Source organism: Blautia sp. BIOML-A1, from assembly GCF_009883055.1.
GTDB lineage: Bacteria > Bacillota > Clostridia > Lachnospirales > Lachnospiraceae > Blautia_A.
Genome location: NZ_WWVR01000001.1, coordinates 230,687 through 346,029, shown reverse-complemented (window position 1 = coordinate 346,029; position 115,343 = coordinate 230,687). Strand labels below are relative to the sequence as shown.

At 46.1% G+C, this 115,343-nt stretch carries 110 protein-coding genes, 2 tRNA genes, 1 pseudogene and 1 other annotated feature (1 of these 114 cut by a window edge); of the genes and pseudogenes, 11 read left to right on the top strand and 102 right to left on the bottom strand.

The window, feature by feature from the left end; translation table 11 throughout:
• Positions 1-4 precede the first annotated feature (4 nt).
• The 15 genes from GT674_RS01650 to GT674_RS01585 all read right to left on the bottom strand — a co-directional run bounded on the left by GT674_RS01650 (position 5) and on the right by GT674_RS01585 (position 19,089).
• Positions 5-1,159 carry a cysteine desulfurase family protein gene (locus GT674_RS01650; RefSeq protein ID WP_161284054.1) on the bottom strand — a complete coding sequence of 385 codons (1,155 nt, stop codon included), beginning with the start codon at positions 1,157-1,159 and terminating at the stop codon, positions 5-7.
• A 20-nt stretch (positions 1,160-1,179) separates the two neighbouring features.
• Positions 1,180-1,923: a 16S rRNA (uracil(1498)-N(3))-methyltransferase gene (locus GT674_RS01645; protein ID WP_161284053.1), complete on the bottom strand. Its 744-nt coding sequence runs from the start codon at positions 1,921-1,923 to the stop codon at positions 1,180-1,182.
• A 4-nt stretch (positions 1,924-1,927) separates the two neighbouring features.
• The gene (prmA, locus tag GT674_RS01640; RefSeq protein ID WP_161284052.1) at positions 1,928-2,881 is read right to left on the bottom strand and encodes a 50S ribosomal protein L11 methyltransferase; all 954 of its coding nucleotides are present in this window, start codon (positions 2,879-2,881) and stop codon (positions 1,928-1,930) included.
• 371 nt (positions 2,882-3,252) lie between these two features.
• Positions 3,253-4,437 (bottom strand): molecular chaperone DnaJ, encoded by a 1,185-nt coding sequence (gene dnaJ / locus GT674_RS01635; protein WP_161284051.1) that lies wholly within the window; start codon positions 4,435-4,437, stop codon positions 3,253-3,255.
• A 160-nt stretch (positions 4,438-4,597) separates the two neighbouring features.
• Positions 4,598-6,469: a molecular chaperone DnaK gene (dnaK, locus tag GT674_RS01630; protein WP_161284050.1), complete on the bottom strand. Its 1,872-nt coding sequence runs from the start codon at positions 6,467-6,469 to the stop codon at positions 4,598-4,600.
• 152 nt (positions 6,470-6,621) lie between these two features.
• Positions 6,622-7,254: a nucleotide exchange factor GrpE gene (gene grpE / locus GT674_RS01625; RefSeq protein ID WP_161284049.1), complete on the bottom strand. Its 633-nt coding sequence runs from the start codon at positions 7,252-7,254 to the stop codon at positions 6,622-6,624.
• 29 nt (positions 7,255-7,283) lie between these two features.
• Positions 7,284-8,336, bottom strand: a complete 1,053-nt coding sequence (gene hrcA, locus GT674_RS01620; RefSeq protein ID WP_161284048.1) for a heat-inducible transcriptional repressor HrcA — start codon at positions 8,334-8,336, stop codon at positions 7,284-7,286.
• Positions 8,337-8,566: 230 nt separating this feature from the next.
• The gene (locus tag GT674_RS01615) at positions 8,567-9,724 is read right to left on the bottom strand and encodes a pyridoxal phosphate-dependent aminotransferase (RefSeq protein WP_161284047.1); all 1,158 of its coding nucleotides are present in this window, start codon (positions 9,722-9,724) and stop codon (positions 8,567-8,569) included.
• 152 nt (positions 9,725-9,876) lie between these two features.
• The gene (gene uvrB, locus GT674_RS01610) at positions 9,877-11,865 is read right to left on the bottom strand and encodes an excinuclease ABC subunit UvrB (protein ID WP_161284046.1); all 1,989 of its coding nucleotides are present in this window, start codon (positions 11,863-11,865) and stop codon (positions 9,877-9,879) included.
• A gap of 60 nt (positions 11,866-11,925) precedes the next feature.
• The gene (locus tag GT674_RS17310; protein ID WP_243149017.1) at positions 11,926-13,641 is read right to left on the bottom strand and encodes an ATP-binding protein; all 1,716 of its coding nucleotides are present in this window, start codon (positions 13,639-13,641) and stop codon (positions 11,926-11,928) included.
• A gap of 12 nt (positions 13,642-13,653) precedes the next feature.
• Complete coding sequence (locus GT674_RS17305) at positions 13,654-14,718, bottom strand: transporter substrate-binding domain-containing protein (RefSeq protein ID WP_243149016.1); 1,065 nt, start codon at positions 14,716-14,718, stop codon at positions 13,654-13,656.
• A 274-nt stretch (positions 14,719-14,992) separates the two neighbouring features.
• A complete protein-coding gene (locus GT674_RS01600) occupies positions 14,993-15,715 on the bottom strand; it encodes an amino acid ABC transporter ATP-binding protein (protein WP_161284045.1) in 723 nt (240 codons plus the stop codon).
• Positions 15,708-17,210 carry an ABC transporter permease subunit gene (locus tag GT674_RS01595; RefSeq protein WP_161284044.1) on the bottom strand — a complete coding sequence of 501 codons (1,503 nt, stop codon included), beginning with the start codon at positions 17,208-17,210 and terminating at the stop codon, positions 15,708-15,710. The genes GT674_RS01600 and GT674_RS01595 overlap by 8 nt, the downstream gene beginning before the upstream one ends.
• 14 nt (positions 17,211-17,224) lie before the next feature.
• A complete protein-coding gene (locus tag GT674_RS01590; RefSeq protein WP_161284043.1) occupies positions 17,225-18,082 on the bottom strand; it encodes a PfkB family carbohydrate kinase in 858 nt (285 codons plus the stop codon).
• Between the two features lie 38 nt (positions 18,083-18,120).
• Positions 18,121-19,089, bottom strand: a complete 969-nt coding sequence (locus GT674_RS01585; RefSeq protein ID WP_161284042.1) for an SIS domain-containing protein — start codon at positions 19,087-19,089, stop codon at positions 18,121-18,123.
• 290 nt (positions 19,090-19,379) lie between these two features.
• On the opposite strand from GT674_RS01585, the gene GT674_RS01580 reads away from it, so the two are divergent.
• On the top strand, positions 19,380-20,102 hold the full coding sequence (locus tag GT674_RS01580; RefSeq protein WP_161284041.1) for a GntR family transcriptional regulator: 723 nt from the start codon (positions 19,380-19,382) through the stop codon (positions 20,100-20,102).
• Between the two features lie 85 nt (positions 20,103-20,187).
• Here GT674_RS01580 and GT674_RS01575 read toward each other — a convergent pair whose 3' ends face one another.
• From GT674_RS01575 to GT674_RS01345, 47 genes are all read right to left on the bottom strand, one after another.
• Positions 20,188-22,005 carry a Na/Pi cotransporter family protein gene (locus GT674_RS01575; protein WP_161284040.1) on the bottom strand — a complete coding sequence of 606 codons (1,818 nt, stop codon included), beginning with the start codon at positions 22,003-22,005 and terminating at the stop codon, positions 20,188-20,190.
• A gap of 249 nt (positions 22,006-22,254) precedes the next feature.
• Entirely contained in the window at positions 22,255-23,223 is a 969-nt protein-coding gene (locus GT674_RS01570) for a hypothetical protein (RefSeq protein ID WP_161284039.1), read from the bottom strand.
• Between the two features lie 141 nt (positions 23,224-23,364).
• Positions 23,365-24,669 (bottom strand): fibronectin type III domain-containing protein, encoded by a 1,305-nt coding sequence (locus GT674_RS01565; protein WP_178637290.1) that lies wholly within the window; start codon positions 24,667-24,669, stop codon positions 23,365-23,367.
• Positions 24,670-24,792: 123 nt separating this feature from the next.
• On the bottom strand, positions 24,793-25,662 hold the full coding sequence (locus GT674_RS01560; protein ID WP_161284038.1) for a DegV family protein: 870 nt from the start codon (positions 25,660-25,662) through the stop codon (positions 24,793-24,795).
• An 87-nt stretch (positions 25,663-25,749) separates the two neighbouring features.
• A complete protein-coding gene (locus tag GT674_RS01555) occupies positions 25,750-26,928 on the bottom strand; it encodes a S41 family peptidase (RefSeq protein WP_161284037.1) in 1,179 nt (392 codons plus the stop codon).
• Positions 26,929-27,017: 89 nt separating this feature from the next.
• Positions 27,018-27,923, bottom strand: a complete 906-nt coding sequence (ftsX, locus tag GT674_RS01550; protein WP_161284036.1) for a permease-like cell division protein FtsX — start codon at positions 27,921-27,923, stop codon at positions 27,018-27,020.
• Complete coding sequence (ftsE, locus tag GT674_RS01545) at positions 27,913-28,596, bottom strand: cell division ATP-binding protein FtsE (protein ID WP_161284035.1); 684 nt, start codon at positions 28,594-28,596, stop codon at positions 27,913-27,915. Before ftsE ends, ftsX begins: the two co-directional genes overlap by 11 nt.
• Before the next feature lie 165 nt (positions 28,597-28,761).
• Positions 28,762-29,850, bottom strand: coding sequence for a PucR family transcriptional regulator (locus tag GT674_RS01540; protein WP_161284034.1), 1,089 nt, complete (start codon positions 29,848-29,850; stop codon positions 28,762-28,764).
• Between the two features lie 151 nt (positions 29,851-30,001).
• Entirely contained in the window at positions 30,002-30,865 is an 864-nt protein-coding gene (locus GT674_RS01535) for a YitT family protein (RefSeq protein ID WP_161284033.1), read from the bottom strand.
• A gap of 107 nt (positions 30,866-30,972) precedes the next feature.
• Entirely contained in the window at positions 30,973-31,374 is a 402-nt protein-coding gene (locus GT674_RS01530) for a PqqD family protein (RefSeq protein ID WP_161284032.1), read from the bottom strand.
• Positions 31,353-33,251, bottom strand: coding sequence for an OPT family oligopeptide transporter (locus GT674_RS01525; protein ID WP_161284031.1), 1,899 nt, complete (start codon positions 33,249-33,251; stop codon positions 31,353-31,355). Before GT674_RS01525 ends, GT674_RS01530 begins: the two co-directional genes overlap by 22 nt.
• 148 nt (positions 33,252-33,399) lie before the next feature.
• Positions 33,400-35,193 (bottom strand): cobaltochelatase CobT-related protein, encoded by a 1,794-nt coding sequence (locus tag GT674_RS01520; RefSeq protein ID WP_161284030.1) that lies wholly within the window; start codon positions 35,191-35,193, stop codon positions 33,400-33,402.
• Positions 35,186-36,103: an AAA family ATPase gene (locus GT674_RS01515; RefSeq protein ID WP_161284029.1), complete on the bottom strand. Its 918-nt coding sequence runs from the start codon at positions 36,101-36,103 to the stop codon at positions 35,186-35,188. Before GT674_RS01515 ends, GT674_RS01520 begins: the two co-directional genes overlap by 8 nt.
• 18 nt (positions 36,104-36,121) lie before the next feature.
• Entirely contained in the window at positions 36,122-38,236 is a 2,115-nt protein-coding gene (locus tag GT674_RS01510; RefSeq protein ID WP_161284028.1) for a glutamine synthetase III family protein, read from the bottom strand.
• A gap of 37 nt (positions 38,237-38,273) precedes the next feature.
• Positions 38,274-39,173 (bottom strand): diacylglycerol/lipid kinase family protein, encoded by a 900-nt coding sequence (locus GT674_RS01505; RefSeq protein ID WP_178637326.1) that lies wholly within the window; start codon positions 39,171-39,173, stop codon positions 38,274-38,276.
• 187 nt (positions 39,174-39,360) lie between these two features.
• Positions 39,361-39,434 (bottom strand) — tRNA-Met (locus tag GT674_RS01500).
• Between the two features lie 16 nt (positions 39,435-39,450).
• Positions 39,451-39,523 (bottom strand) — tRNA-Val (locus GT674_RS01495).
• A gap of 122 nt (positions 39,524-39,645) precedes the next feature.
• Complete coding sequence (locus GT674_RS01490; RefSeq protein ID WP_243149014.1) at positions 39,646-40,143, bottom strand: YdcF family protein; 498 nt, start codon at positions 40,141-40,143, stop codon at positions 39,646-39,648.
• Positions 40,128-40,637, bottom strand: coding sequence for an SEC-C metal-binding domain-containing protein (locus tag GT674_RS01485; RefSeq protein WP_161284027.1), 510 nt, complete (start codon positions 40,635-40,637; stop codon positions 40,128-40,130). The genes GT674_RS01490 and GT674_RS01485 overlap by 16 nt, the downstream gene beginning before the upstream one ends.
• A 248-nt stretch (positions 40,638-40,885) precedes the next feature.
• Positions 40,886-41,707: an HAD family hydrolase gene (locus GT674_RS01480; protein WP_161284026.1), complete on the bottom strand. Its 822-nt coding sequence runs from the start codon at positions 41,705-41,707 to the stop codon at positions 40,886-40,888.
• A 56-nt stretch (positions 41,708-41,763) separates the two neighbouring features.
• On the bottom strand, positions 41,764-43,044 hold the full coding sequence (locus GT674_RS01475) for an adenylosuccinate synthase (protein ID WP_161284025.1): 1,281 nt from the start codon (positions 43,042-43,044) through the stop codon (positions 41,764-41,766).
• A gap of 71 nt (positions 43,045-43,115) precedes the next feature.
• On the bottom strand, positions 43,116-44,549 hold the full coding sequence (purB, locus tag GT674_RS01470) for an adenylosuccinate lyase (RefSeq protein WP_161284024.1): 1,434 nt from the start codon (positions 44,547-44,549) through the stop codon (positions 43,116-43,118).
• Positions 44,550-44,666: 117 nt separating this feature from the next.
• Positions 44,667-45,416 carry an amino acid ABC transporter ATP-binding protein gene (locus GT674_RS01465; protein ID WP_161284110.1) on the bottom strand — a complete coding sequence of 250 codons (750 nt, stop codon included), beginning with the start codon at positions 45,414-45,416 and terminating at the stop codon, positions 44,667-44,669.
• Between the two features lie 32 nt (positions 45,417-45,448).
• Positions 45,449-46,096, bottom strand: a complete 648-nt coding sequence (locus GT674_RS01460) for an amino acid ABC transporter permease (RefSeq protein WP_161284023.1) — start codon at positions 46,094-46,096, stop codon at positions 45,449-45,451.
• A 147-nt stretch (positions 46,097-46,243) separates the two neighbouring features.
• On the bottom strand, positions 46,244-47,122 hold the full coding sequence (locus GT674_RS01455; protein ID WP_161284022.1) for an amino acid ABC transporter substrate-binding protein: 879 nt from the start codon (positions 47,120-47,122) through the stop codon (positions 46,244-46,246).
• 162 nt (positions 47,123-47,284) lie between these two features.
• Positions 47,285-49,393 carry a glycoside hydrolase family 13 protein gene (locus GT674_RS01450; protein WP_161284021.1) on the bottom strand — a complete coding sequence of 703 codons (2,109 nt, stop codon included), beginning with the start codon at positions 49,391-49,393 and terminating at the stop codon, positions 47,285-47,287.
• 290 nt (positions 49,394-49,683) lie between these two features.
• Positions 49,684-51,471 (bottom strand): ATP-dependent zinc metalloprotease FtsH, encoded by a 1,788-nt coding sequence (ftsH, locus tag GT674_RS01445; RefSeq protein WP_161284109.1) that lies wholly within the window; start codon positions 51,469-51,471, stop codon positions 49,684-49,686.
• Positions 51,472-51,535: 64 nt separating this feature from the next.
• Complete coding sequence (hpt, locus tag GT674_RS01440; protein WP_161284020.1) at positions 51,536-52,072, bottom strand: hypoxanthine phosphoribosyltransferase; 537 nt, start codon at positions 52,070-52,072, stop codon at positions 51,536-51,538.
• Positions 52,069-53,484, bottom strand: coding sequence for a tRNA lysidine(34) synthetase TilS (gene tilS / locus GT674_RS01435; protein ID WP_161284019.1), 1,416 nt, complete (start codon positions 53,482-53,484; stop codon positions 52,069-52,071). The genes hpt and tilS overlap by 4 nt, the downstream gene beginning before the upstream one ends.
• 42 nt (positions 53,485-53,526) lie before the next feature.
• The gene (locus tag GT674_RS01430; RefSeq protein ID WP_161284018.1) at positions 53,527-55,020 is read right to left on the bottom strand and encodes a SpoIIE family protein phosphatase; all 1,494 of its coding nucleotides are present in this window, start codon (positions 55,018-55,020) and stop codon (positions 53,527-53,529) included.
• A gap of 110 nt (positions 55,021-55,130) precedes the next feature.
• The gene (locus GT674_RS01425; RefSeq protein WP_243149013.1) at positions 55,131-55,445 is read right to left on the bottom strand and encodes an FtsB family cell division protein; all 315 of its coding nucleotides are present in this window, start codon (positions 55,443-55,445) and stop codon (positions 55,131-55,133) included.
• Between the two features lie 159 nt (positions 55,446-55,604).
• Positions 55,605-55,886, bottom strand: coding sequence for a sporulation protein YabP (gene yabP, locus GT674_RS01420; RefSeq protein ID WP_161284017.1), 282 nt, complete (start codon positions 55,884-55,886; stop codon positions 55,605-55,607).
• A gap of 107 nt (positions 55,887-55,993) precedes the next feature.
• The gene (locus GT674_RS01415) at positions 55,994-56,236 is read right to left on the bottom strand and encodes an RNA-binding S4 domain-containing protein (protein ID WP_161284016.1); all 243 of its coding nucleotides are present in this window, start codon (positions 56,234-56,236) and stop codon (positions 55,994-55,996) included.
• Between the two features lie 59 nt (positions 56,237-56,295).
• Positions 56,296-56,571 carry an HU family DNA-binding protein gene (locus tag GT674_RS01410; RefSeq protein ID WP_161284015.1) on the bottom strand — a complete coding sequence of 92 codons (276 nt, stop codon included), beginning with the start codon at positions 56,569-56,571 and terminating at the stop codon, positions 56,296-56,298.
• A gap of 114 nt (positions 56,572-56,685) precedes the next feature.
• Positions 56,686-57,105, bottom strand: coding sequence for a MazG nucleotide pyrophosphohydrolase domain-containing protein (locus GT674_RS01405; RefSeq protein WP_161284014.1), 420 nt, complete (start codon positions 57,103-57,105; stop codon positions 56,686-56,688).
• Between the two features lie 15 nt (positions 57,106-57,120).
• Positions 57,121-58,854 (bottom strand): phospho-sugar mutase, encoded by a 1,734-nt coding sequence (locus tag GT674_RS01400; RefSeq protein ID WP_161284013.1) that lies wholly within the window; start codon positions 58,852-58,854, stop codon positions 57,121-57,123.
• A gap of 152 nt (positions 58,855-59,006) precedes the next feature.
• On the bottom strand, positions 59,007-59,990 hold the full coding sequence (locus GT674_RS01395) for a CotS family spore coat protein (protein WP_161284012.1): 984 nt from the start codon (positions 59,988-59,990) through the stop codon (positions 59,007-59,009).
• A gap of 118 nt (positions 59,991-60,108) precedes the next feature.
• On the bottom strand, positions 60,109-61,425 hold the full coding sequence (locus GT674_RS01390) for a CCA tRNA nucleotidyltransferase (protein WP_161284011.1): 1,317 nt from the start codon (positions 61,423-61,425) through the stop codon (positions 60,109-60,111).
• A gap of 2 nt (positions 61,426-61,427) precedes the next feature.
• A complete protein-coding gene (proS, locus tag GT674_RS01385; protein ID WP_161284010.1) occupies positions 61,428-62,861 on the bottom strand; it encodes a proline--tRNA ligase in 1,434 nt (477 codons plus the stop codon).
• 87 nt (positions 62,862-62,948) lie between these two features.
• Positions 62,949-63,157: a binding site (T-box leader), on the bottom strand.
• A gap of 63 nt (positions 63,158-63,220) precedes the next feature.
• Positions 63,221-65,152 carry an LTA synthase family protein gene (locus GT674_RS01380; protein WP_161284009.1) on the bottom strand — a complete coding sequence of 644 codons (1,932 nt, stop codon included), beginning with the start codon at positions 65,150-65,152 and terminating at the stop codon, positions 63,221-63,223.
• Positions 65,145-65,639, bottom strand: a complete 495-nt coding sequence (locus GT674_RS01375) for a deoxycytidylate deaminase (protein ID WP_161284008.1) — start codon at positions 65,637-65,639, stop codon at positions 65,145-65,147. The genes GT674_RS01380 and GT674_RS01375 overlap by 8 nt, the downstream gene beginning before the upstream one ends.
• Positions 65,640-65,727: 88 nt before the next feature.
• Positions 65,728-66,189 carry a ribose 5-phosphate isomerase B gene (rpiB, locus tag GT674_RS01370; protein WP_161284007.1) on the bottom strand — a complete coding sequence of 154 codons (462 nt, stop codon included), beginning with the start codon at positions 66,187-66,189 and terminating at the stop codon, positions 65,728-65,730.
• The gene (locus GT674_RS01365; RefSeq protein WP_161284006.1) at positions 66,189-67,250 is read right to left on the bottom strand and encodes an L-threonylcarbamoyladenylate synthase; all 1,062 of its coding nucleotides are present in this window, start codon (positions 67,248-67,250) and stop codon (positions 66,189-66,191) included. The genes rpiB and GT674_RS01365 overlap by 1 nt, the downstream gene beginning before the upstream one ends.
• Before the next feature lie 594 nt (positions 67,251-67,844).
• The gene (locus GT674_RS01360; RefSeq protein WP_161284005.1) at positions 67,845-68,324 is read right to left on the bottom strand and encodes a hypothetical protein; all 480 of its coding nucleotides are present in this window, start codon (positions 68,322-68,324) and stop codon (positions 67,845-67,847) included.
• 57 nt (positions 68,325-68,381) lie between these two features.
• Positions 68,382-69,074 (bottom strand): integrase, encoded by a 693-nt coding sequence (locus tag GT674_RS01355; RefSeq protein WP_161284004.1) that lies wholly within the window; start codon positions 69,072-69,074, stop codon positions 68,382-68,384.
• Complete coding sequence (locus GT674_RS01350; protein ID WP_161284003.1) at positions 69,022-70,896, bottom strand: recombinase family protein; 1,875 nt, start codon at positions 70,894-70,896, stop codon at positions 69,022-69,024. Before GT674_RS01350 ends, GT674_RS01355 begins: the two co-directional genes overlap by 53 nt.
• Before the next feature lie 13 nt (positions 70,897-70,909).
• Positions 70,910-71,890 (bottom strand): AAA family ATPase, encoded by a 981-nt coding sequence (locus GT674_RS01345; protein WP_161284002.1) that lies wholly within the window; start codon positions 71,888-71,890, stop codon positions 70,910-70,912.
• A gap of 249 nt (positions 71,891-72,139) precedes the next feature.
• Between GT674_RS01345 and GT674_RS01340 the strand changes: the two genes are divergently transcribed.
• On the top strand, positions 72,140-72,481 hold the full coding sequence (locus tag GT674_RS01340) for a helix-turn-helix domain-containing protein (RefSeq protein ID WP_161284001.1): 342 nt from the start codon (positions 72,140-72,142) through the stop codon (positions 72,479-72,481).
• A gap of 240 nt (positions 72,482-72,721) precedes the next feature.
• Here the strand turns inward: GT674_RS01340 and GT674_RS01335 are convergent, their stop codons facing one another.
• The 8 genes from GT674_RS01335 to GT674_RS01300 form a co-directional block, all read right to left on the bottom strand.
• On the bottom strand, positions 72,722-73,384 hold the full coding sequence (locus tag GT674_RS01335) for a PBECR4 domain-containing protein (protein WP_161284000.1): 663 nt from the start codon (positions 73,382-73,384) through the stop codon (positions 72,722-72,724).
• Between the two features lie 297 nt (positions 73,385-73,681).
• Positions 73,682-74,083, bottom strand: a complete 402-nt coding sequence (locus GT674_RS01330; protein WP_161283999.1) for a hypothetical protein — start codon at positions 74,081-74,083, stop codon at positions 73,682-73,684.
• Positions 74,084-74,231: 148 nt separating this feature from the next.
• Entirely contained in the window at positions 74,232-76,436 is a 2,205-nt protein-coding gene (locus tag GT674_RS01325; protein ID WP_161283998.1) for a recombinase family protein, read from the bottom strand.
• Positions 76,436-78,538 (bottom strand): recombinase family protein, encoded by a 2,103-nt coding sequence (locus GT674_RS01320; protein ID WP_161283997.1) that lies wholly within the window; start codon positions 78,536-78,538, stop codon positions 76,436-76,438. Before GT674_RS01320 ends, GT674_RS01325 begins: the two co-directional genes overlap by 1 nt.
• A gap of 220 nt (positions 78,539-78,758) precedes the next feature.
• Positions 78,759-79,241 (bottom strand): hypothetical protein, encoded by a 483-nt coding sequence (locus GT674_RS01315; protein ID WP_161283996.1) that lies wholly within the window; start codon positions 79,239-79,241, stop codon positions 78,759-78,761.
• Entirely contained in the window at positions 79,156-80,865 is a 1,710-nt protein-coding gene (locus GT674_RS01310) for a phage tail spike protein (RefSeq protein WP_161283995.1), read from the bottom strand. The genes GT674_RS01315 and GT674_RS01310 overlap by 86 nt, the downstream gene beginning before the upstream one ends.
• 15 nt (positions 80,866-80,880) lie before the next feature.
• Positions 80,881-81,657 (bottom strand): hypothetical protein, encoded by a 777-nt coding sequence (locus GT674_RS01305; protein WP_161283994.1) that lies wholly within the window; start codon positions 81,655-81,657, stop codon positions 80,881-80,883.
• A gap of 14 nt (positions 81,658-81,671) precedes the next feature.
• On the bottom strand, positions 81,672-87,581 hold the full coding sequence (locus tag GT674_RS01300; RefSeq protein WP_161283993.1) for a phage tail tape measure protein: 5,910 nt from the start codon (positions 87,579-87,581) through the stop codon (positions 81,672-81,674).
• Positions 87,582-87,779: 198 nt separating this feature from the next.
• On the opposite strand from GT674_RS01300, the gene GT674_RS01295 reads away from it, so the two are divergent.
• Positions 87,780-88,103, top strand: a complete 324-nt coding sequence (locus GT674_RS01295) for a type II toxin-antitoxin system Phd/YefM family antitoxin (RefSeq protein WP_118574005.1) — start codon at positions 87,780-87,782, stop codon at positions 88,101-88,103.
• Positions 88,100-88,435 (top strand): type II toxin-antitoxin system RelE family toxin, encoded by a 336-nt coding sequence (locus GT674_RS01290; protein ID WP_118574007.1) that lies wholly within the window; start codon positions 88,100-88,102, stop codon positions 88,433-88,435. Before GT674_RS01295 ends, GT674_RS01290 begins: the two co-directional genes overlap by 4 nt.
• 197 nt (positions 88,436-88,632) lie before the next feature.
• Here GT674_RS01290 and GT674_RS17060 read toward each other — a convergent pair whose 3' ends face one another.
• The 16 genes from GT674_RS17060 to GT674_RS01215 form a co-directional block, all read right to left on the bottom strand.
• A complete protein-coding gene (locus tag GT674_RS17060; RefSeq protein ID WP_192925956.1) occupies positions 88,633-88,797 on the bottom strand; it encodes a hypothetical protein in 165 nt (54 codons plus the stop codon).
• Positions 88,794-89,174, bottom strand: coding sequence for a hypothetical protein (locus GT674_RS01285; RefSeq protein WP_118578281.1), 381 nt, complete (start codon positions 89,172-89,174; stop codon positions 88,794-88,796). The genes GT674_RS17060 and GT674_RS01285 overlap by 4 nt, the downstream gene beginning before the upstream one ends.
• Before the next feature lie 66 nt (positions 89,175-89,240).
• Positions 89,241-89,561, bottom strand: coding sequence for a hypothetical protein (locus GT674_RS01280; protein WP_161283992.1), 321 nt, complete (start codon positions 89,559-89,561; stop codon positions 89,241-89,243).
• 58 nt (positions 89,562-89,619) lie between these two features.
• Positions 89,620-89,997, bottom strand: a complete 378-nt coding sequence (locus GT674_RS01275; protein WP_161283991.1) for an HK97 gp10 family phage protein — start codon at positions 89,995-89,997, stop codon at positions 89,620-89,622.
• Positions 89,972-90,328 carry a phage head closure protein gene (locus tag GT674_RS01270; RefSeq protein ID WP_161283990.1) on the bottom strand — a complete coding sequence of 119 codons (357 nt, stop codon included), beginning with the start codon at positions 90,326-90,328 and terminating at the stop codon, positions 89,972-89,974. Before GT674_RS01270 ends, GT674_RS01275 begins: the two co-directional genes overlap by 26 nt.
• On the bottom strand, positions 90,328-90,666 hold the full coding sequence (locus tag GT674_RS01265) for a head-tail connector protein (protein WP_118524254.1): 339 nt from the start codon (positions 90,664-90,666) through the stop codon (positions 90,328-90,330). Before GT674_RS01265 ends, GT674_RS01270 begins: the two co-directional genes overlap by 1 nt.
• 26 nt (positions 90,667-90,692) lie before the next feature.
• The gene (locus GT674_RS01260; RefSeq protein WP_118496677.1) at positions 90,693-91,898 is read right to left on the bottom strand and encodes a phage major capsid protein; all 1,206 of its coding nucleotides are present in this window, start codon (positions 91,896-91,898) and stop codon (positions 90,693-90,695) included.
• Between the two features lie 57 nt (positions 91,899-91,955).
• Complete coding sequence (locus tag GT674_RS18205; RefSeq protein WP_161283989.1) at positions 91,956-92,855, bottom strand: head maturation protease, ClpP-related; 900 nt, start codon at positions 92,853-92,855, stop codon at positions 91,956-91,958.
• Positions 92,852-94,249 carry a phage portal protein gene (locus GT674_RS01250; protein ID WP_243149012.1) on the bottom strand — a complete coding sequence of 466 codons (1,398 nt, stop codon included), beginning with the start codon at positions 94,247-94,249 and terminating at the stop codon, positions 92,852-92,854. Before GT674_RS01250 ends, GT674_RS18205 begins: the two co-directional genes overlap by 4 nt.
• Positions 94,249-94,488, bottom strand: coding sequence for a holin (locus GT674_RS01245; RefSeq protein ID WP_243149011.1), 240 nt, complete (start codon positions 94,486-94,488; stop codon positions 94,249-94,251). Before GT674_RS01245 ends, GT674_RS01250 begins: the two co-directional genes overlap by 1 nt.
• 1 nt (position 94,489) lies before the next feature.
• Complete coding sequence (locus GT674_RS01240; protein ID WP_161284105.1) at positions 94,490-96,055, bottom strand: terminase large subunit; 1,566 nt, start codon at positions 96,053-96,055, stop codon at positions 94,490-94,492.
• A 59-nt stretch (positions 96,056-96,114) separates the two neighbouring features.
• Positions 96,115-96,594, bottom strand: coding sequence for a phage terminase small subunit P27 family (locus GT674_RS01235; protein WP_161284104.1), 480 nt, complete (start codon positions 96,592-96,594; stop codon positions 96,115-96,117).
• Between the two features lie 128 nt (positions 96,595-96,722).
• On the bottom strand, positions 96,723-97,100 hold the full coding sequence (locus tag GT674_RS01230) for a hypothetical protein (protein WP_161283988.1): 378 nt from the start codon (positions 97,098-97,100) through the stop codon (positions 96,723-96,725).
• Between the two features lie 199 nt (positions 97,101-97,299).
• On the bottom strand, positions 97,300-97,470 hold the full coding sequence (locus GT674_RS01225; RefSeq protein ID WP_161283987.1) for a hypothetical protein: 171 nt from the start codon (positions 97,468-97,470) through the stop codon (positions 97,300-97,302).
• A gap of 164 nt (positions 97,471-97,634) precedes the next feature.
• The gene (locus GT674_RS01220; protein WP_161283986.1) at positions 97,635-97,832 is read right to left on the bottom strand and encodes a hypothetical protein; all 198 of its coding nucleotides are present in this window, start codon (positions 97,830-97,832) and stop codon (positions 97,635-97,637) included.
• A gap of 11 nt (positions 97,833-97,843) precedes the next feature.
• Positions 97,844-98,800, bottom strand: coding sequence for a hypothetical protein (locus tag GT674_RS01215; protein WP_161283985.1), 957 nt, complete (start codon positions 98,798-98,800; stop codon positions 97,844-97,846).
• 355 nt (positions 98,801-99,155) lie between these two features.
• Here GT674_RS01215 and GT674_RS01210 point away from each other — a divergent pair, with 355 nt between their 5' ends.
• The 7 genes and pseudogenes from GT674_RS01210 (at position 99,156) to GT674_RS01180 (ending at position 102,520) form a co-directional block, all read left to right on the top strand.
• Positions 99,156-99,650 carry a helix-turn-helix domain-containing protein gene (locus GT674_RS01210; protein ID WP_089984792.1) on the top strand — a complete coding sequence of 165 codons (495 nt, stop codon included), beginning with the start codon at positions 99,156-99,158 and terminating at the stop codon, positions 99,648-99,650.
• Between the two features lie 27 nt (positions 99,651-99,677).
• Complete coding sequence (locus GT674_RS01205; RefSeq protein WP_161283984.1) at positions 99,678-100,343, top strand: ImmA/IrrE family metallo-endopeptidase; 666 nt, start codon at positions 99,678-99,680, stop codon at positions 100,341-100,343.
• Positions 100,344-100,361: 18 nt separating this feature from the next.
• Positions 100,362-100,634 carry a hypothetical protein gene (locus tag GT674_RS01200; protein ID WP_161283983.1) on the top strand — a complete coding sequence of 91 codons (273 nt, stop codon included), beginning with the start codon at positions 100,362-100,364 and terminating at the stop codon, positions 100,632-100,634.
• 50 nt (positions 100,635-100,684) lie between these two features.
• A pseudogene (locus tag GT674_RS01195) lies at positions 100,685-101,470 on the top strand (Y-family DNA polymerase); the annotation flags it as partial.
• Positions 101,471-101,495: 25 nt separating this feature from the next.
• Positions 101,496-101,696: a hypothetical protein gene (locus GT674_RS18200; RefSeq protein WP_161283981.1), complete on the top strand. Its 201-nt coding sequence runs from the start codon at positions 101,496-101,498 to the stop codon at positions 101,694-101,696.
• Between the two features lie 11 nt (positions 101,697-101,707).
• Positions 101,708-102,160, top strand: a complete 453-nt coding sequence (locus GT674_RS01185) for a YolD-like family protein (protein ID WP_161283980.1) — start codon at positions 101,708-101,710, stop codon at positions 102,158-102,160.
• 174 nt (positions 102,161-102,334) lie between these two features.
• Positions 102,335-102,520, top strand: coding sequence for a DUF6219 family protein (locus GT674_RS01180; RefSeq protein ID WP_161283979.1), 186 nt, complete (start codon positions 102,335-102,337; stop codon positions 102,518-102,520).
• A gap of 68 nt (positions 102,521-102,588) precedes the next feature.
• On the opposite strand, the gene GT674_RS01175 is transcribed toward GT674_RS01180, so the two are convergent.
• From GT674_RS01175 to GT674_RS01100, 16 genes are all read right to left on the bottom strand, one after another.
• Positions 102,589-102,936: a hypothetical protein gene (locus GT674_RS01175; RefSeq protein ID WP_161283978.1), complete on the bottom strand. Its 348-nt coding sequence runs from the start codon at positions 102,934-102,936 to the stop codon at positions 102,589-102,591.
• Positions 102,937-103,023: 87 nt separating this feature from the next.
• Positions 103,024-103,818, bottom strand: coding sequence for a hypothetical protein (locus GT674_RS17295; protein ID WP_243149010.1), 795 nt, complete (start codon positions 103,816-103,818; stop codon positions 103,024-103,026).
• 3 nt (positions 103,819-103,821) lie between these two features.
• Positions 103,822-104,337 (bottom strand): GNAT family N-acetyltransferase, encoded by a 516-nt coding sequence (locus GT674_RS01165; RefSeq protein ID WP_161283977.1) that lies wholly within the window; start codon positions 104,335-104,337, stop codon positions 103,822-103,824.
• Between the two features lie 15 nt (positions 104,338-104,352).
• Positions 104,353-104,736 carry an SMU1112c/YaeR family gloxylase I-like metalloprotein gene (gloA2, locus tag GT674_RS01160; RefSeq protein ID WP_161283976.1) on the bottom strand — a complete coding sequence of 128 codons (384 nt, stop codon included), beginning with the start codon at positions 104,734-104,736 and terminating at the stop codon, positions 104,353-104,355.
• A gap of 105 nt (positions 104,737-104,841) precedes the next feature.
• Positions 104,842-105,234 carry a pyridoxamine 5'-phosphate oxidase family protein gene (locus GT674_RS01155; protein ID WP_161283975.1) on the bottom strand — a complete coding sequence of 131 codons (393 nt, stop codon included), beginning with the start codon at positions 105,232-105,234 and terminating at the stop codon, positions 104,842-104,844.
• 51 nt (positions 105,235-105,285) lie between these two features.
• Positions 105,286-105,615, bottom strand: a complete 330-nt coding sequence (locus GT674_RS01150; protein ID WP_161283974.1) for a hypothetical protein — start codon at positions 105,613-105,615, stop codon at positions 105,286-105,288.
• 108 nt (positions 105,616-105,723) lie between these two features.
• On the bottom strand, positions 105,724-106,335 hold the full coding sequence (locus tag GT674_RS01145; protein WP_161283973.1) for a VanZ family protein: 612 nt from the start codon (positions 106,333-106,335) through the stop codon (positions 105,724-105,726).
• Between the two features lie 6 nt (positions 106,336-106,341).
• Complete coding sequence (locus GT674_RS01140; RefSeq protein WP_161284102.1) at positions 106,342-107,244, bottom strand: sugar phosphate nucleotidyltransferase; 903 nt, start codon at positions 107,242-107,244, stop codon at positions 106,342-106,344.
• A gap of 21 nt (positions 107,245-107,265) precedes the next feature.
• Entirely contained in the window at positions 107,266-108,282 is a 1,017-nt protein-coding gene (locus tag GT674_RS01135) for an acyltransferase family protein (RefSeq protein WP_161283972.1), read from the bottom strand.
• Positions 108,275-109,738, bottom strand: coding sequence for a flippase (locus tag GT674_RS01130; protein ID WP_161283971.1), 1,464 nt, complete (start codon positions 109,736-109,738; stop codon positions 108,275-108,277). The genes GT674_RS01135 and GT674_RS01130 overlap by 8 nt, the downstream gene beginning before the upstream one ends.
• A complete protein-coding gene (locus GT674_RS17710; protein WP_161283970.1) occupies positions 109,728-110,936 on the bottom strand; it encodes a glycosyltransferase family 4 protein in 1,209 nt (402 codons plus the stop codon). Before GT674_RS17710 ends, GT674_RS01130 begins: the two co-directional genes overlap by 11 nt.
• 21 nt (positions 110,937-110,957) lie before the next feature.
• Positions 110,958-112,166, bottom strand: a complete 1,209-nt coding sequence (locus GT674_RS01120; protein WP_161283969.1) for a hypothetical protein — start codon at positions 112,164-112,166, stop codon at positions 110,958-110,960.
• Between the two features lie 24 nt (positions 112,167-112,190).
• Positions 112,191-113,210 carry a glycosyltransferase family 2 protein gene (locus GT674_RS01115; protein WP_161283968.1) on the bottom strand — a complete coding sequence of 340 codons (1,020 nt, stop codon included), beginning with the start codon at positions 113,208-113,210 and terminating at the stop codon, positions 112,191-112,193.
• Positions 113,211-113,266: 56 nt separating this feature from the next.
• Entirely contained in the window at positions 113,267-113,413 is a 147-nt protein-coding gene (locus GT674_RS01110; protein WP_161283967.1) for a hypothetical protein, read from the bottom strand.
• Positions 113,414-113,431: 18 nt separating this feature from the next.
• Positions 113,432-114,454 carry an acyltransferase family protein gene (locus GT674_RS01105; protein WP_161283966.1) on the bottom strand — a complete coding sequence of 341 codons (1,023 nt, stop codon included), beginning with the start codon at positions 114,452-114,454 and terminating at the stop codon, positions 113,432-113,434.
• A gap of 15 nt (positions 114,455-114,469) precedes the next feature.
• Positions 114,470-115,343: the 3' portion of a glycosyltransferase gene (locus tag GT674_RS01100; RefSeq protein ID WP_161283965.1), read on the bottom strand. The gene runs 164 nt beyond the window's last position; only the last 874 of its 1,038 coding nucleotides appear in the window; its start codon lies beyond the right edge, outside the window; its stop codon occupies positions 114,470-114,472.

Sequence of the window (115,343 nt, the reverse complement as noted above, 5' to 3'; positions counted from 1 at the left end):
TATATTATTTTCTTGAATATCGTCTGAGCATCGGAACCAGTGTTTTCATGGTTTCCAGGAACTGATCCGCTTCTTCGATCGTGTTTTCCTCACAGAAGCTTAAACGGACAGTACTCTCGATCTGATCCTTGGACATTCCCATTGCACTTAAGGTTGCACTTGGCTTTCTCTTGTGACTGGAGCATGCGCTTCCTGCCGAAATATAGATTTCTTTGTCCTCCAGTGAGTGAAGCAGAACCTCACTTCGAACTCCCATGACACTGATGCTTAAGATCTGCGGTGCCCCCTCGCGAAGAGGCATTCCATTGATACGGATATCCTCGATCTGAGAAAGTCCCTCTGCGATATGCTCCTTGAGCTGATACATATGCTCTACATTCTCATCCAGATTCTTATAAATCTGACCTGCTGCCACGCCAAGGCCGGCGATTCCCGGTACATTATCCGTTCCGGAACGCATACCACTCTGCTGACCGCCGCCCAGAATCTGAGGGATGATCCTTACTTTCTCATTGATGTACAAAAATCCGACACCCTTTGGTCCGTGGATCTTATGTCCGCTGACTGCAAGAAGATCGATTCCCATCTTTTTAGGGTAGATGCGGTATTTGCCAAAGCCCTGGATCGCATCTACATGATAGAGTGCCTTCGGGCTTTTGGCGTGGACCATCTTTGCGATTTCTTCCACCGGCATCACTGTACCAACTTCGTTATTTACAAGCATGGTAGATACCATGATCGTATCCGGTCTTAAGACAGCCTCCAGCGCATCCATCTTTACTCTTCCCTGCTCATCCACAGGAAGATAGGTGATCTCAAAGCCCTGTTCCTGAAGATACAGTGCCGGCTGACTGACTGCCGCATGCTCTACCGATGTAATGATGATGTGGTTTCCGTTTCTCTTATTTGCCATTGCACCACCGATGAGTGCAAGGTTATCCGATTCTGTGCCGCCTGAGGTAAACAGGATTTCTTTTTCCTGCACCTTCAGAATACCGGCAATCGTCTTTGCTGATTCTTTTACATATTTTTCCGCATCCACACCCTTAAGATGCATGGCAGACGGATTTCCGAAATCCTCTGTCATGGTCTTAACTACGATATCCTTTACGGAATCATAGCATCTGGTCGTAGCAGAATTATCAAAATAAATTTCCATAATATCCTCTTTTATTTCGCTTAGTTTTCAAGCTGGAACATCAGGACAGACAAAATCGCAAGTCCTGCTGTCTCTGTGCGGAGAATTCGCCTTCCCAGAGTGATCGGCTTCGCTCCGCCTTCAATTGCTGCTTCTATTTCTTTTTCTTCAAATCCACCTTCCGGTCCGATAAAAATCCCGACAGACTGTCCCGGCTCTATCCCCGCCAGAATTTCTTTGGTTTCCTGCATTCCCCTGGCAAGTTCATAGGGAACCAGACGAACATCCATGGATTCCGCGTATTTCAGAGCCTCTCTGAAGGTGAGCACTTCATGTACGTTCGGGATCAGCATACGCTTGGACTGCTTTGCCGCGCTCTCTGCGATCTGCTGCCAGCGGGCTGTCTTTTTGGCTGATTTCTTGCCATCCAGCTTTACCACACATCGTTTTGTCTCCACTGGAATGATTTCGTACGCACCGAGTTCAACCGCCTTCTGTATGATGAGTTCCATCTTATCTGCCTTCGGCAGGCCCTGAAACAGGTAAATCCGGCATGGGAGCTCATACTCCGGCTCCTGCGAATAAACGATATGCAAAAGCACCTCATCCGGCTCAAAGCTCTCGATCGTACAGCGGTATTCATATTTACTTCCGTCACTGATCCACAGTTCCTCTCCCGTCTTCATGCGGAGAACGTTGGAGATATGATTTACATCACTTCCTGTGATATGGATCTGATGGGCTTCTTCATCGATCTGATGCGGCTCTACAAAAAACCTCTGCATGAAATCAGTCCTTTCTTGCTGTTACGCAGACCCACTCACCCTGCTTTGTAACTTCCACCAGAGTAAGTCCGGCCTTCTCTACTGCCTCTCTGACAACCTCTTCTTTGACATCCAGGATACCGGAAGTGATATAATATGCACCCTTTTTCATCTGGTGAACGATCACCGGTGTCAGCGGCACAAGCACATCTGCGAGAATGTTGGCAGCTACAATATCGTACCTCTCATATCCGACTTCATTCTGTACTTCTACATCATCAATGATGTTACCGATCATCATATCAAAGGTGTCATCCTCGATCTGGTTCGCTTCTTTATTGTCCTGTACAGCAGAAACAGCACACGGATCCAGGTCTGTTCCCACAACATGACCGGCACCAAGCTTAAGGGCTGTGATTCCAAGAATTCCGCTTCCAGTTCCGACATCAAGGATCTCCGCTCCGTGGGTCACATATTTCTTGAGCTGACGGATCACCAGCTGTGTAGTCTCATGCATACCGGTACCAAAGGCTGTACCCGGATCGATGTGAAGGATCATTTTGTCCTTGTCTTCTTCTGCGACTTCTTCCCAGGACGGAACGATCAGAATATCATCTACATAAAACTGATGGAAAAATTCCTTCCAGTTATTGATCCAGTCCTTGTCCTCTGTCTGTGATTCCTCGATGGTACCCTCTCCGATATCCATAAAAGTACGCAGCTCTTCCAGTGCGTTTCTCACATCGCGAAGAATGCTCTCCTTGTCTGCGTCCTCCTCAAGATAAAAATTCAGATAGGCAATCCCGTCATCCTCCGGTCCATCCGGCATAATGTCAACAAACATCTGTGCCTTGTCTTCCTCTGTCAGCGGCTGGTGATCCTGGATCTCAGCACCCTCCACGCCAATCTCTGCCAGTGTGCAGATGATCATATCTTCTGCCTCTGTTTTTGTCTTAATGGTAAAACGATTCCACTTCATATATCAAATCTCCTGTCTTATTCTATACGACAACTTTACGATATTTACGGATTATCCGACTGTTCCATGGCTTAAACCCTTACTTAACCTGGGAAAAACCATTCGTAACTGTTCAGTACCCTCACAGTTACGAGTCAAAATGCATTCCAAATCACCTTCGGTGATGGCATTTTGCCTTATATGTCTCGGGATTTTGGCAAAAAACATGCCAAAACGCCTCGCGGGATACTACCTTCTGAATAGTTACACCCATTCTAAATCACCATTCAGGTACGAACAGCTCTTGTCTTTTAACCCTTCTATCTAATATACATGAAAGCACAAAAAAAGAAAAGAGGGAAACCCTCTTTTCCTTAAAGTTTCTGTTATTTTTAGTCCTCAAATGTCTCTTTGAGTTTATCCATAAAGCTCTTTTTCTTCTTTTCGTTCTTCTCAGAACCGCCCTTTTTTTCATCGAGGGTGACATTTCCACAGGCCTCATCAAATCTGCGAAGTGCTTCTTTTGCCTCCTCGTTAAGCTTGGTCGGAACCTGAACGATCAGTGTAACGTAGTGATCACCACGGATATTTTTGTTTCTCAGGGAAGGAACACCCTTACCCTTAAGACGGATACGTGTATCTGTCTGGGTTCCCGGTTTCACTTCGTACACAACATCACCATCAACAGTATTGATATGGATCTCACCGCCCAGAGCTGCCTGTGCATAAGTCAGTGGTGCGGTAGAATAGATATTCATATCCTGTCTCTGGAAGATCGGATGACGGGCTACATTTACCTCTACAAGAAGGTCGCCTCTCGGGCCGCCGTTTGTACCCGGCTCTCCCTTCTCACGGATGCGTATGCTCTGTCCATTGTCGATACCGGCTGGGATAGAAACCTGAATCTTCTTGCGCGCAGAAGTATATCCTGTTCCACGGCAGGCACTGCATTTGTCCTTGATGATCTTACCGGTTCCATTACAGTCCGGACAGGTCTGTACATTACGGACCATACCAAACATGGACTGCTGTGTATAGACAATCTGACCTTCACCTTTACATTTCGGACAGGTAACTGGCTGTGTTCCTGGTTTTGCACCTGTTCCATGGCAGGTAGTACATTCATCCTTCAGCACGATCTCCAGTTCTTTGTCACAGCCAAATATAGCTTCTTCAAAAGTAATATTTACACGGGCACGTAAATTGGCACCTTTCATTGGTCCGTTATTGGCACGGCGTCTTGCGCCGCCTCCGAACAGATCTCCGAAAATATCTCCAAAAATGTCTCCCATATCTGCGCCATCGAAACCGCCAAATCCACCGTAGCCGCCGGCTCCACCGCCACCCTGCTCAAATGCAGCGTGACCAAACTGATCGTACTGTCTACGTTTGTCTGCATCACTTAAGACACTGTATGCTTCTGTAGCTTCTTTAAACTTTGCCTCTGCTTCTTTATCTCCCGGGTTTACGTCCGGATGATATTTTTTGGCTAATTTTCGGTACGCGCTCTTCAGTTCTGAATCACTGGCAGTCTTGCTGACACCCAGGACCTCATAGTAATCTCTTTTATCAGCCATCTTTTCTCTTTCCTATATGCTTTAGTTTTAGTTCTTAACTGTTCAGTATCCTCTACCTTCTGAATAGTTACTTTAGTTCTTATATCCAAGATGCCTCCCGTGCAGACCTGACATCTGCACCGGAGGCTTTATGATTATTTAATCTGTTTCTCAGTAACTTTTAGACCTCTTTGTAGTCAGCGTCCACAACATCATCATTGTAGCCTGCTTCATTTCCACCCTGAGCTGCACCTGCTCCCGGGTTCGGGCCAGCCTGGCCGCCTGCCTGCTGTGTCTGCTCGTACATTTTAGCGAAAAGTTTCTGAGCACTTTCCATCATTTTTTCCTGAGCTGCTTTGATGTCTGCGATCTGAGCATCTGTCAGTTCTGCATTTGCAGTCTGAGCAAGGAGATCCTTCAGTGCATTCAGGTCTGTCTCAACAGCTGCTTTGTCGTTAGCATCGATCTTGTCGCCTGCTTCTTTGAGTGCATTCTCAACCTGGAATACCATGGAGTCTGCATTGTTTCTTGTATCGATTCCCTCTTTACGTTTCTTATCCTGAGCTTCAAACTCAGCAGCTTCTTTGACTGCCTTGTCGATCTCGGAGTCAGACATGTTGGAACCAGCTGTGATTGTGATGTGCTGCTCTTTACCTGTTCCAAGGTCTTTTGCAGAAACATTTACAATACCGTTGGCATCAATATCAAATGTAACCTCAATCTGCGGAACACCACGACGTGCTGGCGGGATTCCATCCAGACGGAACTGTCCGAGAGATTTGTTGTCTTTTGCGAACTGACGCTCACCCTGTACTACGTTGATATCTACTGCTGTCTGGTTATCTGCTGCTGTAGAGAAGATCTGGCTCTTCTTGGTCGGGATTGTTGTATTTCTCTCGATCAGACGAGTTGCGATACCACCCATTGTCTCGATGGACAGTGACAGCGGAGTAACATCCAGAAGAAGGATATCACCGGCACCTGCATCACCTGCAAGTTTACCACCCTGTACGGAAGCACCAAGTGCAACACATTCATCCGGGTTCAGAGATTTGCTTGGTTCTTTGCCTGTCAGCTGTTTTACCTTATCCTGTACAGCCGGGATACGTGTGGATCCACCTACCAGAAGTACCTGACCAAGTTCGGAAGCTGTGATACCTGCGTCAGACAGTGCACGGCGAACCGGCTCAGCTGTTTTCTCTACCAGGTCATGTGTCAGCTCATCAAATTTAGCTCTTGTAAGGTTCATATCGAAATGCTTCGGTCCCTCTGCTGTTGCAGTGATGAACGGAAGGTTGATGTTTGTTGTTGTTGCGGAAGAAAGTTCTTTTTTGGCTTTCTCTGCTGCTTCTTTCAGTCTCTGAAGAGCCATCTTGTCTGCGCTTAAGTCTACGCCCTCAGCTTTCTTGAATTCTTCGATCATCCAGTCTGTAACCTTCTGGTCAAAGTCATCACCACCAAGACGGTTGTTACCTGCTGTGGAAAGAACCTCGATAACTCCATCACCGATTTCAATAACAGATACGTCGAAGGTACCACCACCTAAGTCGTAAACCATGATCTTCTGCTCTTTCTCGTTGTCAAGACCATAAGCAAGAGCTGCTGCTGTAGGCTCGTTAATGATACGTTTTACATCAAGACCTGCGATCTTACCGGCATCCTTGGTTGCCTGACGCTGAGCATCGTTGAAGTAAGCCGGAACTGTGATAACAGCCTCTGTTACGCTCTCTCCAAGATATCCTTCTGCGTCTTTTTTCAGTTTCTGAAGAATCATTGCGGAGATTTCCTGCGGAGAGTATTTCTTATCATCGATTGTTACACGATAATCTGTACCCATCTCTCTCTTGATGGAGGAGATTGTTCTGTCTGCGTTTGTCACTGCCTGACGTTTTGCAGGCTCACCAACGAGACGTTCTCCTGTTTTTGTAAAAGCAACTACAGACGGTGTAGTTCTTGCGCCTTCTGTATTAGCGATAACGGTCGGCTGTCCACCTTCCATTACGGCTACACAACTGTTTGTTGTACCTAAGTCAATACCAATGATTTTTCCCATGATAATATTCCTCCTGAATTAAATATCTGATAATAATGAAGTTCGATTCACTAAATTCGTCCTTCCTTTCAGTCGGACTCATTAAGTTCCTTCGAACGACCTTCGTACTAAATTCATACTGCGCTACGCTTGTATTTATTAAGTACTCTAGGTCAGTTTGCGACTTTGACCATGCTGTGGCGAACTACGAATCCCTTGTAGGTGTAACCCTTCTGGAGTTCCTCTACAATGATGTTCTCGCCAACAGATTCATCCTCCACATGCATCACTGCATTATGGAAATCCGGGTTGAATTCCTTGCCGACAGCTTCGATCGGTTCTACTCCCATGCCTTCCATCGTAGTGATAAGCTGTTTGTAGATCTTCTGCATGCCATCTGCAAACGGATCACCTTCCGGAGCCTGTGTAAGACCTCTTTCGAAGTTATCCACAATCGGAAGCATCTTCTCGATGATGTCCTTCGCACCGATCACATACATACTGGATTTCTCCTTCTCTGTACGTTTACGGAAGTTGTCAAACTCAGCCATGCTTCGCTTCAGTCTGTCTGTCAGTTCTTCAACCTGCTGCTCTAATTTATTGTCCTTTTTCTTCTTGCCGAAGAAAGATGTTTTGGATTTTGTTTCTTTATCGTCATCTGCCTGGGCAGTTTCCTCCGCCTGTGCGTCCTGTCCTGCCGTTGCTTCCGGCGATTCTTCTGTCGGCTCGTTCACAGTTTCTGTTTCCGGAATATCCTTCTCTGTTTCTTCCTGCTCATTTGCCGCATTTTTATTTACTTCTGACACTTTTTTTTACCGCCTTTCTGCTCTGGCTTCTAGCCGTCTTCATTGCTTTTATTTTTGGTGAAAACCTGATCAAGTTCTACCTTGAGGGTCTTCAGACTGTTTACCACATTCTCATAATCCATTCGTTTCGGACCTACAATACCGATCGTTCCATGCATTCCTTCGCCCAGCTCATAGGTTGCAGTCACAACACTGCAGTCCTTCATAGTCGAGATCGGAAGTTCATCTCCGATATACACCTGAACTCCGGTACTGTCATCTGCCATACGCTCCTTGACTAGATCCACCAGCTGTTGTTTCTCTTCAAATGTGGAGATCAGGCCGGTCGCCTTCGTCGTATCGGATAACTCCGGATACTTAAAGAAGTTCGTGGCTCCTGACGTATAGATTTCCATATCGTCTTCATCAACATGAATCGTAGCTGCAACTGCATCCAGCACTCTTGCCACCAGTCCGCTGTGAATGCCTGCCTGTTCTTTCAATCTGGCGATCATGCCAAGGTTGATATCCTGGATCGGCAGTCCGTTCAGATTGGTATTCAGAAGCAGGTTCAGCTTCAGGATCGTCTCATCGTCCATCTCTTCATCCAGATCGATGATCTGATTTCGGATGACATTGCCTTCGCATACAACAACTGCTACCAGCTGCAATTCATTGACACGGGATAACTGAATAAATTTCAGCTTGCTTCCGCTGTACTGAGGAACGGAAATCATCGTCGCGTAATTGGTGTTGGAAGCAAGAACACGTGCTACTTTCTTAAGCACCTTATCCATCTTGTCAGTCTTCTCAATCATCAGATTACGGAGTTCCTCGATCTCATCCTCCTTCTCGCGCATCAGCTCATCCACATAAAGCCTGTAGCCCTTATCGGAAGGTATTCTTCCTGCCGATGTATGTGGCTGAACAATATATCCCATCTCTGTCAGATCAGACATCTCATTCCGGATTGTTGCTGAGCTGACATTCAGATCCTTATCCTTGGAAATCGTCCTGGATCCTACCGGTTCGCCTGTCTCCATGTATGTTCTGATGATCGCCTTGAGAATTCGTTTCTTACGATCTGTCAGTTGTTCATCCATGTTCCCAGCTCCTTTCCGTTTAGTCTGTTAGCACTCATCATTAAGGAGTGCTAACATCTATAGTGTTAAGATAGCACTGTCGTAATTATTTGTCAACAGATAATTACGAATTTTTTGAAAAAAACACAAAAATCACAGTTCAGACACAGATTAAGGAAATCTGACATTTCTCGACCTTCCCCATCTGATATCTTTCCTGTGATTTTTAATTTTTGTTCTGTTCTGTACAATTACAGGCCGCTTCTGCGGATGGACTCTACCACTTCTCTGATCTTCTCCGGCGGAAGCACCAGAGCGAAACGTACATAGCCCTCTCCATGAGGTCCAAAACTTGCTCCCGGTGTCACGATCACACCGGCTTTTTCCATCAGTTCCATGCAGAACGCCATACTGTCCGTCCGTCCTTTCGGGATTTTGGCCCAGACAAACATCGTTCCCTTGCCATTCGGGAGTTCCCATCCGATCTCTCTGAGTCCATTGCAGAGGGCATCTCTTCTCTCCTGATACATCTGGCACTGCTCCCTGACGCTCTCGAGCGGTCCTTTCAGTGCAGCGATCGCGGCTTTCTGAATAGGAAGGAACATTCCAAAATCAATCTGGCTTCTAAGTTTACGAAGTGCGGCAATCACATCCGGACGGCCCACCAAAAAACTGATCCTTGCTCCGGTCACATTGAAGGACTTGGAAAGACTGAAGAACTCCACTCCGATTTCCTTCGCACCTTCTGTTGCCAGAAAACTTCCCCCATGCGCCCCATCAAAGATAATATCGCTGTAGGCATTGTCATGGATGATCAGAATGTCATACTTTCTGGCAAATGCCACGATTTCTTCATAAAGTCCCGGCGTGGCGATACTTCCTACCGGGTTGGACGGAAGAGAAACTACCATATATTTGGCCTTTTTTGCAACTTCTTCCGGGATATCCTTTACATATGGAAGAAAATCATGCTCTGCCACCAGTGGATAATAGCATGGTATTGCTCCTGCCATCAGGCTTCCCGCTGCAAATACCGGATAACACGGATCCGGAAGAAGAACGACATCCCCTTCATCACAGAGTGCCATTCCCAGATGTCCCATGCCTTCCTGGCTTCCGTAAACGGTCATGACCATATCCGGTGTCAGCTCAACATCAAATCGTTTCTTATAATACTCACAGACTGCTTCCAGAAGCTCCGGAAGGTCTCTGAGGCTGTATTTCCAGTTGTTATCATCCATGGCAGCTTCTGCCAGGGCCTTCTTGATGTGTTCCGGCGTCTTAAAATCCGGTGTTCCCACACTCATATTATAAATTTTCATACCCTGCTGCTCCAGCTCCATCCGTCTGTTGTTCAGGGCCGCAAAGATTTCCTCTCCAAATCTGTCTAATCTTTTGGAAAACTGCATATCGACTCCCTCTTTCTACATAATGGTTTTATTTTATCACTCTCTCCATTACTGTACAAGAGTAAAGTGTAAATATTTTGCAGTTACATCACTGTTCTGCGATGCCGGACTTTAGGATCTTGTTATATATATATCAAGATGCCGGATTCTCCTTACGCTTCCAGTTCTTCCAGATTTTTCTTCAGTTCGATCATCTTGTCTCTGAGCTCTGCTGCCTGTTCAAAGTTCAGGTTCGCCGCCGCCTCACGCATCTGTTTCTCAACCTTCGTGATCAGCTTCATGAGTTCCTTACGGTTCATGGACTCCGGATCCTTTTTCAGCTTATCCTCTGTCTCAGCAACCGCTTTAGAAACCGTGATCAGGTCACGGACTGCCTTTCTGATCGTAGTAGGTGTGATTCCATGTTCTTTGTTGTATGCTTCCTGAATACTTCTTCTTCGTTCTGTTTCCTGAATCGCATTTCTCATGGAATCCGTCATCACATCGGCATACATGATAACATGGCCTTCGCTGTTTCGGGCTGCCCGTCCGATCGTCTGGATCAGCGAAACCTCTGAACGGAGAAATCCCTCCTTATCCGCATCAAGGATGGCAACCAGCGTGATCTCCGGAATATCCAGACCCTCTCGCAAAAGATTGATTCCAACCAGCACATCAAACACATCCAGACGCATATCACGGATAATTTCTGCCCGCTCCAGTGTATCAATATCCGAATGCAGATATCTGACCCGGATTCCCACATCCTTCATGTATTCTGTCAGATCCTCCGCCATTCGTTTCGTAAGAGTCGTGATCAGAATCTTGTGTCCCCTGTCCGTTTCTTTGTTTACCTCACTGATCAGATCATCAATCTGACCCTCGATCGGGCGAACCTCGACCTTCGGATCGAGAAGACCTGTCGGACGGATGATCTGCTCTGCACGCAGAAGCTCATGCTCCGCTTCATACTGTCCCGGTGTTGCCGAGACAAACAGAACCTGATCCAGTTTATTTTCAAATTCATCAAAACTCAGCGGACGGTTATCCTTTGCCGAAGGCAGACGGAAGCCATAATCCACCAGTGTCTGCTTGCGGCTCTGATCACCGGCATACATTCCTCCGACCTGCGAAACGGTCTTATGGGACTCATCTATAATAAGAAGAAAGTCGTCTTTAAAGTAGTCCATCAGGGTATACGGCGGCTGTCCCGGCTTAAGCCCGGTAAGGTGTCTGGAATAATTCTCAATACCGGAACAAAAACCTGTTTCCTTCATCATTTCTACATCGAAATTCGTTCTCTCGGCAATTCTCTGTGCCTCGATCAGTTTATCTTCACTTTTAAAATAGGAAACCTGTTCCTTCATTTCTTCCAGGATCGCATCCGCTGCCTTCTGGATTTTTTCCTGCGGCACAACATAATGGGAAGCCGGAAAAATCGCCGCATGCTTCAGTTCATTTCGTATTTCGCCTGTCAGTACATCAACTTCTGTGATACGGTCGATCTCATCTCCGAAAAATTCCACGCGGATCGCACGGTCTGAATAATTTGCAGGAAAGATTTCCAGTACATCTCCACGCACGCGGAAGGTGCCTCGGTGAAAATCCATCTCGTTACGGTTATACTGGATATCGATCAGCTCCCTGATCACATCGTCCCTGTCCTTCTCCATGCCTGGACGCAGGGAGATCATCATGTCGAAAAATTCTTCCGGTGCACCCAGACCATAGATGCAGGATACGGAAGAAACCACAATGACATCTTTGCGCTCGCAGAGTGCCGCTGTCGCAGAAAGCCGAAGCTTGTCGATCTCGTCATTGGTAGACGCATCCTTCGCGATATAAGTATCGGTGGACGGGACATATGCCTCCGGCTGATAGTAATCGTAATAGGAGACAAAGTATTCCACTGCGTTCTCAGGGAAGAATTCCTTCATCTCTCCGTAAAGCTGCGCTGCCAGTGTTTTATTGTGTGCAAGTACCAAAGTTGGCTTGTTAAGCTTTGCGATAACGTTCGCCATGGTAAAGGTCTTACCGGAACCGGTGACACCTAGTAAAGTCTCGAACTGGTTGCCTTCTTGAAAGCCTTTGACCAGTTTTTCGATGGCCTGGGGCTGGTCGCCGGTTGGTTGGTATTCAGATACTAATTCAAAATGATCCATATAATTTCTCCTGATCCGCTCTAAGCTGGCGGTGATATTTTAGAAATAGTAGTTGTATTCTTAGTATGTTACTTGTTCGCTCTGCCTGCTTAAAGCTGAAAGAATAGTTTTCTTAACTTTTTCTGCATCAACAGGCTTCGCAATATGTCCGTTCATTCCTTTTTCAAATGCCTTTTTTCTGTCTTCCTCAAATGCATTGGCTGTCATAGCTATGATCGGAATACCGGCTTTTTTCTTATCTGCCAGCCTTCTGATTGCCTGAGTTGCCTTATATCCATCCATGTTCGGCATCTGGATGTCCATAAGGATCAGATCATAGGTTCCTGCTGGTTTCTGTTCCATCCTTGCCACACATTGAATCCCGTCCTCAACACGATCAACAATAAGTCCCATATCCTCCAGGATAAACTCTGCGATTTCCGCATTCAGGTCATTATCCTCAGCCAGCAGAACATGTTTTCCGCTGATCCAGTCTGTTTCCTCTGTATCCGGAGACGGATTCGTATCCTGCTCGTAGTAACCCTTATCAGCAATCCTGTATTCCATGATAACTGTAAATTTGCTTCCTTCTCCCAGCTTACTTTCTACTTCAATGCTTCCGCCCATCATATCAACATACTTCTTTATGATTGGCATTCCCAGGCCTGTTCCCGCAACCTTTCCAGCTGTTGTATTGCGTTCCCGGGCGAAAGCCTCAAACAGGGATGGCAGGAATTCTTCACTCATTCCAATACCTGTATCAATTACCTGAGTCTGTATCCGCACATAGCCTCCCCTGTCACAGTCAAGCTCTGTGATCCTTATGGTAACCGTTCCCCCTGAAGCTGTATATTTTATCGCATTGCTGAGCAGATTGAGAAAAACTTCCCTGTTCTTTGTCTCATCGCAGATTACATGTTCATGCAGCACGTCATACTCCATCTCAAGATGGATTCCCTTTTTCTCCGCTTCTATCTGAAAAATTCTGTAAACTCCCAGATAAATATCGCTGATCTTCACATAATTTTCATCCAGTTCCATCTTACCACTTTCAATCCGGGCCATGTCCAGCACATTATTGATAATAGACAGCAGCAGATTTCCGGACTGTTCCATCTTTTCCTGATAATCCAGAAGCTTCGGATCTGTCAGTTCCCTTTTCATCAGTTCACTGTATCCCAGCAGGGCATTCATCGGTGTCCGGATATCATGTGACATATTGAAAAGGAAATCTGATTTGGCAGCATTGGCCTTTTCTGCCTGAATCTGGGCCTTTCTTGCTTTTATCATCAGGTAACCTATAATCAGTATAATAACCAGGGTCACACTTACAAAACTAATGGAAACTACCCGCAGATTATCCTTTATATAATCTGCCAGAGTAACCTTCCCCGGTGTGTTTTCATATACAGAAAACAAACTTGAAAGTCTGGAAGCAGGCAGAGTCTGAATGGTTTTATTCAGGATATTCATTAATGTTGTATTTTCCCTGGTGACTGCAAAGCAGGAATCGCCGGATTTCGTAAGAAAAACGCTGTGCATTTTGCTGTCCTCCAGCGTCTTTAATGACTGTCCTGCCTTCACAACAAAGCAGTCTGCCTCACCACTTTGGACTGCTTTCTCAACCTCAGCAGATGAGTCATATTCCTTTATTTTCCAGAAAGGATAATTAAAAGAAATATACCACTTTCCTAGCAGGTTGCTTCTGCTCACTGCCACTGTATTCTCTTTATTTTCGTCAAACTTCTTAGCACCGGTGAGCACTGCAGCATTGACTTCAAAAACAGTATTTGACAATATAATATCGTTCTACTCAGCTTCATATGGATTCTGATTCATATGAAAAATCATATCAATCCTGTTATCCTTTAATGCCTGCAACTCTTCCTCCTGGGAATCAAATCCTGTCGTCTGAAATTCTATATTTTTTTCTTCCATACAGTCGGAAGCCAGACTGATATAATCGTTAAGAATTCCTACCGGTTCCTCTGACTCTTCATCCACCAGGCTGACACCCACATCATTTTTCAGATATCCAATCCTGACCGCCCCATGCTGTTCCAGCCAGTTCTGCTCCTCATCCGAAAGAGTTTCAATAGGATTTGCTGAAAGATACCTCTTATAAAGATCTTCTTCATAAAAAGGATTCTCTTTTTCTATCTTCTGCATTGCCTGATCCAACTCCTCTTTCAGATCCGGGCATTTTTTGCTGACTGCAAAATAGTTATAGGAGCTGCCGATCAGAAGAACAGGAGAAATGTTGTCTCTTTCCCACTGTGGAGACTCATTTAAAACAAATCCGTCAATTTCCTGATTTTGCATTTTCTGACGGGCATCATCTGTGCTGGTAATATCAACCTTTTGCGTGTCCACTCCATGACCTTTCTCCCACTCATAGAACCGTCTTGTAGAAAGTGTATCCGGCATCACCCCGATCCTCTTCCCATTCAATGTAGTCAGATCTGAAACTGAGATATCTGTATCAGACGGATTTATATAAAGGTAATATTTCTCCTCGCCCATAGGCAGTTCTGAAAAAAGCATGGAAGTGGAACGTTCCTCTGCATAGGAGATACCTCCCAGCAGATCGATTTCTCCACTTTTCAGCATGCTCATCAGTTCTGCCCAGTTTCCCTCCACATATTCATACTTCCATCCGGTATGTGCAGCCACTGTCTGCTGATATTCGTAACAGTAGCCTCTCTTCTCACCGTTTGGTTCTGTGGTATTATAGGTTCCCTCATACCAGCCTACTCTGACTGTCCGACTTTTTGCTTCCTCTGCTGATACAGGAAGAGTAAGTACAGTAATATATAAAACAAGGCATAATAAAATACAGATATACCTCTGTACATTTATCTTAAACTTTTTCATATAGCTCTCTCCAAATTATTCGATATCTGTTCCTGTAAGAATATCCTTTCTCTTACCGATAGCAGTGCATATCCTGTTTCTCTATTGTACCAAGATGTCTGCTCTTCGGCTAGCCCTAAATATGCAAAGGTTCTACTTTTTTCATAACTTCCAAAACTGCCCGGATTGCTTTACCATGGAGTTGTAAATTTTTTCGGACTGAAAAACATCGGACAAAAAAGTAAAAAAATTGCGATGCATAGTCCTTTTTTACCACACATCGCAATCTTTTTATCTACAGTACTTTGGAAAGAAACTCCTTCGTCCTTTCCTCTTTTGGATTTCCAAACAGTTCCTTCGGATTTCTGTCCTCAAGGATCACCCCGTTGTCCATAAAGAGTACCCGGTCACTGACTTCCCTTGCAAATCCCATCTCATGGGTAACAACCAGCATGGTCATGCCTTCTTTTGCAAGTTCTTTCATAACCTCAAGAACCTCCCCGACCATCTCCGGATCAAGGGCTGATGTCGGTTCATCAAACAGCAGTACTTCCGGGTTCATCGCCAGTGCTCTGGCAATCGCAACCCTCTGCTTCTGTCCGCCGGAGAGCTGTCCCGGATAAACATCCGCTTTCTCCTCAAGTCCCACTCTTTTCAGAAGCTTCCTGGCCCTCTGGTCTGCCTCTTCTGCCTTCCATTTGCCGAGGCGTACCGGCGCAAGCGTAATATTTTTTAATACGGTCATGTTCGGAAAAAGGTTGAAATGCTGAAAAACCATACCCACATTTTCTCTGAATTTATCAACATTCAGTTTCGGATCCAGAATCTGCTGCCCGTTTACTATGATCTCACCTTCCTCCGGTTTTTCCAGGAGATTCAGACAGCGCAGGAAAGTGGATTTTCCGGAACCGGACGGACCAATGATACAGATACACTCACCTTTGTTTACATGAGTTGTGATTCCCTTTAATACGTGTATGTCCCCGAAGGACTTTTTCAGATTCTTAACATCAATCACTTTCTCTCAGTCTCCTTTCAAATCTCTTCAGAAGAATGCTCAGGCATTTCACGATCAGATAATACATGATACCTGCTACGACCAGCGGAATGAACATCTGATAGGTACGGGAAGAAACATAGCTTGCCGCTTTCGTCAGATCCATGATTCCTACATAACCCAAAATAGAAGTCTCTTTGATCAGCTGGATAAACTCATTGCCCATTGCCGGAAGGATTGTTTTTACTGCCTGCGGAATGATAATGAAACGCATGGTGTCTTTATATCCCAGACCAAGAGAACGGCCTGCCTCACTCTGACCTTTGTCTACAGACAAAATACCTCCACGGATAACCTCGGAAACATATGCACCACTGTTAATGCCGAAGCTGGCCACTGCCGCCACATATCCCAGTCTGCTGTGGAATACTGCAAAATAAATAATCATCAGCTGAAGAACCGACGGTGTTCCACGAATCACATCAACATAAATATCGGCGATTGTCGAAGGAATGGTTTTTCGGCCTTTTTTTGCGGCTCCAAGGCGTACCAGAGCCACCACAAGACCGATCAGAATACCCACGATCACGGACAGAAGTGAAACGACCAGTGTAATTCCAAGACCGTTGATATAAAACTTCCAGCGATTATCCTGAAGGAAAATAAAGCTTAAAAGTCCCAGGAATCCGTCTGCTGCAGCTACATCGGTCACATCATCGCTATTATCCACTGTATCTACAAAATATTTCTGGTAAAGATCATCGTAAGCACCGGATTTCTTAACCTTTGCGAGTCCGTCATTGATGATCTGAACAATCTCTGCATTTCCCTTTTCAATACAGAAAACGGTATCCTCAGCTGTACTTGGCACAGACTCATACTGCAGATCAGAATTCTGTTTGCAGTAGATTTCAGCCATGATATTGTCGATCAGGACTGCATCAGCTCCGCCGTTTTTCAACTCCATCACCGCACTGGAAGCATTTTTGAATCTTTTTACCCTGGCATCTTTGACTTCACCGTAATCTGTAGTCTCGCCGGATGCGATCATATCACTCTGTGCACCCTCCAGAACTGCAACGGTCTTTCCTGACATCTCCTCAAAATCTTTGATCGGATTATCCTTACGGCTGACAATGCATTGTGTACCCGTATAATAGACATCAGAAAAATCTACGCTCTTTTTGCGATCCTCGGTAGGTCCTATTCCGGCAGCGATCACCTGCACATCACCAGCCTCCATGGAACCCATCAGGGAATCGAAAGGCATATCCTTCCACACCAGCTTCACATTTTCTTCCTGGGCAATAGCCTCCAGAAGATCGTAGTCAAAACCTGTAATATTTCCATCATCGTCCAGATATTCAAACGGTGAATACTCTGCATTCGTTCCTACGATGATGGTCTGCTGATCCGCCGCTCTTACTGGCACTGTGCTGCCGAAATATACTGGCAGAGCCATGATCATACACAGTACAAAGCAAATAAGAGCTCTGCTTTTTCCATTGCGTTCCATTGTTTTTCCTCCTGTTATTCGTATTTTTTTCCGTAGCCAAAAGCGCCTTCCATGCCACAAATGCCCGCAGCAAAGGCAGATGCTTCTTCAAGGCTCTCACGGATCGCAGTTTCCTCATCCATGCCATCTTTTACTCTTCCAATATATCCGGTAAGGAAAGAGGCGATAAGGGAATCTCCCGCGCCGAGAGTGTCTTTTACTTCTGTAAGAGGAGCCGCTTTCTGAGCAAAAAATTTCTCACCGTTATAAAGGATGCAGCCTTTCGCACCTCTGGAAGCCATGGCAAGCTTTGGTCCCATGGAGATAATCTTTTTCAGATGTGCTTTTGCCTCCTCATCGGTTCCATCAAAAGAACAGAACGCATATGTAACATCCGGTGCTGTTTTTTCATAATATTCTTCTGTGGAATCATCAGAAAAATCAAAGGAAACCGGAATTCCGGCCTCTTTGATCTTGTGGAGTTCGCTCTCAGTAAAAGAATAATTTCCACTGTGTACTACATCGAAGCCTTTCATATATTCCACATCAGAATCATCGAGGATATATGGTGTTTTACCACGAATGCCGCCTTCATTAAAGTCCAGGAACTCACGGTCTCCGTCCTTTAATGTAATTCTGGAATATCCGTTTTCACCGTGAAGCTGTTCACACTTTACAGTTTCCACACCAATTTTTTCCAGAGCATCCATAATCAGTTCCGCCCAGTCATCATCTCCAAAATATCCCATGTAGGCTGTTTTTTCACAGCCTGCCATTTTTCCGTAAACGCTGACATTTACGCAGTTACCGCCTGGATACATGGTCTTCAGATGATCATAGATATCTACAACATTATCTCCAAAACCAAGGAGTTTGGTACTGTATCTGCTCATTTTTTCTCCTTTCCCTGTGCACAGGCACAGCAGCATTTTTAGTATTCCACAACACCCATATATCTTCTCATATCCAGCGGATGACGGCGTTTATCCTGCAGTGCGGTACGGTAAACCGTTGTCATGGTATAGAAAAGCATTGGTGTAAAATATTCCACACAGCTGTCATCGATCGCTGCCATTCCAAGCTTGTCTGCATCGATCACTTCATATTTTTTTCCATATTTCTCGAGGAAGGTCAGAACACGTTCATCCATCATACGGTTTCTTCCACGACTCATCATAAGGATATAAAGGTGATTCTCATCTGTCACCTCAAACGGTCCGTGGAAATATTCTGCACTATTCAGATATCCGCAGTCCATCCACTGCATTTCCTGAAGGGAGCAGATAGCAAAACCATACGCCTGTGAATAAGATGCTCCTGATGCCATAATATAAAGATTCGGCTCCTCAGAATATTTTTCTGCAAAAAGCCATGCAGCATTCTGCTGATCTTTTACTGCTTCTGCAATGATGGCATCAATTTTATGAAATCCCTCTGTAATCTTGTCATAAAGCTCATATCCCGGCTCCTGGACTTTCATAAGCTCATTCAGAAGATTGAGAACGATTCCCTGTGGTTTCTCTGCCTCTTTTACTCCCGGCGCCCAGTCATATACGATGGAGATCCACTCCGTGGTATCACAGGCAGATCCCGGTGCATGTGTCAGGGTTACAACTGCTGCCCCTGCATCCAGTCCTGTTCTGGCAGCTTCCAGGCATTCTCTGGTCTTTCCACTGTGTGAACAGATGATCAGCAGACTGTCTTTTCCAAGTTTCTTCGGCGGAGTCAGGGCAAATTCCCTGGCCGGGATCCACTGTGCGTCCATCACTGCTGACTCTGCACGCAGGAAATAATATCCCGGATATAAATCTACCAGAGATCCTCCGCATGCAAGAAAATACACGTTTTTAATCGTACCATGCTCTTTACTGATCTTATTTACAATTTTTACTGCGTCCATTTTTCATCCTCCAGTTTTCATGATCTTAATCTGAAAATCTTCAGAGTCCTTTAAAAATACAGGGTTTTGAAGACTTTACAGACTTGTTTTTCATTTTTCGCTTTTACGATTTACTTTTTTAAAGAATATAACATATTATAACGTTATAGTAAAGAGTATATTCATTATTTGTGAGTAATTATTCATGTTTTCCTGATGAAAAGCCCTCCGGATCCTGTATCTCACTGGACAAATACATCCGTACTATAGTAAAATACTGATTGTGAACATCATCAGAAAGGATTCTTTTCATGTTAAATAAAAATTCAATTCAGCCTCTTTATAAACAGCTTATGGATATCATTGCCAGCCAGATCAAAAACGGAACATACAAACCTGGAGAAAAAATCCCCACAGAACCAGAACTGGCAGAACTTTATCAGGTCAGCAGAATCACTGTGCGGCGAACCGTTGAGGAACTTTGTACCCAGGGGTATCTTGTCAAACATCAGGGAAAGGGAACTTTCGTGAAGTCTCCTATGATCTTCCGCAAGTTTGAGACTCAAAAAAACATGAGTTTTTCTGAATCCTGTCGTCAGAATGGCCGGGTTCCCCATTCTCATGTGCTGACCTTCTGCCGGAAATCTTCGGATAACGTAACTTCTGATTTTCTTAAGCTTGCCCCTGATGAGGAAGTTTTTTTCCTGGAGAGACTTCTTCTGGCTGATGAAATCCCTGTTATTGATGTACATACCTGGCTTCCAGTACGGCTTTTTCCGAATTTTGATCCAGATGCTGTGGAAAACGGATCTTTTTTTGAATATCTGAAGTCTGCTTACAGATATTCCATTGCTGCTTCCAGCAGAAGTACGGTTTCTGTTACGGTTGCATCAGCAGATATGGCGCAGACTTTAAATCTCTCACCGGGAGATCCGCTGATGATACTTGATTCCTACATGCAGACTCCAAAGGGAGAACCTTTATACATCAGCCGTGAATATATTGCCGGCTCCCGCTATACCATATCCTTCTGACGCATTTCCCTCGCAAATAATATCCTGTTACAGAAAAAAAGTACAGGACAGACATCTCGTCTGTCCTGTATCTTTTGTTATGCTATTATTCTACTTCTTCTGGCTCCATACTCACAACATGGTTCTCGCCATTCCCCATAACATCAATATCATACTTCTGTCTGTATTCATTGAAGTATGAGTAATATTCCACGGTATCTGTCGGATAAACCTTGGAATCATGGATATGAAGATCCGGGTCTTCTTCTCCGCTCTTCATAAGAGCCATCATGGCACTTGCACAGTGTGCTGCAATACGGCCAAAGCTATTCAGGATATCATTGAATACCGTTCCTTCTTCCAGTCCACAATCGCCCTTGCTGAGTCGTGCAACATGATGCATTTTGAGTTCATCACAAAGATTCGTGATGACCGCTCCCAGAGGAGCCACTCTCTGTGCCGCCTCTCTGTCATCGTTCATAAAGGCATTGCAGGTCACATTGATTTCCTCACGGACTGCCTCCATAACGATGTTCAGTTCATCCCAGGCTGCCTGGGAAAACTGTGTATGATTGTCATGCATTTCATTGGCCATATGTGCAATGTAAGATGCATGGTCTCCAATTCTCTCAAAGTCATTGATCGTATGAAGATACAGAGAAACCTGTCTTGTCTGTGCTGTATTCATCTCGCGCTTGGTAAGCTGAATCAGATAATCTCCAAGACGACTCTCGTACTTGTCGATCAGGTCTTCCTTACGCTGAACCTTGTCATATTTATCCTGCTGATAATCATTCAGAAGGTTCATCGCTCTGTTGACATTCTTACGCAGCTTCTTGGACATTCCATTCATTGCACGGTGGCACTGACCGATGGCAAGTGCCGGATAGTTAATCAGACGCTCCTCAAGGAGGTCGAAGTCTGCCTCATCCTCCAGTTCCTCAGCACTGTCTTTGACCAGATAACATACCAGTTTCTCAAGCTTCGGAATAAATGGGAACAGAACCACAACTGTTGCCACACGGAATACGGTATTCAGAGCTGCAATGGTTACAGGAGTCATGATCATATCCATAAATTCGAAATGAACGACTGCATTGACTGTGTAAAAGATCACGGACCACAAAATCAGACCAAACAGGTCATTCATCAGATAGATCAGTGCTGTTCTCTTGCCATTCTTATTCGCTCCAATCGCAGAGATCAGAACCGGACAGGCCGCACCGACACCGATACCAAGTACAATCGGAAATGCACTTGCAAAAGTCAGGATACCAGTTACAGAAAGTGCCTGCAGTACACCAACTGTCGCTGATGCACTCTGAAGTACTGCGGTAAACAGAATACCTACCAGAATACCCGCGATCGGGTTGGAGAACATTGTCAGCATATCAATAAATACTTCACTCTCACGCAGAGGTGACACAGCACCACTCATCATCTGCATTCCTGTCATAAGGATAGAAAAACCAAGCATGATATTTCCGATGTTCTTATGTACAGACCGTTTGCAGAACATACGGAGGATGATACCGATCACCGCCACCACTGCCGAGATCGTTGCTGTGGAAAGAATACTTGCGATCCCGCCGGATCCCTTAATATAGGAAAGACAAAGAATCCATCCTGTAATACTGGTTCCGATGTTGGCACCCATGATGATACCGATCGCCTGTTTCAGTTTCATCATACCGGAGTTTACAAAGCCAATAACCATTACCGTTGTTGCTGAGGAAGACTGAATCACACTGGTAACACAGGTTCCCAGTGCAACTCCCTTCAGCGGAGTGTTGGTCATACGATACAGAAATGCCTCCAGCTTATTTCCTGCTACCAGCTTCAGGCCATCGCCCATCAGAGACATTCCAAACAAAAATAGTGCTACTCCTGAGAGTAAAGATAAGACCATTGAAAATATTGCCATAAGTTTCTCCTCTGTTGTCTTTTCGCTCTGCATGAATCTGTGCAGAACCGACACCTTCTGTTTTTTACGTTTTCTTAACTTTCTTTTCTCTTAGTTTTAACATTGCCTTATTTATTATGCCATATTCGTGAGCTGATTACAATATTTGATTAATTTTATATCAAAAAAGCCTCCCGGATTTTGTTCCGGGAGGAATATTTTGTGCGAAATGAATAAAATCCACAGTCATTTCAACGATTCTATTCTGATTTATCGGATATAGATCCCATCCGCTCCCAGATATGCTCCCTTCGGGCATTCTGTCTCTGAGTGCTCTCCTGCAAGTTTAAAAGCCAGAGAATAGTCCTCCTCCATCAGTGCCTGCAACAATTTGCGTGAGATTCCGATCCGAATCTTACGTTCCTCCGGTTCTTCATGCTTCTCAGAAAAATACGGGACCGTCAGTGCGATCTCTGCATTCGCACCATGAAGACTCAGACCGCTTTCCTTATCCAGAAACAGCTCACATATCGGTTCATAATATGCTCTGTAAAACTCTTCCTGTGTGAATGCAACCTGCTCTCCTTTTGCATCGCAGGCCGGTTCTCGTAAGATTCCACACAGATATCCATGATCATAATAGGTCATGCAGACAACTCCTGGATCCGGTTCTGCACCATTCACTGTACCGATTGCCTCCAGCTGCTGTGCTCCCTTCTTAAGTGCCTGCTCACGGCGATTACTGCCTCCCTTGGCTTCCCACACGCTCCAGTTCTCCTCGCCGGATCTGCGACCAATCATCTCCTGTCTCCATTCACTTGCAAAGAAATCAATAAATTCCTCCTGCTGTGGTGCATGGATCAGACTCAGATGTGTCAGATAATCCACATTATACAGACGATTGCTGATCATCTTTGTCAGAAACATACCCATATAATAGGAAATCACACTTTTCTCCGAAGAATCCAGATAGGCGATCTTTTTGGCCTTTTTGAGTCTGTCACCTTCTGTCTCCAATGCCGTCTCCACCAAAAAAAGTTTATAAATCACTTCCATTCTGCGTTTCTCAGGATAGAGTGTCGTCAGCCTCTGGATCGGCATTCCGCAGGTAATGATCGAATGAAGGAGTTCCCTATTTGAAAACTCCAGCTCTATAGTCTTGTTTATCAGCACACTGTCACTGCTGTTGTCCTCTGTTTCCAGTGATATTGTATAAGTTTTATCTTCTGTCAGGATCATTTTTTTCTCCTCGTATCTCTCCGCCCTTAAAGGCGTTCAGTCTGTACATATTATAGCATTTATCTTCTCCTTCGTGCAACGATATTTCCCGAAAAAAATGACCGGTCTTTCATAAAAGCCAGTCATTTCGTGATATCTTATTTAGTTCATGTAAGCCTTGAGCCAGGCATATACTTTCTTCTGACGCTCCTTATAAGTTCCTACCTGATTTCCTGTATCTGTGCTCATTGCCTTATAAATATTGTCAAGCGTATAACCGCCTTTTGTTTTGCCAAGTACTCTGGTCACAGAGCCATATCCTCCATGATGGCGGATGTTGATGCACTCGCCCACTGCTCTTGCATCCGTTACCCCAAGTGCACGTACTTCTTCTTCGTATTCCTCGATCTGCTTATACATCAGATAATCCTGGCATTTAATACCTGCCGGTGATTTGATCAGATTTACGATGATCTTTGCTCTTCCGGATTTCTTGGATAACTTATAGGTTGACCAGTCTTTGTTCACAACATCATTCCATACATAATTCTTTGGATCATATTGCTTATAAGTTTCCGGGCTTGTTGTATGGATCAGTTTCAGAAGTCGCTGTGCCTCTGTCGCATACCACTGACCTGCACCGATCGTGATCGCATGCTCTGCCTTGCTGTTGGTGTAGGCTTCTGTGAAATCATCATATCTCTGATTTCCATAAATCTGTCCGCCTGTTTCCACAGCATAGAGAATTTTTTTCATTACTTCCTTCTGAGCACTGGTGAACTTCGAACCTGAAACAGATTTCTTTGGTGTCGTCACTGCGTTGCTCTTCTTCAGAACACCGAGATACTTGACATTACCAGCCTTCTTATAGGCTCTTACAGTATATATATATCTGGTATTTGACGCTGCAGTTTTGTCTGCGTAAGATGTTTTGGAAGCAGCCACATCCGCTACAAGACTCCACTTACCACCCAGCTGCCTGTAAATACGATAGCCATCTGCTCTGTTCACAGCCTTCCAGGAAACATTTATCTGGTTACTGGAAACTGCCTGGATCGTTGCGGTTGTGCCAGATGGTCTGGTTGCCCCGAGAACGGAAGTATATTTACTTAAAACATTCTTACCTTTTTCTTTGCAATATGCCCGTACTGCATACTGGTATACCTTTGCCCCCGGAAGATTTCTGTCCAGATAGGTCGTTGTACTTCCTGATGTTATCTTGCGATATATCTTATAGGGTTTTCTCTGAGACTCCCGTCGATATATGATATAGCCATTCGCACCAGAAACCTTATTCCACTGAATTCTTATTGCCTGCGTTCCAGAAGAAGCCACAGCTGTCCTGACTGTCTGCTTTGCAATACCGGATGATGCCGCATTTACAGATATCCCGCTCCCCAGCAACATCATAAGCATCAACAGCACTGAAAGTCCGTACATCTTACATCGTTTATGTATCCCTGCCATTTTCATATTCTATTCCTTTCCAATACCCCACAAGTTTGGTTTCTATTTTGTACCATAGAATATTGTAATAAACTTTCCTGAAAAAGGCAAGCATATTTTACGTTTTTTTTAAATTTGTTACATTTATCTTACATCGCCTACAAAAAATAATGCCATTGTCCCCGGTCCGGAATGTGCTCCAATCACTGCACCGACATCATTGATCAGTTCTGTTGTGATATGATATTTTTCTTTTACTTTTGCCGCAAGAAATTCCGCCTCCTCACGACAGTCACCATGACTGATAAAGATCGTATCGCAGGATTTCGCATAGCTTCCGATCTTGCTGTCCATCAGTGTCACCAGTTCAAGAAGTGATTTCTTTCTTCCTCGCACCTTTCCTATCGGAATCAGTTTGCCCTCGTCATCCACATGCAGGATTGGCTTGATATTCAGCATTCCGCCAAGGATTGCTGTTGTCCGGGACACACGCCCTCCACGATAAAGATGATTCAGATCATCTACGGTAAAAAGATGTACGATGTTTTTCTTGTGTTCTTCTGTCCACTGAGCAACACTGTCAAAGTCAGCCCCCTCTTCCTTGCGGCGCTGTGCCAGATAAACCAGAAGCCCCTGTCCCAGAGAAGCGGCCAGGGAATCTACAACCTGGATCTTTCTCTCCGGATACTCCTCCATCAGTTCCTGTGCTGCGATACGACAGCTGTTAAAGGTTCCACTGAGTCCGGAAGAAAACGCGATATGAAGGATATCCTTTCCCTCCTTAAGATATGGCTCAAAGAGTGCTCTGACCCTTTCCGGATTCACCTGTGAAGTTGTCGGCATACTTCCTGCACGCATTTTGCTGTAGAACTCCTCTACCGGGAGAAAGTTTTCCTTTGTATATTCTTTTCCATCCAGAGTGTAACTGAAATATGTGCATCCGATCTGATGCTCTTTGTAAAACTCTTCTGGAAGATCGGCATTATTGTCCGTGGTAATAACATAATTGTTCATAGCTGGTCCTTTCCGGCATCCCACCTTGTTTCAGGCTGTAATTTTATTATCTCTTTTATTTTAACACACCGTCAATCTCTGCACCACTTAATTTTTCGCATTCAGGCTGTTTAATGCCGCCTGGAGCTGATTATCCTCTTCATGTGTGATTTCTTCCTGATTCAGAAGTTCCGGAGAAAGTTCCACCTCTACATCCGGCCGGATCCCGGTCTTGTTGATGGAATTTCCCTTCGGCGTATAATAATTGGCTATCGTCAGTTTCACCGCACTTCCATCACTGAGCTGTCTGATTGACTGCACCACGCCTTTTCCATATGTAGTAGTTCCGACAATCGTTCCAAGCCCATAGTCTTTGACAGCACCTGCAAAAATTTCTGATGCACTGGCACTGTTTCCGTTGACAAGCACTGCCAGCGGCATATCCAGAGGGTTTTTGCCATCGCAAGTTTCCTCACTCCGGTTTCCATTTTTGTCCTCCGTATAAACGATCAGACCCTCTGGAAGAATGTCTCTGAGAATATCGCAGACAACATTCAGAAGTCCTCCCGGATTATCGCGAAGATCAACGACCAGTCTTTCCATTCCCTGCTCTTTGAGGTCTGCAAAAATCTCCTCATACTGTTCCACTGTCACACCCTTAAACTCTGTAATCTGGATGTAACCCGTATTTTCGTCCAGCATCTCGCCAAAAACAGACGGAAGTTCCACATTGCTTACCTTCACTGTAATCTCCTGTGTGTCTTCTCCCTTTCTCTGAACCGTAAGAACAACATCTTTATCCTCATTGTCCTTTATCATGGAAACAACATCCTGTAATTCCGTATCTGTAATATCCTCTCCGTTGATCGCCGTGATCACATCATCCACTTTGACCCCAGCTTCCTCCGCCGTGCTTCCCTTATAGCATTCTACGATCTGTACACCACCGGCTGTATATTTCTGCATGGCAACTCCGATACCCACATAAGATCCTTCTGTAGTAACCGACTCCTGCTCATACTCATCTTTTGTATAATATCTGGAATACACATCTCCCAGTCCGTAAATCAGTCCGGCATAAACACCTTCCTCCAGCTTATCCGTACTGATCTCTCCCAGATATTCCTCATCGATCATATTTTCCAGATATTTTATTTTCTGTGTAAAAGCCAGATCTGAAAGGATTTCATCCGAGCGGCAATACTGCACCGCCTTGATCCCGCCTCCTGCCAGCACTGTCAGAATAACACCTGTTGCTACGCCTTTGACATATGTCCCATGTTTCATTTTGTCCGCCTTTCCCCAAAATAAGATATGCGGCATATGACTCCTGCCCTTAAGGATGAGTCCATATACCGCATTCAGATGTTCTTATTTTATACTCTTAAATGCTTTCTTGAAGTCAGAAAGCTTCCGATCAGACCGATTCCAATGCCGAGTGCCAGCCCCATAGGCAGCAGTGTCTGATACACTTTCCATACCGGGATAAAATCCACTACTCCTGTAAGCACATTGAAGCGTGTCAGAATATATTCTACTGTAGTATTATACAGGAAATATAATACTGTAAGCGGGATTGCCGCACCGATCAGTCCAAGCACCATACCTTCCAGAAGGAACGGTGCACGTACAAAGCCATCTGTTGCACCGATATATTTCATGATCCCGATCTCCTCCTTGCGGACTGCAATACCGACCGAAACAGTATTGCTGATCAGGAAAATGGAAATGATCAGCAGGATCGCAATGATGATCATAGATGCGTAGGATACCAGTTTATTAAAGTTTCCAAGTGTGTTGGCCGCTTTTTCTGACTGGTTTACCTCGCGCACATGTTCAAGGCCCTGTATGTAAGAAACCAGCTCAGTCTGCTTCTCAATCTGATTCAGATACACATGATAGTTTGCTGAGTTGACCAGCGGGTTATCATCCCTGAAACCGTTTGCCGCATCAGAACCCTGGAAATACTGATCTTTAAAATTCTCCCATGCCTGCTCTGCGGATTCAAACTCGATGCGCTCAACCTCCGGCCGTGCCTGGATCAGATTGCCGACCTCTTCCATCTGTTCCTGGGTGGTTCCCTCATCAAAGAATACTGTAACCGGAACCTCCTGCTCTACCTTATGTGCAATATTGTCAACATTTGTTACCAGAGAATAAAAAACTCCTACCAGAAAAATACAGGCAGCCATGGTAAGGATGGATGCCAGAGAAAACATCCAGTTTCTCTTTATGTTTATGATACCCTGTTTCAGAGTATACCAGATCGTACTAGGCCTCATGATATCCTCCCTCTTTTTCATCACTGATAATGACTCCGTCATGCATTGTAAGTACACGTTTCTTCATTGCATTGACGATTTCTTTATTATGGGTTACCACCACCACGGTCGTACCCTTCTCATTGATCTGCTCCAGAAGCTTCATGATCTCCTCGGAAGTCTTCGGATCAAGGTTTCCTGTCGGCTCATCCGCAAGAAGAATATCCGGGCGGTTTACCAGAGCTCGTGCAAGGGCAACTCTCTGCTGCTCTCCACCAGACAGTTCATCCGGGAAGGATTTATATTTCTCCGCAAGTCCTACCTCCTGTAATACCTCCGGCACACGCTTACGGATTACCTTGGTCGGTCTTCCGATTACTCGCTGTGCAAAAGCTACATTCTCATAGACATTTCTGTCCTTCAGAAGTCTGAAATCCTGAAAGACAACGCCCAGCTTACGACGATATCTTGCCACGCGGCGGTGTTTCATCTTTTCGAGACGCTCTCCGCTTACGATCAGCTGACCGCTCGTACAGTCCAGCTCCTTCATAAGAAGCTTGATCAGGGTTGATTTACCGGATCCGCTGCTTCCTACAACAAATACAAATTCACCTTTATCAACATGCAGGTTCACATGATTCACGGCCGGAAGGCCCTTACCATATGATTTGCTCACATCTATCAGATCAATCATCTGTTCCTCCTCCTTACACTACAAAGCAAAAAAATGCTGCCAGAACCTCCGGCAGCACTGTATGCATTCTGCTGCATAAATAATTTAATGTTTTGTAACATTGTTGTAACATATCTTCTGGCAGAATGCAAGTATTTTTGTTGAATTCATAAAATTTTCATTGTTTTAGTACTCAAGAGTCTCCATGTACTTCATGTAACGTACAACCATCAGTGCGATCTTGAATGTGATCGCATCTTCAAATACGCGAAGATCAAGCCCTGTACTCTTCTGAAGCTTATCCAGACGATATACCAGAGTATTTCTGTGAATATAAAGCTGTCTGGATGTCTCGGAAACATTGAGGCTGTTCTCAAAGAACTTATCAATGGTCACCAGAGTTTCCTCATCGAAATCATCCGGTGATTTATTCTCAAAAATCTCCTTGATAAACATCTTGCAAAGAGGAATCGGAAGCTGATAGATCAGACGTCCGATACCAAGAGAACTGTATGCGATAACATCCTTATCTCCGAAGAAAATCTTGCCTACATCAAGTGCCATTCTCGCTTCCTTATAAGAACGGGAAACTTCCTTCAGCTCATTTACGATCGTTCCATATGCGATATGAGTTTCCTCATTCTGATTCAGTCCAAGTGTATCAAGGATTGCATGAGACAGCTTATCCAGATCCGCATAGCTCTCTCCCTCTTCAAGTTCCTTGACAATGATAATACTCTTCTCATCAACTGCTGTGATGAAATCCTTGCTCTTGCCGCCAAAGAAGCTCTTCACATTCTCCATAGAGCTGTGATCTTTCTCCTGTGAAAGTTCCAGAATCATAACTGCACGACGAACATCTGCGTCAATATGAAGCTTCTTTGCTCTGTTGTAGATGTCCACCAGAAGCAGGTTGTCCAGAAGAAGATTCTTGATAAAACTGTCCTTATCAAAACGTTCCTTGTATGCGACGATCAGATTCTGGATCTGGAATGCAGCCAGCTTTCCAATCATATATGTGTCCTCATCATCTCCATGAGCAACCAGAACATATTCCAGCTGATAGTCATCACAGACCTTAAAATACTGGAATCCCTTTACAAGCTGACTGTCTGCCTGAGATTCCACAAATGCCTGTATGTCTCCCGGCTGTATCGAAAAATCTGAAAATGTTGTTGCAAGCACCTTTCCCTCTGTGTCAATAATACAGAATTCTGTCCTGGATATTTCCTTTAATCCCTCCAGTGTATTCTGAAGTACCTGATTTGATATCATCTGCCTACATCCCTTCTCGCTTATTGTGCGTTTTCTCTTGCTATCCCCATATTACCTAAATATTTACTCTATTTTAATATAAAATCACCAAAAATAAAAGAGGAAAACACAACTTTTTTACAGTTTTTTTGTTAGTTTTTGCTATTTTTTGCTATTTTTCGATGAAACCTTCGCCGTGAACCTCTCTTGCGTCCCCCACGATCACAAAAGCCTTCGGATCAATCTCATCGATCATTTCCTTGAGATGGACCAGTTCCTTCTTTCCGACCACGCAGAAAAGCATCAGCTTATCATTGCCGGAGTACATTCCTTTGGCCCGGATTCCTGTAATTCCACGATCTATATCCTCCATGACCATTCTGGAAACTTCATCAGGTTTGTCGGTAATGATATAAACAGCTTTTGAAAACTTAAGACCTGCGATGATCCCGTCTGATACTTTTGTCACCAGATATACTGCGATGATCGCATAAAGTGCACGTTCCACGCCAAACACATACATACCGGCAACTACAACCGCTCCGTCAACAAACTGCATGACCTGTGCAATAGAATAATGTTTCATATATTTCTGGATGATAGCTGCGAGAAGATCGGTTCCTCCTGTCGTTCCTCCCCCAAGGAACACAAGGCCGATTCCCACACCCTGCAGGATGCCTCCATATAACGCTGCCAGAAAAATATCTTCTGACAGCTTCCATGCCGGCAGAACTGCCAGCCACACTGTCAGAGAGATATCTCCCATCAGAGCTTTTTTTACAAATGAAAATCCCTTTATCTTCGCTGCAAGAATAAACACAGGAACATTCAGCACAAGGTTTGTAACCCAAAGTGGAACCCCATTTCCATATAAACCCTTTGTTCCTGCTTTAACAATGATCGCAATGCCCGAAAATCCACCGGTTACCATTCCTGCCGCATCAAAACAGGAAGTAATTGCTGTCGCCATCAGACCGGTTCCTATGATGATCAGCAGGTATTCCAGATACCATGGTTTTTTGCCTGTAATCTTCATCCTAAAGTTCTCCCTTCTACTCCCCTGTCGCTGTACTGTGATAAAGTATCCCTTGACCCAAAAGAACGGGACACAGCGATTTAACTGTTTCCCGTTCTTAGTCTGCCCTATTTGGAAGGCTGATTTGCAAATTTAATAAAATGATAGCTCTCAACAATCTGGAAATATTTGATGATTCTCGGATACAGCGGTTCTGCTGCATCTCCAAACTCTTCTTTTACCAGAGCTGCAATATCTTCCACGGTACGCTTTCCATCGATCAGTGGCCAGATAAATGTCCCCTGAGCGTCCAGATGAACTTTGGTGTACTGTGGTTTGTTGAACAAATTCTGAGCAATTTTGTTAAAAAGCCCTGTATTCTCAACATCCAGTATCACTCTGCCCTTGATATCCTTATGCCAGTGAAGTTCTTCGGATCTCACTGGAATCAGATCCAGGTAGTTGATATCCATATTTTGTTTTTTGCTTTTTTTATTCTGTTTTCTCATCAGGCTTTTTTCTTTTTCCATAAGGAGAATTTCAGCAGTGTCAGAATCATGATGATCATGAGAACAACACCACCGATATTGCCAAAGTTAACAACTCCGGATACATCCAGGCTGATACCAGCAACTGCAAGGATAGCAAGTGCGATACCTACCAGACCTTCTCCGGCGATCATACCAGCACAGTACAGTGTACCATCTGTAACCTGATCGTTCTTTGTTTTTTCATCAACTTTCTTTCTGCCATCCATAAACATACGAACAACACCACCGATCATGATAGTTGCGTTCAGGTAGATTGGAAGGTAAAGACCGATTGCGAAAGGCATTACCGGAATTCTTAAGATTTCCATACCGATTGCAAGGAATACACCGATGAATACGAGTGCCCATGGAAGATTTCCACCCATGATACCCTCAACGATCATCTTCATCAGGCCTGCCTGTGGTGCCGGAACTTCTGCTCCGCCGTATCCCCATGCTGCATCCAGAAGATACAGAACACCACCGATTGCAAGACCGGAAGCAACAACACCGATCAGCTCACCGATCTGCTGTGTTCTAGGAGTTGCACCAAGAAGGTATCCTGTCTTAAGGTCCTGAGAAGTATCACCAGCGATAGCTGCGATGATGCAGATTACGGAACCGATTGCGATTGCTGCTTTCATACCATCAATTCCAGTCTGTCCACTACTCTTAATCACTATTGTAGAAATCAGAAGTGTAGCGATTGCCATACCGGAAACCGGGTTATTGGAGCTGCCGATCATACCAACCATACGAGAAGATACAGTTGCAAAGAAGAATCCGAAGATTACAATGAGGAGTGCTCCGAGCGGATTAACCGGGATAGCCGGTACTGCCCAGATGATCACTACCATTGCAACGATACCGATCAGAATAAAGTTCATCGGAAGATCTCTGTCAGTTCTTGCAGTTCCTTTTACAGATCCGCCCTTCATACTCTTCATAGAATCACGGAATGTGCTGACAATCAGAGGCAGGGATTTGATCAGGGAAATAATACCGCCAGTAGCGATAGCACCTGCACCAATATATTTAACATATTTGCTCCAGATTGCTGCGGCACCGCCAGCTGCATACAGCTGAGAAATAGTCACACCCGGATCAGCCGGATACAACCATGTGTCTGGTCCAAACAGGCAGATCATAGGAATGATAACCATCCATCCAACGATAGAACCTACGAACATAAAGGATGCGATACGAGGTCCTACGATATAGCCAACACCAAGAAGTGCCGGATATACTTCCATACCAATTTCACCCTTAAAAGATGTAAATGCTGCAGAAACGTCTGCCGGAATAACCTTCAGACCATCAACTACGAATTTGAATACTGCTGCAAGTCCCATACCTGAGAATACAGTAGATGCGTTAGCACCACCCTCTTCACCGGCAAGAAGTACATCTGCGCAGGCAGTTCCTTCCGGATAAAGCAGTGTTGCATGCTCTTTTACGATCAGAGCGTTACGAAGCGGTACCATGAAAAGTACGCCAAGGATACCACCGCAAAGTGCGATCAGAGTGATCTCAACCAGACTTGGTTTGTCACACAGACCTTCTTCTGCCCATAAAAAAAGAGCAGGCATTGTGAAAATAGCACCTGCTGCAAGTGACTCACCGGCAGAACCGATGGTCTGTACCAGGTTGCTCTCCAGAATGGAGTTTTTCTTCATGATGACACGGATAACACCCATAGAAATAACTGCTGCCGGAATAGATGCAGAAACAGTCATACCGACACGAAGTCCGAGGTATGCGTTAGCAGCACCGAATACGATTGCAAGGATGACACCCATGATCACTGATGTCACCGTCATCTCTGCTGTTACTTTTTCAGCAGGAATATACGGTTTGAACTCTTTGTTGTCGTTCATTGTTTTCCTCTCCCTTGTTTTTTTGGTTCATTAACCTCAATCTATTATACGCGACTTCATTGGCATTAGCAAGAGGAATTTTATGTAATTTTTATATTTTCTTTTTAAATACTTAACATTTTTTAGAAATTTTGTATATCTTTATCTATTATCCGTCAATTTCAAGCTGTTTTGTCAGATACCTTCCGACAATCTTTGAGAAGTTTTTGATATCACGGATATAAGCAAAGTCCTTGCCAAATATCTTTTTCTCCGTGGCAAGGTCTTTCTCTTCACCGGCAAATACTCCCAGAACACTGACTTCCAGATTCCTCAGATGCCGTATTTCCGTTGCCGTATCAGAGATTGCCTCCTTCCCCTGATAAGGTTTCGGATTTCTGGCGTTTGGACGGTTCACCAGCACATCATACGGCTTTCCGTCGCTGAGTACGATCAGGATCTTCTTTTCTTCCTCCCTCGCAAGAAGCCCATACCCTGCTGTCTTGATCGCCAGTCCGTCTCTGTTATTGGACGAGGTTACGTAATTAAAAATATTCTCATTGGCAGTTCTCGGATCATCATACTCCCTGAACCTGTGAAGGATCGTATAATCCCAGAAAGTACAAAAGCTCATCACCCTGTGCGGGATTTCCACATTACTCAGGGCTTCACTGATGATATAAGCCTGCAGTGCCACTTCACCCTGACGGCTCATCTGCGATCCGCTGGCATCTATCAGTACGTCCACAACAAACTCCGATGCCTCACCTTTTAGTTCCTGCTCAAAAAGCTTCGCATCCCGGCTTCTTCCGATCCTCCAGAGCCTGGACGGAACGATCTGTCCTCTGTCCGAGAGAACTGTCTGCGTTTCACTCCGAAGGACAAGTGACTTTCGAAGAGTATCCGTCAATACAGAAATGTTTCTCTTCACAATCCTGTGTTTGTCATGATACAGCCAGATATTCTTGTTTCTCAGACGTTTTGCATACTCATACTGATAATTCCGTTTTGCAGGATTCTTAAGGATCCCCTCCGTAAAATAAAGGCTGCAGTCACTGTGGACTCCCCGACACATCAGATAGTTGATCCTTTTTTCCTCCGCTTCACTGAGATAAGTTTTTCCATAATTTAATTCTACATAAGTATAGGCTTTTTCCAGCATCTCCGGCGTGACCACAGTGATATTTTTCTTTTTGTGACGTTTTTCTTCCATTTCTTCTGTCACAGAGCGATCTTCCATACCGGTCATATTGGTTGTCAGCTGTTCCACATAACTCTCAAGAGCTTCCTCATACATTTCTTCTGAGAGAAAATCTTCCCAGGAATACTCTGTCAGTTCTTCCAGCGTAACCGCCAGCACCCGCTCAAGATTTCCGTGAAGTCTCTCAAACATCGGATCAACAAGCGTATTATACAGTTCGTCGATCACCCGGATCAGTTCCATAGTATCCTTCGCTTCTCCCGCCCGGATCACGAGTTCCATAAAGGGCACCATCCTGCGCTCCACCCCGTATTCTCCGCCATCCAGTCTTCGCCTCAAAACAGCAACCTTCAGCCTTCCAAGGAGATCCTTCTGTGACGGCATCTCCTCAAATTCCTGATCCAGAATATCCTCGAAGGCCTCTCTCTGCATGCTCCGGATCCCCGGACGTTCTTCGCATATTTTTTCTCCGATCGCCTCTTCAATGCAAAGCTGAGCAACGGCTGTCAGTTCACCCTCTCCTGCCTGAAGAAATACTTTTTTGACCAGATAAAGCCCCAGAAGATCTTTATCATAAAATCTTGCCAGGGCTCCCTGTTTGATTCCGTCGTAAAGAGCGATCGCCCTCGAGCGGAGAAAGAGTGAAATATCCGGTTTCATATCCAGTTTATAATCACCGCTGACTGTCCACAGAAGATTGCGGATGCGGTTTTCCAGTTCCAGCCGGCTGTCTTCTATTTCCAGTGGTTCTTCTCTATTCATAGATATCCTCTCTGGTCCATTCTTTCGGAATCCTTGTTCGGACAACATCCTCTACGATTTCCTTTTCAAAGATATCAAAGGTCTTGTTGACAACTCCCATCTGCACAGCAAGAGCCGGTGAAAGTCCCACCTTAATGATCCTCATTGCGGCCAGCAGTCCACGAAGATCCAGTGCCTTGGTGGAAATCTCGCTGTTCAGTGCCTTGAGCTGGAGATCCAGAAACAGTCCGACAAACTGTTCCACTGCTTTTTCCTTCGCATCAGGAAACATTTCTTTAAAAATAAAGCCAAGCGTCTCCTCTGTCTGTGCAGGCATATCAATGACAAGGAAACGGGAAACCAGTGCTTCGTTCAGTTCCTTGGTTCCTGCATAGCCATAGTTCATGGTTCCGATAAATCTCGCTGCCGGATGAAGGTCAATCTTGTCATATCCCGGCACATCAATGGAACGCCGGTAATCCAGTGTTGCATGGAGCACAGATACCGCATCGTTTTTGGCCATATTGATCTCATCCAGAATACCAAATCCGCCATACTCCGCACAGCGGTAAATACTTCCCTTCCGAAGCTTCACCTCATTATCCTCGAAGGTATCTGTTCCGATCAGGTCTCCGCTGCTGGTATTTACATGAAAGGATACATTGTAGGACGGACGGTTAAAAATATATGCCAGATTCTCAGCTAGAATATTCTTTCCGGTTGCCTTCGGTCCGGTCAGAAGCAGGTTCTGACCCTGAAGGATGGCCGCGATTGCCATCTCCAGGATCTCCTTTCCATAGAAGGGAATCGATGGCCTGATAATTCTTCCTGCCACTTCATCCTTTACCGGATAAGCCTGTCTGAATTCCTCCGCTCTTTTTATCAGCTCCGGGGAAACATTTTGTTTCTCCAGAAATTCTAATTCTTTCATTTCGCTACTCCCGAAAAATTATACTTCAAAAATCAAATCTCCATAAGAAGGCATCGGCCACATTTCCTTGTCAACCAGCATCTCCAGTTCATCAACCGGTTTACGCAGTTCTTCCATGATCTTTGTCACGGTATCTTTACAGTATACAGCACGTTCTCTTCCCTCCGGAACCTGCGGTATTTCTGCAACAGCTTTGGCAAGTTCATTCATGGCACTGCTGGTTTTCTTAAGAAGCTCACTGCATTTCTCAAGAAGCTCCATCTGTACGCTCACGTCGATCGGGCCTGCCGCCTTCACTGCATTGATGGACTCAGCCAGCACTGTGGTATATTTTATTACTGCCGGAATGATCTGCTTGGTTGCGATGTCGATCATAGTCTTGGCTTCAATGTTAATAGCCTTTGCATAGATTTCATACTGAATCTCTGCACGAGACTGCAGCTCTGTTTCCGTAAATACATGGAATGTCTCAAACAGCTTCACTGCCTTCGGTGTGGTAAGTGCCGGAATAGCATCCACCATGGACGGCAGATTCGGAAGTCCGCGGCGTTCTGCTTCTTCGGCCCATTCCGGAGCATATCCGTTTCCATTGAAGACGATTCTCTGATGGTCGATCGCATATTCCTTGATCAGATCATGGACTGCCATATCAAAGTCATCGGCAGCCTCGAGACGGTCGCAGGCTTCCTTGAAGGCCTCTGCCGCAATAGTATTAAGGACAACGTTGCACTCTGAGATAGAATCTCTGGAGCCAACCATACGGAATTCAAATTTATTTCCGGTAAAGGCAAACGGTGAAGTACGGTTTCTGTCTGTTGCATCCTTCATGAAATCCGGAAGTGTCTTAACACCCGTCTCAAGGATGGTTCCCTTCTTGCTGTGTGTTGCGGTTCCTGTGCTGATAAGCTGATCCATGACATCTCCAAGCTGTTCACCGAGGAATACGGAAATCACGGCCGGCGGTGCCTCGTTGCCGCCAAGTCTGTGATCATTTCCCACATCCGCAGCAGATTCACGGAGCAGATCTGCATGCGTATCTACAGCCTTGAGGATACAGGTCAGGACAAGCAGGAACTGAATATTCTCATGCGGTGTCTTGCCCGGCTCCAGAAGATTGATGCCGTCATCTGTAGTCAGAGACCAGTTGTTGTGCTTACCGGAGCCGTTTACTCCTGCAAACGGTTTCTCATGAAGCAGACAGCGCATGCCATGACGGCTGGCTACTTTCTTAAGGATACGCATCATGATCTGGTTATGGTCTGCCGCAATGTTTGCAGGTGCATAGATCGGAGCCAGCTCATGCTGTGCCGGAGCAACCTCATTGTGCTGTGTCTTGGCTGTCACGCCCAGCTTCCAGCACTCTTCATTGACCTCTTTCATATAGGCAGAAATTCTCTGGCGGATGGTTCCAAGATAATGATCATCCATCTCCTGACCCTTCGGCGGCATTGCACCAAACAGAGTTCTTCCTGTATATGTAAGGTCTTTTCTCTGAAGCCATTTCTCTTTATCAACGAGGAAATACTCCTGCTCTGCACCTACAGAAGGAGTTACTTTCTTTGAGGTTTTGTTTCCAAAAAGTCGGATAAGACGCAGTGCCTGGACATTGATCGCTTCCATGGAACGCAGAAGCGGTGTTTTCTGATCCAGTGCTTCGCCTGTATAAGAGCAGAATGCTGTCGGAATACATAAAGTTCCGCCGGCTGCATCATGGCGTACAAAAGCCGGTGAAGTACAGTCCCATGCTGTATAGCCTCTGGCCTCAAAAGTCGCACGAAGTCCACCTGACGGGAAAGAAGATGCATCTGATTCTCCTTTGACCAGTTCCTTACCGGAAAAACTCATAAGAACCTTGCCGTTTTCTTTCGGTGCGGTAATAAAGGCATCATGCTTCTCCGCCGTAACACCTGTCAGTGGCTGGAACCAGTGGCTATAATGTGTTGCACCCTTCTCAATCGCCCATTCCTTCATCTCGTGAGCAACCACATCGGCTACTTCCGGAGAAAGTTCCTTGCCTTCCTCAATGGTTTTCTTCAGTTCCTTGTAAACCTTCTTAGGAAGTCTCTCTTCCATAACAGAGTCATTGAATACATCGCATCCAAAAATTTCTGTTACATTCATATAATCTGACATTTTTTTCTCCTTTGATTCTCATTATAGTTCTGCTAATTTATTCCCTGGTGCTCTTAAGATAAAGATTCAGAGCCTTATGACGATTCTCGATCTCCACCGATCTGTGATCACCGCCAAATTCTCCATCCAGAGTCCATGGAACCTCTTCCTCTGCCTCGATCAGGAGTTTCTTTGTTTTGAAAGAGTGTACAAGATCCGTATTATCCTCTGCCATCACAAGAGCCGTAATGATCTCCTGTAATTCCAGCGGGTTCTTGGGATTTACGATCAGTGTCACCTCAAAAAGTCCGTCATTCATATCTACATTCTTACCGGTGAGATTCTTAAAGCCGCCCACTGACCTGGAATTGGTCACCATTCCAACAATAAAATCATCCTCTATTTCTATTTCATCTGAAGTAACTTTCATATGATAGGATTTGATGTCAAAAAGACGCTTCACTCCCTCAAGCACATATGCCACATGTCCAAGAACGTTCTTCAGATCCTGATCTGTCTCGTAGGATACATCTGTAAAAAGGCCAAAAGCAGCTACATAGGCAAATGTCTGCTGATTAAATCTGCCGATATCACAGTGATAGAGTTCCTCCTCCATGATCATCTCTGCGGCTTTGACCATGTTTTTCGGCATAAACAGACTGTTCGCAAAATCATTCGTACTGCCGGCAGGAATATACCCGATCGGTACCTGACTTCCCGCCTCCATGATTCCGGTAACCACTTCATCCAGAGTACCGTCTCCTCCGCTGCATACGATCAGATCGACAGAGTCTGCATACTCCTTTGCTTTCTGGTAGGCATCCTTCGGCGCCTGGGTAGCCCGGATAATGATCTCATAATCATGTCCGCTGAAAATATCAACGATATCAAGCAGGTTTGTTTTGATCTTGCCCTTTCCTGCTTTGGGATTAAAAATAAAGAGCATTTTCTTTCCCACGGTCTGGTGTCCCCTTTCTTTTTGAATTCTTACGCATTTAATATCATACAACAAAACTTTTGAAATTCCTAGACGCAAATTTTCTATAGGTATCGCCAAAAAAATTTATGGTTGTTGTTCACTTCGTTCACAGCAGCCTGCTCTGATTATAAAGAAAAAAAATCCCCTGAAATTCAGGGGATTGAAGTAGCGAGAGGGGGATTCGAACCCTCGACACCACGGGTATGAACCGTGTGCTCTAGCCAACTGAGCTATCTCGCCATATTATCTTGAGGTATGGGACCTATAGGGCTCGAACCTATGACCCTCTGCTTGTAAGGCAGATGCTCTCCCAGCTGAGCTAAGATCCCACTTTCCTGTGTCTGCTGCTTCCGCTCTCTCAGGAGTTTCTCTCGCAACCGACTTCGTTAGTATACTATGCGTTTCGCAAAGTGTCAACACTTTTTTTAATTTTTTTGAATTTTATTTTTATTTACAAATTTCCTACTATTTTATCCTTGATGATCGCAAGGATTTCTCGTGGAACATAGATGAATAATCTCCAGCTCCGGTACTTTGCCGGAATCGGATAAATTCTCCTGCAACCGCACTTCCTACCGATCGCCACTCCACGAAATACATGGAAATGATTGGTAACAATACCTATGGATGCATCCAAAGTACCAATCTTCTCCAGGCTGAAATCCAGGTTCTCTTTCGTGTTGGTCGATCTGTCCTCAAGGATCAGCCGTGAACCATCGATCCCATGTTCTGTAAGATAACGGTACATTGCTTCCGCCTCGCTGATCTGTTCTCCCTGCCCCTGTCCGCCGGAAAGAACAGCCCTCGTCCTCGGGTTCTCCTCAAGGTAACGCAAAGCCCTCCTGGTTCGTTCCAGAAGGGCTTTGGATAACCGTGTGCCTGCCACATGGGCACCAAGCACGATAATATAATCCAGATCTGTCCGGACTTTCATTATCTTCCACAGCAATGTTTGTATTTCTTACCGCTGCCGCACGGACAAGGATCGTTACGGCCGATCTTATGCGGTTTTACAACTGTACCGGACTTCTTCTGCTCCATGTACAGTTCCTTACGTTTCTCCTCTGTAAAGATTGCATCCCACTGAGGAAGCTGATACAGCCAGTCTGCCTTGGCATCAACCATATTCTTGTAGAGAAGCTCTTTATCAAAAGCCAGAGTTACTCTGGTGTCCTCATCCATTGTCTCGATCGGGTTCGGGATCTTAAGGCTGTCATTGATTCCATCCAGGAATCCAACCATAGTCAGTACGTCCTGTCCGTATTTCTCAGCCAGTTCCTTAACGGTACCGCTTACAACCTCATCCGGATTGGAAAGAAGCTGCTCATAGATTCCCTTCTCGATGTTGAAATAATTTGCCCAGAATCTCTGGAGCTGATTGCGGTCTGCCTGCTGATCATAAGCAATTGAACGCCACTGCTCTAAGATTGTTTTATCACTCATTTGTTTCATCCTCTTTTCAAAAATTTTGCCTGTGCCCCATTATAGCATCTTTTCTTCCAAAAAACAAATCCCTTTTTATACAAATCTCAAGAAAGTTGTATAAAAAGGAATTCCAGAGTCCATACTATGAATGTCCATCGAAGTACTTATCGATGTGATATGGCAAAAGATACGATCTAAAAAATACTTATATCCTCCCCTTACAAGGTTCCGGGACTTGCGAAACAGTGCAGTCCCGGGATTTTATCTTATTTTATGCCATAAGTCTCTTCCATTTCTTTTGCTGCCTGCTTCAGATCTCTGAACTGAAGCGCATGGATTCCCTGACTTTCGGCGCCCTTACAGTTCTCTTTCCTGTCATCAATAAACAGAGTCTCCTCTGCCTTGAGACCGAATCTGCCAAGCAGAGTACGGTATATCTCTGCATCTGGTTTCATCTGCTTTACATCGCAGGAAAAAATAACTCCATCCATATATTTCAGGAACGGCATCTCGTTCTGCTTCGTACCATCCAGCATATATCTGCTGTAATTGGAAAGAATATACAGATGATATCCCTGGCTCTTAAGGTATTTCGTCCAGGTTTCTGCATAATCCATCTTAACAACACATTCTGTGGAACGCTCGATCACCCTTCGGATGTCATCTGCATACTCCGGTGCCAGTGCCTGAAACTTTCTGATATAGTCTTCCTCCTCCAGAAGTCCCCTGTCACGCTCATCCCAGACTTCACTCTGGAAGGTTGCCTTCGCGATCTTATCTCTCTTTTCTTTTTCAAAATGGAAGCTGTCCAGATAAGTCTGCCAGTTAAACTCTACAAGAACAAGTCCTACATCAAACACAATATTTTTTATCATATGCTTATCCTCCTCATTTTTCTTCTTATTTACAAGCCGAAATACCATCCAGATCACATAGCCCATGATTGCTGCAAAAAGTACTGTATAGAGCGATGCCATAAAGGCTCCCTGAGAAAAATCTCCTTTCAGGGCAAAAAACATCGGCAGACAGAAGATCACAAGCAGAGCAGCCACTCCCAGAAGAGCGGCGATTCTTTTTCCGTTTTTCATAAACACCTCTTCGTGAAATACGCCGGGGAAAACTCTCCCCGGCGTCTATACTTTACTTATTTATTTCTGTAGATAATATCATTTCTTCCTGGTCCGTTGGAGATCATGGTGATCGGGAATCCAATCTGTTTCTCTACGAACTCAACATATTTACGGCAGTTTTCCGGAAGATCTTCGTATTTCTTAATTCCACGGATATCGGTTTTCCATCCCGGAAGTACTTCCAGAACCGGTTTAGCCTTCTCAAGAAGTCCTGTTGTCGGGAATTCTGTAGTAACTTTACCATCAATCTCATATCCTGTACATACCGGAATCTCATCCAGATATCCAAGGACATCAAGAACAGTAAAGGCTACATCTGTAGTTCCCTGCATACGGCAGCCATATTTGGAAGCAACACAGTCAAACCATCCCATACGTCTCGGACGTCCGGTTGTTGCGCCGTATTCTCCGCCATCTCCGCCTCTTCTTCTCAGCGCATCAGCTTCCTCGCCAAAGATCTCAGAAACAAAAGCACCTGCTCCTACTGCACTGGAATATGCCTTGCAGACAGTAACGATCTGCTTGATTTCATATGGCGGGATTCCTGCACCGATTGCACCATATGCAGCCAGTGTAGAGGAAGATGTTACCATCGGATAAATTCCATGATCCGGATCCTTCAGTGATCCAAGCTGTCCCTCCAGAAGAACCTGTTTGCCTTCTTTGAGTGCATTCCACAGGAACAGAGATACGTCTCCCACATATGGAGCTACCATTTCTTTGTATTTCATCAGTTCTGCATAAATCTCGTTCGGATCAAGAAGCGGTTTATGATACAGATGCTCCAGTAAAATGTTCTTTGTTTCTACAACGCGCTCTACCTTTTCTCTCAGAGTATCGTCATGGAACAGTTCATTTACCTGGAAACCGATTTTGGCATATTTATCGGAATAGAACGGAGCGATACCGGACTTTGTGGATCCGAAGGATTTGCCGCCAAGACGTTCTTCTTCATACTGATCGAAGAGAATATGATAAGGCATTACGATCTGTGCTCTGTCAGAGATCATGATCTTCGGTGCCGGAACTCCTCTCTCGATTACTTCATTGTATTCTTTAAAAAATACCGGAATATTCAGAGCAACACCATTTCCGATCACGCTTGTGGTGTGGTTGTAGAATACACCTGACGGAAGTGTGTGCAGTGCAAATTTACCATAGTCATTTACGATTGTATGACCGGCATTTGCTCCTCCCTGAAATCTTACAATGATATCTGCTTCCTGAGCAAGCATATCGGTGATCTTACCTTTACCCTCATCTCCCCAGTTAGCTCCAACTACTGCTTTGACCATAACACATTTATCCTCCTTGTGTTTTTGATTGATCTGTTAAAAATTATCTTTCAGACTTTTGTCCTCTGGCATCAGACATTAATCTCTGCCTTGATTCCAAGCATATCCTTGTGCTCATCAAGAACCGGCTGTACCACTTTCTCGATGAAAGCAGTTGTCTGCTCTTTGGCTCTTCCCACATATTTGGAAGGATCCATAGACTTGCGGAGTTCTTCGATCGTCAGATTGAATGCCGGATCTGCTGCGATCAGATCAAGAAGGTTGTTATCCTTTCCTTCTACCTTCACAGTACGTCCTGCTTCCATGGAAAGTTCACGAATACGCTCATGAAGTTCCTGACGGTCTCCACCTGCCTTAACAGCATCCATCATAATGTTCTCAGTTGCCATGAACGGAAGTTCTGCAAGCATGTGTTTCTCGATAACCTTCGGATATACTACCAGTCCGTCTACTACGTTCAGACAAAGATCAAGGATACCATCTATTGCAAGGAATCCTTCCGGAACGCTGAGACGCTTGTTTGCGGAGTCATCCAGTGTTCTCTCGAACCACTGTGTTGCTGAAGTGATGGCCGGGTTCAGTGCATCGATCATCACATATCTGGAAAGGGAAGCAATACGCTCACTTCTCATCGGATTTCTCTTATATGCCATTGCAGAAGATCCGATCTGAGATTTTTCAAACGGTTCTTCCACTTCCTTGAGGTGCTGAAGAAGGCGGATATCATTGGACATCTTGTGTGCACTTGCTGCAATACCTGCAAGAATATTCAGAACTCTGGTATCAACCTTACGGGAATAGGTCTGTCCGGAAACCGGATAGCACTGCCTGAATCCCATCTTCTCTGCGATCATCGGATCGATCTTGTCGATGGTTTCCTGATCTCCGTCAAAAAGCTCCAAAAAGCTTGCCTGTGTTCCTGTTGTTCCCTTGGAACCAAGAAGCTTAAGGCTTCCCAGGACATACTCCAGATCCTCAAGATCCATCATGAATTCCTGTGTCCACAGAGTAGCACGCTTACCAACAGTTGTAGGCTGTGCCGGCTGGAAATGGGTAAATGCCAGCGTAGGCTGATCCTTATATTTATCTGCAAACTTAGAAAGCTCTGCGATCACATTGACCAGTTTCTTCTGAACCAGTCTGAGAGCTTCTGCCATTACGATAATGTCTGTATTATCTCCTACATAACAGGAGGTTGCGCCCAGATGAATGATTCCCTTTGCTTTCGGACACTGTACTCCATATGCATACACATGGGACATAACGTCATGGCGAACCTGACGTTCTCTCTCCTTGGCCACATCGTAATTGATGTCATCCTTATGAGCCTTAAGTTCATCAATCTGCTCCTGGGTGATATTCAGGCCAAGTTCTTTTTCTGTTTCTGCCAGAGCGATCCACAATCTTCTCCATGTACGGAATTTCATATCCGGAGAAAAAATATACTGCATTTCCTTGCTGGCATAGCGCTCTGAAAGGGGGCTTACATATCTGTCTGTACTCATATTTACTCCTATCCTCTCACTAGATTAACCGCAGAGGCAACTGCGGTTAATCGGATTTCCTGATTTCTGTCTTTACGCTGAAAATTATATAACATTGCCTGATTAAAAGCAATCCCTTTATTCTTCTCCCTGATGAAATTTACCAAGGAATTCTTTCATTCTGGCATTGCTGGAAGAAAATACCTCCGTCGGAGTACCCTCCACCGCAATAACCCCCTGGTCCATAAAGATCACCCTGTCCGAAATATCTCTCGCAAAATTCATCTCATGTGTCACGATCACCATGGTAATGTGGAGGTCCGCCAGAGAGCGGATCACGCGGAGAACCTCTCCGGTAAGTTCCGGGTCAAGTGCAGAGGTCGGTTCATCAAAAAACAGGATCTTAGGGTTCAGTGCAAGCGCCCTTGCAATCGCAACTCGCTGGCACTGTCCGCCCGAAAGCTGATACGGATAAGCATCCTCCTTATCAGAAAGTCCCATCTTTGCCAGAAGCTCTCTCGCTTCTTTATATACTTCGGCCTTGTTTCTTTTCTGTACATGGATCGGCGCATCCGTGATATTTTTCATGACGGTAAAATGCGGAAAAAGATTGAAGTTCTGGAACACCAGACCGAAGCAGGACTGGATTTCCTTGATTTCATTCTTGGGCGGCATGCAGACTCTGTCATTCTCTGTCCAGATTGCCTTTTTGCCCATGTAGCTGATCTCCCCGCCGTCAATACGCGTCAGAAGCGTCGCACAGCGGAGCAGCGTGGACTTGCCGGAACCGGAAGGTCCTATGATGGAAAGCACCTCGCCTTCCTCTACATGGATAGAGACATCCTTCAGAACCTGAAGTCCGTCGAATTGTTTTTTGATATGATTCATTTCAAGAAGATTCGTACTCACGCCATTTCCTCCTAATGATAATAGTTCATTTTCTTTTCAAACCATTCCATTACCCATGCAACCACAAAGTTGAAAATGTAATAGAACACACCTGCGATCACAAACGGAAGTACCGTTGTCTGTGCTGCCGCGATCTGTTTTGCAAGTGCAAACATCTCGATATAGGATACAGAATATACAAGAGAGGTATCCTTAACCAATGTGATGACTTCATTTGTCACTGATGGCAGCACGATCTTTACGACCTGCGGAAGTACGATCTTGAAAAATGTCTGACTTTTATTGTAGCCAAGAAGCTGTGCCGCCTCATACTGTCCGCTCGGAATAGATTCAATTCCGGAACGATATATCTCTGCAAAATAAGCCGCATAATTCAGTGAACATCCAAGAATGATCGCAGTGAATTTATATCCTCCGATATTCATCCCCCAGAGATAAAACGGTCCAAAATACCACAAAAGCAGCTGCAGCATCAATGGCGTTCCCCTCATAATAGAAATATAGGCTTTGACGATCCAGCTCAGTGGCTTAAAGCGACTCACTCTTCCAAAATACACCACCATACCCAGGGGCAGTGAGAAAAGCAGTGTCAGAAAAAAGATAACCAGCGTAGACCCAAACCCCGTGGTAAGCTGTTGTAACATTACCTGAAAACTCATGTCTTCTCCTCCATAAACTTACAACAGGGATGCTCCCCGGCGAGATCCCAGGGAGCATCCCATATGTCTTATATTTGTTACTGTTCACTTCGTCACAGCAATCTGGTCAAAATCCATTCCAGATCACATCCGGTGACAGGATTCTGATTATTCAGCGTCTTCCTGTGCAGAATCCTCTGTCTTATCCTCAGCTGCTGCTTCCTCTGTATCTTCTGCTGCCGCGTCATCAGAAGCCTTAAGAGTTACCATATCAGCGATCTCATATTTCTCTGCCAGCTTCTCTACGGTTCCGTCATCTGCCAGCTTCTGAAGGTCTGCATTCACGATATCGCAAAGTTCATCGTTGCCCTTCTTGAATCCGATCGCATACTGCTCTGTATTCAGAGTCTCATCAAGGATCTTGAATCCCTCTCCTCTGGAATTAAGCTGGTATTTTGCAACACCTACATCAATTGCAAGTGCATCCAGTGCTCCTGCCTGCAGTTCTGTAAATGCAGTGTTGTAATCAGCAAATTCATTCAGTGCTCCAAAGGTATCTGCCAGTTCCTTCTGTCCACCCTCTTCTTCGCTCTTGAGAAGATCCAGTGCTGCGGAAGCTGCCTGGACACCAACGGTCTTGCCTGCCAGATCTGTCAGTTTCTCAATTCCTGAATCCTCGGCTACAACGATCACCTGGCTGTTATCTACATACGGTACAGAGAAAGTATAATCATCTTCTCTTCCGTTCATTGTAAATCCGTTCCAGATACAGTCAATAGAACCGGAGTTCAGTTCCATATCCTTGGAATCCCAGTTGATCGGTTTTTTGTCCAGAGTCCATCCCTCCAGATCACACACTGCCTGTGCCAGTTCCAGGTCAAAACCTGTATATTCTCCGCTCTCATCCATATATCCATAAGGAGGATATTCTGCATCAAATCCTACGATCAGAGTCTTATCTGCAACGCCCGCCTGTACGCTCACTGCGGAAGCCATTCCCATAACCATAACTGCACTCAGCATTAATGCAACTGCCTTTTTCTTCATATCTATCTCTCCTCTTATACCGTTTTTATGTTTTATCACACAGTCACTCTACCGTGTGAAAGTATAGTTATCGTAACATACCTGTCATATTCTGTCAAGAAAAAAACAAAGTCTGGATCTGTGATATTTTCACAGTTCCAAACTTTGTCTATATAATGATTATTACATTTTATCCTTATGATGCAGAAGTGTCACGCTCTTAGGAGGCAGATAAAGGTTCACCATACCGGCGCGGGCAATGATCTCCTTTGGCTGATCCGTATATCCATCCTGACATGACCGGATCAGTCTTGTCATTCTGACCTCTTCCATCCTGCTGATTCCCACCGGCCATACTTTGATCGTGACTTCTCTGCCCTCGTCACGGTTATTCAGTATCATGATCATCTGTTCAATATGCGAAAACCTTCCATAGCACAGTCCCTGGTAATCATTCCACAAAAATTTCAGGGAACCCTTTCGCAGGATTCGATATTTTTTGTGGATCGCAATCATTTTTTTGTAGAAATCAAGCAGTTCCTTATCCTCATGTCCCCACGGATAGGTACGGCGGTTATCCGGATCCGTAAATCCACATACACCTGCCTCGTCTCCATAATAGACAGTCGGTGCCCCCGGCCAGGTCATCTGGATCGCGATTGCCTCTCTCATAACTGCCGTATTGATATTCTCAGAGGCAGCCTGCGGGCCTGCATAAGAAACCCTTCCCACACGGCGGTTCGTTCTGGTAAGGAACCTGGAGTGATCATGGTTGGACAGTTCATTCATCGCCACATGAAGTGCAGACATATGAAGGGAGCGCATATGCGTCCTCATAGCTGCAATAAAGGCCTCACTGTTTCCATACAGATCTTCCCGGTATTCATCACTGTGTTTCTCCATACCGGTCAGAAACCATGTCACCGGTTCCATAAAAGCATCATAATTCATGACAGAATCCCACTCATCTCCCTGAAGCCATCCCTCCGGATTGCCATAATGCTCGGCAAGAATGAGTGCTTCCGGATTTGCCTCCTTGACTGCCCTGCGGAAATCTTTCCAGAACTTATGATTAAACTCATTGCTGTGTCCAAGATCCGCTGCCACGTCCAGTCTCCAGCCATCTGCACAGTACGGCTCGGAAACCCACTTCCGGGCTATATCCAGCACATACTCATAAAGCTCTCTGGAACCCTCATAATTAAGCTTCGGAAGCGTGTCGTGCGTCCACCATCCATCGTAAGACGGGTTATACGGCCATCTGTTCTCGTCATTGAAATGAAAGAAGGAGCGATACGGGCTGTCTGCCGAAATATAAGCACCCGGTGCATAGCCTTCCTGTCCTTCATAGATCCGCTCACGATCCATCCATTTATTAAAGGAGCCACAGTGGTTAAATACTCCGTCCAGGATCACCTTCATGCCTCGCTTATGAAGCTCCTGCACCAGCTTCGCAAAAAGCTGATTACTCGCCTCCAGATTCTTCTTGTCGGTAACTCGTTTGATATATTTGGCTGCATGAGCGTTTTCCCTGTCCCACGAAGCCAGAAGCCCATCACAGTCCTCCACGATCTTTCCATAATGAGGATCCACGTAATCATAATCCTGTGTGTCATACTTGTGATTGCTCGGTGATACAAAGATCGGGTTCAGATACACGACCTCCACTCCAAGATCCTGAAGATAATCCAGCTTATCCATAACTCCCTGAAGGTCTCCGCCATAGAATTCCCTCACGCCCATGACTGCCGGTGTCTTGGACCAGTCCTTCACCTGCTCACAGTGTTCTCCGATATAAGAATACTCATCCGTCAGAACATTGTTTGTCGGATCTCCGTTGCAGAAACGATCCACAAAAATCTGGTACATGACCGCGCCCTTCGCCCAGTCCGGTGTCTGATAGTTCGGATAAATCTCAAAATCATCCCGATCCTCTCTCTCTGTACAGACTCCCTGCTGATTATAATAACAGTTTACCCACCCATACAGAATCTCAAAGTGATATCTGAAAACCTCGTCCGGCATAACGATCCTTGCCGCATAGTAATCAAAGCCCTTGACCGTCTTATAGATCTTCATCCTTCGTTTCTTTCCGCCGGATACAAGATACACTGCATCCACATTGTTTTTCTGGGTCCGGAAACTGATCATTACCGTTTCCCCTGTCTTTGGTTCGGCAGGATTTCTGTAATACCTCGTTCCGTCACTGAAAAAAGCGTCCTTATTCAGCACCGGCCGCATATTCAGAATGTACTGCATTTTTCTGGTAATGTCCTCATTTTCCCATTCCATAATCAAAATCCCCTTATTCTTTAGCATATGTATATTCTAGTTGATAAATCACAAAAGTACAATATAAAACCCGCCGAATAAAGCCATGCAAATATGCACTATTTTTACAAAGTAAAAAAGACAGCGGGATAAGCTGTCTTTTTTGGAGAAGGTATTTCTTCTTATGGGGTGTAGCAAAAACTATATAATGTATTGGGGGGTTTTTACGATATATATCGTATCATGCGTCTACCCAAAAGTGTGCACAAAGTTCACAAAATTCATTTTATGTTTTTGTCTATGTTGTACACTCATTTTTGAAGGCTGATTTTTTCAGATGTAAAAAGTGCCTCAAACTCTTCTCTGTGAACCTTTTCCTTCTCTAAAAGAAGGGCGGCGCACTTATGAAGTACATCCATATGCTGCGTGATGATCTCTCTCGCATCTTCATGACATTTGTCTATGATGGCATGAACTTCCTGGTCGATCTCCTTGGCCACTTCTTCACTGTAGCTTCTGGTATGTGCCAGATCTCTTCCGATAAATACTTCATCGCCCTCGTCCCCATAGGCGATCAGTCCAAGCTTATCCGACATACCATACTGCATGACCATGGCACGGGCAGTTCCCGTAGCACGCTTGATATCATTGGAAGCGCCCGTTGTGATATCATTAAAAATCAGTTCCTCAGCCACACGGCCGCCAAGCAGCGTTGTGATATCCTGAAGCATCTTGCCCTTGGTGTTGAACATCTCATCATTCTCCGGAAGCGGCATGGTATATCCTGCTGCCCCAACACCTGTCGGAATGATCGAGATTGTATAGACAGGATCCATATCCGGAAGAACATGGAACAGGATCGCATGTCCCGCCTCATGATAGGCTGTGATCTTCTTTTCTTTGTCAGAAATAACCTTACTTCGTTTCTCTGCGCCGATACCGACCTTGATAAAGGCATGCTTGATATCCTGCTGTGTAATGTAGGATCTCGTTGCCTTCGCCGCCATAATTGCAGCCTCATTCATGAGGTTCTCAAGGTCTGCACCTGTAAAGCCTGCGGTTGTCTGTGCGATCTGTGCCAGATCAACATCCTCACCCAGCGGTTTGTCCTTGACATGAACGCGAAGAATCTCCTCACGTCCCTTGACATCCGGTCTGCCGACAGCAACCTTACGGTCGAAACGTCCCGGACGCAGGATTGCCGGATCAAGAATATCCACACGGTTGGTAGCCGCCATGACGATGATTCCCTCATTCACTCCAAAACCATCCATCTCCACAAGAAGCTGATTCAGAGTCTGCTCTCTCTCATCATGGCCGCCGCCCATACCGGTTCCACGCTGTCTCGCAACTGCATCGATCTCATCAATAAAAATAATACACGGTGCATGTTTCTTGCCCTCTTCAAACAAGTCACGGACACGGGAGGCGCCGACACCGACAAACATCTCCACAAAATCCGAACCGGAAATGGAAAAGAACGGAACACCTGCTTCACCTGCTACAGCTTTGGCAAGAAGAGTCTTACCTGTTCCTGGAGGACCTACAAGGATAACGCCTTTCGGGATTCTTGCACCCACGCTTGTATATTTCTGCGGAGCCTTGAGGAAATCCACCACCTCTACCAGGTCTTCCTTCTCTTCCTGAAGACCTGCCACATCCTTGAAGGTTACTTTCTTATCGTCCGGAAGCATCATTCTCGCACGGCTCTTGCCAAAATTCATCATCTTGGAATTGCCGCCTCCACCTGACATCTGTCTGTTCATCATGATAAACATAAAAACGATAAACACTCCTGTGATGATCACCGGTAACAGGGAAGTAAGGAAAACACTTTCCTGCGGAACATCTCTGACATCCGGATGGATATCGTACTTCTCAAGAATCTCCTGTGCAGTATTTACGTCTGTCACATTAACCTTTTTCTGTCCTTCGCCTTCGATCTCTGCCGCAACAGATCCCGTCGGTACCTCTCTGTTCTGATACAGAGTAGCTGAAGTTACCCTGCCGTCCTGTGCTGCCTGCTCCAGCTTGTCCATCGTATAATTACTCTGGGAAGCCACCTGATTGTTCAGATAAAAATATCCTGCAACCAGCATCACGATCAAAACCAGATAAAGGCCAATTCTGCCTGGCTGTCTGTTCACTTAATTAAATCTCCTTTCACTCCTCGCCGTCAAATTCCACTACTCCGATAAACGGGAGATTCCTGTATTTCTGGGCATAGTCAAGCCCATATCCTACAACAAATTCATCTGGAATATTGAAACAGCAGTAATCTACATTGACATCCTTTTTGACTCTGCGCTCCGGTTTGTCGAGCAGAGTACACAGACGGATGCTGTTTGGATGTCTGTCCTCAAGGATCTTGATCAGGTAACTTAAAGTTCTTCCTGAATCAATGATATCCTCTACGATCAGCACGTCCTTGCCGATCAGCGGCTGATCCAGATCCTTTACGATCTTAACTACACCGCTTGATTTGGTATCGTCTCCATAACTGGACACAGACATAAAGTCCAGAGATACCGGTACTGTGATTCTCTTTGCAAGTTCACAGGTAAAGAATACGCCGCCTTTCAGTACGCAGATCAGATGGATCTCTCTTCCGGCATAATCCTTGCTGATTTTGGCTGCCACCTGCTGGATTCTTGCATCCACTTCCTCTTCACTCAGTAAAACCTTAATTCTTTCACTCATTTCCTGGTTCCTCCTTGGTATGTGATTTCTAATATATTCCTTGTACAGGAAGTAATTTTATACCGCTCACTGATCCTTCCGCCTACGATCCACACAATTTCTTCCCCATCTGCGATCAGGGGGATCTGCTCCCTTAATTCCTTCGGGACTCTGTCATCGATCATGCATCTGGTCAGTTTCTTGCTTTCTCCGCCCTTACCGATCACGAGATAGTCTCCACTCTTTCGTGTACGGACAGACAAACTGCACTTTATTTTATCACAATCAAACCATTTCGTATACTTTTTTTCTAAAATCTTCTCACCGGAACAGGGAAAAATTTTAATTTCAAACCTGCCATACGATGTTTCGACCGTTCCCTGGGAGAGAGGAAGTGCAAATTCCTCTTTGGGGGAAGCCATCTCTGAGGACTTCCTGCAGGACTTCTTACGGATACATACACCGTCATAACTTCTGACCACTTCCAGTCCATAGGGAAGATCGATTCTTTTGCTCACCTGACAGAGATACAGTTCCAGCGTCTGACGGATATGAACCTGCGACAGATCTCTTCTCTGTCCGCTCAAAGTCTCCAGGATCACCCGGACGCCATAGCTTTTGAGGATTTCCTTTTTGTAAAAAAAATCCTCCTTCAGGCAATAGCTGCCATCCGTCTCTCTGTACCTCTGTACCAGTGCCTGTGCCTCTTCTGTCAGAAACTCCTCTGCCTCTGTCAGAATTCTGGAAGTTTCTGCCATATGCTCTATGGCTTTGGCATTGATCTCCTGCTCCATCAGCGGAAGGATGTGCCTGCGGATCCGGTTTCTCGTATACTCATCCTCCAGATTCGTACTGTCCAGAATCCCCGGGATCCCGCATTCCTTAATATACTCGTCTATTTCTTTTCTTTCTAAACACAAAAGAGGACGAATCACTTCTCCGTTCACTGGTTTCAGCGAGCAGAGGCCTCTCAGACCGGTACCTCTGGCAAGATGATGCAGCATGGTTTCCGCAAGATCATTCTTGTTGTGTGCCAGCGCGATCCTACAGACGCACTCCTGCTGCCAGCATTTCTTCTTCTCTGCCTCAAACGCCTTCCTCCGGACAATTCTTCCTGTCTCCTCCGTTCCAAGCTTCCATTTCTCAGACAATTGCGGCACATCATAACAATACGAGCTGCACGGAATCTCCCACTGACGGCAGATATCCTCAACCACCTTCTGATCCCTTTCGGCTTCCTCTCCACGGATCCCATGATTCACATGCACCACCCGCAGCCCGAAATTCCATCCTGCCTGTAAACTCTTCAAAAGATGCAGCATTGTCATGGAATCATTCCCGCCGGATACCCCCACTATGATCATGCTGTTCTCCGGGATCATCTTATTCTGTTCGGCAAATCTCTTTACTTTATCCAGGGTCATTTCCTGCATTCTTCTTTATCCTCATTCAGTTTCTGCCGCTGTTCACAGCAGCTATTTTCTTACAACACTCGCAACCAGCACTGTCATATCATCTCTTGCACGATAATCACTGTATCCGAGCACCCTCTCCAGAATTCCCCGGCTGATCTCACGCGGGGCACTCTCCTGTACATCCAGGATGATCTCCTTCATGGTTTCTTCCTCGCACTCCGATGGAAGTGCATCCAGCACCCCGTCCGTCATCATCACCAGACAGTCCCCGTGATACAGCTTCCTGGATGCCGTGTCAAAATCAATCCTCTGCACCAGTCCCGCCGCAAGACTCTCAGAAGAGATTGCCTCCACCCAGTGATCTCGCCGGATAAACGTAGCTGCCGCTCCGGCCTTGAGAAATTCGCAGATCCCTGTATAAAGATCCACCGCACAGATATCCACCGTCGAAAACATCCCTTCCCTGCCGTTTAATACCAGAGCGGAATTGACCATTCTCGCTGCAGTCTCCTGCGAAAAGCCGGATTCCAGGAACTGCTCCAGTAATTCTACCACAATTTCACTTTCCCTGCACGCATCCATACCAGATCCCATGCCGTCCGAAAGGCACATCACAAACCTGCCTCCATCCTCCTGACGGCAGATATAGTTATCTCCGGAAACCTTCTCTTTCTCCCGGGTGATCCTTGCCACGCCGTACAGCATCTGATAGCTCACATCTTCCACAAAATGTATGGTATGAAAATCCCGGTTCACGATACAGCGGTTCCCCGGTGCCGATGTCATGCTGCATTCACAGATCCCGGACAAAATCTGCGCAATCTCTGCCACAGAGACACACTGACCATTCCTTGCACGCATAGTCAGAAAAATCTGCCGTCTTCCCTCAACCTTGTCCATCACCCACGCCCGCTTAAGAATCACATGACGCTTCCGAAGACTTCTGGTCAGTTCTTCCTGAAAGACCGGCTCCGCCTCACTGATATCATAGAGATCCTCTGCCACCTGCCGCATAATATGCGAAATCTCATTCAGCTGCTGTGCAACCGCAAGCCGACTCTCGATCATACGGTTTCCCCAGATCATCTCCTGTTTCTCACGCTGGAAACATTCCCTCAGACTTTCCAGATACTGTGGTGACTTCCCACAGACCTCTCCCCACTGCTTCCGAAGTTCTTCAATCCTTCCCTCATCTGCCTGCTCGATCGCCCGCACCAGTGCCTCTCCGCCCTGATACATGCTCTCTGCCTGTTCGCCCCAGCACAGTTCTCTCCGGTAACAGTTCCTGCACAAATGCTCCCCTGCTTCTCTGAGAACATTCTCTACCTGTGCGCTGCTTAAGTATTCTTTTTTATAGGGCATCCCATAAAACGTATCCGCCAGTTTCTGAAAGGATGCTGCATAACGTTCCACCCTTTCCTTCTGGGGATGCTCTCCATTCATAGGAAAAGGTTCCTCTTTTTTGGATTTTCTTCCCTTCAAAACAGTTTTTGCCATGTCCCGCAGGATCAGTAAGATGCTGACCGCGAGCATGGCAATTATCCATTCCTGCATATTTTCCCCTCCCCCTGATGATTCATTCAGGGAAAATTATAAAGGGGTTTTTATAAAATATCTGTCAAACGCTGACACATATCTCAAAAAAGTTTTCTCCAAAATATGCGTTATTTCTCTTCTTCAAAAACTATCTCATTACCCTTGACAAGTCCCAGACGATCCCTTGCAAGTTCTGCAATATACTCATCCGTCTGCATATATTCCTTCTTTTCTTTGAGCTGCTTTGTACGATCCTCTTCTTCCTCTATAGATGTCCTTAACTCTGATGCCCTTGTATCATAGGATGCAATTCTGGTCTTAAGCTCCCTGCTCTGTACAGTAAGCGCTCCCAGAAGAATCAAAACAACTACCGAAATCAGTGCCATTCCAAGGTAATTATTTAATATTCTAGTGTTTTTCCTGCTTTTTTTTGACCTGCTCAATCTGCTTTCCTCTCTCTACATTACAAAAGCGATTCCTCATGATTATTAAAAGTTTACCTCTTTTGGCTGGAAATAGCAACCTCTTTAACAAAGAATTCGTCAAAAAACCACAAAAATACCGGAAACCAAAGCATTCCTGCCACGTATAACTGCCGGATTTCAGCGGAACATTCTTTTGATCAGTTTCTCTTTCTTTGGAGGAGTATTTCTGGAAAGATAGATCAGACTGTTTATTTTGCCCTCAATCCCGGCTTTCCCTTTCTCCAGATCCAGTCCTTTAATATGAAGCTGTTCTCCTTTTATCTGGAGTTTCCCCTCCTCGGTCAGAAGAAGGATTTCCTGCTCATTAAATGACTGGACATCCAAAACTCCTGATATCGTGCTTTTTCTCCGATTCTCCAGAAGCAAGCTGTGCGGCTGCCGTACGGTACCTGGTTCCATCCTTCCGCCTCCTGACTGTTACCTGTGAACAGTTATGCCTGACTGACTACACTTCTACTTTATGTGAGGAGGAAGACAAATAGACCGCAAAACTTCATTTCTCTGTATCAGAGATATTTGTAAAGATTTTCTGCATCTTCCTTGCGGACAGTGTCCTTGACGTCCAGAACCTCGACCCGCACCTTCTTGTCTCCGCCAAACTGAATCTCAATGGTATCACCCGCCTTAACCTGTGCGGATGCCTTGGCCGGACGGTCATTGACCAGAACTCTTCCCGCATCGCAGGCTTCATTCGCTACTGTTCTTCTCTTGATCAGACGTGAAATCTTCAGATATTTATCAAGTCTCATAAATTCTCCTTTAACCTAAAAACGGGGGAACCATAAGTTCCCCCAGCCATACGCTATAATTATTCGTTTACCAGATCTTTCAGAGCTTTTCCTGCTTTGAATTTCGGTGCCTTGGAAGCTGCGATTGTCATTGTTTCGCCAGTACGAGGATTTCTTCCTTCTCTTGCTGCTCTTTCACTTACTTCAAATGTACCAAAACCTACTAACTGGATTTTTCCACCTTTTTTTAATTCGGATGCCACAACGTCGGTGAAAGATTTTAAAACTGCCTCAATATCCTTCTTGGAAAGGTTTGTTTCTTTCGCCATTGCTGCTACTAATTCTGTTTTATTCATGGTGTTTCCTCCTCTAAATAATCTCTTTCTTATTTATTGCGTAATGCTTCCTGGCATATGCACGCTATCTACTATATATATACCTTTTGTGTCAAATTGTCAAGGCTTTTCCTGCTATTGAGGGCTCTCCGCTGTTGTTTTTTCATCGGCAGAAATACGGGTATTGTTCTGTCTTTCCCGGGCTTTCAATTCTTCCCATGACAAAGACACTGCCTCTGTATCTTCCGGCGAAAAAATCCTCGGATGACGAAATTTCATCTTGGTCTCGATACCCGAAATCACATCCTCTATCGTAAAAAGTCCCTCTTCCTGTGCGATCACACTGTGAAGTGCAACCTGAAACAGTACATCGCCAAGTTCCTCACAGAGATTCCGGCTGTCGTCCTCTGCATTCAGACGGTCGATTCCTTCCAGAACCTCCTCTGCCTCCTCCATAAGATATGGTTTCAGGCTTTCATGTGTCTGCACACTGTCCCACGGACACTTCTTCCGGATTTCCCGGACAACTTCCATAAATTCGTCAAATTCTCGCATACGCCAGTTACCTGATTATTTCATGGAGTCAACCATGTCCAGAACTGCCTTGCCCATAGTTTCAGATTTCTTATCTGCATCCTCAAGGGAAGTTCCCTTCACACCATAGTAGAATTTAACCTTCGGCTCTGTTCCGGACGGACGAACGCATACCCATGCATCATCTGTCAGCTCATAATAAAGAACGTTGGAGTTCGGAAGACCTGTAGGTTTCACTGCTCCTGTTGCCACATCTGTGATAGTATCTGCCTTGTAATCTCTTACAGCAGTTACCTTATGTCCTGCAAATTCTGCCGGCGGATTCTGACGCAGAGAATTCATGATCTCCTGGATCTTCTGAAGTCCTTCGATTCCCTTCATGGTCACAGACTGGATCGCATCTTTATAATAACCAAACTGTTCGTACATCTCGATCATTGCATCCCAGAGAGTCTTGCCCTGAGTCTTGTAGTATGCAGCAGCTTCGCAGAGTGCCATTGTAGCAACGATCGCATCTTTGTCCCTTGCATATGTACCGATCAGGCAGCCGTAGCTCTCTTCAAATCCAAAGAGATAGCTTCCCTTGCCGCTCTGCTCGAATCCAAGGATCTGCTGTCCGATAAACTTAAATCCTGTCAGAACCTCGATCAGCTTCACTCCGTATCCCTTCGCGATCGCATCTGCCAGGTTTGTGGTAACGATTGTCTTGATCAGTGCGCCATCCTCCGGAAGACTTCCGTTGATTGCTTTCTTCTGGCTGATCTCATAGTTTGCCAGCAGACATCCTGACATATTACCGGTCAGATCATGATACTCTCCGTTCTTGTCTTTCACACGTACACCAAGACGGTCTGCATCCGGGTCTGTTGCCAGTACCAGGTCTGCATCTACTTCCTTCGCGAGCTTCAGTCCAAGTTCAAATGCCTCTGCTGCTTCCGGGTTCGGATAACTTACTGTCGGGAAATCTCCGTCAGGCAGCTCCTGCTCTTTAACAACATAAACGTTCTCAAAGCCAAGTTCCTTAAGAATTCTTCTTGCCGGGATGTTTCCGGTTCCGTGAAGTGGTGTGTAAACGATTTTGAGGTTCTTGCCCTCTGCCTCGATGGCATCCATATGGAGAACCTGTTTCTTAAGCTCTGCCATATAAGCATCGTCTACTTCTTTGCCGATCACCTGGAAAAGGCCTGCTTTTTCTGCTTCTGCCTTGTCCATAGTCTTAACTGTGTTCCAGTCGGAAATGGATTTAACCTCGCCCATGATTCCACTGTCATGAGGCGGTGTGATCTGTGCACCATCTTCCCAGTATACCTTGTATCCGTTATATTCCGGCGGGTTATGGCTGGCTGTTACGTTGATACCTGCTGCACATCCGAGATGACGGACTGCAAAAGAAAGCTCCGGTGTCGGTCTCAGAGACTCAAAGATATATGCCTTGATTCCGTTTGCTGCAAGGCAAAGAGCTGCTTCCTCAGCAAATTCCGGAGACATATGACGGGAATCATAAGCGATTGCCACACCCTGGGACTTCTTGTCTACTTTTGCGATGTAGTTTGCAAGACCCTGAGTTGCTCTTCTTACTACATAGATGTTCATGCGGTTGGTACCTGCTCCGATGATTCCACGAAGGCCAGCTGTACCAAACTCCAGATCCATATAAAAACGCTCTTTGATCTCGTTGTCATCTTCTGCGATATTCTTTAATTCTTCCTTTGTTGCATCATCAAAGTATGGGTTGGACAGCCACTGCTCATATACCTCTTTGTAATCCATACTGTTATACCTCCTGTTAATCGTATTTTCCAGTCTTTCCCAAGACCATTGGTGCTTTATATTATACACCTCCCTGCGTGAAAAAGGAAGAGAAAACCCAACAATTACTGTCAAATTTACTAATTTTTAACCTTGTTCTCGATAAAAAACAATCAAAAAGGATAATTTCCGAAACATTTGCTCTCAAAATTTTCCCAGGCTGTTTTCTGCCCTGTCAGATTCCTGAGCTTCTGCGTGTTTTTTTCCGAAATCCAGGCCTTGTTGTGTGAATAATAATAGTTTGCCAGTTTCCAGTATTTTTCCGGATACAGAAAACGGATCCGAAGATTCTGCCATTCTCCCGGAGAAATCTCCTTTATTTTGTGATAAGTATGCAGCATCTCCATTCCCAGCCGGACATCCCAGTTATATTTTTCAAGTATTTTTCTCATGAAGCGATACAGATCTGCCATCTGTATATCAAAGCCCCAGTGTTCAAAACTTGTCACGGCTGTTTTCTTTCTTACCATGAGGACATTATGCTGATTGTACTCCCCATGACAGACACAGCCTTCCTCCATTGCTTTCTGCCGAAGCAGCGGATACTCCGATTCCTTCAGAAGTGCAAGCGCACGGTCTCCCTTTTCCAGATATGCTTCCACCGTTGCAAGATACAGCTTCTCAAACGAACAGGATGCTCCTTTTTTGCGGATAAACTTTCGGATCTTACGCAGCTCCTGATTATGTCTCTGATAAATATCTTCCAGAGAAGGCTCCATATAATCCTCCACCAGCGGAAGCTTCATAAATGTATGCATCTGTGCCAGCGTGCAGACACTTCTTAAGATATCCTCCTCCGATCTCGTATCACATTCCCTTCCCTCATACCAGTGCTGCAGCGTATACGGAATCCCATCCTTATCTCTGCTCACCAGATTTCCTTCTTTATTGGCAAAATATGCATCCACTCTGCATCCGGCCTCTGCCAGAGTTTCCAGCAATTCCTGCTGCTTCCTGAGCTTCTTTTCCGTCCCTTTGAATTCCTTCAGGATAAAAAGCCCTTCCTCCGTCCTGCACAGCAGTGCTCCCCTTGTACGGACTGTCGAAAGCAGGGTCAGGCTGTACTGTTCCAGTGTACTGAGTCCATAATCATACAAATTAAAATCCCCCTCTTGTTTTTGTACCTTCTATCTTATGTCCTCCGTTTCACAGAAATACCCAAAAAAAGACTGCTGCACCACTGCTCGAAACGCAGCTGCAACAGTCTTATATATGTCAGATCAGTGACATTAATTTTTCTTTTGTATTATCCTCCGGAACATCCAGAACGTGCTCCAGCAGACGGTTCAGAATCTCACCAAGCTCCGGTCCCGGCTTATAACCAGCCTGGATCAGATCCCTTCCTGTCACAGCCAGCGTCTTCATGGAAATACACTGCTGTGCCCTCAAGATTTCCTCATAACATTTCCTCACGTCTGCCTGACGCTTTATCTTCTCATCCCGGCAGTATTCGCTCTGGGCAAGCATATCCGCCTTCTGGACCTCAAGATACAGTGGAAACAGCTCCTCCCCGATCCGGTTCATCGCCCTTCTCACCGCACGCATCTGTCCCTCCGGTCTGTCATCATGATAACGGATCAGCCTGGAAACCTTTTCGATCGTATCATTATCAAATTTCAGACGCCTTAAGATCTTCTTCGACATCTCTTCACCCACTGCGGCATGCCGTTTAAAGTGGTCTCTGCCATTCTCATCCGTTGTCTTCATGACCGGTTTGGCAATATCGTGAAGCAGCATCGTCAGACGCAGGACCTTGTCCGCCTCCACATAGAGAAGGCTGTGAAGGATATGCTCTCCGACCGTAAAGCAATGATACGGCGTATTCTGCTCCGTCTCCATACAGAGATCAAACTCCGGCAGAAACTCCTTCGTGATCCCTGTCTCATATGCAGTTCTCAGATAGTCCGGATGCGGAGAAACCAGAAGCTTCACAAGCTCCGCCTGAATCCTCTCTGCACTGACATTCTTAAGGTTTGAGGTCAGCCTGCTGATCCCTGCTTTGGTCTGTTCTTCAATCTCGAAACCAAGCTGTGCGGAAAAACGGACCGCTCTCATGATCCTGAGTGCATCCTCATGAAAACGCTCCATCGGATCCCCTACACAACGAATGATCTTGTTTTTCATGTCATCCATCCCATGAAAAAGATCCACAAGACCTTCCTTCGGATGATATGCCATGGCATTGATCGTAAAATCTCTTCGCTTCAGATCCTCCTCAAGGCTGGAAGTAAAGGTTACCTCCTTCGGATGCCGGCCATCCTCATAATCGCCGTCCACCCGATAGGTGGTGATCTCATATCCCTCCTTGTCCATCATCACCGTAACTGTACCATGCTGAAGACCGGTATCTATCGTTCTTGGAAACAGTTCCTTCACCTGATACGGTGACGCAGACGTGGTAATATCCCAGTCATTCGGATTCCTGTCCAGAATAGAATCCCGGACACAGCCTCCGACCACGTAAGCTTCATAGCCATTTTCATTTAAAACCTGTAATATTTTTTCCGCATTTGATGGAATCGTTAATTTCATAATTAGTATGCTCTTCCCCAGTAAACCATCTTCTTAGCCGGTTTTCCACAGCATACGCAGACATCACTTAAGTGTTCCTGCTCAAACGGCATACATCTGGATGTTGCCTGAACATCTTCTTTGATCTTGTCCTCACACTCGCGGTTTCCGCACCACATAGCTTTGACAAATCCCGGTTTGTTGTTGATGGTATCTTTGAATTCTTCATAATCTGTTGCAACATAAGTATGTGCATCACGATGCGCACGCGCACGCTCCAGCATATCCTTCTGCATGGTATCCAGAACTTCCTGAACCTTATCAGCCAGTTCTTCAAAAGTAACCACATACTTCTCTCTTGTATCACGACGGCAGATAACAGCCTGTCCGTTCTCGATATCCTTCGGTCCACATTCGATACGAACCGGAATTCCTCTCATTTCCTGCTCTGCGAATTTGAATCCCGGGCTTCTGTCTGTATCATCCACTTTGACACGGATTCCGGCAGCCTTCAGTGCTGCAAACAGCTCATCCGCTTTCTCAAGAACCCCCTCTTTACGCTGCTGGATCGGAATGATAACAGCCTGCATCGGAGCAATTCTCGGCGGCAGAACAAGTCCGCTGTTGTCACCGTGAACCATGATCAGTGCACCGATCATACGTGTTGTCATACCCCAGGAGGTCTGGTGTACATATTTCAGTGTGTTATCCTTGTCTGTATACTGGATGCCAAAGGCTCTGGCAAAACCGTCACCGAAGTTATGGCTGGTTCCGGACTGGAGTGCCTTTCCGTCATGCATCAGAGATTCGATCGTGTAAGTTGCTACCGCACCTGCAAATTTCTCCTTGTCAGTCTTCTGTCCCTTGATAACCGGGATTGCAAGAACTTCCTCGCAAAAATCAGCATACAGGTTCAGCATCTGAATCGTTCTCTCTTCTGCTTCCTCAGCTGTTGCATGAGCAGTATGTCCCTCCTGCCACAAAAACTCTCTGGAACGAAGGAACGGACGGGTTGTCTTCTCCCAGCGCACTACAGAGCACCACTGGTTGTATACCTTCGGAAGATCTCTGTGGGACTGGATGTCTTTCTGATAGAAATCACAGAACAGAGTCTCAGAAGTCGGACGTACACAGAGACGCTCCTGAAGCTCATTCAGACCGCCATGAGTAACCCATGCTACCTCCGGTGCAAATCCCTCTACATGATCCTTCTCCTTCTGAAGAAGAGATTCCGGAATGAACATCGGCATATATACGTTCTGTACACCTGTTTCTTTGAATCTGCGATCAAGCTCATGCTGGATATTTTCCCAGATCGCATAACCTGCCGGTTTAATCGCCATACATCCTTTTACACTTGTGTAGCCGCACAGCTCTGCCTTCTTAACAACGTCAGTATACCACTGTGCAAAATCTTCCTCCATGGAAGTGATAGCTTCTACTAATTTCTTTGCCATAATTCTTACTCCTTTTCTGAATGGTTTATATCAGATCAGAGGCTCATCATCCATCCTGTTACATAGAAAAAAGTCCTCTGATCCCGGTAAAGGGACCGAAGGACTTCGGCGGTACCACCCTAATTAGCAATCCTTAAACAATTGCTCTCTCAAAACCCATTAACGCTGGATCCACGCTGCATTTCACTTATGCAGAGCTCCGAGGCCGGTTCCACGATTCGCGCACAGAATCCTCACACCATATGGATTCCTCTCTGAGATTGCTCCTCATGTACTATTCTCTTCATCGCCGTTATCCAGGATATCTCATCCTGCATATTACTTATATCTTATGCGAAATCCAGATTCGTGTCAAGAGCCTATTTTAATCCTATCCTGAATAAATTTTCCCTCAGATCCACTTTCTCAAACTGATCATTGTACTGCATGATCTTGTATTCTGATACCAGATCCTGATACTCCTTCGGAAGCTCCTCCTCAGAATACCAGTTACCCTCTTCGTCGCAGTATGCTCCCATTCCAATGACCGGAAGCTTCTCCTTTATCTTGAGGATCGTCTGATTATAAGCAGGCAGTTCCACACCCGCCAGCTTCAGAACATAGCTTCCAAGATAATTGGAACTGAAATCTTCTGTCTCTGTCTCGGAATCATAGTTTGTCCAGATCACATATGGAGTCTGATACTCCTTCTGCTTCTCCGTCAGACTCAGAGCTGCCGTATTTTTTCCCAGTACTTTGGAATAAAATCCATCTTCCAGTTTCGGCCAGTGATCTCCAAACATAACGATCATCGTAGGTTCGTCTACCTTTTCGAAATATCCGATCAGGTTCTTAAAAGCCTCATCTGACTGTCTTGCCAGAGATAAATACATCTCCGCCAGCGTATATTCCCCGTCATAATCCAGCTTTACATCCGGCTCATATCCGGCACTTCTCTCTTCCGTGTATCCGCCATGATTCTGCATCGTTACACAGAATATAAAATTCTTCTGATCCTTTTCTTTGCTGTTATATAAATCAATGATCCTGTTATACAGAGACTGATCACTGCAGTAATTCCTCAGCCTGTCCATTTCTTCGCCCCAGTTCTCAATACTGAAAAACTGGTCAAATCCCATACTCTTATAGACCTTTTCGCGGTTCCAGTTTGCAGCCTTGTGCGGGTGCATCGCAATCGTCTGATACCCCTGCGCTTTCAGGATATCTGCCATACCATATTCCGGATCTCTGACATAGAGCTGATACGGAACACTTCCCGACGGAAGAAACTGGATACTGTTTCCTGTCAGAGCCTCATACTCCGATCTTGCCGTTCCTCCACCAAACGTTGGTACATGCATCTGTCCATACTTTACGTTCTTATTCATACTCCTGATATACGGAAGGATCTCCTTGTTCGCCTTAAGATCACCAACATCTTCAAAATCCACAAGACTCTCATTCATAATCATAATGATATTTGTCGCCTGCACGGTTTCTTTATCCGCCTGTACAGTCTCTGTATCTTCTGTGTCTTCCGTATATTTCTCCGCGATCGCATCCACTGCGTCCGCTGAATATCCTTCCGGTTTCTCAACAGTAAAATATCTCAGCTCCCTGAGCAACGTATACATATAGCCCTTGTTTATATGATCACTGTTGACGGACCACAAAAGTACATTCTCCATCTTCTGTATTTTCGGATAAGACTGCCATAATGCAATCGCAACAAACCCCAGAACACCCCAGCGCATGATCCTGTTTCTGGCACTTTTGTCTCCCAGTTCAAATCTCTGAAATATCAGCTGGGTCACAAGGAAACACAACACCGCGACCATCGTCAGCGCCAGAAGCTTCGGCATCCGGAACTGATATTCCCCAACGACCTCCGCCGCAGTTCCCATTCCCACTATATCCAGAAGCATAAACGGCTGGCCTCTGAACATGATCACATAATAATTTACCAGCGCAGCCGTCACCAGTGCAACAGTATATACCACTGCCGCTACTTTAGCCTTTCTGAAAATCAGGATCATAACCGCAAAAAGTGCATAATATATAACAAGATTATACAGCTGATATTTCACTTCCATTGAAAACAGACGTGTTACGACCTGTCTGGCTGTTCTTAACTGGGACATCTTGTATCTCACACTCAGCACCGTTATCATCTGTACAATTTCAAACACAATGATCGGCGTCACTGCCAGAAGTATATTACTTAAAATCCGAAATACACCCCTGCATTTTGCATTTTCAGATTTTCCCGTTTCTCTTTCTCTTTTCTCTTCCCCTTTATTAAAATTAAACATCTAAATTTATCTTTCTTCCTGTTCGATTGTATTTATAATATCTCACCCCTGCTGCATCCAGCATCCTCTTGGATGCGATCACAGACGGTGTGTGTTCGTATTTGTCGCAGTCATATATGACGGTTTTGATTCCAGCCTGGATGATCGCCTTGGCACATTCATTACACGGAAACAAAGAAACATAAAGCTTTGCGCCCTCCAGACTTCCTCCACGATAGTTCAAGATCGCGTTCAGCTCACTGTGCGTCACATACAAATACTTCGTCTCCAGCGGTTCTCCCTCTCTCGCCCACGGAAATTCATCATCCGAGCATCCATTCGGAAACCCGTTGTATCCCATCGACAGGATCTTATTGTCCTCGCTGACAATGCAGGCACCCACCTGCGAATTCGGATCCTTTGATCTCATTCCTGAAAGAATCGCCACACCCATAAAATACTCATCCCACGAAATATACCCCTGTCGTTTCTGAATATGTACTGCCATTGTAAAAAGCCCCTTTCTCACAAATACCGGCTTCCTCATAAAATCCCAGGAAGCCGGCAGTAATTGTCTACGTAATTATTCAGTACCCTCAGATCTCCGGATTTACATCCGCGATATCTGTATCCTCTTCGATCATTTTGATTCTGCGGATATGACGCTCATCCTCTGAAAATGGAGTATTCAGGAAGGTATCCACGATCTTGATCGCCAGTCCAGGTCCGACAACTCTTCCTCCCATTGCCAGAATGTTTGCATTGTTATGAAGTCTTGTTGCCTCTGCACTGAAGCAGTCTGAACACAGTGCCGCACGGATTCCCTTGAATTTATTTGCAGTAATAGAGATTCCGATTCCTGTACCACAAACCAGGATTCCCTTCTCACAGTCTCCACTCTGCACTGCGATCGCTACACGCTTCGCATAGATCGGATAATCTGTAGAATCCATACTGTCACATCCGAAATCCTTGTATTCCAGATTGTGCTCCTCCAAATACTTAATAATCTCCTGCTTCAGTTCATAACCGCCATGGTCACATCCTAATGCTATCATCACAATTCCTCCTGTGTTTTAATTATTTTATGTCCGGCCGCCTTAAGAAGCCGGTTCATGATCGCCTGTCCCATTCTCGGCGTATAAAAAGCCTCCGAATAGATCACATTCACATCCGCCTCGTCAAAATCCCTGAGGACCTCATACAGATGATGTGCAATCGTCTCCTCCTCTTCCCGGCTGCCGATACTCAAAACCAGCCCACTGGCATACTGCGCCCTCGTTTCATCCGTCGCAATAATACCTGCCTTCAGCCCCTTCGCTGCGGCCTCTCTGGTCAGCCGGTTAATACAATCGATCACTTCTTCCTGCGGTCCTTCCACGATCGACAAATCCGCCTTCGGCGCATAATGACGATATTTCATTCCCGGAGCCTTCGGCCGGACACTGCTGTCAGTGATCAGAAGTCCCTTGTCCATGCGGACCTCACCCAGAACCTCTCTCAACATCTCCAGCGAAATATACCCCGGTCTCAAAACCACCGGGACATCCTCTGTGAAATCTACGATCGTAGATTCCAGTCCGATTCCAACCTGTCCGCCATCAATGATCATCTCAATCGCATCTCCCAGGTCTTCCTCCACATGCTCCGCCATCGTCGGACTCGGTCTTCCGGATGTATTGGCACTCGGTGCCGCCACAAAGCCACCCGCTGCCTTTATCAGTTCCTGCGCGATACGGTCACTCGGAAAACGCACCGCCACACTGTCCAGACCTCCCGTCGTCTCCTTCGGCACAACATCCGCCTTCGGAAGGATCATGGTCAGCGGTCCCGGCCAGTATTTCTTCGCAAGGATCTGTGCACCCTCCGGAATCTCTGTCGTGATCCTTGCCAGATCTTTAAGATCCGCGATATGCACGATCAGGGGATTGTCCGACGGTCTGCCCTTGGCCGCATAAATCTTCATTGATGCCGCCGAATCCAGGGCATTTCCCCCAAGTCCGTAGACAGTCTCTGTCGGAAAAGCGACAAGACCGCCCTCCTTCAGTATCTTTCCTGCTTTCTGTATGGCTTCCATATTAAGATGCTCTGCATCCATTGCCACAACTTCCGCTCTCATTTCTTAATTCCTCTCATTCTGTTTCGGATATTTCTGTCTCCTCACGTGGTTATTATAGTAGATTTTTGATAAATACACAACAGGGGATTTTTACTACAGCATCTCCTTGCCTGCTGCTCACCACGAATAGGTGTGTGATTATCAGAACAGCACAGGGAGCCTCTACTCCCAGTATATCACAATGTGAATTAAAACTCTATCCTCACACGACTAAAATCACGTGCTTCCAGACGCTTTAGGCGTCAGACTAAATATCGGCGGATTCCTGCTTCTGATCCGCCATTCGGATACAGGAACTTCCTTTACTACGCATCTCTTCGGCAAAATACAATATATCGGCATAAAATAATCACCAGCTACTACATATAGTGCTTCTATGTTTTCAGGCGCAAAAAACAGGCCATCAACTCGAAAATTGATGACCTAAATATCGGTGCAAAAGCTCACTTATTTGATTGTTGAAAAAAACCCACCTGGTTTCCGTTCCTGCCTGCTACGCTTTAAGCAAGCCGGATGGTAACCAAGTGGGCTTCTTTTATTTCGGATATTCTTTTTTTCTGATCCAGCCTTTTCCTTTGCTTCGCCACACGCCCCTCACATTGCCCCACTGTCGGCTTTTTCTTCCGGGGTGGGATTGTTTTGCGATGGAGACCCTTCTGCCCGACACAGGGCAAACGTGGGGCTTCCTGTTCCGTCCAGCACTCTTCCATTTTCAATAGGCAGTGCTTCTTGAATTTGAAAGCTGACCAGCCTCTGCTCAGGGAACGGATTTCCAATCATGCGGTAAGATCTGCGCTTATCCCATTGGGCATTTTTATAAACCATTCGCACGAAGGCCACGCACTTGATCTCACAGCTGCTGAGCTCATTCAATTTACCCACCCGATGAGCTCCTGCATCTGCCGCACTGCATACCTGCACGGCGATCTGATTCATTTGGGGATTGTATAAAAACCGATAGTGTGACGGCCAGCCGAGCGTTTCAAGAGTGCTGCGAAAAATCGTGATCCGTCCTTCATCCACGTTTAATGTCATACCGAGAACACCGGCGTGCCATATTTTCTGTTCCTGCAATCTACTCACCTCCTCCTAAAAATGGGCGCACTTCCCCCTTGGTTTCTTTTCATCCTTCTAATCCGCACTGGTACCGGGGGCCTTCCCCGTCAGGATGCTCATCGACACATATCCATCTATTTGCTTCACTTCTGATTCTTTCAGGTGCTCTTCTACAGGCACGCCAAAAGTGCCCGCAATATCATCCGGGTAAAATCCCTTCCTGGTATTTACAGGCTTTGTTTCCTCTGATTGTGACGCACTTTCCCCTTTCTTCCGTTTCTGACCTTCGTGGAAAATTTCTGGCACGAGAAGGTCAAAAACATACAAGGTCTCTCCTTCAAAGTTGATTCGATACCCCAGTATCTTATAGCGGCAGTCACTATCCCAGCCCATCTCGTTATAAACCAATTCTGAAAATGGTTTACAGGACATCTTTCTGCTCTTTCGCTTGTCCGGCTTCGCAATACACCAACGCAAAGCATCCTTATCATTTTCATCACAGCCGCGTACAACGATACGCTTCAAGTCACTGTTGAACATGACGTGTACATAAACCACATCTTCCAGCCCACTGATGCAGGCTGTGTTGAATGTGATACTGTCTTTTCGAATCACAATTGCCGGGTCCCGGAGGTGAGCGAACAGTTCTTTTCGCACCACTTGATACCCATCATATGAAAAAGTGCTCTCCAGTTCTTCAGCCTTTGCATCTCTTTCAGTCTCTAATGCCTGCTCCTTCGGCGGCATCAACGTTTTGTTTTCCTCCATCTATGTCAACCCATCCTTCCATTATTTCTTCCGCTTCATGGAGCAGTGTATTTAGACTATCTGCGGTAAAAATGTTCATTTCCTTAATTTCTGATGCCGGCCGAAGTACATCCCAATTGCCGGCATAATGCTCCTGCTGCAAAATACCAATCTGTGCGACGCTCGTGATTGGCTGGCCAAAAGTCCCCGCCCATTCCGGTGGGAAAATATAAATCGTCTTTTTAACTGTTTCGCCTTCCGATTCTTCCTCCTTAGGTGGCAGGACGATTTCCTCCACCTTGATCATCTCCGGCTGATCGAGTTCAAAGAGCATCAGCTTATCGCCTCCCTGCTCCACAAGCTGACCACGGAAGCGGTATTTCAAATCTTCGTCCCACTCCATAATGTCAAAAAGAGCCTTTGCCAGTCCTCGGCACCCAAGGGTATTTGCACACCAGCGTCCTTCTTTCAATCTGCCCCAGCGGATTGCATTCGGATTGCTCTTTTCGCACGGCCGAATGGCAATACATCTGTCAACTGAATTCAGAAGCAATTCTACATACTCCACATCATCAAACTTTTTCAGACAGGCAGCATTAAAACGCAGCCTTCCGTTTGAAATTGTCATCGCCGGATTCTGCAAGGTTGCAAAATACTGTGCCCGGACTACTTCATAGCCAGTAAGATCCAGACGATTCCTTACTTCTACCGTGTTGGACTGTTTTTCCCGCATGACGCTTTCGGATGCTTCCCGGTATTCCTCTGCCGAGAAACCTGTCCAATCCTTATCAAAAGGCACATATCCGCGAAGGATGCCATCATCTACCACACTCAAAACTGGCAACGGATGATTTTTCTTTTTATACGTCCGGGATGCGCGCAGATGATTGGCCGCATTGAAAACATCTCTGGAAACAATCGCCTCGTGATGGTCCCGCTGACGGTACTGCGTTCGATCATTGTTGTTCTTCTTTGCCTTGTGCGTAAGGAAGTTTGGTGTGAAAGTCTTTCTCGCCAGCACATCCCCACAATGGCGTTCATTTGCAATGATTCCGGCAATCGTGCCCGGATTCCATTCCGTGTTTCCCAGCTTCGTCTTCCGCTCGTAATCTGTCAGAAGTTCCGCAATATCCTTTAGCGAAAATCCATTCAGGTACAGGTAATAAATGACCTTTACTGTCTGAGCCTCATCCTGATTCACCACAAGGTTGCCATCCTCATCCTGGTCATATCCAAGCAACGCCGGCGTAAGGAAAAGTCCACGGCTGAACCGGCGATCAATGGACCAGTTCATGATAATTGATTTGGAATGGGATTCTTCCTCTGCCACGGATGCCAGAATCGTCAGAATCATGCGTCCGTTACTGTCCAGGGTGTAGATATTATCCGCTTCAAATTTTACCCCTACGGGTGGGTCAAGATTCTTCAGCGTTTCGATAACAGAAAGGCAGTCAACGATATTTCTGGCAAAACGGGCGATGGACTTTGTAAGAATCAGGTCAATCTTTCCCGCCTTACAATCCTCGATCAGCTGCTGCATTCCTTTGCGGTGTGCCAGCGAAGTGCCGCTGATTCCTTCATCATCATAAATGCCAACAAACTCCCAGCCGGGTTGGGCCTTAATGTAGTCCGTATAATAATTTTTCTGAAGCTCATACGAGGAGGTCTGTTCATCATTGTCAGTGGAAACACGTACATAGGCAGCGACACGACGAATAGAGGTGCTTTCTCCAAGCCCCTCCACAATTTTGGCCGGGATAACCTCCAGTTCGGAAGTATCCACGCCTCTATATCGGTCTCTAATTCTCTGCTTACGATCTATCACTTCTGTTCCACTGCTCATTCTATAGTTCCTCTCATTCCCCCGGTTTTATGCTCCAATACCACTGGCGCATCTTCCGATAACTTCGGATGCCGAGTTCTTTCTTTGTATTTTCTGCTGTTCTACGGCTGATACCTTCGTCGCTCAACCGCATATAGATTTCTCTGGATCTCATATCATCTTCTGAAAGCAGCTTCTTAATCAGGTAGGCTGCTTTTTCAGACTTTGATTCAAATACTGGTGTTTCCGGCTCTGCTGCCGGGTCCTGTGCTATTTCACATTCCAGCCATTGGAAGCCCTGCTCCGCTGTTATCGAAAATTTGATTTCTCCATCTGACGGAGCCAGACTGTTTTTTATCTGCCGGACGATACGGACATCTGTGTTCTTTGGATCTCGCTCCACCTGCAGGACACTCCGGGCGGCCGCCACCACATCAATACTGCCAAGGCTCCGATACAGGCCTTTTGTTCCCTCTTTTTTGTTGAGGTGACCGATCAGCACAATGGCGCAATCATATACAGATGCCCACATACCAAGACGCTGCATCAGCTTTCTGGCTCTGCCTGCAATCTGAAGATCAGAATCACTTCCGAGATAAGCCTGTATCGGGTCAATAACCACAAGCCGTGGCCGAAATTCTATAATAGCCTGCCGGATGCGTTCATCATCCAGTGTCAGGCCACTGTATGTTTCTTCATTTATAAAAGCCACATTCCCACAATCTGCCCCACACTTTTCCAGCCGGGGCTTGATGGTATCTGACACACCATCTTCTGAACACTGGTAAATGACCCTCTGTGATAATCCAACTGCTTTGCCATCCGGCAGCTTTCCGCCTTTGGATAACTCTGCTATCAGATTCATCATCATTGTGGACTTACCATCGCCGGGGTCGCCTTGCAGCAATGTAATCTTCCCAACTGCTATGAACGGATACCACAGCCAACGAACAGAAGTCGCCTGTACATCACTATATAATGTAAGAATCCCTTTTTCTCCTTTGCTCGTCATCATCGTTCCTTTCCATGTGCAGTCTTTTCTACATTTATATTATAAGGTTTGATTGATGATTTGACTGCTACCTATCATGTAGCACGTTTCATGTTTTGCTACCTGCTATGTAGCAAAATGGGCTAAGACCACACAGCAGATAGGGGTGTGAGCTTTTGCGGTCTTAAACTCTTCTATAACCAGTTGCTATGTATTTTTCTCTACGGGATAATTGTTACAGCCTTATGCGGGTAAACATAAGGAGGACCACACATGGCCATTGATTATGAAGCTTTGGGCAAGCGTATTTCAAACGCCCGCAAACAAACTGGTATCACGCAAGAGGCTCTTGGGGAACAGCTTAACATGACCCGAAAACACATCAGTGTTATTGAAGCAGCTATCAACCGTCCGAGCCTGGATACTCTGGTTGATATCGCAAATGCACTGAACGTATCAGCAGACGACCTTCTCGTAGACAGTCTGACACACTCGGCTTCCACTGCCGATTCCGAGATTCACCGTCTGCTTTTGGACTGCAACACACTTGAGCAGGAGATTCTTACCCGAATGGTAAAGGAACTGAAAGCGATTTTATACGGATTGGGAGTATGATTTTGTAACCCGTTGACCACATAACACAAAAACCCGCATAAGCCACAACTGCACTTCGGAGCATGCCGGGGTGCTGTCTGTGGTTCATGCGGGATGAGGCAAAAAAAGAAGCCCACCAGCGTACCATGTAAGAATTACACAGTGCGCCAGTGGGCTAGTGAACGAGTTTTCAATCTTCGTTCCGATCTCTCGGACAGGTTTTGTGTCTCTGCCCCGACATAAAGATCATTTTTACCTATGCTATTTGGTATTGTCTACACTGCTGTTATCTTCCGCTTCTAGTCGCGGCAAAGAGTCCCAATCATCCGGGTATTTGAGTTTATCATAATCTATCTTTTTGGCTCGATAGATAATTTGACTAAACACACTCTCATCTGCACCTTTTATATATGTAGCAATAATTCTGTAAGAGTCCTTTATATTGTCACGGATATCTCCCTCAAGTAATGTATCTGGGACATAATCTCCAGTTCCTGTAACATCACGGAAACCAAGTGCCCATTTTACACCGCCAACAAGTTTTTCAGTGTATAACAACGGATGTGAATTATTAAAATTTCCCATCATGCTTGCAGACAAGTTAGCGTGTTTAAAGGCAAAAGGCAAAACCGCCAGTTTTTGATGTGTCGTTCCTTTTCCCGCAAATTCAATATCGGTTTCTTTCAAGCGACCATCAATACAGAAATTATAAAAATCGAGATGCGACCATGCACTATTTGTAAGTTCCAGTCCAGTCAGATGATGAAAGTTACTAGCATCAAATCCAACCTCAAGCGATGAAACCTTCTTATGCTTATCGGTAACTACAAAGAGTAACCGCTTTCCAACAAAATTATCTTTGTACAGCCTCGCCGCTGATATTGCTATCGAAACTGCCTCTTTCTTTGTGTACTTCTTTCCCATGCTGTATATTCCAATTCATTTATGCAAAATTTAAAGGGAGACTACAACACCGCAGTGCTGTGCGCCTCCCTTTATGACTGATTTTATCGTTGTCCGCCAACACTCCAGCCCATACGTCTGGATTCGCTATCAGGTTTTATCGTTGCCTGCCAACCCTCCGGCCTATACATCCGGATTCACTATCGGATTTAAGGTGTCAGCCACACCAGCAGGATGTCGCCTACTTTCCTACTCATAGTATACTCGATAAACAGCTTTTTATCAACTGGTTTTGAAAATTTTCTTTTGAACTTTCTATTAACTTCTGACCCATCTCAAGCTCCTATACGCATCCAGCACGAATTCCAAAAACTGGGGACTCATCTGCTCCACCATGCTCTTGCCATCCACGTTCTCTAGCATGGTCACACCAGCTTTTGACAAGTCATCTTCTCTCTTCTCCAGCTCCCTGATGCTGTCTGCTACGGCCGCAGCGATGAACGCAGCGAGCTTTGCTCCGTCAACATTGCTTTGTATAGGCATCGGTGCGCCATCATCACCGGCTAACCGGATTACCTTCGGGTCAAGGATAGCCTCTACTTTTTTAAATGCTTCTTTCTCCGGCATCCGCCGCAGATACCCTTTCATTGCACTCACGACCACCAACTCCATCTGGGTCGCTGCATAATCTTCTACTGAAAGCCATGCTAATCTCTTCATGTCGTTCTCTCCTGCTATGTGTATTTCTGTACTCTCAACATATAGCAGAATTTTGCACATAGCAATGGGTTCGGAAAAAAAATCCTCCAAAAACAAAAAAATCCCCACCAGACAAGACAAAGTGTCTCATCCAGTGGGGTTCCCAAAATCACGCTTCCTGCTCCAGCAATGCTCGTTCTTGTGCTTTCCGTTTCCGGATCATCAGCGTGTGTGCCGTTTTTTCCTTTCTCTTTTCTCTATGGTACCGAATGCAGAGTCCGTTGACCTGCCAGCCGTCCATCAGCACCTCGACCGTTTTATTCGGATTGCATCTGCGGAATCCGATGAAAGCCATCAGCGTCCGGCTGTTGCCGGTGCTAGTCAGCTTGACTCCAAAATTCGTCGTGTAGGTGATCACATCACCGTCAACGATTCCTTCCTTGATGAATGCGAAGTAAACGCCCTTTTCAAATTCCAGGAAATCCGGAGCCTGTTCCACCCGGTCTGCACCCATCTTTCTTTTTCCACGCCGGATATCACTCAGGATTTTGCTCCTTGCCTTGCCGCCAAAGTCACGCAGGCAGCTTCCATCTGTATCCAGACCATTGACATTCAGCTTCATGCCGGCCTTGTTGATTTCGGGCAGGGCTTCCAGGCAGCGGATGAAAAAGTCGTAGTTGTGCTTCATCTCCGAAAGAAGCTGTTCTTCCTGGCTGAGTTGCTGCCGTTCGTCCATTTTCTCATTCAAACGTTCCCGCAGATCATCCACCAGTCTTTCGTAGGTATCAATCTCCGGGCTGGCTTTCTGGCGGCCACGCTCTACTGCTTCTTTCAGCCGCCCCTGCATCTGAGCCATTTTTTCCTCCAGCTGCAGAATCTGCTCATCCAGTTCTGTTTTTCTGGAAGAATCCCGTTCTGCGACGTGCTCCTGCACCTTCTGGTAGACCATCCGGAATTCCGAATCGATCCATGCGTTCTCCCCGTTTTCTTCATGGTCGCGCTTGATGGCGTACAACATTTCCATGAAGCTCTGCTTGACCGCCGTCTCGTATACAAAATGGGAAGGGCACTTTGCATCCCCTTCGCCGATATAAATCGGATGCCAGGCAACATCCGGGTCTGCTTTTCCCATAAATGGCCCATCGTTGGTCGGTGAGGTATCCTTAAGACTTGAGCACCGCCAAACGGGATAGGTGTAATAATATCGTTCATAGTAATCATCCGGCGAACTGCCCTGTGCCAACAGCTCACTGCGGCAGGCATCCAGACACCTGTCATCCTCGAAGTGCGTTGCTCTTGCCTGCAGGGTTCTGCGGTAAAAGGGGGCTCCGCACTTTCCGCATACCAGGTTATCAAAGACATCCTTGCCCACTCGTTTTTCCCGCTTCTCATCCTTCTTTTTTGTTCGGTTTTTCTTTCTATGTGCAAGAATTTCCTGTGCCCGCATCCATACCGCACGATTGATAATCGGGACATGGTGGTCCGTCACATAAAATTTCGGAGCTTCTCCATTGTTTGGAATCGTCTTGTGGCTCAGGAAATCGACGGTAACCGTTTTCTGCATTTCGCAGTCACCAACATATTTTTCATTCCGGAGGATAAAATCCACACTTTCGCTCTGCCATTTTGTCCCTTTGGATGAAGGGATTCCCTTTTCATTCAGTTCATTGCTAATTTTGTAAGAAGATTTTCCCAGAAGGAACTCATCGAAGATGAACCGCACCACCTTGGCCTGTTCTTCTACAATGACCCAGTCCTTATTCGTCTCACCGTCCGTATAACCGTAGACCGACCGTGGATTTCCAAAGGCAATCCCTTCCTGAAACCGCTTTTGAATACTCCAGCTGATATTCTTGGAGATCGAATTGCTCTCTTCCTGTGCCAATGCTGAAAGGATGGTCAGGAGCAATTCGCCAGATGCATCCAGCGTATCGATGTTCTCCTTTTCGAAGTACACACCGATTGGCGGGTCACACTGCCGAAGCTGTCTCACGCAGTTCAGCGTATCGACCGTATTTCGTGCAAATCGGGAAATGGACTTTGTAATGATGTAATCGATCTTCCCGTCCAGCGCATCCTGCATCATCTGATTAAACTCGGTGCGGTGGTTACGGTTGGTGCCGGAGATTGCTTCATCTGCATACATTCCGGCAAAAGTCCAGCCTTCTTTTTCATTGATCAGCTTCGTGTAATAGCTTTTCTGCCCCTCATACGAAGTCTGCTGGGCAAGCTCATCGGTTGAAACACGGCCGTAAGCGGCAACCCGGATGTCCTTTGCCTTTTTCAGCTGACCGCCGGCAGACACTCTCCGCTTCGTTGCCGGAATCACCTGCACATTGTTTGCAACCGTCCCTTGTGTCATTTGTCTGTTCATCAATACTTCCTCCTTATCATGCCAGGCTGCTGATAGCCCTCAAATACGCTATCACACTCCACTTCCGTACAGGTGTCATCAAACCAGTGGATTCTAAAATGTTTCGGTGAAAAAATGGTAACGGAAAGCACAAAGGCTTTCACATACGTTCCAACTGCTTCATCCAGAAACATCTGCGTCCCTCCCGCCAGAGAATCCAGCCATTGCAGCGTTTTCTCCCGGATTTCATGGGTCTGCTCCAGCTTCTTCCAGTAATCTTCCATGTACCGAACCTGTTCGGCCTGTTGCTGGGCTTCATGTTCCAGCTTCTCCAGCTGTTCTTCTTCATTGAGAAGTCGGTTTTCTAACTCTGTGACTGCTTCTTTATCTCTCGGTTCTCCCAGCACCTCACATCGCACTTTCAATGCTTCTTTTTCCGCCTGAATATCCCGAATGTGCTGGTGGACATCCCGAATGCTATAGTTCACTGCAGACAGCTGGCGTTTCAGAAAATCCCCTTCCTGCTCCATATGGTCGAAATCATGGATCTCTCTCAGCTTCTCAGTCAGGTTCTTTAATGCCTGATTTCTCGCATTATCAATGGGTGCTTTGGAGATCATCTGCATGACCTCATGGACTTCTGCATCCATCTTCTCACCCAGCTTGAATTTTTCGGCAAATGCTTTGCAAAGCAGCGTCTGGATCTGCTCTTCATAAATCGGTTCCATTCGGCAGCGCTTCTGTCCCTGCTGGGCGAGCTTCGTCGCACACCGCCAGATGGTTGTCCTTGTTGTGGAATGGCCTTGAAAATACCGTCCGCATTCTCCACACAGCAGGAGCTTGGAATAGTTTCTTTCGTTTCTTCCCTTTTCGATGCCCCTATACTTTGCCGTGTATGCCTTCCAGACTTCCTGTGCTTCCTGCCACAATTCTTCCGAAATGATAGCCGGATGATGATTTCGTATCAGGTATTTCGGCTTTTCCCCCTTATTGACCTTCTGTTTATGCCCATTCCTGTGATCGGTGTAGGTCTTCTGACAAAGTACGGAACCGCAGTAACGAACATTTGCGATCATGTACCGAACATCCGTTGCCGTCCACCCCCGCTTATCTTCTTCCTTTAGTGCGCCAGCTGGCAGCACAGTCGGCTTCCGCTTTTGCCGCTGTCTGCATCCGCTGTTCGGCGGCGGGATATGCAGGGCATCCAGCTTCTGGGCGATCTGTGTGAAGCTCAGCTTTTCTTTTGTAAAAAACCGGAACACCATCCGAACAATCTCTGCTTCTTCCGGGATGATGAACACTGCCCGGTATCGGTATCCGTTCTCGTTCACTGTATACTCCCCTTTGCGGAATTCGTATCCGTAGATATCCTTGTTGCAGACATTTCCGGCCGGAAACCGTTTCTGATTGCTCCATGCAATGTTTGCTGAAATCGAACGACTCTCTTCCTGGGCAATAGCAGCCAGCGTAGTAAGAATGAACTCGCTGTAAGCATCCGCTGTATCCATCGCTTCCCGCTCAAACAGGATCGTGACATTGTTTTCCTTTAAGGTCCGCAATGCCACAAGAAAGTCCTGCGTGTTTCGGGCAAAACGGCTGATGGACTTGCAGATCACACGGTCAATCTTCCCCTGCTTGCAGTGTCGGAGCAAACGGTTGAAACCTGTCCGTCCTTCCCTGCTTGTTGCGGAAATGCCATGATCGGAATAAATGCCGGCGGATGTCCACCCTGCATTTCCTGCCAGGAGTGACATAAAGTAGCGTTCCTGCATTTCATACGAATCCTCCTGTGCCGGATTGGTGGAGGAAACACGGATATATGCGGCGACCCGAACAGTCTTCTCTGAAATTGATGTTTTCACCGCTGGTATTGCCGGCCGGCATTCCTGCATCACATCGGATGCGAGCTGGGAGAATTCTTCCATACTCTCCAGCTCATTCACCGGCATTTCTTTTGTCGGTGCGTAGCTGGTTACAGGCGGCTTCTTTTTCTCAGTCTTGACCTTTTGCATGGCGGCAAGAATCTGCGCCACTGATTCACTCTGTTCTGCCTTTTTCTTTCCTTTTGCTTCCGGCAGCTTCATCTTTGACATCAAGTCATTCAGAAAAGCATTTGAATCCATATCGTCCTCTCCTTTCGTCAGATTTTCCTTCCGAAAGGAAAACGTGTGGTAATGCCACCGCCTTTTCCTATCTTCGGGTAGTGACATATTTGCTCTATCCGGCACTTATAGCAAGTGATATCCGAACTATAAATCGTAGAATATCTGCCCCTATAATCGGGCAGAACTGACGATTGCGTTGTATGTAAAAGGCTCTCCTTTTCAGGAAAGCCCATGAAGGTCAGATACGTGCTGCGAAGTCAAGTGCGATCCAGCCTGCACCGGATTTCAGCTTGCCCCAGCCTTTCACAGAACCAGCACCCGCAGATTCTGCCACGATGGTGAACACGCCCCTTCCGGTGTAATAACCGGTCTTGCCGTAGTTTGTGCCTGGTCCTTTACGGATGTTGAGGTCATTGATAGACACTCGAACCGCATACGGCACAGATGCAGTCTGGTTCACAGGATAGACCGCCTTGCCGGCCGGATCAAAAACCGTATACCCCGGATTCGCATCCGCACACTGCTTCGCATAGGACAGATCATGGAACGCCCCTTTCTGGGAAGCTGCATTCTGCCAGCTCTTACGCACACGATACCAGCCAGAGATGTTACCTCCCTGGTTCTGGGCTGAGGCATTATACTGTGTCAGGTTCCAGCGTTCGATGATATTGCAGAGATTCTGCACATAGGTGTGGCTGGTGGCATAGCCGCCATCTCTCATCCAACTCCTTCTGCAGATCTTCTGAGATTTCTGTTAGGGTGCTATACCGCTTATCCAGTTCCTCATACAGTTCTTTGGACAGCTTCTTTGCCGTTTCATACCGCTGATCGAGTGTTTTCTGAAGTTCAACAGAAATAGCGGTCGCTGTTTTGTACCGCTCATCCAGTTCCTCCAGCAACTCCTCGGAAAGCTCGGCTGCTTTCTTGTAACGGTCGTCCAGTTCCTTGAGTGTCTGCTCCAGCAGGATTGCTGTTTTGACTGCGGAATCATCTGACTCCCAGCCATATCCCCATGTCTTCCCGCCATCTGTGGAAACAAAAAATCCGGCTGGGCTATTCTTCCACGCAGCCGTTGATTGTTTCAGGGTTGCTGCGTTGAATGCGTACCGAGTCGTATTTCCCTTACTGTCCGTCTCATTCTTATAATGAAGGCCGAACAGTGCAGCAAACAGCGCACCATCATAGATAATGGAGGCCGAAATGCCGCCCATCTGCTCTCCCACTGCTGTTTCCACACGGACTGCGGTATCGTATGCGGCGGTTGCTGTATTTCGGATACTGTTAAGGGAGCTTGTCAGGGAAGAATTTCGGCTGTTGACCGTGGAATTTGACAGTGTGATGCTGTTGTACCGTTCCAAAAGCGAGTCATATTCGGTTTCTGTAACCTTGGAACTGGCTTCAATGCCCAGCTTCGAGATATACACATGAACCGTATCACAGAGCGAGACCTGTTCTGCCTGTACAACATCCTCATATCCGGGTGTATTCCAAAGCTGAATGAAGTCGATTTTAATGTCGACCTCCGGTTCTGTCAGGCTGGTCGTATCAATATAGTCCTGTGCATACTCTCGCAGAGCCGCTTCCGATGGCTTTTCCTGAAAGGCACTGGTGCAGTCCAGCACCGTAATCTTCTGATACGGCACAGATTTTCGGCTGACCATGACCACTTTTTCCGGCAGTTCCATAACCGCCTGCGTTTCGTTGTCTACCCAGTACGGATGCACTCCTGTAATGGTATTCTCGATGGATTTCTCCATCTTGAAATCCGTCAGATTTTTGCCGTAGACGATATGAACGTTGTGGTCCGCACCTCTGGCTCTGTGAAACTTGACTGTGTAGCGATCCCACTCGAACTCTCCTCCAAAAGTATCCAATACCGAGCCATCCATACCGCCCAGACAGTTACGGAAAGATGCCGGAACGGACACAGTAAACATCGCACTGGATGCCACATCTGTCCAAACTGAGAATGGACAGTCGGAAGCCGCATGGCTTTTTAGCCCCTGCACCGCTCCTGCGCACCCACTCACTGAGAACGGGGAAACTGTAATAAAGTTGAGCTGATAGGAAATATGCCGTGCCTGCACTTCCAGCTTTCCATCGATCGGAGTCGTGATCTTGTAGATTCGGAACGGCTGCGGCTGCATCGTATCGGATGGTTTGGCAAGGATGATATTTCCCTCCTCCAGCATTTCGGCATGGATGCCATCTGCCGGACAGATGAGCTTCAGCTCATAGCTTCCATTTCGCTTTTCCGTTACGGTACAAGACTGTGCATCTGCCAGTTTTCCGATGCCGTTGTGGTTGAACTTTGTTTCTCTGGAATCATATAAACATGGGATCACTGGCTGCACCTCCCCTCAGAGCGTCCACCAACGGGGAATGACTTCCACCGCCGTGATACCGCCTGTCCATGTGATTTGTGTCTTTCCCTCCGGCAGTTCCGGGAAATCATCCGAAAGGATGGTCTCATTGCAGAAGCCGGAAGCGTTGTAAGCGTTATGCGTCTCGCAGTTGAGCAGCACATAGTCTTTGATGCTGTGGATGGTGATCTTCTCTTCCCCCACATACAGCTCGCCGCCAGAATCTCCATAAACCTTGAAGATGGGCTGTGCAGGAAAAGCAAAGGGATTTTTGAGTGTTGTCCTGCTCTCCAGCCGAATACTTCGCTGTCCATCCACGCTCCACCGCTGGGGTTTACAGTTGAATGTCAGCTCCATCTCAGCAGCTTTCTGAGCTGTCACATCAAAAGCAAGGGCATCTTTGCAGACCGCCATCCGGAAAAAATCCGGGTCGTAGGTATCCTGCAATTTCTGATATCCAATCGGAGATAACAGCCATGCCTTGACTATTGCGGTCTTGGCCGGCAGACCGTTGAAGAAAAATGCCTTATACTTGATATCCACGTTCTGATACCTGCGGCGGCCTGCCTTTGCATTCTCGGTGAGGATGTCTCCGTTCCTGCCGGGTACGGAGGTACTCTCCACATCCGCAGCCGGAGAATCATACACACCGGGACCAGACAAATATAATAGGAAGTCTTTGCTGGACTTCCCGGCAAACGACAGATACTGTCTGGCATATCTGTCTTTTAACTGAAACTGTGATACTGTTTGCTTTGGGGTGTTATAGCCCATACGCATCTCCTCCTTTACTTGAAGACCGAATCATCCTCATGGATCATGCCGTTGATCTTATCGGCAACAGTCTGTGCGAGTTCATCATCGTTCCGGGCATTGTAGCCATTGACCGTGATATACACACCACCAAGGTTGGTCGTCCGGGTCGTACCGCCTCCAGCCAGAGCGGCCTGCGGGAAGTTCCATCCTGAACCATCGAAGTGTGGCAGAGTCAGTTCCGGCAGGCTGAAGGAACTGATGCCCTCCATTCCCTGCTGCACCTTTGCTGCCATCGACTTGATCTGGCTGATCAGTCCACCCTCGCCTTTCTTGATGCCGCCGGAAAGCAGCTTCATAAAGTCGGGCATATAGGTGTCCGCATCTGCTAACGGTCCTTCATCCGGCACCGAGAAGTGCAGGAACGAACGGATACCGCTCGCCACACTCTTGACCGCATTGCCGACCCAGCTCACACCCTTTTTGATGCCTCCTGCGATACCGCCAACGATGTCCTTGCCCCAACTGACTGCCGAGGAAGCCACGTTCTTGATACCGCCCCAGATGGACGATGCCACGTTTCCGATGGCAGAAGCCGCATTGGAAATACCGTTCTTGATGGCGTTTACTCCATTCGAGAATACCGAAGTGACCTTGTTCCAGATATTCGTGACTCCTTCCCGGAATCCATCGCAGTTTTTCCAGAGAGCGGTCAGTCCAAGACCGATGCCGCCAACGGCTGCCACTGCGATACCTGCAGGACCGGCAAGACCGGCCAGTGCTGTACCTGCGGTTGCGAGGAAGCCACCTGCAGAGCTTGCTACTCCTGCAAGGGCTGTACCCGCACCAGCAGCCAGACCGGATACAGTCGTACCCACAGAACCGAGCAGACCAGAAAGCGTTGTGCCGACTGTCCCGGCAATACCCCCCAGCGAAGAACCGATAGACGATACGATACCGGAAAGACTGCCGCCTAAACCGCCGATCTTCGATACCACACCAGAGAGCAGCCCGCCCAGATTCGACAGAATTCCCCCACCGCTGGAGCCAAGGCTTCCCAGCTTCGAGATGATGCCGGAGATTCCCTCTCCCAGACCGCCCATTTTGGAGGTCAGCCCGGAGATCAGGTTGCCAAAGTTCGACACGATCTGACCGCCATCTGCACTGCCGATCTTCGACAGGAAACTGCCGATGTTGGACAGCAGACCGCCTCCGTTTTCGGAGCCAAGAACATTGCCGAGGTTCTGCAACGTACTTCCGAGGTTTCCAATGGTGTTCTTCATGGAGCCGAGCTTGTCCACAAGACCGGTGACCGTATTGACCGTGTCACCGACCTTGCTGATGCCGTTGCCCAGGCTCTTTAGGAAATCCGAGTTGAAAGTATCGCCAAGGCTGCGGATCGCATTTCCAAGGGAACTGGTCTGAGAGCTCAGTTCTCCAATGGAATCCTTCATATCCGTAAAGCCCTGCTTCACTTCATCGCTCATACTGCCGACTGCAGTTTTGGTGATACCCTGCAGGTCAGTCCAGAGCTGCTGGAACTGTGTTTTCAGCCCGGAAAGCCCGGTCATCAGCTGGGACTGGATACCGCTGCCCACATCCCTTGCAGCACTGCCGATACCACTTTGGCTTCTCTTGATCGTGGAGGCAAAACTGCCAACCACAGAATCCATCCAGTCGCCCAGCGAATCCACCGGGGTTGTGAGATTGTCGCTCATTGAACCGGCAAGCCCCTGCACCGCTTTCACTACCGACTTGACATTTTTCTTAATGCCGGTCGCCAGCAGCTTCATGAAGTCTGGCATATAGGTATCTGCATCGGACAGAGGTCCTTCGTCTGGCACGGAGAAATGCAGCAGACTTCTGACCCTGCTTGCGACATTTTCTGCCGCTGCGATCACGGAACCGGCCGCTGCCCGAACACCTGCTGCCATCTGGGAACAGATATCTGCGCCCCATCGGTATGCCGAAGAAGCAATCGAACCGAGCGAGTTAAAGCTGCTCCTGATACTTGCGACACCAGAAGAAACCGTGCTGCGCAGGCTGGACATTGCCGAAGACACCGTGGACTTGATGCTGTTGAAGGCAGAGGTCGTGGTGGATTTCAGTGTGTTCCAGCCGCTTGTGACCGTACTGCGAACTGCGGATACAGAGGAAGTTGTAAGACTCTTGATGCTGTTCCATGCAGTCGTGATGACCGTCTTGATACCATTCCAGCTGGTGTTCGTCAGAGTTTTCACTGCGTTCCATGCGCTTGTCATGGAAGATTTTACAGAAGCAGTTGCCGAAGTAGTCAGAGACTTGATTCCGTTCCATGCTGTGGTGATAACACTCTTGATACCGTTCCAGCTGGTCGTTGTCAGCGACTTTACCGCACTCCATGCACTAGTCATGGAAGATTTGACAGCTGCTGTCGCAGAGGTCACATTGGATTTCACCGCCACAAAGCTGGTCTGGATGGTGGTCTTGATGCTGTTCCATGTGCTCGTGGTACTGGTTGTAATGGAACTCCATGCGGATCTCATCGCGGCACTCACACCTGCCGTTCCGGTCTTCACCGTCTGGCTGATGGCCGCCCAGCTCTTACTGTATGCCTGCTCCACTCCCCTCATGGAGTTGGTGATGGAAGTAGACAGCGTGGTGGACAGATTCTCTGCCGCCGCAGTTACAAGGCTGGTGTTGGTCGTGATGCCGTTTGCCAGTCCCTGCATGAAGTCCGGCATCCAGCTTTCCATATCCGCCAACGGTCCTTCGTCCGGCACCGAGAAGTGCAGGAAAGACCGGATACGGTCCGCCACTCCCGATACGGCGCTTGCCACATCCTGAATCCTCGACTGGATACCGGACACAATGTTGCCGATCATGTCCGAGCCCCACGAGAATGCCTGTCCAGCCAGACCCTTGATAAAGGAAACTGCACTGTTAAAGCCGTTCGTGATGGTGGACTTAATACCGGAAATGGTAGAGGAAATCCCGGATTTCATCGAGTTAAAAGCTGTGGTCGCCGCGCTCTTGATGCTGTTACTGAGGGACGAAACCGTAGACTTCATGGCATTCCAGCCGGAAGAAACCACCGATTTGATACCATTTACCACACCGGAGATTTTGCTGCTGATGGCGCTCCAGATGGAAGAAACCGTGGACTGGATTGCTGAAAGGACAGTCGAAATGACCGTCTTGATTGCATTCCATGCCGTACTCATCCGGGTCTGAATGCCAGTCAGCAGCGGAGACAGGAACGATACAATAGCGTTCCATACAGTTGTCACCGCGGTCTGGATTGCAGTCAGCACCGTAGAGATGGCTGTCTGGATCGCGGACCAAACCGTAGAGAAAGTCGTCTGCAATCCAGTCAGGATCGGAGTCACAAAGGCGACGATGGCGTTCCAGATGGAAGTGATCTTCGTCTGGATCGCAGTCAGTGCTGCGCCGATCAGGATCTGAATTGCCTGCCAGATGGTTTCAAACAGATATTTGAACGCATCCAACAGAGGTTTCATGGTGTTGTAGATGCCATTCCACACCGAAGTGATCGTCGTGCTGATGGTGTTCATGACCGTAGAAATCGCAGTCAAGATCGCCGTCCACACAGTTGTCACCATGGTATGGATCGTATTCAACACAGAAGAAACGGCTGTGGAAATGGCAGTCCAGATGGTGCTGAAGGTCGTCTGGATACTCGTAAGGACAGTCGTAAAGAAGCTCGAAACTGCAGTGAACACAGTCGTTGCCACACTTTGGATAGCAGAAACTGTGTTTGAAAAGAAGCTGCTGATTCCGCTCCACACGGTCTCAAAGAAGCTCTTGATACTGCCCCATACCGTCTGCCAGTCCGTACCGAACAGCCCAAGAAACACATCCAGTGCGCTCTTTAATGCGGTAAGAGTCGTAGAGAATACAGACTTCACGCCATCCCAGATACTGGAGAAGATACCCTTTGCCGCTTCCCATGCACCGCTCCAGTTGCCGGAGAACACATTGGAAAAGACATCGAACAGACCCAGTAAGGTATCCAGAACAACGCCAAGGATGGTGGCAATATTCTGGAATGCTCCCTCGAACAGCGGTGCAAGCACCTGACAGAATCCATCCCAGACAGCTTTCAGTACCTCGGTGACATCCTTAAAATCAAAGCCCAGCCCGTTGATCCGCTGTGTCAGCTGGTCGCAGAAGCCTTTCACCTTGGAAACGATGTCGTTCCAGATGCCGGTAATGGCAGTACGGAACTCCTCGTTCGTATTCCAGAGGTTCATGAATGCTGCCACCAGCGTGCCGATGACCGACACCACGGCTACGACAGGCCCAGACAGACCACCCAGAACCACACCCAGCTTGCTGAACACACCGCTGGCACTGCCCACATGGGTGATGAGAAGCCGGACACCCTTTGCAAGAGAACTGAATCCCCGCATCGCTGTGCCGACGGTCGATATAGTCTTACCCAGTACAATAAGCAGCGGACCAATGGATGCCGCCAGGAGTCCGATCTTGATGATCGTTTCCCTGGTACTTTCATCCATGCTGTTCAGTTTATCCACGAACTGCTGCACGGCAGATACGATCTTGCGGATGGTGGGCATCAGAATGTCGCCAAAAGAAATAGCCAGCTCCTCCAGCTGAGATTTCAGGATGGTGAGCTGACCGTTTAAGTTGTCCTGCATGGTTTCTGCCATGCTCTCGGATGCGCCGTCACAGTTTTCAATGGCACCACGCAGTTTGTTGATGTCCATCTCGCTGGAATTCATTAGGGCAAGGAAACCGGACATCGCATTCTTGCCGACCAGTGCCTCTGCGTTGGCGGCTTTCTCAGATTCCGACAGCCCGGAAAACGCCACACGGCAATCCGCAAGGATGTCGTTCAGGCTTCTCATGCTGCCATCTGCATTGCTGGTCGCAATCGTGACCTCTCCGATGTTTTTACCGACAAAGGTCACTTCACCGGAAAGGTTATTCATGATGGTACGAAGGGAAGTACCAGCCTGCGAAGCCTTGATACCACTATTTGCCATCAGACCGATGGCTTCTGCGGTATCCTCTGCCGAGAACCCAAGCGCACCGGCGATAGGCGCACAATATTTGAACGTCTCGCCCATCATGGACACATTGGTATTTGCATTGGAGGAAGCGGCGGCAAGAATATCCGCAAAATGTCCGGAATCCGAAGCCGACAAGCCGAAAGCGGTGAGGGCATCTGTGACGATATCCGAGGTCGTGGCGAGGTCTTCACCCGAAGCGGCCGCCAAATTCATGATACCCTCAATGCCGCCCAGCATGTCGGAGGTTTTCCATCCGGCCATCGCCATATACTCCATCGCAGAGGCGGCCTCTGATGCGGAAAACTTGGTCTTCGCACCCATCTCACGAGCCTTTGCTCGAAGCTGGTCAAAGTCATCCCCGGTCGCACCGGAAATGGCAGATACTTTGCTCATTTCAGCATCAAAGTCCGCTGCTGTTTTCACCGCTGCTGTACCAAGACCAGTCACAGCTGCGGTCACAGGCAGGAACTTCTTGCCGACATTCTCCACAGAAGATCCGATGCTCTGGAGCTTTTCTCCGGCTTCATCGATCTTGGCAAGAGTCGCATTCGTGGTCGCCGCCTGGTCCTGTAAGGATCGGAGATTCTGTTCGGTCTCCACGATCTCACGCTGGAGGGCATCGTACTGCTGCTGGGTGATCTCACCGTTGGCAAGCTGCTCATTGGCCTGCTGTGCGGCAGTCTTCAGCGTTACCAGCTTTTCCTTAGTGGCTTCAATGGCATCCTTGAGCATCTTCTGCTTCTGGACGACCAGTTCTGTATTGGAGGGGTCCAGTTTCAGGAGTTTGTTGACATCCTTCAGTCCGGACTGCGTCCCCTTGATTGATTTGTTTACACTTTCCAGTGCTTTGGAGAGCTTTGTGGTATCGCCGCCGATCTCAACGGTGATGCCCTGGATTCTGGATGCCATTTGCGTAACCACCTCCTTGCAGGCATGAAAAAAGCCCATCTGCACGAGCAGACAGGCTAAAGTAATAAAATACTATTGGCTGTGTATCAAAATCAGCCTTTCAGCATACAATATATTTATCAGTAAATTTATCGACCAACCGGTTGATATTTTTGCAAACATGTGCTATAATGCAATCAAAGAAAGGAGTTGACGATTATGGCTTCTGTTATGAGTGCTATTACTAACACTGTTCCAATCACCCAATTCAACCGTGGTCTTGCCGGAAAAATTTTTGAAGATGTCAAGCAGTGCGGTGCCAAGGTTGTTATGAAAAACAATGCTGCCGAATGCGTTCTCATCTCCCCGGACGAATATGTCCGTTTAATGGATGAATTAAATGACGCTCGTCTGCTGGCTGTTGCTTCTGAACGTATGGCACACTTTGATCCCACCTCTTTGATTTCTGAGGAAGAAATGAACCGCCGTCTTGGTGTTACAGAAGACGACCTCGCCGGTTTTGACGAGGTAGAAATCGAATGAGCTGGAAAGTTGAATATCTCCCTGAAGCAGAAAAAGACCTCAAAGGTTTAGATGGTAGCCAGCGCAATCTTGTTCTGAAAGCCATCAAAAAAGTTCAGCAAAATCCTCTGCCTGTTGATGAACAGGGCTACGGCAAACCGCTCGGCAATCACAACAGCACTAACCTTGCAGGACTTCTGAAGATCAAACTCCGCTCTGCGGGTCTGCGCATTGTCTATCAGCTTCGACGCACGGAGACATCTATGATGATTATTGTCATTGGAGTCCGTGCTGATGAAGAAGTGTACGAACTTGCCCAGAAGAGAGTCCTCAAGCACGAAAAGTCCGATTGACTTTCTCTGCCTAAACGACTATGCTTTGATAATGATCAGGTTTCGGTAACCTTGCGAGGTCCGAGGCCGGGAAGATGACCTTTAGGCCACCTTCTTTCTCCCCCAGTTGTGCACGGCTGGGGGATTTTTTATACCTTGCTGCCAGACGACCGTGCTTATTTCGTTCACAATATAAGCACGGTCGTCTGGTTTTTGCTTTAGAACCGGTCGAAGTCCGACTGACTTGCCAGCTCTTTGTAGGGATAGTCGTCATTCTGCCGTTCTGTGAACATATCATTGACCAACCCGATGGTCAGCAGGTCGAGGTCGGCGATGCTGATACCGAGCTGTACACAGCGCAGCAGAAAGAGCGGGGTGGTCATTTCCCGCTCACTTTTGCGAGGTTTTTTCTGGATTCCACCTCCGTCTGCACATTCAGACCCCACAGTTCGATCAGCTGGGGCAGAATCTGGTAGATGGAGAATGTGTTGAACTGGTCCAGGAACTCCTCCGGGCTGTCCGGCACCTTTGCCGGGTCTGCATGACGGGCCATCAGCCATGCCAGGTCCTCGAACATTTCCAGACTGAACAGGTCGAGGTTGGAATTGTCCTCATCGTTCTCTCCCACGCTCTTTTCCAGCTGGCGCAGGTCTTTGTAAATGTCACGGCCGAACTTGATGCGGTACAGACGCGGCACGGCGGCACTTGCCTTAAAGGTGACTTCCTTGCCATCGATCTCAATTTTCTTCGTAACTGCCATAATCGTAATCCTCCAAAATTTCATGTAAAATTGGCAGAGCCGAAGCCCTGCCGTATATCGTGTTTCTTACTCTGCCGGGTCAATGCTCACCAGTGCATTACCGCCGCTCACAGTAGGCAGCTTTCCATCCCACTTCTGGATCTTCTGGTATTCGATCAGCGTATCACACAGGCTTTCTGCCAGTTTGCGGTTTGCCTCTGCCTGTGCTTCTGCGGCAATGGAAGTCTTCTGGGCTTCCGCCTCTGCATTGGTGATCGCCACCTGCTTATCCGCTTCTGCCTTGGCAATGGCGGCTTCATTCTCGATCTTCTGCTTATCTGCATTCTGCTGTGCAATGGACTTCTGCTGGATCAGGGCTCTCCCCTTCTGCGAAATGGTCATACGCATAAGGAAGTCCCATCTCTTCCACCAGAGCTTTTACTTCTTCGTGGGTCATTGGTTCCTCCTATTTCAGTGCCTTTTCGGTCAGGGACTGGAGCTGCTCGATACCTGCCTGTTCAGCCGGAGCGATATGCGGTCTTCCCGCCACACGTCCGCCGCCACGCTTGGCATGACCTTTTTCCAGCAGATGTGCCAGCTGGTAGCGGTTCTTGGAATGCACCACCATCTGAAGGCTCTGACTGGATTCGGACTGCTTGGTCGCCACCCAGCTTCCTTTGTACGCGCCTGTCCGGGACGGTGCATTGGCCGAAATCTGGTCTTTGACCGTTTTGGCAGATTTGCGGACTGCCTTCTTGACTTCGGTGGAGGCAAGGGTCGCATATTCTTTTAAGCCCTCATTGATGGCGTCTGCCATCTCATCGATGCTGACGGTTCGGCTCATCCGGCTGCCTCCTTTCCAGTCTGCAATGAATCTTCAGGATTTTCTTCTGATAGTTCATCGGGTCAACAGATTCGATATTGTAGAGCTGCTCCCGAAAGCGGATGCGGAAACCGGTGGAAGTCAGACCTTTGGTCTCACTGCACCAGCGTACCGAGAACACCACGCTCTTCTGTTCGGCTGTGACCTCACCTTCTTCTTCCTGCGCCTGATAGGTCGAGGCGTAGGCAAAGCAGGTGAAATATTCCTCCCATGTGTTCCGATGGTTTCCGACCTTATCAGTCACGACCGTGCTTTTCTCGATCGTGATCCGCTCATTCAGTTTCTCGATCATCAGAACACCCCCTCCCTCACAGCAAACAGAATGGAACGAAGCGTCAGCATCAGCTGCTTATGGTCAGCTTCGTCCCGGTGCTCATAGAGATACCCCAGTGCATACAGAATCGCCACACGGCAGGTGCTGCGCAGGGCTTCCAGTTCCCTTGTGGGCTGTACTCCGTTCTCGGCATCCCGGTCAGCGGCATTGACTGCCTCCCACTGGTCTTCCGAAAGACGTCCCACGTCCTTGCACATCTGCTCCGCAGAAGATAAAAGGATGCCGATCAGGGCATCCTCATCACTGCTGTCCACGCGGAGATAGGTCTTCGCTTCGTAAAGCGGGATCAGTGCCATAACCGGCTCCTCCTTTCCTGACTTTCTTAGCCCTGCGGTGCCATCTGCAGAAGCTGTACAGCTTCGGGCAGGATCAGCTTGCCATCCACACGCTGGGTGGTCAGGAAACCGACCTGATCAGTACGGGCATACAGCTCGTTCAGACGGCGGAAGGTGCGGTTCTGGCGGTCAGCCACCCAGTAGTAGCTGTAATCACCGAAAGCCATGACCTTGCTGCCGCCCTTGATCTCCGGCATGAAGGCAGAAGTCTTCAGCGGACGGTTCAGCAGGGTATCAGGCTTACCGATCTCCAGACCCGGCTTCCAGATATAGTTGCCGTTGTTGTCCTTGATGGTCATCAGCTGCAGCACCAGGGCTTCGTTGCAGAGGAACTGTGCCTTCTTGCGGTACGGAGCCTTCAGTGCATAGTAAAGCTTGAAGATCTCATCGAAGGTAACGGCATCCTTCTGGGCAGCGGTCACACCGACCTTGGCACCACCAGTCTCAGCCAGCAGACCCAGAGGCTTGCCCACACCGTCACCGGTGATAAAAGCGCGCTCCTCTGCGTTGCCCATACGCACACCGAAACGGCGGGCAATATAGGTGGCAAGGTCGAATGCGGAATCGTTCAGAAGCTCATTGGAGATCTTGATCATAGTGCCCAGCTTGTACGCAGACAGCATGGTCTGACCGAAGGTGGTATCGCTCTCCGGGATCTCCTCACCCTCATCGATCCAGCTTGCCTCACCGGTATCCTCTGCGATGGGGATTTTACGGGTGCCGGAGCTGGTGCGGATAACGGTCGCCAGACCACGGAAGATGTTGTTCTCCTCCAGTGCCTCCACCAGCTTCTTCTCGAACTCATCGGGAACGGTAAAGCCGCCCTCGGTGTCCTCACCCACAGACAGGGCATTGCGGACCTCGCCGTAATGGCCGCGGTTGCGGATCATGTTCCAGAAGTTCTCGGCATACTCGGCAGTGGCAGTCGGCTTGACATCCTTCTTGGCACCGTTCTTCGGGTCAGCGTGGACAGGGCTGGAAGTCGGTGCGGACAGCTGTGCCTCGATCTGTGCCTGCTGCTCCAGACGCTCGATCTCAGCACCCAGGTCCTTGACCTCCTGTGCCATCTTGTTATACTGCTCCACGGCCTCAGCCTTTACCAGACCGTTCTCGCCGCGGTTCTTCTCCAGAAAGTCCTTGGTCTGCTCCCAGAGAGTGTTGCGCTTGGTGCGCAGTTCCAGAATCTTACTCATAGTGTTTTTCCTCCATAGATTGATTTGTGGTGATATGAAAAACAGCCTGAATGCACATCACTTCATGCACTCAAGCTGCTTCATCAGGATATTGTAGGGGATGCTGCCATCCTCGGTCTTGCCGTCCATGTCAAGGACAGGTCCCGGATTAGCGGACGGCTCTGCCGGAGGGGTCGGCTCTGCGGACGGTTTCGGGTCAGCAGGCGGCTCCTTCGGCTCAATGTGTTTCTGACCCACATCTTCCGGTTTCACACCCAGACGGTTCAGGACGATTAAATCCATCTGACGGCTGGAGAAAAGGTGCCCTGCCGTATCCTTCTGGAACGGCTTCTTTTCTTCGCCCTCGCCCGGTTCACTGTCGGGGCCTTCTTCCGGATTCTCCGGGTCTGCCGGGTCACTGTCCGGCTCCTCCTCTTTCTTTGCAAAAAGAATCTCGTCTGCAAAGCCCAGTTCCACCGCCTTCTTCGCATTCATCCAGGTCTCATTGCTCATGAGGTTGGCGATACGGGCGTGGCTGAGGCCGCTCTTCGCTGCGTAGGCATTGATGATACTTTCCTTGACTTCGGTCAGCACTTCGATGGCCTTTTCCATGTCCTTGGTGTTGCCCATTGCAACAGTGCTGGGGTCATGGATCATCAGCATGGCAACAGGACTCATCTGGACAGTATCACCGGCCATTGCCACAACAGATGCCGCAGATGCCGCAATCGCATCGATCTTGACCGTGATGCTGCCCTTGTAGTCCTTCAGCATGGTATAGATCTCGGCAGCGGCGAACACATTGCCGCCCGGAGAGTTGATCCAGACGGTCACATCTCCCTCACCGGATTCCAGCTCATCCCGGAACATCTGCGGCGTGATCTCATCGCCCCAGAATGATTCCTCATCGATGGGGCCTTCCAGCCGGAGGATTCTGGTGTCGTCACTGTTTTTGATCCAGTTCCAGAATTTCTTCATCGATTTCTCCTTCCATTTTTCCGTGGCTTACTCTCACTCAGCCGGTTATCGCTGTCAGGTTCTTCTTCCGGGTCAGGCTGTGTTTCTTTCGGCTGATTCTGCTGGACTGCGGCAGCTTTATTCTGCTGCGCCACGCCTGCATCTTTCAGCTTCACATAGCCGCCGTTCAGATAGTAGTCATCTCCACCTTCCTCTGCCGGGATCAGGTCCATGTTCTCCAGACGATGCACATCATTAGGAGAGAGGAAGCCGTTGCTGATGCCGGTTGCATAGCCGTTCATCCGGCTCTGGTAGTCGCCACGGAGCAGACCATCCACATTGAATTTCGGGAAGTAGGTATCCTGCTCCTCTTCCAGCAGCAGATCCTTGATGATGCCCTGCTCAATGCGGACAAGCCACGGGGTCAGGGAGTGCATCACGAAGTTCAGCGACTGGTATTCAATGTTGGAGAATGTGGCTCTGGACAGATCGGCTACCAGATGCGGAGGCACACGGAAGATGCGGCAGATCTCCGTCACAGAAAACTGCTTCGTTTCAAGGAACTGACTGTCCTCCGGTGGCAGAGAGATCGGTTTGTAGGCCATGCCCTCTTCCAGCACAGCCACACGATGGGCATTGGAAGCACCGCCATAAGCCGTTTCCCAGCTATCCCGGATACGGTTCGGGTCTTTCACAACGCCGGGATGTTCCAGCACACCACTGGGCTGTGCGCCGTTTTTGAAGAAGGAAGAACCATACTTATCCACAGCAATGGATGTGCCGAGGCTGTTCTTCATCATGGCAATTGGTGAGAAACCAATCAGACCATTGAAGCCCAGACCCGGCACATGAAAGATCTCGTCCCGGCGGAAGTAGAGGTCTTTATTCTGCTCTCCCGGAACTTCATCCGTGTATGCGTGGTAGATATAATAGAGCTCACCGCTCTCATCCCGGTCGACTTCGACATTTTCCGGCAAAAGCGGATACAGCCCCAGCACCGTGTTCTTGCCATCCCGGACGATCTGTGCGTAGGCGTTGCCCCAGAGAAGCAAGTGAGTCATCAGCGTTTCCCAGAAGACAAAGGATGTCATCTCTGGGTTGGGCTGGCGATACAGAATCTTGTACAACGGATGATCCCGCGCCTTTTCCTTGTTGCCGTTATCGTCTGTCATCCGGTACAGATGCAGCGGCAGTGCCGCAATGGACTCCGCCAGCAGACGGACACAGGCATACACAGTCGGGATCTGCATGGCGGCTTTCTCATCCACCTGCTCCCCGGCATTGGAACGGCCAAACACAAAGGTCTGCCCGGAATCTCGGACGTTATCCGTGACCTGCGGCAGACCTTCTTTTGGCTGTTCTGTTTTGGGAGAATCCCTTGGGTTCTCAAACCCCATCCATTCCCAGAATCCCATTAGGCCTTATCCCCTTTCTCCAGTTCCGGCAGACCGGCAAGGCTGGTACCGAGGGACGCAACACCCGCCACGATCACTGCACTGCCGACCGCCGTCCAGTCCACAGTGCCGCCGGGCATCTGTGTCACGACCAGAGCCGCGCCGGTCTGGAACATCGTCTTTGCAGCACGGATGCCGGCTGCCTTCCACCATTCTGCACTCATCAGATACTTCATAGCTTTTTCCTCCATCTTTTTCATATCAAAAAACGATCATGTCACGTTCGTCGTAGACGCTTCCCTGCTGCTGTCCTTCATTTCGGATGCAGCGGTCCAGTGCCATGATCGCAGCGACGATACCATCGATCTTCTCCGGCGACTTCGCCTTGGTCGGCTTGATGTTGCCAGCCGGGTCGGTATCCACGACCACATTCCCCGCCATCCATGCCATGACCGGATTGCCGCCGTGGATGATTCTGCCTTCCATCAGGAGCTTGTAGAACTCCTTGGTAGGCGGGCTCATATCTTTGAAACCCTGTCCGAAAGGTACGACCGTGAATCCCATCCCCTCAAGGTTCTGGGTCATCTGCACAGCTCCCCATCGGTCAAAGGCAATCTCCAAGATGTGATAGGCCTTGCCCAACTCCTCGATGACCTTCTCAATGAAACCGTAATGGATGACATTGCCCTCGGTCGCCATCAGGTAGCCCTGCTGATACCAGACATCATACGGAACGGATGCCCTGCGCACCCGCTGTGGGATCGTATCCTCCGGTATCCAGAAAAACGGAAGCATGATGTATTTCTCCTCTGGAACTCTGGGCGGGAACATCAGCACAAAAGCCGTGATGTCTCCGGTGCTGGACAAGTCCAGTCCACCATAACAGTCACGGCCCTTGAGGGCTTCCATATCAATAGGCTGGTTGCCGAGATTATAGATGTGTTCCGGGATGAACCGGGTCAGCGAGGACACCCACATATTCAGACGGAGCTGCTTGAACACATTCTCCTCTGCCGGGTTATCAAGTGCTTCCTGGTACGCATCCCGGACACGCTGGATCTGGATGGTCTGGCCGAGAGAGGGATTGGCTTTATACCAGTTGGCTTCATCGTGCCAGTCATCCTCATCGGTCAGTCCATAGACCACGGGGTAAAATGTGTGGTCGATCTTACGTCCGGCCAACAGGTCAAGTGCCTTCATGTGGAGCTCGTAGCAGATGCTCTCCTTGTCCGTGCCGGCCGTGGTGATCAGGAAGAACAACGGCTGTTCACGGGCATCACCGGAGCCTTTGGTAAGGACATCGTAGAGTTTCCTGTTTGGCTGGGCATGAACCTCATCCAGCACCAGACCCGACACGTTCAAGCCGTGCTTCGTACCAACTTCGGCAGACAGGACTTGGTAGAATCCTGCGTTCCCGTAGTTCACGATTCGCTTGGTGGCTGCCATGATCTTGCACCGTTTCAAAAGTGCCGGGGTCATCTGCACCATCTGATGGGCAACATCAAAAACGATGGATGCCTGCTGGCGGTCAGCTGCAGCGCCATAGACTTCGGCAGACGGCTCGTTATCGGCAAACAGCAGATACAGAGCCACCGCAGCGGCAAGCTCGGATTTGCCGTTCTTCTTACCGATTTCGACATAAGCCGTGCGGAACTGACGGTTTCCCCTCTCGTCCACGATACCAAACACATCCCGGATAATCTGCTCCTGCCAAGGAAGAAGCCAGAACCGCTTGCCCGCCCACTTGCCTTTGGTATGGCGCAGGTTTTCAATAAAGGTCACCGCCCGGTCTGCTTTTGCGGCATCGTAATGGCAGGTCGGAAGCATGAACCGACTTGGTTTGTAGTCCTTCAGTTTCGGATAGTTTTTCGGTCTGCACTCTGCCATCAGCTTCCACCTCCTCCCAGCAGATTCTCCATCTCATCAGCAGCATCTGTAGGACCGCCGTCCGAAGCAATGATCCGGCTTCGGGAGGACGGGGTCAGACCGAACTGCTCTGCAAACTTGTTCATGATTTTCAGATAGGTCTGTGCGATAGACACCTGCGGCACTTGCTGCCAATACCCGGACGGGGTCTTGACAATGGTGCCATGCTGGGTGATGAACTCCTCAGCCTCCTTCCATCGGGCATAGGCCTGACAATAACCGGCAAAGGCCGCCATATCCACTTCGGTCAGGATGCCGATGGCTTCCATCTGTTTGGCAAGTCTGCGCCATTCCTTCTTTGCTTCCGGCTCCAGCCACTTCGGACAGGCCGGCGCTTTCTTGTTGGGCTTCGGTTCGCTGGTATTCAGCGGATGCTTGCCCGGATTGCCTTCCAGTTCCTTCATGGCGGTGGGCTTTGGTTTTCTGCCTCTGGTAGCCATTGGCATCTCCTCCCTTCTGCAAAAATGGGTAAAGAAAAAGGACCTCCGAAGAAGTCCTTGTAATCTATATAAAAACACAGCGGATACGAGGCACAGCCCCTTTTGGGGCGTGTACCTTTTGGGTGTTGTTATGCGTTGGGGTTAGCTTCCTTCCAAGCCTCGTATTCATCGACCAGCTCCGCTTCCTCGATGACCTGCCAGACGCTGCAGAAGCGGCTTCTTTGCTGCTCGATCTCCGCTGCTGTCCAGTCTTCCGGCTTGCGGCTCATGTCGTGGTAGGCATCCATCTCCGCTTTCGTCCGGAAGAAAAGAATCTGCTTCAGCTTCAGCGTTTCTTCGTTGTTCCGCAGGCTGTACCGCCTGTCCTCTGCCGCCCTGCAAAGGCTTCCAAGGTCGCTGCAGCTGAGGGTCATGTCCTGCTTGAAGGCGATCTCGATGCCGATCAGCTTCTTCTCGGTGTCGGCCCCCTGAATGTTCTTAAGATAGGTTTTGGCTTTGTTCGTCATGGTCTGTATCCTCCGTGTGTTTTGTTTTCCGTAGGGCTTTCCCCTTCGTTGTGACTGTATATTACCGTCACTGCCGGATACTATCAAGCGGCTATGCTGCACGATCATACACACCTCTTTTTGTCGGATTTATGTGTATTTCCACGCCGGAGAAATCCGCCACTACGAGCAAAAGCTCCCGAAGGAGCTCTGCCCTTTTTCAGTGTGCGTTCTTGATGCACCACTCGATTGCGTGTCCGGCATCCGTGTAGGTCTCATCGGAAATCTTCAGAAGTTCCAGACGGCACTCAATCGGTGACCAGCCTTCCTCTGGGTCTTCCACAAAGCCGTATACCGCTCCTTCCAGCATGCCGTTCCAGTTCCAAGCCACATGGTATTGCTCACAAGCAGCAGTGAAATGCACAGATGTGCTAAATATAAATCTGGTTTCCTCTGATATTCAGTGCGATTAAGGCTCATGCCTGCGCAATAATTGATAGGGCTTCTCTACCTTCTATTGCGGCCGCACTGCAGGGTCACCTAGAATATCTGCTATTAAAAAATTCTATCTTTTATCTCTTTGTGACGTCTCATTTTCCCCCGATGTCCATGTATAGGATCATGCACCTTGAGAATAAATTCCCGCATGGATATGCTACAATTTTTTGTAACAAGGCGAACATCACCATCGCCAGTTTGGCACTTGCAGAATAATTGTCCATCTTCATTTCTAATCTCATATTCACTTGCCATAGACTGTCCTCCTATTCTGGATCATCAATGTCATCATCCCACCAAGCAGCATCATCTGTCTCCTTTTCTTCCGGCTCTGGTAGTGGGGTAAATACTGACTCACATTTTGCCTCACCAATCCAAGGAACCATAAATTCATCATCTACGTCTCCTGTTTCCAAATTGATGAGAATAATTGTTACTTCAATTTTCAAATAGCATTGTTCAAGCCTCTTCTGAATCTCACAGAACGCCTCGCTATCGTTAACTACTATTGATACTCGATCATATTTATACTGATAATCAGCAAAAAGTCCAGCAACCCTCGACAATCGTCTCATAACATTCATTGCTTTCATCGCACCAATATGTGCGTTTACTCCGTGAGGTGGAGTTTGCACTCTACAAAATTCAAACCCCCAAATGCCATCTCCCCTCGGAATAGCATCGGTTTTGAGTTCCATATCAAAGACGAAACCTCCTGCAATCGTCCTATGATATTCCGGCTCTAAACGAGCCACACTATATCCCCTGTTTAAAAGCGCCTTGATAATAATATCCTCATAGACACTTTCTATCTCCGTGCCATGAGCCAATCGATTCCGCATATTCCCCGACGAGCACATTCCATGTGCCTGCATCAGCATCTCAAACGTAATCCCACAATTCTTATCAGCGTGCGCCGCAATGTCTGCAATTAAACTATCCGAATTTGCACCCGCTGTTTTTTTGTTCACAATTCTGGATAGAGTCGAAGCGTTTACACCAATTTCCTCTGCAAACTGCCTCATACTCCGCTCAGGTCCCTTAGCTCTAACAACATACTCTGCCAGCAGATCCTTATCGGGTGGTTTTATCCGGCTGTACTGTGTTGCCAAGTTCCTATAGATTATATTTAATGGTAGCCCCTGACGAAGTGCCTCCTGGACGTTTTCCGGGTACCGGCTGATTTCTTCTTCGCTCAGAGCCACTTTCTTCTGGTCATCCATCTTATCGCCTCCAATCGCTCATGTTGCATCTGTTGCGTACATTTATTATATGCAACAGATAATATCTTGTCAATAGGTCATGCAAAATTTATTGCATATTGTTGCCTTGTGTTGCGTGTCATGTTTTTGATGCATCACCAACAACTTATCTTCATATTAAAATCTTTTGCTATCACCTCTTGACTTATACAACCTTCTATTGTATTATAGGAACAGAAGTTCACGAACTGTTGTTCTTAGTATATAGGAACAGTTGTTCCTTGTCAAGTAGGCTTTACAAAAAAAATTGCTGCTTCTCACCGGCAACTTTCCCTTCCGGCAAAAAACAGCAAAATATCCCACATGGAGGCATGACATGAAAAAAGATACGAACTTACTAGACACACAGGATGTCCGGGCTGAGGCAGCCACTGCACTTACACCGAATGCGACCAACGGCGAAAAGATCAAAGCTCTGCGAACCGCACAAGGTATGAGCATGGCCGAACTCTCCAGACGAGCATCCATGTCTGATCGTGCCATCCGCTATATCGAAGCCGGCGAACGCGAACCAAGCGTGGACGCAATCCAGAAGATTGCTGCTGCTCTTGGTGTCACGACCGACTACTTTATGGATGATGCCACCTTCCAGAAGGAACTCAGCGATGACCAATTCTACGCTGATGTCCGTAAGAAGTATGGCTCCCGCGGTGTAGCGCAGGCAAAGAAAATAAAAGAACAGACCTCTGCCCTTTTTGCAGGCGGCGAGCTGTCCGAAGAAGATCAGGCAAATTTCATTAAGGAAATGGAAGCCCTCTTCCTTGACGCAAAAGAAGAGGCAAAAAAGTTTACTCCTAAAAAATATCTGTAATTGAATTGCAGAGGAAAGGAGTCGCTGTTGGACAACTTTGCTATTACTGCCGCCGACGCTGTAAGCCGCCGATACAAAAGCAATGACCCGGAAGCTATCATTGCCCAGCGCGCCATTAAGATTAAAGACATCCGGTTCTGCGAAGAGCTCCTTGGGTTTTACACGGTGCTTCTAAATTGCGAATACATCGGCATCAATCCAAACTGCTCAAAGCAGCAACGCAGATCCGCACTGGCACACGAACTTGGGCACGCTATCTTTGACCGGAAACATGCGACATCCGGTCAGGCTTTCCAAGATACATATTTTTATAGTCTCAGCAACGCAAAAGCAGAACGCAGGGCGAATACGTTTGCTGCTGAACTGCTGTTGTCAGATGATGATGTGCTGAAACCAATCGGCTTCTATGAATTTAATGCCGACAGGCTTCAGATGGAGGCTTCTCTGCCAACCCACTGCTCCAGCACATACCGTGCCTTGAAATACCACGAGCTTCTGCAAGACTTTCAATACACGCATACAGGATTCGCCACCCTTGAGGAGATCGCACAGGTGGCTGGAGTCGAAAAAAACTTTGTTGATTTTAAACTGAACATTCTTACCGCAAAAGGGTACCAGCTTCCTGCTGTGCCGGAGCTTAAGAGCAACTTTCTGAAAGATTCCATGAAAAATTGCTCTAAGTGCTATGATTAAACATGGAGGTGACTGCTTATGACAAAAGAACGAGTCTATGTAAAGGTAGCCTCCGACTTTGATTCTACAGGCTATATGCAGCCGACATCGATCACTTGGTCGGATGGACGTACCTTCCCAATCGAAACTGTGCGTGATTTCCGCCCTGCCGGAACCGCAGACAACGGTTACTCTGGTGACTGCTTTACTGTGCTCATCCAAGGGCAGGAAAAGCATCTGTTCTTTGAGCATCTTGATCCACGCTTCAACGGTCGGTTAGGTCGGTGGTTCGTTGAGAGATCCGGACATTAACAGCAAAATAACACGAGCACATAGAAAAAAAAAGGGGGGGGAATCACACGATGCAACGCACATATCTTGCGATAGATCTTAAAAGCTATTACGCGAGTGCGGAATGCGCCGCTCGACACCTCGACCCGCTTACCACAAATCTGGTCGTGGCAGATTCCTCCCGCACTGAGAAGACTATCTGTCTCGCTGTGTCTCCTTCCCTGAAAGCCTATGGGATTCCGGGTCGCGCCAGACTGTTTGAAGTCGTCCAGAAGGTCAAGGAGGTCAATGCGAATCGGTTAAGGGAAGCGGTACGATTAAGAAAAGCTGTGTATAAGGACGGTAAACCATCCTTTTCCTCGGCCTCCTATGATTCCTTATCCCTTGCCGCCGACCCATCACTCGAACTCTCTTACCTCGTTGCACCACCCCGGATGGCATACTATGAAAAGGTGTCGCGACAGATTTATGGCATCTATCTGAAATACATTGCGCCGGAGGACATCGTGGTATATTCCATCGACGAGGTGTTCATCGATGCCACCTCGTACTTATCCCACTATAATATGACAGCACACGACCTTGCCATGACAATGATCCGGGAAGTGCTTTATACGACTGGCATCACCGCCACCGCAGGGATCGGTACCAATCTATATCTGGCAAAGCTGGCAATGGACATTACCGCCAAACACGCTGCGCCGGACAAGGACGGTGTCCGCATTGCTGAACTGGATGAAGAGAGCTTCCGCTATCTTCTCTGGGATCACAAGCCTCTTACTGACTTCTGGATGACCGGTCCCGGCACTGTCAAGCGATTAGAGAAACACGGTATTCATACAATGGGCGAGCTGGCCTATTTCAGCAATCGCCGCCAACCGTGTGGTCAAAGATGAGGGCTTCTTCCAAGTCGACCTATTCACGGACACAACTAAGCTGGAAAAAGAGAAAAAGCTGCAGAATGCGATGCTGGGACTCAAGAAGAAGTTCGGCAAGAACGCCGTTCTGAAAGGAACCAACTATCTGGATGGCGCAACGATGAGAGATAGAAATCAGCAGATAGGCGGCCACAAGGCCAAGTAAGGAGGGAGAACATGGACTACAAGAACACACCGGAAGGCAGATCCGTCCAAAGTAAGTATTACAAAATACTCCATGCTTCCCGCCCAGAACCGCCACATAATTATCCCCGGATGCCGATGTCCAATCGTGCTAAAATCTTCTCTCCGTTTGCCGCCTTGCGAGGCTATGAGGATGAGATTGCTTCTGAAGGCAGAGATCATCTCAAAGGAAACAGAATCGAGCTGTCTGAAGAAGGCAAGCAAGCTCTGAACCAAACGATCAGCCAGCTTTGGAAAGGTCAAGAGATCACAATAAAATATTTCACGGACGGCTACTATGAGAATGTAGCCGGAGTATTGGATGCTGTGGATGTGATAAACAAAGAACTACGAATTTACACAGGATTTATAAATGATACCGGCAAAGAGCTGCCGACCATTATTGCATTTGAGGATATATTAGAGATTGGGGTGAATATGACTTGAACTACTACTTTTGCGACGCATGCCGCTACTGCTTCTCTGCTGAGGAACTACCTGACCGTTGTCCTGACTGCGGAGCACAAACCTATAACGAGAAGCCGGCGGTACGCTTAGCGAGTAAAATGGAAATAGAGGAACTGCTCCGAATACGGAAAGAAGATAAGGAGGACAGATAAAATGAAAGCACATAAATATTGGTCACTCGGCGCACTTGCCTGCATGGCAGGGTGCTTCTACACAGGCTGCAAGAAGCTGATGCAAGCTCACAAGTATTTCGCTTGTGGCTCTCTGGTCTGCATGGGTATGGCAATCTACTCCGGTCATAAAATTGCACCGAAGAAGAAAGCTGAAAAGCCTGAATAATAAGAACACACACCCTCGCCGTAACAAGCGAGGGCTTTTTTGAACTCCAGGAGTTCATTTTATTTCCGTTACAAACTATACACTTCCATCATAAACCGTATCCCGACTTTCAGACCTTCCTCAAAAGCGGTCTTCTCCCATGTGCAACACACCGTCCCCTGCCGGTCCATGATCTTCTCCCAGAGTGGAATCTTATCTCCGACATAATCATCGACCAGCCTATCCATACCTTCCAAGCCACGCAGCCACTCTTCCAGTTCCTTTTCCTTGGCCTTCGCAGCTTTCCCGGCAACTGTGTTCTTCTCTACTGGATTATTCTCTGTGTAATGCTCGTAGATCAGATCCAGCAGATTCTCCACTGGCGGATAATACTCTGGTTTCGTTTTCTTAATGTAGTCTTCTAGCAGCTCCTTCAATTTTTCTATAATGCTACCATCCTTCCCAACTGAGATTCATTTCCTCAGTTACGGCACATATTACCGTAGACTTCTACACATAGCAACCTATTTTTTGCGGTCTTTCGGATGGCCCATCTTCTCCTTTATCTCGTCTGGCACGTCAATCAATCCGAACCGATAGAACATCCCATAGATGTAAGTCACTCCCCGGATATCCCCCAGAGCTTTCGGGCGGTCTACTACTTCTCCCACCTTTTTCATATTCCGTAGTGCCAGCAGCACTGAACTCCATGCCAGACTTTTACTGTTCTCTCGGCGGTCTATCCACAGTTCTTTTGTGTATTCGCCGCTTCTTCCTTTTCGTATTTCATAGGTAAAGGGTAAGCCGGAATAGGTTTTAAAGCGCACACCAGAATAAAGCAAGACCGTCTCCCACAGGTGTTCCTCTGTTGGCTCTGATCTCAGTTTTCTTACTGCTCTATATCTCCGCCGCCGTTCTGCTCCAACACTAATCTTTTCTTTATCTGCTGTACTTGGGAAGTACACACCTTTCTGATATGGTAGGTACGAGGTAACGGAGGCTTTGGAGAGTTGAAGAGTATTTGCGGTTGAGAGGATGGCTTCTTTATAGTTCTGTGTTTTCCGATACTCCTCAAAGGTATCCTGTACCTTCTCCGCCACATCCGATTCATACACACCAGCCGTGATGAGCAGCTTTCTTACTTTGATTGGATTCATAGTTAGCGCATCTGCAATGGATCGGAGGGGGCAGTCCTCCTCATAAAGCGCCACAGCACTTTCCATCTGTTCTTTCAGATTCTTCTCGGCATCGTACTCCGGCTTCATCTTCTTTCGACCGCCGCCTGGCTTCCGAGATTTATACGCTCTTTTCTCTCCCATAGCTCACAGCACCAGCTCATACAATTTGAACGTCATCTTCCCGACTACATCATAATAGAGCGTTTTTGTCTGAACATATTGAAAGCCCAGTTTCTGATACAGCTTTTCGGCAGTTGTGTTGTTCTCGATTACATCAAGCCTCAATGCTTTCCTGCCAGCTTTTCTCTCCAGTTCAATCACATTCTCCACTAATCTCTGCGCGAGTCCTTTTCCTCTCTGGCCCGGATTCACTGCCAGAACATGAAGAACAATTATCTCATCCGAATTAATCTGCCACGGAGCATCTGCATAGCCATCGACCTTTTCATCATTTGCTATCACGCATGCCGCAATTTCATCACCATCTGCCAGCACATACAGTTCTCCCTTATCAATACTGGCCTGTATCATTTCATCCGATGGATGGATTCCTTTCTTCCATTGTGGAAATGACGGGTCATCCTTCTCCTGATCAATCAAGTTCCAGTACAGGGATCTTATTTTGTCAAAATCTTCTTTTTCAGCCTTACGGAATATCATTTTGTTCACCTCTTTTTACTCGTGCAGTTCCAGCGGCAGGCCGTCTGGGTCATGGAAGAAGGTCATCTTCTTGCCGGTATAATCGTCAACACGAATCGGCTCACATTTAATTCCCACCTCTGCCAGTTCTTTCACTGTCTGCTCCACACTCTCCACGCAGAAGGCAAGGTGACGCAGCCCACATGCTTCCGGACGGTTCACACGCTTCGGCGGGTTTTCCTCAGCAAAAATCTCCAGCTCTGTGTATTCATTGACACGCAGATCCAGCTTCCAGTCTTTACGCTCTGGGCGGTAGTTTTCTCTGATGACAGAGAATCCCAGCTTGTTCACATAGAAATCCTTTGCGGCTTCGTAGTCAGACACGATGATTGCAATATGATGTATTTTTGATAAATTCATTTTTTCTCACGCTCCATTACTTTTATTTCCGTTGCAAACTATACAAAAGCCTTCAAAAATTACCGTGTGAACTCCTGGAGTTCAGTTTGTCCACACGGCGTATCATCAAAACTTGATCACTTTCGGCTCATGGGTGAAAGAACTAATGGTAGCCACACCATTCTTGAAGTAAAACACCTCAGTGTTTCCATCATCTGCGGCATACATCTTCTTCAAACTCGGATAGGCATCCAGCATAGATTCTCTCGCTTCCACACGGTCATCCTCTACCAGTTCGCCGGCAACGCGAATCCACTCGCCGCCCTTAAATGCACACAGTTCTGCTTTCGGATTGGCATGCAGCTGCTTGGAAACATCCTTCTTCTTGCCAGTCTGGATGTACAGCTTGCCTTCAAAAATATGTGCCGTGCCAAACGGACGCACTCTCGGCTGGTCGCCTTCGACCGTTGCCAAGTAATATGTTTCAGCTTCTTTTAAGAACTTTACGATTTCTTCCATTTAATTCTTTCCTTTCCCACACAGTCGTGTGTGTTTTATAGTTTTATGGTTTTATTTCAGCTTTTCCAGAATCTCATCCGCGCTCATGCCGCTTGCCAGCAACTTCTTCAGCACAGCCTCTGCTTCGGTCTTCTTAGCTTCTTCAGCAGCCTTAGCATCTGCCTTTGCTTTCTTCGCTTCCAAGGATGCCACTTCTTTTTCGGCCTTCTTCAGAGCAGTCTTCTTTTCTTTCAGGTCAGCCTTCAAAGTATCAATGTTAGCGGTAATGGATGCGATCTCGGCTGTGAGTGCTTCCTTTGCGGACTGCTTTTCTGCAATCTGTGTTGCAAAATCTGCAGTCACAGTTTTGGGCTTATTCTTACTACCTTTAGTTCTGGGCATAGGACACAAACCTCTTTCCAAAATTATAATCATTTAAATTAAGTATTGTGTAGGTATGAGAACAACATAAAAGTCTCTTTTTTTAGTATATCACAAAACTATACTCTTTTACAGACGCTTTCTTGCCTTCATCGTCGCATAGTACACCAAACCACCTACTACTCCGCCGACTGTGTTATAGAAGATGTCTGATAACTGGAACGTTCCCAAACGAAGCAATAATTGTAGCATCTCTATGCTTATCGAAAAGATAAATGCTATCTTTCCGCTATTGCACAGTATCTTCTTCCAACTGTTTCCTATCTTCTCTCCGAATGTCCACATTGCTACCGAACTAAACGGTACCATCATGATTACGTTCTCGATACACTCGGTGGTCAGTTTCTGCTCGCCGTTCACGGTCTCCCAGATGCCCCAGCCACCCATGACATCGGATAAAGGATTCATCCACAGCTGACGGTTTAACAGGGTTCGGAACAGAATAAGTGAAGTCAAAAAAGCCAAGAAGAACAGTTTCCGAAAGAACACGCTCTCTTTGAACTTCTGATACCAGGTCACTATGGCATTCTTCCAGCCTTTGCCTGCATGTATTGGCTCATAAGCATAAAGATAGAAAAACATGGCCAAAAAGGAAAGAAGAAGCGAAAAGCCAAACGGCTCATATAGCGCAGTCAGGATGTTTGTGATGATCTTTCCGAGTAAATCAATCGTTTCTTTCATCGTCGTTTACAGATCACTGAACAGGTCGGCCTTGTACACGCCATTCTCCAGCATCTTTTTAAAGCTATCCTTTACTGCTGCAACATCCTCATGGTAGGTCATTCCGTACCAGGTATCGTTCGTTTTCAGAACCTTCACAGACATCTTGCCCTGCTCCAGCAGCTCACCGATGAAGATTGGGATCAGATACTCAGCTTTCTGCGGATTGCCCGGGACTTCTTTCTCAAAGAACTCTTTGAAACCTTCTTCCAGTACATCCAAGAAATCAGGAGTCAATCCCCACATATTCATGGAAACCAGAGAATTAACATCGACAGCCACGCCTTCAGCCTCGGCTCCATTTGCACTCTTGACGATATTCTTTGTCTCCACGACTTCGGTCAGGTTGTTCTGATCATCCATCTTGCAGATGCCACGGGTCACACCACCATTATCAGACAGCGTGTTCTTCAGCACAAAGCCTGCCATGCAGGACTTGCCACCATTCACCAGATACTCATGTACGGCTTTGAAACCTTCCTTGCCATAGTAATCGTCTGCATTGATGACAATGAACGGAGTCTTGATGACCTTCTTCGCTGCAAGGACGGCCTGGCCAGTCCCCCACGGCTTTGTCCGGCCTTCCGGCAGAACTCCCGGGATGTCGTTGATATCCTGGAAAGCGTAGTCCACAGTTACATCATGAGCAGAGCAGATAGTGGAAATGCGGTCACCAATCACCTCTTTGAACTCTTTCTCGATATCCTTACGGATAATAAATACCACATGGTTGAATCCAGCTTCAATCGCATCATGAATAGAGTAATCCATGATGATGTGATTAGAAGCATCCACCGGCTCCAACTGCTTAATTCCCGTTCCAAAGCGGCTGCCAATTCCAGCCGCCATGATAAGTAATGTTGTTTTCATCATTTTTTCTCTCCTTTAAACTTATTCCACTTCGTCAATAGTTCTTTTGATAGCAAAATTAGAGCAATAACTATTCCCGTTTCTATAATAATCAATATTAATTGCCCCCCCCATTGCCTCACTTCTAAACATTTTTAGCACCTGATAAACTATGGCTAACACTACATAATGAAGTCCATAAATTGAAAGGCTGTTTCGGCCACACTTCATCAGACAATTTTTCACAAACCTATTTTTACATCCAGTCACAAATTTCGAACATAGAATAATGACAGCAGTACCTGTCGTAGCCGTAAAAATGAAGAGCGGAACATTTCCAATAATTATATCTGCAAAATAATCCACAGAATACCCTTGAGAAATCTCCACGAAGTTAACACCCGTAAATACAGTTAATGCCACTATAAAAATTCCAATAACGCTGAATTCTTTTTTGTTATCTTTTGCTGCAATTCGCCACTGCACCCCTCCAAATATAAAAGGAAGTGCTAATAACGCATTATCTAAGTTACATGGTAGTGCAATATTGAAAGTATTTCTTAATAGTAAAGCAACTCCAAAACACAATGTCACACTCATCCAACTAAAAATAGTCTTTCTCTTAGCCACAAAAAACATAAGACAATGAGCAATCAATAAACATGGCAAAAACCATAACTCTGAAATGAATGATTTTCTAGTTATTAATATTGTATTTATAATACAATTTATATTTCCGCCACTTAAAGCATTTCCTGATAAATAAGTTTTTAGAACTTTAAAAAACAACAATACTACCGCATATAAAAAATACGGTTTCATTAACGTAATATTTTTCTTTTTATAAAATGCAAAAAAATCCTCACTATCATAGCTATAAGCTGATACATATCCAGTTAAAACAAAAAAAAGCGGCATATGGAACGAATATACCACATGAACAATGCTATCAAAATTAGGGGAAAAATATGTCAATGCGTGTCCATAAACGACCAAGATTATTGCAAGCCCTTTTGCGCAATCAACCCATTCTATTCTGTTTTTCACATTTTTATTCATGTTTACGCCTTTTCTTTAACTCCATATAATATCCCGTCACAATTTCATTTTTGAAAAAAATCTGAAGCAAAAAATATGTTGGCACAGCCACAACAAGTGATGTTAAAATTATAATAATATCATCTGAAATCAAATGTTTTATTCCAAAGCAAATTAACATTATAGCCATACACCCTGTAACTATCGATATTACTAATCTAACATCAATTTTTAGCTTCACCAACTTTTGACTTGATATAATATAAATCACGAGAATCAATGCCTCAGAGATGAGTGTAGTAACAGCTGCACCATTATAACTAATAATTGGAATTAGCACAAAATTTAGCACTACGTTAAGCAATGCACTTATCGATGAAGCCATCAAACATATTTTTTCTTGTTTAAACGGAAGCAAAATCGCGCAACAATAAAAAACCGAAAGCACTGAGAAAAATAAAGCAAAACTCAGTATTTTTAAAGCTATAACTCCTGAAGTATATTCCGCACCACCTATGATTACAACGATTTGCTCACTCAGCATAAACATCCCAAAAACAGCTGGAACCACAAGCGTACAAACGGTACTAAAAATTTTGTTAGTTAAGGCTCTATATTTTTCTTCGTCTCCACTTCCAAGATAGGCTGACAGCCTCGGAAGTGCTACCATTACAATTGCATTAAGCAATTGTTTTATTACCAAATAAATTTTAGTCGCTAATCCGTAAATACCAACAGCATTTTCATTTTGTAAATAGCCTAACATTGTTGTATCGGAATTTACATAGATTGTCGATGCTATAGTATTAAAAAAAAGCATCATAATCGGTTTTATATGCTGTTTCAGGTTCAATTTTTTTGTGACTCTTAAGTGCACATATCGACGAACATAAAATACGTTCAATATATTCCCGCCAGCTGATGCGATAGTTGTTACCAAAGCATACATTACATAGTCATCTGCAGTTCTTACTAATGCGAACAACAACACAATTGACAATATTTGCATAGCGATATAGCGAATCGTTATATATAAGAAATCTTCATATACTGAGTTAATCCAATCACATCCAACTGTATTCAAAATGATTGGAATACTCTGAACAATAATCAGAAGTCGATAGTCCAATAGCTTTTTTGAAAATAAAAGAAGTACAAACAATATTGCGTACGAAACGATTGTAGATAAAACATTTATCGTAAAGACTTCATCCGTAAATGTTTGAAACTTTTTCTTATCACTTCTTACTCTCGCACCTTCTCGAATGGCATAATCGTTTATTCCTAATCCAGCGAGGAGAATAAAGTAACTAACAATTGAACTTCCAAAGTTATATTTTCCATATCCGCTCGTTTGCAGAACACGAGTCACATATGGCATTGTAATTAACGGAAAAACCACCTTGCAGAGTTGTTTCATTACATTCAAAGCGGCATTAACTTTTATGCTTTTTATCCTATGCTTTTTATCTTCCATCTTGTTCTCTCGCTATTCGATTAATTATTTTTGTGAAGTTCTCGTAGTATAAACTTGTCGTATAGTTTTGAGCATGCTTTCTTTCTTGAACCTTCATGTTTTCGCATACTTCTTCATTTTCTAACAAATAGTCAATTTTGTTTCTTAGATTTTCCACCAAGTGCTCATCTTGTTCTACAAGAATACCGCAATCTTCATTTCCAATATATTCTGGAATTCCACCAACTCGAGTAGCAATCAATGGGGTGCCTGTCGCTTGTGTTTCAATACTAACCAATGGTGCAGGATCTTGAAATAGGCTCGGCATGACGGCAACATCAGCGATACTGTAATATTTATACAAGTCCGTTTGATGAATAAACCCTGTAAAAACAATATTTCGCTTAGATTTATTTATTATTGTTTCCACAGCCTTCTCATACTCAGTATTCGTTGATGCTCCAAAATTAGCACTTCCAACAATGACCAAAGTAACCAATTCTGTTCTTAGCTGATCAAAAGCTGTCAGTAATTCTTTTACGCCCTTTTCTTTTACAATTCTTCCAGTGAATATCACTACCCTATGATTTTGGGGAATACCTAATTTATTTCGCAATTCTATCTTCTCAGCTTCGGACGTATCAATATTAAATCTTTCAATTTTTGCACAATTAGGTAGCACTATAACCTTATTTTCTTCGCATCCGCTACCGTTCTTCCAACAGCGCCCAATATAATCGCTTACCGCAATCAGACGGCTAAAACAACTATCTTTCTTCTTATTTGCCATCCCATCCCAATGAATATGCACTAATAACTTTTCTTTAGGAATGAAGCGAGCAAGTAACGGCAATTGCGTTGTTTGACCGGCTTCATATATGAAATAATCAATATCCTTTTCTTTTCTTAGTTGCTTCAACATTCTGTAAAACTCAACTGAACACGGAATGTATATGCCAAAATGTTGCATAGCTCTATCCAAACGAAAAAGTATCTTATTTAATTTTCCGTCTGATTTTTCAATGTATTTAATCGTCGTATATTGGTACTTGTGAGATTTTCTCTCAGCTTCGTCATCTCCAATACTGTATACCACAAATTTGAAGTTATTTTTAATTTCATTCTCATCTAAAAGATACTCTACAAGCGTTTCAACAGCTCCACCTTTCACAGTCGGTATAGGTAATGAGCACTGTGTTATAAAGCATAATTTTTTCACAATCTTTTCCTCCGTTACATCTTATATTGCTGTTATTTCCGCCTCCTGATCATTATAGCATAATGCCAATGGGATTAAGAAATACACGAATTGGTTATCAAACAGTGTTAGTGTATTATCCAAGAAGTAAGTGGAAAACACATAAAATGTCCCGATCAGGAAAAATTTAGCTGCTGTTTCAGAATAATCTCTATACAGTTTTCTGGGAATATTTACAAAATAATACCATATCCACAAGCCAAAACCATATATTCCCATTTCTATATATACGCGCACTAAATCAGTATGTGATGTATGTAGCAGAGTAGATTCTATACCCAACCGCTGATTAATGTACGAATACCCCTTTCCCAAATAGAACGGAGAAATCGTATATTCTCCACTCAGAAAATGATATAAATTAATTCTAGCAATATCAAGAATCTTAACAAATGCCGGGAGTATATCTATGTTCTTTATTAAAGCTACATATAGCATTCCTACGATAAACATTCCGAACCCAAGAATCTGACTTGTTTTTAAAAAATCCTTTGATTTCTTTCTTATGAAAACAAGCGCAACTATGGTAACCACTACAATTGCAATCAATTCATTTCTTTTAAATCCAAGATACGACCCAATAAGTGCTACAATGATATGTAAAAGCTTCTTTTCTTCAGCAGCATTTTCATAAAAAATAAAGTACACAAGAAATATGCCCATCGCAAAGGTTGCATCATGAACCTCAAGACCATATGAAATGTTCGATATTGTTGTTCCATATGCAAATTGACTCAATGAAAATACATTTTTCAAATAAATTAACATTGAGGGGGCTCCGTATTCCTGAAAAACAACAATAAAGTTAAATCCGATTGTCAAAATCAGCGCCCAAAATGACAATTTAATAACTTCTTTTCCAAATAAGAGACACATCATAATAGCACATATAACAATTACAAGCATGCAGCCCAAATTACTTAACAGCCGAGAATAATAGTGAGCAGTCAAATATTCCGGTGTGTCTACAATCCAGATTACTATCGTATAAAAGAAAGCAAATATTATGGGAGTTGAAAACAGCTTAATTTGTCCTAACTCATAAGGCTTTATTAACCCATGCCTTTTTATAATAGCAATTAATATCCACACAATAGCAATTCCGTATTTAAGAAAAAATGGCAAAGCCACTTTATTAACTTCCATAGAAAATGCTATCGCCATCGATATTATGTAAAGAATTTTCAGCAATTTTTATCCTCCCTCTATTCTATCTTAAACCAGCCACATAATTAATCGTGCGCACTTTTTCTTTATTAATAACGTAACAATCTTTTGCCTCAATGGATTATCTTTCCATGGATACCACTTCAGTACATCCTGAATTTCTTTATCATCACATATTTCTTGAAGCAAAGTCTTTTTTTCTTGCTTGGAGTTTTCTGTCGACTGACATATCTGCTTAATACAAACACGTGTATTTCCCAAAAACATTCTTGTAGCACGAAGTCTTGTTTCTTCACAAAATTTAATTTTTGAAAGCATCTCCAATTCAACGTTATAGAGTTTTTTATATCTATCAAACTTATCTTTCGAATAAGTCTTTATGAGTGATTGAGAATTTGCATTTTCGCAATAATAATACATTACTTCTGATAGCGTACACACCCTCTTCACTTGCGATAGAACTCTAATCTGAAAGATAATATCTTCTGATATTAACTCTCTCTCCGATGGAAAGAGAATACCTTTATCTTGCAGTAGTTCTTTCCTATACACACATTTCCAAACCGACATACCAACATCTGTATCTCTAGCCTGATCCGGTTTTGACCCAAGCATACCCGCAAGAACCTTTGTTATAATATCATCATTCTCATAAACAGCTGTTCCTAATGGATTTTCTTTATGAATTTCATCCCCAGAATCTTTTTTTACGACATAACCAGTCACGCAACAATCTGCATCTGTTCTTTTCAGTTCAGAATATACTTTTTCATACATATCCTTGCTAACATAGTCATCAGAATCAAGAAATGCGATATATTCTCCTGTTGCAATTAACATACCACTATTTCTGGCATATCCTAATCCTTCATTCTTTTTATGAATCACCTTAATCCGACTATCTTTCTTGGCATATCTATCGCATATTTCAGGGCACGAATCAGGTGATCCATCATCTACTAATACAATTTCGATATCATCAAGTGTTTGATTAACAACACTGTCCAGACATCTCGATAAATATTTTTCAACTTTATATATTGGAATAATTACACTAACTTTTGCCATTACTTTCCCCTGTGGCCTTTCTTACAAAACGTTTATAGACAAACTATATAACCAATCTAACACTCTCCAGCTTTTTTTAAAAAGCATAAACAACTTACCATTTGTTTTAAAAATACAAATTCAAGCCTTTCAAGTACTGAAGGAAAACAGAAATCTGCTATCAGCACAGCAATAGCAATAATGCTTTTGTCAATTTCTCCCACAAAGACACACTCCTATTATTATGCTCTTAGCTGCACTATAATCTTTTGATCTACTTTATGGATAATATACGACAACACTAAAGTTACAACGACCACTCCAACAACATACATTCCAGAATTCAAGCTTCCACAATACGAAGTAAATAGCTCAATTACTATCACATGCGACAAATATACTTCGTACGAAATAGTGCCTAAAGCCAAAGCAGCCTTACTTTCAAATCGAATATACGCCGTAATTTTGATCAGTAATGCAATCAATACAATTGCCAGGCATGCTCTCAACACATAGTCGCCCCAAAAGAATATATGCTTTGCTTTCGCATACCCCCCCCCGATTACAATCGAGGCTAAGATGAGCAATATTGTTTTTGCATCGACAATTTTCTGCTTATTGAGAATCCCTATAATTTGTGTTCTGTTATCTGCTATAAGCATCCCATAAATAAATCCAAGACATGGCACGGGCCATACTGTAAAAGGAATATGCTTTTCAAATAAAAAAGCTAAAATGCTAAGTACCAGTATGCCTAAACATGTAATGATACTTTTCATGTGTTCATTTAATGATTTAAACTGATACGCAATATAGAAAATCACGTAACAAGTCGTAATCATCACAACAAATCCATTGACTGCAAGTAAATTATAGACGATATGGTCTGCTACGCCAGAAATCAAATTTACAGCTTCTGCCACAATATTAGTCAGCAACATAGGAACAATTAATGTTACCATTCGGTTTCTCCAAAAATGCTGCATATATCCCTTGCGTTTTCTATTTACAGACAAACCGTATCCTGAAATCATGAAAAAAGCAGTAACTGCGACAAAAGCAAAACTTCCTATCATATTTTGAAGGCGTGTTGAATGTTCGTTCGGAATATGAACCAAAATAACAACAATACAACATAGCCCCTTAAGCGCTAAAGACCAGTTTTTATCAAAGAAATCATTACATGTATCCGTAATTTTTGCTCTATATAATAATACGCCTCCTAATACTACAAAGAGAAGCAATATGCACATTTCATTAATCATCTTGATACTCTCTCCTTATTTTTTGAGACAGCCCTTGGAAATCAAGGTATTTCCAACATATTTACCATAACTCAACAAGGAATGTTTTTCTTCATACTGCTTTCTACAATTATGCGCAATTTTATCATAAAGCTCAGAGTCATTCCACAATCTATTAACAGCGGAAATCAGTTCATCCTTATCTTTTGCAACGATCAGACCGGTTTCTCCATCCGAAACATAATCATCTGCAAGGCAACTCGGTTTAGTTATTATTATCGGTTTCGAGAAGGACATTGTTTGGAGCAAAACTGTTTCACCAGATCCGATTTTACCGTCCATTATTGGAATAATCATAAATTTACAGTTTTTAATAAACTCAAACGACTCATTTCCCCAAACATCATTATATACCTTGATATTCTTTGGCAAATTATCCTTATGCAGCTCATCGCACACAATTCGAACTGGATATTCTGTTTCTGACATGCTATTAATAAGAAAATCCCAATCTCTATTACTACGCCCTAACGATAGTATATAATCGTTTGATGCTGGCCGAGTCATATCCACTCTTTTAGTAAAATCATTAACTCCAAATGGTAAAAATACAAATCTATCCAAAGGTTCATCAAACACCTTTGCGCAGTAGTCACAAAATGTTTGTGACGTACAAACAAATACATCAACATATTTACTTTTCACAATATAATTCATGAAATGGAAATATATTTTTCCCACGATTCCTTTTTTGGGTTTATATGTAAAATTCTTTATTAAAAGAGTATTTACCTTTTTTACATGGAATAATCTGCAATAAAATGCATATAGTAGTCCATAAAATGCCTGCCACCCTATTACATTGTCATATTCTTTACGATGAAGAAACACTGTAAAAGGAAATGCAAAA

Excerpts from the sequence above, each read along its gene's own strand:
- GT674_RS01215 (WP_161283985.1), bottom strand. The coding sequence starts at position 98,800 with ATGGATGACCAGAAGAAAGTGGCTCTGAGCGAAGAAGAAATCAGCCGG.
- purB (WP_161284024.1), bottom strand. The coding sequence starts at position 44,549 with ATGAGTACAGACAGATATGTAAGCCCCCTTTCAGAGCGCTATGCCAGC.
- GT674_RS17295 (WP_243149010.1), bottom strand. The coding sequence starts at position 103,818 with ATGGGAGAGAAAAGAGCGTATAAATCTCGGAAGCCAGGCGGCGGTCGA.
- GT674_RS01235 (WP_161284104.1), bottom strand. The coding sequence starts at position 96,594 with ATGGCTACCAGAGGCAGAAAACCAAAGCCCACCGCCATGAAGGAACTG.
- GT674_RS01165 (WP_161283977.1), bottom strand. The coding sequence starts at position 104,337 with ATGATATTCCGTAAGGCTGAAAAAGAAGATTTTGACAAAATAAGATCC.
- GT674_RS01210 (WP_089984792.1), top strand. The coding sequence starts at position 99,156 with ATGAAAAAAGATACGAACTTACTAGACACACAGGATGTCCGGGCTGAG.
- GT674_RS01400 (WP_161284013.1), bottom strand. The coding sequence starts at position 58,854 with ATGGATTACAAAGAGGTATATGAGCAGTGGCTGTCCAACCCATACTTT.
- GT674_RS01105 (WP_161283966.1), bottom strand. The coding sequence starts at position 114,454 with ATGATTAATGAAATGTGCATATTGCTTCTCTTTGTAGTATTAGGAGGC.
- GT674_RS01555 (WP_161284037.1), bottom strand. The coding sequence starts at position 26,928 with ATGAAACATGGGACATATGTCAAAGGCGTAGCAACAGGTGTTATTCTG.
- dnaJ (WP_161284051.1), bottom strand. The coding sequence starts at position 4,437 with ATGGCTGATAAAAGAGATTACTATGAGGTCCTGGGTGTCAGCAAGACT.
- GT674_RS01480 (WP_161284026.1), bottom strand. The coding sequence starts at position 41,707 with ATGAAAAACGGAAAAAGAATCGCCGCTCTTCTGGGAGTGGCTGCTCTG.
- GT674_RS01390 (WP_161284011.1), bottom strand. The coding sequence starts at position 61,425 with ATGAAATTAACGATTCCATCAAATGCGGAAAAAATATTACAGGTTTTA.
- GT674_RS01590 (WP_161284043.1), bottom strand. The coding sequence starts at position 18,082 with ATGAGCAGATACAGTACCAAACTCCTTGGTTTTGGAGATAATGTTGTA.
- GT674_RS01650 (WP_161284054.1), bottom strand. The coding sequence starts at position 1,159 with ATGGAAATTTATTTTGATAATTCTGCTACGACCAGATGCTATGATTCC.
- GT674_RS01315 (WP_161283996.1), bottom strand. The coding sequence starts at position 79,241 with ATGAGAGATGGCGGCTATGCCACCAGCCACACCTATGTGCAGAATCTC.
- GT674_RS01560 (WP_161284038.1), bottom strand. The coding sequence starts at position 25,662 with ATGAACAATTATGTTATTACCACGGACAATAATGCCGATCTTCCAGAA.
- GT674_RS01570 (WP_161284039.1), bottom strand. The coding sequence starts at position 23,223 with ATGATCCTGACAGAAGATAAAACTTATACAATATCACTGGAAACAGAG.
- GT674_RS17305 (WP_243149016.1), bottom strand. The coding sequence starts at position 14,718 with ATGAAAAAGTTTAAGATAAATGTACAGAGGTATATCTGTATTTTATTA.
- GT674_RS01645 (WP_161284053.1), bottom strand. The coding sequence starts at position 1,923 with ATGCAGAGGTTTTTTGTAGAGCCGCATCAGATCGATGAAGAAGCCCAT.
- GT674_RS01375 (WP_161284008.1), bottom strand. The coding sequence starts at position 65,639 with ATGGCAGTACATATTCAGAAACGACAGGGGTATATTTCGTGGGATGAG.
- GT674_RS01320 (WP_161283997.1), bottom strand. The coding sequence starts at position 78,538 with ATGGATTCAAATGCTTTTCTGAATGACTTGATGTCAAAGATGAAGCTG.
- GT674_RS01530 (WP_161284032.1), bottom strand. The coding sequence starts at position 31,374 with ATGGAAAAAGAAAAAAGCCTGATGAGAAAACAGAATAAAAAAAGCAAA.
- GT674_RS01300 (WP_161283993.1), bottom strand. The coding sequence starts at position 87,581 with ATGGCATCCAGAATCCAGGGCATCACCGTTGAGATCGGCGGCGATACC.
- GT674_RS01250 (WP_243149012.1), bottom strand. The coding sequence starts at position 94,249 with ATGGGATTCTGGGAATGGATGGGGTTTGAGAACCCAAGGGATTCTCCC.
- GT674_RS01355 (WP_161284004.1), bottom strand. The coding sequence starts at position 69,074 with ATGGAGGAAAACAAAACGTTGATGCCGCCGAAGGAGCAGGCATTAGAG.
- GT674_RS01515 (WP_161284029.1), bottom strand. The coding sequence starts at position 36,103 with ATGAAAGAATTAGAATTTCTGGAGAAACAAAATGTTTCCCCGGAGCTG.
- GT674_RS01295 (WP_118574005.1), top strand. The coding sequence starts at position 87,780 with ATGGCTTCTGTTATGAGTGCTATTACTAACACTGTTCCAATCACCCAA.
- GT674_RS01580 (WP_161284041.1), top strand. The coding sequence starts at position 19,380 with ATGTTAAATAAAAATTCAATTCAGCCTCTTTATAAACAGCTTATGGAT.
- GT674_RS01345 (WP_161284002.1), bottom strand. The coding sequence starts at position 71,890 with ATGATGACGAGCAAAGGAGAAAAAGGGATTCTTACATTATATAGTGAT.
- tilS (WP_161284019.1), bottom strand. The coding sequence starts at position 53,484 with ATGCAGGAAATGACCCTGGATAAAGTAAAGAGATTTGCCGAACAGAAT.
- GT674_RS01595 (WP_161284044.1), bottom strand. The coding sequence starts at position 17,210 with ATGGAACGCAATGGAAAAAGCAGAGCTCTTATTTGCTTTGTACTGTGT.
- GT674_RS18205 (WP_161283989.1), bottom strand. The coding sequence starts at position 92,855 with ATGAAGAAATTCTGGAACTGGATCAAAAACAGTGACGACACCAGAATC.
- GT674_RS01575 (WP_161284040.1), bottom strand. The coding sequence starts at position 22,005 with ATGGCAATATTTTCAATGGTCTTATCTTTACTCTCAGGAGTAGCACTA.
- GT674_RS01200 (WP_161283983.1), top strand. The coding sequence starts at position 100,362 with ATGACAAAAGAACGAGTCTATGTAAAGGTAGCCTCCGACTTTGATTCT.
- GT674_RS01405 (WP_161284014.1), bottom strand. The coding sequence starts at position 57,105 with ATGCGAGAATTTGACGAATTTATGGAAGTTGTCCGGGAAATCCGGAAG.
- GT674_RS01130 (WP_161283971.1), bottom strand. The coding sequence starts at position 109,738 with ATGGAAGATAAAAAGCATAGGATAAAAAGCATAAAAGTTAATGCCGCT.
- GT674_RS01185 (WP_161283980.1), top strand. The coding sequence starts at position 101,708 with ATGGACTACAAGAACACACCGGAAGGCAGATCCGTCCAAAGTAAGTAT.
- GT674_RS01230 (WP_161283988.1), bottom strand. The coding sequence starts at position 97,100 with ATGACGAACAAAGCCAAAACCTATCTTAAGAACATTCAGGGGGCCGAC.
- GT674_RS01475 (WP_161284025.1), bottom strand. The coding sequence starts at position 43,044 with ATGGTCAAAGCAGTAGTTGGAGCTAACTGGGGAGATGAGGGTAAAGGT.
- GT674_RS01415 (WP_161284016.1), bottom strand. The coding sequence starts at position 56,236 with ATGAGACTTGATAAATATCTGAAGATTTCACGTCTGATCAAGAGAAGA.
- GT674_RS01510 (WP_161284028.1), bottom strand. The coding sequence starts at position 38,236 with ATGTCAGATTATATGAATGTAACAGAAATTTTTGGATGCGATGTATTC.
- GT674_RS01270 (WP_161283990.1), bottom strand. The coding sequence starts at position 90,328 with ATGATCGAGAAACTGAATGAGCGGATCACGATCGAGAAAAGCACGGTC.
- GT674_RS01460 (WP_161284023.1), bottom strand. The coding sequence starts at position 46,096 with ATGAGTTTTCAGGTAATGTTACAACAGCTTACCACGGGGTTTGGGTCT.
- GT674_RS01455 (WP_161284022.1), bottom strand. The coding sequence starts at position 47,122 with ATGAAGAAAAAGGCAGTTGCATTAATGCTGAGTGCAGTTATGGTTATG.
- GT674_RS01180 (WP_161283979.1), top strand. The coding sequence starts at position 102,335 with ATGAAAGCACATAAATATTGGTCACTCGGCGCACTTGCCTGCATGGCA.
- GT674_RS01485 (WP_161284027.1), bottom strand. The coding sequence starts at position 40,637 with ATGAGTGATAAAACAATCTTAGAGCAGTGGCGTTCAATTGCTTATGAT.
- GT674_RS01150 (WP_161283974.1), bottom strand. The coding sequence starts at position 105,615 with ATGCCCAGAACTAAAGGTAGTAAGAATAAGCCCAAAACTGTGACTGCA.
- GT674_RS01330 (WP_161283999.1), bottom strand. The coding sequence starts at position 74,083 with ATGAAGAGATTAGCATGGCTTTCAGTAGAAGATTATGCAGCGACCCAG.
- GT674_RS01525 (WP_161284031.1), bottom strand. The coding sequence starts at position 33,251 with ATGAACGACAACAAAGAGTTCAAACCGTATATTCCTGCTGAAAAAGTA.
- GT674_RS01365 (WP_161284006.1), bottom strand. The coding sequence starts at position 67,250 with ATGAGAGCGGAAGTTGTGGCAATGGATGCAGAGCATCTTAATATGGAA.
- GT674_RS01285 (WP_118578281.1), bottom strand. The coding sequence starts at position 89,174 with ATGGCAGTTACGAAGAAAATTGAGATCGATGGCAAGGAAGTCACCTTT.
- GT674_RS01260 (WP_118496677.1), bottom strand. The coding sequence starts at position 91,898 with ATGAGTAAGATTCTGGAACTGCGCACCAAGCGCAACACTCTCTGGGAG.
- rpiB (WP_161284007.1), bottom strand. The coding sequence starts at position 66,189 with ATGATAGCATTAGGATGTGACCATGGCGGTTATGAACTGAAGCAGGAG.
- hpt (WP_161284020.1), bottom strand. The coding sequence starts at position 52,072 with ATGAGTGAAAGAATTAAGGTTTTACTGAGTGAAGAGGAAGTGGATGCA.
- dnaK (WP_161284050.1), bottom strand. The coding sequence starts at position 6,469 with ATGGGAAAAATCATTGGTATTGACTTAGGTACAACAAACAGTTGTGTA.
- proS (WP_161284010.1), bottom strand. The coding sequence starts at position 62,861 with ATGGCAAAGAAATTAGTAGAAGCTATCACTTCCATGGAGGAAGATTTT.
- GT674_RS01265 (WP_118524254.1), bottom strand. The coding sequence starts at position 90,666 with ATGGCACTGATCCCGCTTTACGAAGCGAAGACCTATCTCCGCGTGGAC.
- prmA (WP_161284052.1), bottom strand. The coding sequence starts at position 2,881 with ATGAAGTGGAATCGTTTTACCATTAAGACAAAAACAGAGGCAGAAGAT.
- GT674_RS01280 (WP_161283992.1), bottom strand. The coding sequence starts at position 89,561 with ATGCGTATGACCATTTCGCAGAAGGGGAGAGCCCTGATCCAGCAGAAG.
- ftsH (WP_161284109.1), bottom strand. The coding sequence starts at position 51,471 with ATGCTGGTTGCAGGATATTTTTATCTGAACAATCAGGTGGCTTCCCAG.
- GT674_RS17060 (WP_192925956.1), bottom strand. The coding sequence starts at position 88,797 with ATGACCACCCCGCTCTTTCTGCTGCGCTGTGTACAGCTCGGTATCAGC.
- GT674_RS01140 (WP_161284102.1), bottom strand. The coding sequence starts at position 107,244 with ATGAAAACAACATTACTTATCATGGCGGCTGGAATTGGCAGCCGCTTT.
- GT674_RS01615 (WP_161284047.1), bottom strand. The coding sequence starts at position 9,724 with ATGCAGTTTTCCAAAAGATTAGACAGATTTGGAGAGGAAATCTTTGCG.
- GT674_RS01535 (WP_161284033.1), bottom strand. The coding sequence starts at position 30,865 with ATGAAGATTACAGGCAAAAAACCATGGTATCTGGAATACCTGCTGATC.
- GT674_RS01290 (WP_118574007.1), top strand. The coding sequence starts at position 88,100 with ATGAGCTGGAAAGTTGAATATCTCCCTGAAGCAGAAAAAGACCTCAAA.
- GT674_RS01585 (WP_161284042.1), bottom strand. The coding sequence starts at position 19,089 with ATGGACGCAGTAAAAATTGTAAATAAGATCAGTAAAGAGCATGGTACG.
- GT674_RS01465 (WP_161284110.1), bottom strand. The coding sequence starts at position 45,416 with ATGAATCATATCAAAAAACAATTCGACGGACTTCAGGTTCTGAAGGAT.
- GT674_RS01380 (WP_161284009.1), bottom strand. The coding sequence starts at position 65,152 with ATGTTTAATTTTAATAAAGGGGAAGAGAAAAGAGAAAGAGAAACGGGA.
- ftsX (WP_161284036.1), bottom strand. The coding sequence starts at position 27,923 with ATGAGGCCTAGTACGATCTGGTATACTCTGAAACAGGGTATCATAAAC.
- GT674_RS01450 (WP_161284021.1), bottom strand. The coding sequence starts at position 49,393 with ATGGAATGGGAAAATGAGGACATTACCAGAAAAATGCAGTACATTCTG.
- GT674_RS01340 (WP_161284001.1), top strand. The coding sequence starts at position 72,140 with ATGGCCATTGATTATGAAGCTTTGGGCAAGCGTATTTCAAACGCCCGC.
- yabP (WP_161284017.1), bottom strand. The coding sequence starts at position 55,886 with ATGGAACCAGGTACCGTACGGCAGCCGCACAGCTTGCTTCTGGAGAAT.
- GT674_RS01275 (WP_161283991.1), bottom strand. The coding sequence starts at position 89,997 with ATGAGCCGAACCGTCAGCATCGATGAGATGGCAGACGCCATCAATGAG.
- uvrB (WP_161284046.1), bottom strand. The coding sequence starts at position 11,865 with ATGGATCATTTTGAATTAGTATCTGAATACCAACCAACCGGCGACCAG.
- GT674_RS01220 (WP_161283986.1), bottom strand. The coding sequence starts at position 97,832 with ATGGCAAGTGAATATGAGATTAGAAATGAAGATGGACAATTATTCTGC.
- gloA2 (WP_161283976.1), bottom strand. The coding sequence starts at position 104,736 with ATGAATTTATCAAAAATACATCATATTGCAATCATCGTGTCTGACTAC.
- GT674_RS01115 (WP_161283968.1), bottom strand. The coding sequence starts at position 113,210 with ATGGCAAAAGTTAGTGTAATTATTCCAATATATAAAGTTGAAAAATAT.
- GT674_RS01305 (WP_161283994.1), bottom strand. The coding sequence starts at position 81,657 with ATGGGCTATAACACCCCAAAGCAAACAGTATCACAGTTTCAGTTAAAA.
- GT674_RS01520 (WP_161284030.1), bottom strand. The coding sequence starts at position 35,193 with ATGAATAGAGAAGAACCACTGGAAATAGAAGACAGCCGGCTGGAACTG.
- GT674_RS01350 (WP_161284003.1), bottom strand. The coding sequence starts at position 70,896 with ATGAGCAGTGGAACAGAAGTGATAGATCGTAAGCAGAGAATTAGAGAC.
- ftsE (WP_161284035.1), bottom strand. The coding sequence starts at position 28,596 with ATGATTGATCTGATAGATGTGAGCAAATCATATGGTAAGGGCCTTCCG.
- GT674_RS01430 (WP_161284018.1), bottom strand. The coding sequence starts at position 55,020 with ATGCAGGAATGGATAATTGCCATGCTCGCGGTCAGCATCTTACTGATC.
- GT674_RS01245 (WP_243149011.1), bottom strand. The coding sequence starts at position 94,488 with ATGAAAAAGATGGAGGAAAAAGCTATGAAGTATCTGATGAGTGCAGAA.
- GT674_RS01410 (WP_161284015.1), bottom strand. The coding sequence starts at position 56,571 with ATGAATAAAACAGAATTAGTAGCAGCAATGGCGAAAGAAACAAACCTT.
- GT674_RS01565 (WP_178637290.1), bottom strand. The coding sequence starts at position 24,669 with ATGGCAGGGATACATAAACGATGTAAGATGTACGGACTTTCAGTGCTG.
- GT674_RS01240 (WP_161284105.1), bottom strand. The coding sequence starts at position 96,055 with ATGCTTCCGACCTGCCATTACGATGCCGCAAAAGCAGACCGGGCGGTG.
- GT674_RS01325 (WP_161283998.1), bottom strand. The coding sequence starts at position 76,436 with ATGAACAGACAAATGACACAAGGGACGGTTGCAAACAATGTGCAGGTG.
- GT674_RS01145 (WP_161283973.1), bottom strand. The coding sequence starts at position 106,335 with ATGAAAGAAACGATTGATTTACTCGGAAAGATCATCACAAACATCCTG.
- GT674_RS01135 (WP_161283972.1), bottom strand. The coding sequence starts at position 108,282 with ATGAATAAAAATGTGAAAAACAGAATAGAATGGGTTGATTGCGCAAAA.
- GT674_RS01155 (WP_161283975.1), bottom strand. The coding sequence starts at position 105,234 with ATGGAAGAAATCGTAAAGTTCTTAAAAGAAGCTGAAACATATTACTTG.
- GT674_RS01335 (WP_161284000.1), bottom strand. The coding sequence starts at position 73,384 with ATGGGAAAGAAGTACACAAAGAAAGAGGCAGTTTCGATAGCAATATCA.
- hrcA (WP_161284048.1), bottom strand. The coding sequence starts at position 8,336 with ATGGATGAACAACTGACAGATCGTAAGAAACGAATTCTCAAGGCGATC.
- GT674_RS01540 (WP_161284034.1), bottom strand. The coding sequence starts at position 29,850 with ATGATATCAAATCAGGTACTTCAGAATACACTGGAGGGATTAAAGGAA.